This window comes from Blastochloris sulfoviridis (assembly GCF_008630065.1).
In the GTDB taxonomy this organism is placed as follows: Bacteria; Pseudomonadota; Alphaproteobacteria; order Rhizobiales; family Xanthobacteraceae; genus Blastochloris; species Blastochloris sulfoviridis.
The window spans coordinates 1-86,448 of the sequence record NZ_VWPL01000015.1; the positions used below are offsets into that span (position 1 = coordinate 1).

An 86,448-nucleotide genomic window follows, 5' to 3' on the forward strand; every position below is an offset into this window, starting at 1 on the left:
CGTTGAGCGCGAGCAGGTTGGTCTGGCCGGCGATGGTCGAGATCAGCCCGACGATGTCGCCGATCTTCTGCGCCGCCTGCGACAGCCGGCCGACCTTCTGGGCGGTGGCGTCGGCGTCGCGCGCCGCCTCCGCGGCGATCGAGGCGGACTCATTGACCCGCCGGCCGATCTCGGTGACCGAGGCCGCCAGTTCCTCGGCGGCCGAGGCCACGGTCTGGACGTTGGAGGAGGCCTGCTCGGATGCGCTCGCCACCGCCATCGACTGGCGGTTGGTCTGCTCGGCCGCCGCCGACATGGTCTGCGCCGCACCCTGGAGCTGCGAGGAGGCGCTGGACACCGCACCGATGATGCCGCCCACCGCCCGCTCGAAGCCCTCGGCGAGCTGGTGCATCGCCTGCTTCTTCTCGGCTTCGGCGCGCGCCTCGGCAGCCTTCTGCTCGGCCGTCATCTGGTCCATCCGTATCAGATTGTCCTTGAACACATTGGCGGCACGGGCGGTGTCGCCGACCTCGTCGCCGCGGCGGGTGAACGGGATTTCGACACTCTTGTCGCCGCCGGCGAGCTGCTCCAACACCCCGGCGATGCGGCTGATCGGCCGGCCGACGGCCAGGAAGCCGAACACCGTCGAGCCGATCAGCACCAGCACGGTCAGCGCCCCCAGGATCAGGCCGCTGGTGTCGGCGCTGGCAACGGCCGAGTCGACATCCCGATTGAGCGACGCGGCGAATGCGCTCGCCGCATCGAGTGTCTCATCGACCAGCTGCGTGACCTCGACACGCACGGCGCCAGCCTTCTTGACGGCTGCTGCGCGCTGCGCGGCAGCCGCGCTCGCCGCGTCGAACACCTCGCGGTGCTGCTCGGCAAGTTTGGCGAGCGCCGGCAGGATGGCGGCGAGCTGCGGGGACGGATCCTTCGCCTGCAGGTCGCGCAGTTCGCTCAGCGCCGTCTCGACGCCGTTGCGCACCTGATCCTTCAGCCGCTCGTCTTCGGTGGCGTAGAACCGCCAGATCGCCGAGCGGGCCTCGGCAACCCGGCCGTCGATGCGCTCCAGCAGGGTCGCAGTGTCGGCACCCAGCCGGCTGGAGACTGCCTGCACCTTGGCGAGCTCCGCGCCCCAGGCGTCGACGACGCCCATCAGCTTCTTCTGGACCTGCAGCAGGTCGCGCTGCCGGGCGGCTGCCTCGCGCCAAGTCGCGATGTATCCGTCCACGTCGGTCTTGGCGCGCACCATGCGCTCGCGATTGGCGGCAACCGATGCGGTGGCCGCGACGTCACCGACCCGCTGCGACAGCGCCGGCGCGATCTTGTCGAACTCGGCGACCACCTTGTCGATACCCTCGACGCTGGTGGCGACGCTCGCCTGATAGAACAACGAGCGCATGTCGCGCAGGTCGAGCTTGCTGTCGGTCAGCTTGCCGACAAGGGTCGCCGCCCGCTCCAGCGAATTGGTGGCATTGTCGATCCGATCGAGCGCCACGCGGGAGACGACGACGAGGGTGAGAACCAGCGCCATGCCAATGGCGGCGCTGATGCCGAGTTTCTGCCCGATCTTGAGATTGAATCGCATGACCAATCGGCCTTCTCCGGGGGTGCGCTCCGCCGTTGGAAGAACCGCGGGATGCGGCTTCCGATGCCTCAAGACGAACGCGCCATTTTCACAGCTTGGAATGATATTCGCATTCCGATACGGCATCTAGCTTGATTCAAAAAAGTTAATTTCTGCTGACCAGCGAATCTACGCGCAATTTCGACTTTAGACTCGACTCCATATCTATTTTACAACAGCGGCAGGAGGTATCTATTGATTCACGATCATATAATGTCTTGGATTGGTTGCGCGGAATACGATCAAAATACTTTCGGAGATGAAATTGGGCCTTCCGTGAATGGACCTCACCTGCGAATAACCAAACCAATTGTAAAATTACGTACGTTTGCTTCAAACGACGCATTTTTTGCGAAATTTAGCTTGTTGCAGAACCAGTATTCCGCCACACGCCCAACCGGACGATGGCGCCGGCTAAACATGTCCGGCCCCTACGACGACCTTTGAAATTGCCTTCAGACCGCGGCTTTGCGACGCCGCGTCACCCATACGGCATCCAAATACCCCCATATTTCATCATGTAAATCGAACCTGGAAACCCGCCCGCGAAACTGGCGTCCGCCTGATTCGCCCGCTATCCTGCGCGACTGTCGGACCAGAAGGATCGAGCATGGCGCAACACCTCGTCCCCCATTTCCACAACGGCCCGGGCGTTCCGGTCATTGAGGTGGGCGCCCGGGAGTTCATGTGCATCGGGGCGCCGCCGCCCTTCGACCATCCGCACGTGTTCCTGGACATGGGCGGCGAGCGCGAGATCGTCTGCCCCTATTGCTCGACCCTGTACCGGCTCGACCCCACGCTCGGACCCGCCGAGGCGCGGCCGGCCGAATGCCGCTGGGAGAACGCGGCGCAAGCCGCCTGATCGCGGGAACCGGACCGAACTGCGGACCATCCATTGGCCGCGCAAACACGCGGCTGCGCCGTTCCGATCGCCCACGCTCGCGGGCCATCCGGCCGCTCCCAAGCGGCACGAGCTAAGCGCAAACATGACCGTCGACGGTGGAGGTATGGGCCAATTGCGCAGCAGTTATCGATTGTTTGCGATATCGGCGCCTTATTTCGGACCTTAACCCTTCAGAAACGTTTCCCGTTGAACCTGCAGGCCTCGTCCTTCGACAAAACGAGCAAATGCCCCTTCCGTGCGCCGCGTGCGTACTGCCGCGAGAGGTTTCTCCATGCCCGCCCTGTTTCGTCTGGTGATCGGCACCGGTCTTGCGTTCGAGGCGATCGCCTTGATTGGTGCCTTCCTGGCAGCGGCGTGATCGCGCGCCCGAAGGGCCGGAAACGGCACGACGCCTTCGCCCAATTTCACGGCTTCCGATGATACCCAATCCGGCCCACAGGGCCGGATTGGGTATCCATTGGCTCGCCGGCAATTGGGGCTCGCCGGCATTTCGGCCCGCCGGCAACGGCCCCGGTCCCGGCTGGCGGTGGCGCGCTCGGACGAAGTGCGATCCTGGCCTGACCGTCATGGCGGCGCAGGCCGGGCTCTAGGCCGGCGGCGCCGATCGCGGCGCATCCCGGAAATCGAGCATGCCCTGCGCCGATGCGGGCTGGCCCTACCCTCGCTTGCGGCGCTCGGGTCTTGAGCCAGCCGCCCGACCCGCGCTACGAATTCGCGCGACCTTCAATCTTTGAGGACGTGGACTCTCGCGAACGAAGACGCGCGAGCCCAATGACCGGATGCGCCGACATCCCGAACGTCGGCAGTCTAGAGGCCGCTTGCCGGAACCGGTAGACGGAAGGCACTTAAAATGCCTCGGGCTATGCCCGTGTGGGTTCGAGTCCCACAGCGGCCACCATTGCCGGACCTTCGCGCCGCATGCTGCCCCGAAATCCCACCCGTGAAGGTCTTCCGTCTGCAAGTCTGCCGTCTGCACGTCTGCCGTCTGCAAGCCTCCCGACACGTCGGCGATCCGGCGATCGCACCCGATCCCTGCGCCAGCCCCGCCGAGCATCCCGGTTCGGGGCCACACAAGTTCCTTGACCGGAAGCCGGCGGGATTTCGCTCGCCGAAGTTCCCGTTAGAGCATTTTCCGCAAAAGTGGATACCGGTTTTGCGAAAGAAAATGCGACAAACCAAAAACTTAGAGCGTCCGATCTGATGCAGTCAGATCGGATAACGCTCTAGAGCATTCTCCGCACGTGTGGATACCGGTTTTGCGGAGAATGTTCCAGGTGACGGCCACCAACGAAAACGCCCCGGGGAATCCCCGGGGCGCTTCAAGAGACCAGACAGTGGAGCCGAGATCAGGGCTCTGACTTGAACTGGATGTCCTCGACGCCGAAGAGTTGGATCGTCTGGCCGTCCGAGAACGAAATCGTCCCGCTACCAGTCGCAGCATTGTACGTCGAATTCGCCAGATCGACTTCGCTGAACGCATGGGTCGAATAATAGGTATCCGTCCCATCGCCGCCAAAGATGACGTCGTCGCCGGCGCTGCCGACGATCGTGTCGTTGCCGTCGCCGCCAGTGACGGTGTCGGCGTCGGCACCGGTGACGATCACGTCATTGCCCGCGCCGCCCGAGATCTTGTTCAGGCCGTCACCGGCATAGATGGTGTCGTTGCCGATACCACCGAAGATCGTGTCATTGCCAGCGCCGGCCCCGATCAGATCGTCGCCGCCGTCGCTGCCCGTGCTGTAGTCGCCATAGATCAGGTTGTTGCCAGTGCCGGCATCGATGGTGTCGGCGCCGCCGCCGCCATAGATGGTGTCATTGCCGGAGCCGGCGCCAATGGCGTCGTTGCCCGCGCCGCCGTCGACAGAGTTGCTGCCCTCGCCGGCATTGATCACGTCGCCGCTGGCGCCGCCATAGATCGTGTCGTCGCCACCGTAGGAATAGATCGTGTCGCTGCCGCCACCGCCATAGATCGTGTCATTGTCGGAGCCGGTGGCGATGCCGTCGGCACCGTCGCCGCCATCGACGAAATTGGCGCCTTCGCCGGCATTGATCACATCGGCGCCGGAACCGCCATAGACCGTGTCATTGCCACCATTGGAATAGATCGTGTCGGCACCGTCGCCGCCATAGATCGTGTCGGCACCCGAGCCGGTCACGATGCCGTCGCCGCCATCGCCGCCATCGACATAATTGTCGCCATCGCCGGCAACGATCGTGTCGGCGCTGCCGCCGCCATAGATCGTGTCATTGCCGGAGCCGGCCGTGATGGAGTCGGCGCTGTCGCCGCCATCGACATAGTTGTCGCCGCTGCCGGCAACGATCGTGTCGGCACCCGCCCCGCCATAGAGCGAATCATTGCCGGCGTCGCCCTGCAGGTAATCGCGGCCGTCGCCACCGAAAAGCTGGTCATCGCCGGCACCGCCAACCAGTTGATCATCGCCGGCGCCGCCGAGAATGGTGTCGTTTTGCGCGCCGCCCATGACGATGTCGTCGCCGCCATTCGTCTCGATGTAGCCGGCGTCGGCGCCGGACAGAAGGACGGTATCGTCGCCGTCGGCGGTGAAGACGCCGATCGTGCCGTCGGTCGACGACTCGACGAAGATCATATTGCCACCGTCACTATTGACGATGATGGCCTCATTGTCCCCCGACGGCATGAACACAGTGTCAATGCCGTCCGGCCCGGGGTTCACGATATACAATTCTGCCGCAGGATCGATCGGCTCTGAACCATCCGTCGACTGCTGCGTATACGCCAAGCCGTCGCCGGCGAACACGCCTTGATCGTCCAGATACTTTAGAACGTCTTCGGTAGCCGGGCCAAAGTTTGGCGAAACGATATCGTGGACTTCAGGTCTGGTAAGGGGATACGTCATTGCACCGCTCCCTGCGAGGCATAGCCAATGGTCAAAAACTCTTGCTTCCGCCCCGGCACACCGCGACGGACCCGCCCAATGAGGCAATGGGGAAACCAAACCTTTGCCTTATGAGACCTTGATTACGCGATTGCACAAGGGCTGTCAATTCGCGGGCCGAGAGGCGTCCCCGGAATTTCTATACTCGAATCGGACGGCGGAGGACAATCGACTTGAGTGGAATTGGTCACATTTAAAGATAAGATAGCGCATGGAATCCAAGCTATCCTGGCCATTCCCAAACGAAGACATTAGCCGGCGATCATTGATCGATATAAGGTTTTCGGAGAGATCAAAAACAATCAAAGAAAAAACGTCATATTAACGACAAACCGATTTGCCCCGCAAAGGGCCGGCAGAGGCGGTGGAGCAATCGATGGGTGTGCAACCGGGCTCGCGCGGGCGGATCAGCCGGCCTGCAATGGCCCTGGCTTTGCCTCGTCAGCAGGGCGCGCGCCGCCCCGTCCTGGCCTCGAAGGCCGCAACCACCAGTTCTGCCGCATGACTGGAGGGCGCCGCGCCGTCGACATTCATCATCTGATCAAGCCGGGCGAAGGCCGCCGTCTGGCGGGCACGTTCCGGCCCCTCGCGCACGATGGCGCCGACCGCAGCGGCCAGCTTCTCCGCCGTGCAGTCGGTCTGCAGGTATTCGGGCACGATCATCTCGCCGAGCACGAGATTGGCGAGGATGAACATGTGCAGGCGAATCAGCCGCCGGGCCGCGAACGCCTCGATCGACGAGCCGCGATAGGCCGCGATCATCGGCACGCCGGCCAGCGCCAGTTCCAGCGTCACCGTGCCGGACGCCGCGATCGCCGCGCGGGCGTTGCGAAACGCTTCCAGCTTGCCGGCCTCGCTGGCAATGAGTCGCGGCTTGACCGGCCAGTCCCGCACCCCCGCCTCGACCTGGGCTTCGAGGTGCGGCAGCGTCGGCAGCACCGGCTCGAACGCCCCGATTCGCCGCCGCAGGAGATCCAGCGTCTCGCCGAACACCGGCAGGAGGTGGTGCAGCTCGGCCCGCCGGCTGCCGGGCAGCACCACGATCAGCGGCGGCTCGGCGGCCCGGCGGGCCGCTTCGGCGGGGCCGGGACGCAGCTCGTCGAGCCGCTCGATCAGAGGATGGCCGACATAGGTGCAAGGTGGGCCGTGCAGATCGCGGTGCGCGGCGGGCTCGAACGGCAGCAGCGCCAGGATGTGGTCGCACCATTTGGCCATGGCCCGCGCCCGCCCCGGCCGCCACGCCCACACCGTCGGCGACACATAGACCACGATCGGCAGCTTCGGCAGGCGGCGGCGCACCCGCCGCGCCACCCGGTGGCAGAAGTCCGGACTGTCGATCAGCACCAGCACGTCGGGCGGGTTGTCGATGATCGCCCGCGCCGTCTCCTCGATTCGCCGCAGCGCCCGCCGAACCTGGCGGGCCACCGCGATGAAGCCCACCAGCGCGATGTCGGACATCGGGAACAGGCTCGCAAGCCCCTGCCCGACCATCGCCGGCCCGCCGACGCCGCGAAAGGCGATCCGGCCGCCGGTCCTCGCCCGCAGCGCCGCCATCAGCTTGTCGCCGAGCTGGTCGCCGGACGCCTCGCCGGCAACGATGAACACGTCCAGAGGCGCATCCGTGGTCATGAGGATGGCCCGCGCAGCGGAATGCCGGCGACGAACAGGCCGGCGCGGTCGGCCGCCGCCACGGTCTCGGCGGCATCGGCCACCAGCGTCTCGCCGGCGGCGACCGCGATGCCGCGCAGTTCGGCCCGCAGCGCCCCGGCGACCGTGGAGGCGCCGATCGCCGGCAGGTCGACGCGGCGGTCCTGGTCGGGCTTCGGCGTCTTCACCAGCACGCCGGCGCGGCCGGACAGGCGCAGCCGCCCCATGGCGCGGAGCTCGGCCACGCGCGCCAGCATCAGGTCGGTGCCCTCCGCCGCCTCGATCGCGACGATGCGATGATTGGCCACCACCACCGCCTGGCCGATATCGAACCGGCCGGCGGTGGCGAGGTAGTCGATGCCGATGGCGATGTCGGCGGCGTCCGCCGGGCTCGGTGCGCAGCGGCCGAGCGGCCCCTCCCCGGCCAGAAGCTCGGGCGCGATCTCGTGGGCGCCGCGCACCGTGAAGCCTTCGGCCTCGAACAGCCGCACCAGCCAGGTCAGGAGCTTGTCGTCGCCGCCGAGCAAAGCGCGGGCGTAGCGGGTGATCAGCCGCAACGCCTTGAAGTCGAGCCGGATGTCGCGGATGCGCGGGCGCGTCGCCGAGCCGACGATGACGATCTCGCGGCAGCCGGCACCGCGGAACGCGGAAAACACCCGCCCCGGCATACCGATCGGCACCACGATGTGGGAAAAACGCGCAACCTCGGGCACGGCGAGGCCGCGCAGCGCCACGACGAACACCGGACGGCCGGCGCGCGCCGCTGCCTCCGCCACCATGATCGGCACCCGGCCACCCGCCGCAACGATGCCCAGCGGCTGCGCGCTTATGCCCTCGGCGGCCACCGTCACGGCGTCAGACCTCGTCGAGCCCACGCGGCACGGTGATCCGCCGCTTGGAGCCGGCACGCAGGAAGGCGACGATCTTGCCGACATTGGCATCGTCCGGGAACGTCGCCGCCACCTGCTCGACGCGCTCGGCCAAATTGCCTTCGCCGAAGAACAGTTGCCGATAGGCGCGGCGCAGCGCATGGATCGCCTCGCGCGAGAAGCCACGGCGCTTGAGGCCGACCAGATTGAGCCCGCCAAGCTTGCCGCGCGATCCGAGCACCGAGCCGAACGGGATCACGTCGTGCTCGACGCCGCTCATGCCGCCGATGATCGACTGCTCGCCGATGCGCGCGAACTGATGCACCCCGCACTGGCCGCCGAGGAACACCTTGTCGCCAACCGTGCAATGTCCGCCGAGGGTGGCATTGTTGGCGAAGATGACCTCATCGCCGACGTGGCAGTCGTGCGCCACGTGCGAGCCGGCCATCAGGAAGCAGCGCTCGCCGACGCGCGTCACCCCGCCGCCGAAATCGGACCCGCCATTGATGGTGACCGACTCGCGGATGGTGCAATCGGCGCCAATCTCGACCCGGCTTTCGCCGCCGGCGTGGCGCAGCGCCTGGGGCGAGCCGCCGATCACCGAGAAGGGGTGGAGTTTGGTGCGGGCGCCGATGCGCACCGCTCCGGCGATGACGACATGCGACATCAGCTCGACGCCGTCGCCAAGCTCGACCTCGGCGCCGACGATGCAGAAGGGGCCGACCACCACGTCGGCGCCGAGCCTGGCGCCAGCCTCGACGCGCGCGCTCGGATCGATCCTCGCCATCGCCGTCACTCGCCCAGCATGGCGCCGAGGTCGGCCTCGGCGGCGATCTCGCCATTGACCTTGGCTTCGCCGTGGTACCACCACATGTTCTTGCGCTTGGCGGTCTTGGTCATGTGGAACTCGACGACGTCGCCCGGCACCACCGGCCGGCGGAACTTGCAGTTGTCGATGGTGAGGAAATAGACCACACTTGGGATGTTGGTGCCGCGCGACAGGATGCAGATGGCGCCGGCGGTCTGGGCCATGCCTTCGATCAGCAGGACGCCCGGCATCACCGGCCGGCCGGGGAAGTGACCCTGGAAGTGCGGCTCGTTGATGGTGACCGCCTTGATGCCGACGGCCGAATTGTCGCCGTCGATCTTCTCGATCCGGTCCACCAGGAGGAACGGATAGCGGTGCGGCAGCAGCGCCAGCACGCGCTGGATGTCGAGCGTTTCGAGCACCTTGCCCGTTTCTGCGGTCATGTCTCCCCCCCTTCGTCCTTGCCCGCCGGCCGGTCGCCCTCCCCCTGGGCCGCCAGCTTGGCCAACAACGTCACTTCGCGGAACCAGGCGCGCACCGGCTTGGCCGGCGCCCCACCCCAGCGCGCGCCGGGCGGAACATCGTCCTTCACCGAGGAGGTGGCGGCGATCTGCGCCCCGTCGCCGATATTGACGTGGCCGATGACGCCGGCCTGACCGCCAATCACCACGAAATCCCCCAGCGTGGCGCTGCCGGAAATGCCAACCTGCGCCACGATCACGCAGTTGCGCCCGATGGTGACGTTGTGGGCGATCTGCACCAGATTGTCGATCTTGGTGCCCTCGCCGATCACCGTGTCGCCGCCGGCGCCGCGGTCGATGGTCGAGTTGGCGCCGATCTCGACGTCGTCCTGGATGATCACCCGGCCAAGCTGGGGCACCTTGAGGTGGCCGCGCGGCCCCATCACATAGCCGAAGCCGTCCTGGCCGACGCGCACCCCGCCATGGACGATCACCCGGTTGCCGAGCAAGGCGTGGGTGACGCTGGCGCCGGGGCCGATCCAGCAATCGCGGCCGACGCGCACGCTCTGGCCGACCACCGCATTGGCGGCGACGCAGGTGCCGGTTCCGATCTCGACATCGGCACCCACCACCGCGCCGGGATCGACGGTGACCCCGGGTTCGAGCCGCGCCGTCGGGTGAACGATGGCGCCCGGCGCCACCCCGGCTGTGCCGAACACCGAAGCCGGCTTCAGCGCCTCGGGATGGAGCTTGCGCGACAGCAGCGCGAGCGCGCGGTGCGGATCGGCCACTACCAGCACGGCGATGTGCGCGGGTACCTGCGCCGCGAGCCGCGCCCGTGTGAAACAGGCCGCCGCCCGCGAGGCGCCAAGCGCCGGCAGGTATCTGGTGTTGTCGAAGAAGGTGGCATCGCCCGGCCCCGCCCGATCGAGCGGCGCCACGCCCGAAATCTGGCGATAGAGGTCCACCGGCCGCGGCAGATCGGCCCCGACCAGTTCCGCCACCTCGCCAAGCGTCACAGGCTGGGGGCTGGGAAAGAAGCAGGGCTCGGGCATGGCGGCTGACTGTCGCCGGCAGGCCGTGGCCGACCGGCGGACTCTTTCAAAGGCGGGACCAGACCTTCCGGCATCGCGGGAGCAAACCGGAAGATCGCGTTTGAGACGAACCCGGCCAATCAGGCCGGAGCGTCGTAGACCTGTCGCTGAAAAACCCTATTTCGATCAAGGATTTTCCGGCGAGACCGCTTCCGGCATCCCGAAGGGATCGGCCGGAAACGATATGAGTCGTGGCGTCTTCTATCGCAAAACCGGCTGTCGCGGTTGCGGAAAACGCGCTCTGGCGCCGCCTGCGGCATCGCCATCCCCAGCCGACTGCCGAAAGCCGGGGCCGGCTCGGCCCCGGTTGCCGAACGCCAGCGGTCGCAGACCAATACTGGGGCCCTCGGCTTTGACCCGCCGTGGTCATGGCCGGGCTTGTCCCGGCCATCCACGTCTTTGTTCTATATACGCTTTAAGTCCTGGATGCCCGCGACAAGCGCGGGCATGGCGAGTCACATCCTACGGTCCCAAGCATGAAATCAGAGATTTCGCGAAAACCTGCGACCGGACCCAGGACCAAACGAAAATCCGGCCCGCGGGGGCCGGATTTCGCAGAACGTCTTAGCCGCGCATTGAGTTGGCGGCGGATGCCGTCCGCCTCAGAACCGCGTGCCGCCGCTGAAGCGGAAGGCCTGGGTCTTGTCGTAGTCCGCCTTCGACAGCGCCACGGCGTAGTCGATACGGATCGGGCCGAAGGGCGACGACCAGATCACACCGGCGCCGACCGACGACCGGATGACGTTTCCGTCCTCGACTTCCATGCCGTTGTAGACTTCGCCCTGATAGTCCCACAGCGAGCCGGCGTCGGCGAACAGCGCGCCCCTGAGGCCGAAGTCCTTCGGCATCCACGGCACCGGGAACTGCACTTCCGCCGTGGTGCCCCAGTACATGCTGCCGCCGAGCGCATCCTGATTGTTGGAGTCCATGTCGCGCGGGCCGATACCGGCCGACTTGAAGCCGCGCACCAGATTCGGCCCCATGAAGAAGCCATCCATGATGCGGAACTCCTGGTCGCCCCAGCCGGTGACGTAGCCGCCCTGGGCGCGCAGCAGGCCGACGATGTCGCTGCCGAGGTCGTGGTACCAGCGCACGTCGCCGGTGGTGCGGACGAAGTTGACGTCGCCGCCGATACCCGCGAAGTCCTGCTTCAACTCGGCGTAAAGACCCTTGGTCGGCTGCTTGTTGCTGTCGAGCGTGTTGTAGGCCAGCGTATAGCCGACGAGCGACACCATCTGCGGATCGCCGGCGATCTGCTTGAAGGCCTGCGACGCCTCGCCGTTCTCCTGACAATCCGGAAAGGGAACGTTACCCTGCGGGGCGCAGTCCCGGTACTCTGGGTTCCCGATCTCGATCTCCTGCTGGTAGAGCGAATAGCGCAGCAGCAGCGAGAGATTGTCCTGCAGCGGCAGGCCGAAGCGGATGGTGCCGCCCACCATGTTGTTGCTGTAGGAGGCCGACGTCGACGAGGACGGCTCGGTCTGCTTGTAGAACAGGTCGAAGCCGGCCGCGATGCGGTAGCCCATGAAATAGGGATCGGTGAAGTTGAACTCGGCGCTCTTGGAGTACTCACCCCAGGAGCCGGCCAGACGGACATAGTGGCCGCGGCCGAGGAAGTTGCGCTCCGCCACCGCGACTTCGCCAATGAAGCCTTCGGCCGTCGAATAGCCGCCCGCCACCGAGAACTCGCCGGTCGGCTGGTCTTCCACTTCGACGTTCAGGATCACGCGGTCGGGCGCCGAGCCGGGCTCGTTGGTGATCTTCACCGTCTTGAAGTAGCCAAGGTTCCTCAGCCGCCGCTCGGCCCGGTCGACCATCACGCGGTTGTAGGCGTCGCCCTCGAAGATGTCGAACTCGCGCCGCACGACATAGTCACGGGTGCGGGTGTTGCCGCGGACATTGATGCGCTCGATATAGACCCGCGGTCCTTCTTCGATCACATAGGTGACCGAGATCTGCTGGGTTTGCGCATCGCGGTCGCCACGCGGGCGCACCTGCGCGAAGGCATAGCCCTTCTTCGACACCTCGATGGTCAGATCCTCGATCGTCTTCTCGACCAGATCGGCATTGTAGGTGTCGCCCTGGCGCGTGCGCAGCACCCTGCGCAGCGAGTCCGACTCGACGTCGCGGATGTTCGACTGAACCTCGACCGTTCCGAACTTGTACTGCTGGCCTTCGTCGAGGGTGATGGTGATGTTGAATTCGTTCTTCTGCCGATCGAGATCGGCCACCGCCGACAGGATGCGGAAATCCGCATAGCCGTGCTGGAGGTAGAAGCGCCGCAGCAGTTCCTGGTCGGCATTGAGCCGGTCGGGATCATAGACGTCGCTGTTCTTGATCCAGCTCAGCCAGTTGGACTCGGTCGTGTTCATCACGTCCTTGAGCTTCCAGGAACCGTACGCCTTGTTGCCCACGAACTCGATGCGGCGGACCGCGGTCTTGGTGCCTTCGGTGACCTCGAACACGAGGTCGACCCGGCCGTTCGGCAGGTCGATCGTCTTCGGCTCGACGCGCACGTCGTAGCGGCCCGACCGGCGGTAGACTTCCAGGATGCGCTGAGTATCGGACTGGACGACGGCGCGCGACAGCGGCCCGCGCGACTTGGACTGGACCTCGCCAGCCAGCACGTCGTCCTTGATCTTCTTGTTGCCCTCGAAGGCAACGCGATTGATCACGAGGTTCTCGACCACCGTGACCACCAGCCGCCCACCCTGCTGGCTGACCCGCACGTCCTCGAACAGGCCGGTGGCGAACAGCCCCTTCACGCCCTCGTCGATGGTGACGGCGTCGAGCCGGTCGCCCCGGAAATAGCCGCGGATGGTGTCGGCGTCGACGCGGCGGTTGCCCTGGACGACGATGGACGACGCGGACTGGGCAGACGCTTGCGTGGCAAGCATCACCGACCCTGTCCCGGCCGTGGCCATGCCGCCAGCGGCAAGCATGACCACCGTGACCAGTCGACCAACAACCCGAACACAATAAGTCATTGGTAAGCAACCGTTATGTTTGTTATGACGCCGTTCCGCGAGAGGGGAATCCCACGGGGACGAACCGCTTGTACAGTCATTTCCACCCCCTGGAAACCAAGGCCTTGGCTGGCGCAGCGAATTTCTGGGCACCGTTGCTCTTCCGCCACTCTGTGATGGTCATGACGTCGCCAGATGGACGATGTCGTTCCACGTTGCGAACACCATCAGCATGACGACCAGCGCCAGTCCGACCCGGAAGGCCATTTCCTGCGCGCGCTCGCTGATCGGACGACCCCGCGCCGCCTCGATGGCGTAGAAGAGAAGGTGGCCGCCGTCGAGCATCGGCACCGGAAACAGGTTCAGAAGGCCGATCGACACCGACAGAACCGCCGTCAGGTTGAGCAGCGCAACCAGGCCGATCCCGGCGACCTGCCCGGAGAGCTGGGCGATGCGAATCGGCCCGCCGAGCTGATCGGCGGATTCGCTGCCGCTGATCAGGCCGCCGATATAGGCCACCGTGCGGTCGATCACGAACCAGGATTCCTGCACCCCCATCCACAGCGCGGTGAACGGGTCGTAGCGCTCAAAGGTCACGTCCTCGGGCGTCGTCGACCGCGTCAGGCCGAGAATGCCGGTACGCAGGACGTTGCCGAAATTGTCCTTCTTCTCGCGCAGCTCGGGCGTGGCCATGAGGGTCTGGCGGGTGCCGCCGCGGTCGACCTCGACGGTGATCTGCACGCCGGCGCTGGCACCGACGATGCGCTGCATGTCCGAGAAGCTGCGAATCGGCCGCCCGTCGATCGCCATCACCACGTCGCCGGGCTGGAACCCGGCCGCCTCGGCGGCGCTGCCCGCCTCCACCCGGTCGACCCGGGCGGCGGTAATCTGCTTGCCGTAGAAGGTGAAGATGCCGGCGAAGATGACGATGGCCAGCAGGAAATTCGCAACCGGCCCGGCCGCCACCACCGCCGCCCGCTGCCCCACCGTCTTGTGGAAGAAGCTGACCCGGCGCTCGGCCTCGGTCATGGCGCGGACGGCCTCGCCGTCGGGCACGCTGGCGGCGTTCTCGTCGCCGAAGAAGCGCACATAGCCGCCGAGGGGGACCAGCGCCACCCGCCAGCGGGTGCCGTGCCGGTCATTGAAGCCGAACAGCTCCGGCCCGAACCCGATCGAGAACGCCTCGACCCTCACCCCGCACCGGCGGGCCACCCAGAAGTGCCCGAACTCGTGGAAGAACACCACGATGGTGAGGACGAAGAGGAACGGCAGAACGTAGCCGACAACCCCACCCCCGAAGGCGCCGAGCGCGCTGAACAAATCCATCTTGTGCGTCCTGCTCCCTTTGAGTCGATGTCCGGCCGATCAGGCAGGCGCTCCGTGCTCCGGCTGCCGAGAACCGACTTCGAGCAGCGGATTCGGGCCAAGTTTGGACCGGCGGTCGGACCGGCATCCCTTAAACGATCTGCCAGATCCCTTAGGACTTGGTAACTAAGATGCCTTTGCGGCGATTTCGGACAAGAGCCCCTCGGCCACCGCGCGGCTCTCGGCGTCGAGCGCCAGGGCCTCGGCAAGGGTCTGCGGCGCTGCGCCAGGGGCAACGGACTCCAGCGTTGCCGCCACCAGTCCGGCAATGCCGGAAAACGTTAACCGTCTTTGCAGAAAGGCCGCGACGGCGATCTCGTTGGCGGCGTTCAGCACGGTCGGCGCGGCGCCGCCGGCGGCCAGGGCCTCCATGGCGATTCGCAGGGCCGGGAATCGGTCGAGGTCGGGCCGCTCGAAGGTGAGGCTCGAAATCGCCGCCAGATCGAGCCGGGTCACCGGCCCGTTCAGCCGCACCGGCCAGCCGAGGCAGTGGGCGATCGGCACCCGCATGTCGGGCACCGACATCTGCGCCAGCACCGCGCCGTCGCTGTACTGGACCAGCGCGTGCACGATCGACTGCGGATGCACCAGCACGTCGAGCTGGTCGGCGTCGAGCTGGAACAGGTGCATGGCCTCGATCAGCTCCAGGCCCTTGTTCATCAGCGATGCCGAATCGATGGTGACCTTGGCGCCCATGCTCCAATTGGGGTGCTTCAGCGCCTGCTCGGGCGTCGCCGCCGCGATCGCCGCCCGCGTCCAGGTGCGGAACGGCCCGCCCGACGCGGTCAGCGTCACGCGCTCCACCGCCGCGCGCGGCCCCGACAGCATCCCCTGGAAGACGGCGTTGTGCTCGGAATCGACCGGCAGCACGGTGGCGCCGACCTCGGCGGCACGCCGCATGAACAGCTCGCCGGCCGTCACCAGGCATTCCTTGTTGGCCAGCGCGAGCCGCCGGCCGGACGCCAGCGCGGCGAGACTGGGGGCAAGGCCGGCGGTGCCGACGATCGCCGCCATCACCCAGTCGGCCGGGCGCTGCGCCGCCTCCACCACCGCGTCGGGGCCGGCCGCCGCCTCGATGCCCGAGCCGGAGAGCGCAGCCGCCAAGTCGCGATAGGCGGCCGGATCGGCCACCACCGCGAGCCGCGCGTCATTGGCCCGCGCCGCCGCCGCCAGCTTCGTCGCATCGCGCTGCGCCACCAGCGCCTCGACGCGGTAGCGCTCGGGGGCGCGCGAGACCAGATCGAGCGTGCTGGTGCCGATCGAGCCGGTCGCGCCGAGCACGCTGATCCGCAGCGGCTCGCCTGAGGAGGTCGCCTGCTGCGGCACCTGGAGCGGAACGGTCATGACGTCACCATATCAGGATGCTGGCCGCCGGTGTGCCGGCTCCGCCGCGGATGAGACCGACCAGCACCAGGAACAGCACCGCCGCGATCACCCCGTCGAGGCGGTCCATCAGGCCGCCATGTCCGGGAATGAGGCTGCCGCTGTCCTTGGCGCCGAACCGGCGCTTGAACCAGGATTCGAACAGATCGCCGCCCTGGGAGACGACGGAGGCCGCAAGCGCCACCGCCGTCACCTGCCAAGTCACGGGAATCCCAAGAAGTGCGACGACGGCGCAGCCCGCTGCGGTGCCCGCCGCGGCCCCGCCGATGCCACCCGACCAGGTCTTCTTGGGGCTGACGCGCGGCGCGAGCTTCGGGCCGCCGACCGCCCGGCCGACGAAATAGGCCGCAACATCCGTCGTCCACACCGTTGCGAACAGGAACAGGATGCCGGCGAGGCCGTAGGCCGCATCCCAGCGCAGCGCCAGGGCCGGCAGAAGCAGCGCTGCGGCGTACGCAACGCCCGCCAAGACCCATTTTCGGTGCGCTGCATCGGTGGAGAGCGCCGCTGCGGCGCCGCCGGCCGCCACTGCGGCGACCGACGCCGCGCCCCAGCCGACCACCCAGGCCAGCGTCGCCAGCGCCAGCCCCAGGCCGCCGGCGATCGCCACCTTGCGCATCGGCCCGCCGGCGATCAGGCGCAGCCATTCCTCCTGCACGATCAGCGATGCCACCAGAACGAGACCGGCGAAGGCCGGGCCGCCAAGAATGGTGAGCCCCAGCGCCACCGGCGCCAGCACCACGGCCGACAGCACCCGCATCCGCAGGTCAGAGGTTGGCCGAACGCGGCCTGCCACCGGCGTCACCAACGTGCCCTTCACGGTGAGCCGGCGGCCACCCGGCCGCCGAACCGGCGTTCCCGGGCGCTGAACTCGGCGATCGCCGCCTCCAGCGCCGCGCGGTCGAAGTCCGGCCACAGCACCGGCGTGAACACGAACTCCGAATAGGCTGCCTGCCACAAGAGGAAGTTCGACAGGCGCTGCTCCCCGGAGGTGCGGATGATCAGGTCGGGATCGGGGATCCCGGCGGTGTCGAGGCAGCGGGCGAAGGCGTCGGTCGTCAGCGCCTTCGGGTCGAGCGCGCCGGCGGCGATGGCACCGGCCACTTGGCGCACGGCGTTGAGGATCTCCTGGCGGGAGCCGTAATTGAACGCGAACACCAGCACCAACCCGGTATTGCTGGCGGTGAGGGTTTCGGCCTCGTGCAGCATGCCCCGGATGTCCGGCTCGAGCCCCTCGCGCACCCCGATCACCCGCACCCGGGTGTTGTTGGCGTGCAGATCCGCCAGATCGTTGCGGATGAAGCGGCGGATCAGCCCCATCAGGTCGCCGACCTCCTCGGGCGGGCGCGACCAGTTCTCCGAGGAGAAGCTGTAGAGGGTGAGGTAGTCGATGCCGAGCTCGCGGCAGGCACGCACGGTGCGGCGCACCGCCTCGACGCCGCGCCGATGCCCCTCGACCCGCGGCAGCAGGCGTGCCGACGCCCAGCGGCCGTTGCCGTCCATGATGATCGCCACGTGCCGCGGGCATTTGCCTGCGGCCGGCGACTGCGTCTCGGACAGCTTGTGTTCTGGCATCGGCATCCGAAAGACCTGTTGTTGCCGGCCTGGCGCGGCCATGACCGTCGCGGGCCTAGACGGTCATGATCTCTTTCTCTTTTTGCGCCAGGATCTGGTCCACCTCGGCGATGGCGGCATCGGTGGCTTTCTGGACTTCGGTGCTCAGCCGGTCGAGATCATCCTGGCTGACGTGCCCGTCCTTTTCCTGCTTCTTGAGATGATCGAGCCCGTCGCGCCGCACATGCCGCACCGCGACTCGCGCCGCCTCGGCATATTTGTGGGCGACCTTGACAAGCTCTTGACGGCGCTGCTGCGTCAGCTCCGGAATCCGCAGGCGGATCACCTGCCCTTCGGTCGAAGGGTTCAGTCCCAGGTCGCTGTCGCGGATCGCCTTTTCCACGGCATGCGTCATGCCCTTGTCCCAGACCTGGATCGACAGCAGCCGCGGCTCGGGCACGCTGATCGAGGCCACCTGGTTGAGCGGCATCCTGGCGCCATAGGCCTCCACCTCGATCGGCTCGACGAGGCTCGCCGACGCCCGGCCAGTGCGCAAGCCGTTCAATTCGTGGCGCATCACGCCGATGGCGCCCTGCATGCGCCGCTTCAGTTCGGGCAGGTCGTGTTCACCCGACGACATGTCAATCCTCCGCTGGAGCGTCTTCTGCGCGTCCCGGCGCGGCTGCCTCTCATGGCCCGATCCTGACACCCGCGAACGCCGATGTCAGGCCAAATCGGTCCACAAATTGTTGAATCCGCGGACGAAACCTCCCCGAGACCGGACACCGCACGGGTGCCAGATGCCGGATTTCATCCACTAGGCCGTGACGAGGGTTGCTCTCCCCTCCCCCCGAAGCACGGCGGTGATCGCACCAGGCTCCTGAATCGAAAAAACGATGATAGGCATGCGGCTGTCCCGGGCAAGCGCGAACGCGGCGGCATCCATCACGCCGAGCCGGCGGTCGATGGCTTCCGAATGGGTCAGCCGCTCGTAGCGCACGGCGGCCGGGTCCGTCTTCGGATCGGCCGAATAGACCCCGTCGACATTGGTCGCCTTGAGCAGGGCGCCGCAGCCGAGTTCGGCCGCCCGCAGCGCGGCTCCGGTGTCGGTGGTGAAGAACGGGTTGCCGGTGCCCCCCGCCAGCAGCACCACCCGCCCCTTGCCGAGGTGGGCCAGCGCCTTCTGCCGGGCATAGGGCTCGCACACCGTCGGCATGGCGACCGCCGACAGGGTGCGCGCCGGCGCGCCGGCCGCCTCCACCGCCTGTTCGAACGCCAGGCAGTTCATCACGGTCGCCAGCATGCCCATCTGGTCGGCGCAGGCCCGGTCGAGCCCCTTGGCCGCCCCCTGCACGCCGCGGAAGATGTTGCCGCCGCCGACCACCACCGCCAGTTCGATGCCCAGCGCCCGCGCCGAGGCGAGATCGGCCGCGATGCGCGCCACCGTCGGCGGGTGAAGGCCGAAGGCCTCGGGCCCCATCAGGGCTTCGCCCGAGACCTTGACCAGAACCCGCTTGTGGGGAAGCGCGCCCACGGCCGGCGCTCAGCCGACGCCGCCCGCGGCCGCCACTTCGGCCGCGAAGTCCTCTTCCTTCTTCTCGACGCCCTCGCCGAGGGCGAAGCGCACGAAGCCCTTCACCGCCACCGCGCCGCCGGCCTTGCCCTCGATCTCCTTGATCGCCTGGGCCACCGTCTTGGCGGGGTCGTGCACATAGGGCTGGTCGAGCAGGCAGACCTCCTTGAAGAAGGTCTTCAGCCCGCTTTCGGCGATCTTCTCGATCACCGCCGGCGGCTTGCCGGAAGCGGCGGCCTTCTCGGTCAGCACCGCGCGCTCGCGCTCGACCACCGCCGGGTCGATGCCCGACGGATCGACCGCCAGCGGGCTGGCGGCGGCGATATGCATCGCCAGCATGCGGCCGAACGGGGTCAGCACGTCGGCGGCGCCGGTCGACTCCAGCGCCACCACGACGCCGATCTTGCCGAGGCCGGAATCGCGGGCGATCTCGCTGTGGACGTAGGCGCCCACCACGCCCGAGCCGACCTCGACCAGCCCGGCGCGGCGCAGCGTCATGTTCTCGCCGATGGTGGCGATGGCGCTGGCGATCGCCTCCTGCACGGTGTGCTCGCCGACCTTGGCGGCGAGGATCGCCTCGACGTCGTCGCCGACCTTGATCGCCACCTGCCCGATCAGCTTGACCAGGCCCTGGAAATGGTCGTTGCGGGCGACGAAGTCGGTTTCCGAATTGACCTCGACCACCACGCCCTTGTGGCCCTCGACGATCACGCCGATCAGACCGTCGGCCGCGACGCGGCCGGCCTTCTTGGCAGCCTTGGCGAGGCCCTTCTTGCGCAGCCAGTCGACCGCGGCCTCGATATCGCCGCCGGTTTCGTTCAGCGCGGTCTTGCAGTCCATCATGCCCGCGCCAGTCTTCTCGCGCAGGTCCTTCACCATCTGGGCCGTGATGTTGGCCATGATCCTTCGCTCCCTGAAAAAGGTGAACCGGGCGGCCCCTGTGACTCAAATCAGATACGCGCCACCGAGTATCTGACTTCAGTCACAGACCGAATACGGTTTCCGGCTGAACACGCCTTCGAGCCGCATTCCGATCGCCGAAAACCCGGTTCTCACGCTCGGACTTTCGGCGAGGCCGTTTCCGGCACCCCGAAGGGATCAACCGGAAACCGTGCAACGCGTTGTGGTCCGACGTGCCCTGACACCCGCGGCGCGGATGTCAGGGTCGGACCACGGGGCCACCCGCTCGCATCATTCGACGCCGAGCCGGAAAGACCGGCTCACTCGCCTTCGGCCGACAGTTCCTTGGCCTTGTTGATCCAGCCCTCGATACGACCCGGCAGGCCGACCGCATCGCCGACGCGGGCCGCATCGTTCGCATTGAACGCGGCGACCTGCCAGTGATGGAAGATGCCGAGTTCGTTCAGCTTCTTCTCGATGGCCTTGGACACGCCGGGCAGCTGGGTGAGATCGTCCGGGGTGCCGCGCGGACCGGACAGCGCCTCGAAGCCCGACACCGGCTCTTCCGCCGGCAGATCCTCGATCACCGGGGCTTCCGCCTCGCCGATGTCGATGCCGAGGTCGCCCTGGGCGCGCGAGATGCCGTCGATGGCGGCGCGCACGATCAGGTCGCAATAGAGCGCGATGGCCCGGCCGGCGTCGTCATTGCCGGGGATCGGGAAGGCGATGCCGTCCGGATCGCAATTGGTGTCGACCACCGCCACCACCGGGATGCCGAGGCGGGTCGCCTCCTTGATCGCGATGTTTTCCTTGTTGGTGTCGATCACGAACAGCAAATCGGGCGTGCCGCCCATGTCGCGGATGCCGCCGAGCGCGCGCTCGAGCTTATCCTTCTCGCGCGACAGGGTGAGCCGCTCCTTCTTGGTGTAGAAGCCGCCGGACTCGCCCGACAGCATCTCCTCCAGCTTCTTCAGCCGCTGGATCGACTGGGAGATGGTCTTCCAGTTGGTGAGCGTGCCGCCGAGCCAGCGCGAATTGACATAATATTGGGCCGACCGCTTGGCCGCCTCGGCCACCGCGTCCGCCGCCTGGCGCTTGGTGCCGACCAGCAGCACGCGCCCGCCGCGGGCCACGCAGTCCGACACCGCCTGCAGCGCGCGGTGCGCCAGCGGCACGGTCTGGGCGAGATCGATGATGTGGATGTTGTTGCGGGTGCCGAAGATGTACGGCGCCATCTTCGGGTTCCAGCGGTGCGACTGATGGCCGAAATGCGCCCCAGCTTCAAGAAGCTGGCGCATCGAGACGTCGGGCAGCGCCATGGCAGTTCCTTTTCCGGTTGAGCCTCCGCGGACGGTTGCCCCGGGTATCGAGGCACCGGACGGGTCCCGAAAGACCATGAGTCCGCGTGTGGAATGGTCGCGCTTATAGTGGCGGACAGAACGGGGCGCAACCCTCGCCGGGAGGTGCGCTTCGCGGGCCCTTGCGGCGAATTGCGCTTATGACTAGTGTGCTAACTAGTCTATCTTCCAGCGCGGGAGGCGATCATGCGAAGCTGGCCGGTTCAGGACGCCAAGGCGCGGTTCAGCGAGCTGCTGGAAACCTGCCTCACGGAGGGCCCCCAGCTCGTCACCCGGCGCGGGGCGGACACCGCCGTGCTGGTGCCGATCGGCCAATGGCAGCGATTGCAGCACGCGGCGCGGCCGAGCCTGAAGGATCTGCTGCTGGCCGACACTGCCCGCGGCGACCTGCTCCTCCCCGCCCGCGGCGACCGGCAGCGGCGCGGGCCGGCGGAGCTGCTCTGACACGGTCTCCGGCCGGTCAGGCTTTCGAGCCGCATGTCGTGCGCCGAAAACGCCCTTACTTCCCAGGGGTTTTTCGGCGGGATCGTTGCCTTCGATCCCGAAGGGATCAACCGGAAACCGTATCATACGAACGGCCCCAGACGCTGACGCGTGGGGCCGTTGACACTCACGGATTTTCTCTCATGAAATCAAGGATTTCGCGAAATTCCGCGACCGGAACCACCGGCCAGCTTTTGCGGCCGTTGGCATGACCCTGCGCCCGCCAATGTATCTCCTCGACACCAATGTCGTCTCGGAACTGCGCCGGCCGCGCCCGCACGGCGCCGTGCTGGCCTGGCTGGAGCGGGTGGCCGATCCGGATCTCCATCTGTCGGCGGTGACGATCGGCGAAATCCAGGCCGGCATCGAGATCACCCGTGAGCGCGACCACGCCAAGGCGGCGGAGATCGAGCTTTGGCTGGAGCAGGTTGCCGAAACCTACAATGTGCTGCCGATGGACGCGCGGACGTTCCGGGTGTGGGCGCGGCTGATGCACCGCAAGAGCGACCATCCGATCGAGGATGCGATGATTGCGGCGACTGCCCTCGTGCATGATCTGATCGTCGTCACCCGCAATATCGCCGACTTCGACCAGCTGGGCGTACGGACACTGAACCCATTCGAGGCCCGGACGCCGTGAGGCGCCAGCCGTCCTGCGCCAGCCGTCCTGCGCCGAAACAGAAACGGATCAACTCAACCGCTGCCCTGGCCGGGGCCGCCTCTGCGTGCCGGCCATCCCAACATCCTGGCCATCAGCGCCTGCGCTGCCCCAAGCCTGCGCTGCCCCAAGCCTGCGCTGCCCCAAGCCTGCGCTGCCCCAAGCCTGCGCTGCCCCAAGCCTGCGCTGCCCCAAGCCTGCGCTGCCCCAAGCCTGCGCTGCCCCAAGCCTGCGCGCCTGCGAGGCAGCGCGGGGTGGCAGTTCGCCCTACTGCGCTACCCCAAACATGCGCTGCCACAAGCCTGCGCCCCCCCATCGAGATCGCCAGGATGAGCCCGGCGACGACGCCGGGGATTGCAGGCCCGGCATGGCGCCACGTGCCGGCCCTACATCTCCTGCACCATCACCACGCCGGGGATCGCCTTGATGGCACCGGCGATCTGCGGCGTCACCTTGTAGCGGCCGGGCAGCCGCATCTCGACCTCGGTGCGGCTCTCCTCCAGCATGACCACGAGGCCGACCTCGCCATCGCCGCCGGGCTCCAGCCGCAGCGCCAGGCTGTCGAGCGGCGCCGGGCCGCGCACGAACACGTTGAGGCCCTTCTGGTGGCGCGCCGCCACCTCGTCGAGCGGCTCGACGCTCTGGATGCGGGCGCGCACGTCCTCGCCCTGGATCTCGGCCGAGACCTGCAGCACCACCCGCGCCCCCTCCTCCAGCAGCGGACCGTACTGCTGCAGCACCTCCGAGAACACCACCACCTCGAACGGCGCCGACGGATCGGACAGGGCCAGGATGCCCATCTTGTTGCCGGTCTTGGTGCGCTTCTCGGTGCGGCCGACGACGATGGCGGCGAGCCGGCCGGCGGTGGCGCCCTCCTCCTTCACCGCCTCGCAGAACGCGGTCCACGGCTGCACCTTCTGCCGCTTCAGCGTGGCGGCATAGTCGTCGAGCGGGTGGCCGGAGAGGAAGAAGCCGATGGCGTCGAACTCGCGCTTCAGCCGGTCCGATGGCAGCCAGTCGGCGACATGCGGCAGCGCCAGCGGGGCCGCCGCCGCGCCGCCGAACAGCTCCGACTGGCCGGCCGCCCGGTCGTCGAGCCGGCGCGCGGCATGCCCCAGCACGATGTCGGCAGCGGCGAGCGCCCGCGCCCGGCTCGTCTCCAGCGCATCGAACGCCCCGGCCGCGGCGAGGCTCTCATAGGTGCGCTTGTTGACCGCCTTGGGGTCGATGCGCTCGGCCAGATCGTGCAGGTCGCGGAACGGCGTTGCGCCGCGCGCCGCCACCAGCGAGGCCACCGCCTGCGTGCCGACGCCCTTGATGGCGGCGAGCGCATAGACGATCGACTTGCCGTCCGGCTCGAACTCGGCGCCCGAGCGGTTGGCGCAAGGCGGCACGACGCGGATGCCGAGCCGCTCGGCCTCGGCGCGGAATTCGGCGAGCTTGTCGGTGTTCGACATGTCGAGCGTCATCGACGCCGCCAGGAACTCGACCGGGAAATTGGCCTTCAGATACGCCGTCTGGTAGGCGACCAGCGCGTAGGCGGCGGCGTGGCTCTTGTTGAAGCCGTAGTCGGCGAACTTGGCGAGCAGATCGAAGATCGCCTCGGCCTGCGCCGTGTCCACCCCGCGCTCGGTCGAGCCGCCGACGAAGCGGGCGCGCTGCTTGTCCATCTCAGCGCGGATCTTCTTGCCCATGGCGCGCCGCAACAGATCGGCTTCGCCGAGCGAATAGCCGGCCAGGATCTGGGCGATCTGCATCACCTGCTCCTGGTAGATGATGACGCCGAACGTCTCCTTCAGCACCGGCTCGATCTTGGGGTGCGGGTATTCGGGCTCCTCGCGGCCGTGCTTTCGCGCACAATAGGTGGGGATGTTGGCCATCGGCCCCGGCCGGTAGAGCGCGACCAGGGCGATGATGTCCTCGAAGCGGTCCGGCTCCATGTCGATCAGCGCCTTGCGCATGCCGGCGCTTTCAAGCTGGAACACGCCGGCGGTCTCGCCGCGCGCCAGCATCCCGTAGGTCTTCGGATCGTCGAGCGGCAGGTGCGACAGGTCGATCTCGATGCCGCCGCGCCGGATCAGCCGCACCGCCGTCTGCAGCGTGGTCAGCGTCTTGAGGCCGAGGAAGTCGAACTTCACCAGCCCTGCCGGCTCCACCCACTTCATGTTGAACTGGGTCACCGGCATGTCGGACTTGGGGTCGCGATAGAGCGGCACCAGTTCCACCAGCGGCCGGTCGCCGATGACGATGCCGGCGGCGTGGGTGGAGGCGTGGCGGTAGAGCCCCTCCAGCTTCAGCGCGATATCGATGAGCCGCTTGACGATCGGGTCGGCGTCGCGCGTCGCCTGCAGCTTGGGCTCCTCGGCGATCGCCTGGGCCAGCGTCACCGGCTTGGCCGGGTTCTGCGGCACCAGCTTGGTGAGCTTGTCGACCTGGCCATAGGGCATCTGCAGCACGCGGCCGACGTCGCGCAGCACGCCGCGCGCGAGCAGCGTGCCGAAGGTGATGATCTGCGCCACCTGATCGCGGCCGTAGCGGTCCTGGACGTAGCGGATCACCTCGTCGCGCCGGTCCTGGCAGAAGTCGATGTCGAAGTCCGGCATCGACACGCGCTCGGGATTGAGGAAGCGCTCGAACAGCAGGCCGAAGCGGATCGGGTCGAGGTCGGTGATGGTGAGCGAATAGGCGACCAGCGAGCCCGCGCCCGAGCCGCGCCCCGGCCCGACCGGAATGCCCTGGCCCTTCGCCCATTTGATGAAGTCCGCGACGATGAGGAAGTAGCCCGGAAACTTCATGCGGGCGATGACGTCGAGCTCGAAGGCGAGGCGCTGGCGATAGTCGTCCTCGCTGGTGCCGGGCGCCAGCCCCTGCGCGGCGAGGCGGCGAGCGAGCCCCGCCTCGGCCTGCCGGCGTAGCTCCGCCTCCTCGGCCGCCGAGGCGCCGTGCCCATGATGCCCGTGCCCATCGTGCCCGTGGCCGTGCCCGCCGGCGTGCGCCTCGACGCCCTCGGCGTCCGCCGCGGTAACGAAGTGCGGCAGGATCGGCTTGCGGGTGCGCGGCCGCATGGCGCAGCGGCGGGCGATCTCGACGGTCGCCGCCACCGCCTCGGGCAGGTCGGAAAACAGCGCCGCCATCTCGGCGCGGGTCTTGAAGCGGTGCTCCGGCGTGAGCTGCCGGCGCTCGGAATCGGCGATGATCCGCCCCTCGGCGATGCAGATCAGCGCATCGTGCGCCTCATAGTCGTCGGCCGCGGCGAAGAACGCCTCGTTGGCGGCGACCAGCGGCAGGCCGCGCCGGTAGGCGAGATCGAGCAGCACCGGCTCGACCTGCCGCCCGGTCTCGGTGCCGTGGCGCTGCAGCTCGACATAGAGCCGGTCGCCGAAGGCGCCGGCCAGCGCATCGAGCCGGGCCGCGGCGAGATCGGGCTGGCCGTCGGCGGCCGCGCGGTCGAGCGGACCGTCGGGCCCGCCGGTGAGCACGACCAGTCCCTCGGCATGCTCGACGAGCCACGCCGCCGGCACGTGCGGCTCCTCGCCCGACGGGCTCTCCAGATAGGCGCGCGAGGTCAGCGCCATCAGGTTGCGGTAGCCGGAGTCGCGGGCGGCGAGGCAGACGATGCGCGGCCGGCGCTGCAAGGCCCCGCCTTGCGGCCGGCCGCGCTGGACGCCGTCGCCGAAATCGACGGCGAGCGACAGGCCGACGATGGGCTGGATGCCGCTGCCGGCCATCTTCTCGGAGAATTCGAGCGCGCCGAACAGATTGCCGGTGTCGGTCAGCGCCAGCGCCGGCTGCTTGTCGGCCTTGGCCAGCTCGGCGAGCCTGCCGATCGACAGCGCGCCTTCCAGCAGCGAATACGACGAATGCACGTGCAGGTGAACGAACCCGACGTTCGCCATCCCGTCCCTCCCTGCGGCCGATGAGTCCACAGTGCGCACTCCCGCCCCCCGCTGTCGAGCCGACCCGGCCGACCGTCCACAGCCTGCCGACGCCGGCTTCCGCAGATGGCGACCCGCCCCGCGATTGCCGCCCGCGATGTGGGGCCGCGCCCGATGAACGACCTTCGCCGGGCGAGGTGCAGCCGCGCGCGGGATCCCGCGGGATCCTGTGCAGGTTCCTCAGCGGCCGAACCGCGGCCCGCCGGCTCCCGAAGGGGCCTTCCTCAGAAACTGCCGGCGCCGAGCAGCTGCGCCCACACCACAACGGTGGCGGCGAACAGGCCGAGCGAGGCAAGGGCGGCGGCTTCTGTGACGAACGCGCGGATCATGGCGACCTCCGTGGTGACCGGAACAAACCCGGAACTCAACCATGTTCGATTTTTGTTCTCGCGTCAACACGCGATGCGCGCAGTCGTGCTCCAGCTTGAATTTTGGGGCGCGGCGATGCCGAGTTGTGAGGGGCAACCGAGGCCAGCTTGAGGCTGAAAAAGGGTTGCGCGTAGTGCGAGCGAGTGACCGGCTACTCGCGCGAATCGAAAACGCCAGCAGACTGGCCGGGAGACACTGCAGCGCGACAATCGCGAATGCACCAGCACGTCGAATTATTCAACGGAGACGAATCGGCGTAAGCTTACGACGCTATACTAACGTGCAGTTCCGTTTTTGTTCCGAATATGATAATGAGTTATCAACTCAAAAAAGTTGAGGATACTCAATATGTGGCGGTTGTGCCGCGGGAACAACGGTATGGTCGCGAGCGTCTAGATTCCACGCTTGCCGGAGGCACAACCATGATGCGCGTCAAAGTGGAGCGGGTGAGCAGGGGGCTGCATCCGAGCGAGGTCGTAGTGGCCGTTACAACGAAGAGCGGCAAGGAGGAGCTTGCCGTCGATGGACGGTCTTTGCAGGACTCAACTCTTGGGATAGGTTGGCCGGTAGGCCAAGAGGATGGCTACTACTTGGTAGAGCTACCCAACGAAACTTTTCGAGGATTTTGGCGCGTTTGGGTGCCAAAAACTGACGTGATTTGCAACGACGCCGCAAGGATCCCTGCGTGATTCTCACCGATCGCGAGATCAAAAACTCATTGGTGAGCGGGCTTATCGAAATTATCCCGCTCCCTGCGGCAGATGCGTATTCTTCGACTTCGGTCGATCTGAAGTTGGGGCCGATAATCCGTGTCTTTAAACAGCACACGGTGGGCCTTACGGCTGCGATTGACCCAACCGTTCCCGGTTATAGCGTCGTCAAGCTGATCGAGAACGAAACCGAGGCGATAGACATATCGACGTCCGGATACGTTCTCCCTGGCAAGACGCTCATTCTCGGTTGGACGCGAGAAGCGATCGCGCTGCATGAACGTGGCCGTGTCGCGGCCCGGGTTGAAGGCAAGAGTTCGCTGGCGCGCATCGGGCTGGCCGTGCATGTCACCGCGCCGACCATTCATGCCGGATTCAAGGCGCCATCGATCCAGCTCGAAATCGTGAACCACGGGCCGCTGCCGATCAGGCTCAGCCAAGGGATGCCGATCTGCCAGCTCATTTTTGAGCAGACACTCGGCATGCCGGACAAGGCCTATCAGGGACAGTTCCTCGGCCAGACGCCGACGTAGCAGGTCCACGCCCGCCGCAGGTCATGGGTCCCCTTCCCTCGCGCGGCCAGGGCCGCGCTCGCCGGGGACGACGGGTGGCTGCTGAAAGCTGCGGTGGTCCAAGGACGCGCGGAGCCCCCTCACCCGCCCTCTCCCTCCACCGCCATCAACTATCGCATCCAGGGGACTGGTGTCCTCACCCGCCCTCGCTGCGCTCGGGCACCCTCTCCCGCAAGAGCCTGCGCCCGGGCGCGCGCAAGCGCGGCCCGGGTGGGAGAGGCAAGAAGGTGCGTCGCTCACTTCGAGAGTTGCCTCCCCCGGCGCCCGCTCACCCCAAGCGCGCTCTCACCCCAAGCGCGCTCTCACCCCGAGGGCTCCCTCACACCAAGCGCGCCCTCACCCCAGCGGCTCGATGCGCCCGTCGCGCAGCGTCACCTGCCGGTCCATGCGGGCGGCGAGGTCGAGATTGTGGGTGGCGACCAGCGCCGCCAGCCCCGAGGCGTGCACGAGCTGCACCAGCGCGTTGAACACGTGGTCGGAGGTCTTGGGGTCGAGATTGCCGGTCGGCTCGTCGGCCAGGAGCAGGCGCGGCGCATTGGCCACCGCGCGGGCGATGGCCACGCGCTGCTGCTCGCCGCCCGACAGTTCCGCCGGCCGGTGGGTGAGCCGCTTCTCGAGCCCCAGATAGGACAAGAGCTCGGCCGAGCGCCGGCGCGCCTCACCCTTCGGCAGGCCGCGGATCATCTGCGGCAGCATGACGTTCTCGACCGCCGAGAACTCCGCCAGCAGATGGTGAAACTGGTAGACGAAGCCGATCTGGGTGCGGCGCAGCGTGGTGCGGTCGCTATCCGACAGGCGCGAGGTCGGCCGGCCGCAGATGTCGATCTCACCGCCATCCGGGTGTTCGAGCAGGCCGGCGATGTGCAGCAGCGTCGACTTGCCGGCGCCCGACGGCGCCACCAGCGCCACCGTCTCGCCGGGGGCGAGCTCGAGATCGACGCCGGCCAGGATGGTCAGCGTCGCCTCGCCCTGCGTGTAGCGGCGCTCGACGCCGGAGAGGAGAAGAACGGGAGCGGTCTCGCGCATCATCTCACTCGTAGCGCAGGGCTTCGACCGGATCGAGCCGGGCGGCCCGCCAGGACGGATAGAGCGTCGCCAGCACCGACAGCGTCAGCGACATCACCACCACCGCCGTGGTCTCGCGCACGTCGAGCTCGGCCGGCAGCTTGGACAGGAAATAGAGCTCCGGCGCAAACAGCTGGGTGTTGGTGAGCCAGGAGACGAAGCGCCGGATCTCCTCGACATTGAGGCTGACCGCCAGTCCCACCATCAGCCCGGTGAGCGTGCCGATGATGCCGATGGTCGAGCCGGTGATGAGGAAGATGCGCATCACCGCGCCCTGCGTCGCCCCCATGGTGCGCAGGATGGCGATGTCGTGGCTCTTGTCCTTCACCAGCATGATGAGGCCGGAGATGATGTTGAGCGCCGCCACCAGCACGATGAGGGTGAGGATCAGGAACATCACGTTGCGCTCGACCTGCAGCGCCCCGAAGAAGGTGGCGTTGCGCTGGCGCCAGTCGACCATGAAGATCGGCCGCTCGGCCGCCGCGTCCAGTGCCTTGCGGAACTGCGGCATGGCGTCTGGATTGTCGGTGTAGACCTCGATGAAGTTCACATCGCCCTTGCGGTTGAAATAGGCCTGCGCCTCGGGCAAGGGCATGAAGATGAAGATCTGGTCGTACTCCGACATGCCGACTTCGAAGATCGCCGCCACCTTGTAGGATTTCAGCCGCGGCATGGTGCCCATCGGCGTCACCGCGCCGCGCGGCGACACCAGCGTCACGAGGTCTCCGGGCCCGACCGCGAGCTGGTCGGCCAGCCGCTTGCCGAGCGCGATGCCCTCGCCCTTGTCGAAGGCGCTGAGGCTGCCGGCCCTGATGTTGCCGCTGACCGAGGGAAGGCGCGCGAGGTCGCTTTCGCGGATGCCGCGCACCAGCGCGCCGGCCGCGGCATAGGGGCTGGAGGCCAGCGCCTGCCCCTCGACCAGGGGCACGGCCATCTTGACGCCCGGCACCTTCGACAGCTTCTGGGCCAGCTCGGCGAAGTCGGTCATCGGCTTGTCGACCGCCTGCACCAGCACGTGGCCGTTGATGCCGAGGATCTTGCCGAGCAGCTCCTTGCGGAAGCCGTTCATCACCGCCATCACGATGATCAGCGTGGCGACGCCGAGCATGATGCCGGTGAAGGAGAAGCCGGCGATGACCGAGATGAAGCCTTCCTTGCGGCGCGCCCGCAGATAGCGGCCCGCCATCATCCATTCGAACGGCGAGAACGCCCGGGTTCCGCTCGAAACCTTGCCGGATGACGCCTTCTTCTTCGCGGCCACGGCCTGTTCCATTCCCCTCTTGCCTGCTTCCTCTAGAGCGTCCGGTCTGACCACGTCAGATCGGGCGCTCTAGGCTTTCGAGAACTCGCATTTTCGTGTGCAAAGCCGGTTCCCCCCTTTGCGGAAAATGCGCCAGTCCGCCCTCAGCCGGCGAAGCGCGCCAGCGCGTCGGACGGGCTCACCAGCTCGCGCGCGCCATCGGCGCGGCGCTTCAGCTCCACCTTGCCCTCGGCCAGTCCCTTGGGCCCCACCAGGATCTGGTGGGGGATGCCGATCAGGTCGGCCTTGGCGAACTTGGCGCCCGGCCGCTCGTCGGTGTCGTCATAGAGCACGTCCACCCCCTTGGCCTTCAGCGCCGTATAGAGCGCGCCGCAGGCGGCGTCGGTGGCGCTGTCGCCGGCCTTCAGATTCAGCACCGCCACCGTGAACGGCGCCACCGCCTCCGGCCAGATGATGCCGGCCTCGTCATGGCCGGCCTCGATCAGCGCGGCGACGAGGCGCGACGGGCCGATGCCGTAGGAGCCCATGTGCACGGGGCGCTCGACGCCGTCCGGTCCGGCCACGGTCGCATTCATCGGCGCCGAATACTTGGTTCCGAAGTAGAAAATATGGCCGACCTCGATGCCGCGCGCCGAAACCCGCCGATCCTCCGGCACCGCGGCGAACGCCGCCGCGTCGTGCTTCTCGCTGGTGGCGGCATAGAGCGAGGTCCAGCGGTCGAAGATCCCCTGCAGCCCCGCGACGTCCTCGAAATCGGTTTCGGCCCCGGGTACGTCGAAGTCGAGGAAGTCCTTGTGGCAATAGACCTCGCTCTCGCCGGTCGAGGCCAGGATGATGAATTCGTGGGAGAGGTTGCCGCCGATCGGCCCGGTGTCGGCGACCATCGGGATCGCCTTCAGCCCCATCCGCGCGAAGGTGCGCAGGTAGGCCACGAACATCCGGTTGTAGGAATGGCGGGCGCCGGCCTGGTCGATGTCGAAGGAATAGGCGTCCTTCATCAGGAACTCGCGCGAGCGCATGGTGCCGAAGCGCGGCCGGATCTCGTCGCGGAACTTCCACTGCAGATGATAGAGATTGAGCGGCAGCGACTTGTAGGACTTCACATAGCTGCGGAAGATCGAGGTGATCATCTCCTCATTGGTCGGCCCGAACAGCATGTCGCGCTCGTGCCGGTCCTTGATGCGCAGCATCTCCTTGCCATAGTCGTCGTAGCGGCCGCTCTCGCGCCACAGATCCGCCGACTGGATGGTGGGCATCAGGAGTTCGATGGCGCCGGCGCGGTCCTGCTCCTCGCGCACGATGCGGCAGACCTTCTGCAGCACCCGGTGGCCGAGCGGCAGCCAGGCATAGATGCCGGCCGACTGCTGCTGCACCAGGCCGGCGCGCAGCATCAGCCGGTGCGAAACGATCTCCGCTTCCTTCGGGGTTTCGCGAAGGATCGGCACGAAATAGCGGGACAGACGCATGGGAGGAGCTCGCGAGTCGGTCGGCGGCGCGGTCGGAAGGCGCGACAGAACCCGGAACACCACGAAAAGACAAGCCCCCGCCCGCCATTCGGTGCCGGCGGCGGGCGTCACCCGGCCGGGCGACGCGGCGAACGCCCGCCTTCCGCAAGAGGAACTGCCCCGCGCAATTCGCAGGTGACACGCAATTTCGCGTTCTGTACTCTAGCCTTGCGAGAAGGGACCGCCTCCGGTTGAATCCGGGGTGATGTGGGTCCAGGTCTCGGGGGGAAATTCGAGGGCAAGGCGGTGGCGGCGGTCCTGCAGGGGCCTCAAGGCAATGCCTGAACGCCGTCCAGAAATCCCGCCGCCAAAACACAAGGCCGTCAGGATAGGCGGCCACCTCAGGGCGCTGCGCGGGCGGGATTGGATCCCGCCCGTTGTCGTTTTCACGACAATTCCTTCCCGCCGCCGGCGCCCGCTCCCGCGCGGCCTGGATCGACACGGTCCGCAGATCAGGTCAGCTCCCGCCTTCCCTCTCGGTCCGCGTGCATCCTGAAGGTCACGCCTGCTCCAGCTCCACCAGCGTGCCGAGGAAATCCTTGGGATGCAGGAACAGCACCGGCTTGCCGTGGGCGCCGATCTTGGGATCGCCATTGCCCAGCACCCGCGCGCCCTGCGCCTTCAGCTGGTCGCGGGCGGCGAGAATGTCGTCGACCTCGTAGCAGATGTGGTGGATGCCGCCGTCGGGGCTCTTCTCCAGGAACTTGGCGATCGGCGAGTTCTCGCCCAGCGGCTCCAGCAGCTCCACCTTGGTGTTGGGAAGCTTGATGAACACCACATTCACGCCGTGCTCGGGCTGCGGCAGCACGTCGGACACCTCGGCGCCGAGCGTATCGCGGTAGACGGCGGACGCGGCCTTGATGTCCTTGACCGCGATGGCGACGTGATTCAACCGGCCGATCATGCATTCCTCCAGCGATGGTCAAAGACCGTCATACGAAGAATAGTCTGCGAAAATAAGTCACGAAGATCGTTGCCTGGAGATCGTCCTGCAAAGACTGTCATACCTGGACAACCATCACCCGGACAATCGGCTTCTTTCCCCAGGCCTCTGCGACCGTACCGCGCACGCCGCGCAGGATCGATTCCTCGACGGCGCGCGGATCGCGCCGGCGCGCCCGCGGCAGGGTGTCGAAGGTTTCGAGCACCGCGTCGTCGACGATCGAATCGAAGGTGCGGCCGTCGGCCGTGCGCTCGGGCAGGCCGAGCGACTCGATGCGGACGTCGCCGGCCAGTTCGCCCTTGTCGGTGAGCGCCAGCGCCACCGCGACGATGCCGACGAAGGACAGCTTGCGGCGGTCGGCGATGGTGCGCGAGGCATCCTCGATCAGCACCTTGCCGTCCTTGTAGAGGCGCGCCGCCGGCACTTCGTCGACCACCTCGGCCGGCCCCGGCGCCAGCCGCACCACGTCGCCATTGCCGCACCGCACCACCTCGGGAACGCCGACTTCCTCGGCCAGCACGGCATGCTCGTGCATGTGCAGCGCCTCGCCATGCACCGGCAGCAGGATGCGCGGGCGCACCCAGCGCAGCAGGTCGGCCATCTCGCTGCGGCGCGGGTGGCCGGAGACGTGGATCATGTGGGTGCGGTCGGTGATCACCTCGACGCCCTGGCGGATCAGCGCATTGATGATGCGGCCGATGCCGACCTCGTTGCCGGGGATGGCCCGGGCCGAGAACACCACCGTGTCGCCGGGCGACAGCGCGATGTCGGGGTGCTCGTCGAGCGCGATGCGCGACAGCGCCGCGCGCGGCTCGCCCTGGCTGCCGGTGATCAGCGCCACCACCTTGTCGCGCGGCAGGTAGCCGTAGGTATCGACCGAGCGGAATTCGCGCACGCCATCCAGATAGCCGAGCTCGCGCGCCACCATGGAGACGCGCTCCATGGCGCGGCCGACCAGCACCACCTCGCGGCCGGCCGCCTCGGCGGCCTTGGCCACCGACACCATGCGCGCCACGTTGGAGGCAAAGGTGGTGACCGCCACCCGCCCGCGCGCCTCGGCGATCACCTTGGCGAGGTTGGCGCCGGCATCGGCCTCGGAGGGCGAGCGCCCTTCCCGCACCGCATTGGTCGAATCGGCCACCATCGCCAGCACGCCGGCATCGCCCAGCGCACGGAAGCGCGCCTCGTCGGTGATGGAGCCGACCACCGGCGTGGGGTCCATCTTCCAGTCGCCGGTGTGCAGCACGGTGCCGAACGGCGTGCCGATCGCCAGCGCGTGGCTTTCGGGGATCGAGTGGGCGACGGGAATGAAATCGACCTCGAACGGCCCGAGCGAGACGTGGCCGCCGACCGGCACGACCTCGATCGGAATGTCCGGCGCGCCCGGCTCCTGCAGGCGGCGCACGGTGATGAGCTGCGCCGTGAACGGCGTGGTGTAGACCGGCGCCCGCAGGCGCGGCCACAGATCGGCCAGCGCGCCGATATGGTCCTCGTGGCCGTGGCTGATGACGATACCGAGGAGGTTCTTGCGCTCCTCCTCGATGAAGCGGACATCGGGCAGAATGATATCGATGCCCGGCAACTGGTCGTTGGCGAAGCCGACGCCGCAGTCCACCGCCAGCCACTGGCGCTTGCGCCCCTGGCCGATGCCATAGAGCGCGAAATTCATGCCGATCTCGCCGACACCGCCGAGCGGCACGAACACCAGTTCGGCTTCGCCCTTGGTCATCGCCGTTTCTCCCGCATTCTCACGAAATCTGCGCATCCGCAAAAACCGGCTTTGCGCAGCAAAAACCCGGTCCGTTCGAGCATCCGCCAATCATACTGAAACGGCCGGATGCTCTAACTCCTTGAATTGTCGCATTCTCTTCCGCAAAACCGGTTCCCGCTTCTGCGGAGAATGCTCTTATGCGAAATCCGGACGATTGGGCCGGATTTCGCATTCCGGTCGCCGAAAAACCCTTTTCATATCAAGGATTTTTTCGGCGAAACCGTTTCCGGTATCCCGAAGGGATCAACCGGAAACCGTATTAGGACCCATGCCGAACCTGATCCGGCGGCGAAGGGTCGGGGATGGTCGTCACCAGCGGCAGAATCTCGCCGGTGCCGATTCGCGTCCTGGTGCCGTCGCCGCGCAGCAGAACCAGCGCGCCATCGCCGTCCAGCGTCTCGAACCGGCCGTCGACCACCTCCGCGCCGGTGCGCACCGTGATCGGCTGGCCGAGCGTGCCGGCCCGCGCCAGCCAGCCTGCCCGGATCGCCGGGAAGCCGTCGCCGCCCCGCCACTCGGCGAAGCGGACCGCCAGCGCCGCATCCAGCGCCGACAGCAGCAGCGCCGGCGTCACCGTGCAGCCCGCCGCCGAGAGATGCGTCGCCGGATACGACGTGCCCTGCGGATGGTGGGCGCAATTGACGCCGAAGCCGATGACCGCCGCCAGCGGCCGGCCGGCCGGCGCCACCTCGCCCTCCACCAGGATGCCGGCGCACTTGGCGCCGTCGAGCATCAGGTCGTTTGGCCATTTCAGCGACAGGCGCGGCACGTCGAGGCCGCACACCGCCCCCACCGCGTCGAACAGCGCCAGCCCGGCGACGAAGCACAGTTGCGGGCAGGCTTCCGAGGGCGCCGGATCGGTGAGCAGGATGCTGGCGTAGAGATTGCCGGGCTCGGACGCCCACGTCCGCCCACGCCGGCCGCGACCCTCGCTCTGCCGCTCGGCGGTGATCCAGAACGGCCCGAACTCGCCACGCCTCGCCCGCGCCAGCGCCTCGGCATTGGTGGAGCCCACAAGGTCGAGGGCGATGACGGGCGCGCTCCCGCCCGCGAACTCACCAACACCCATCGACGCGACTCATCCCTCGGCGTGGTTCAGAACAGCGATTTCGCCGCCGCCGCTGCGGCGTTGTTCAGTCCCGAGGGATACACGATATAGAACGAGACAAACAGCCCCGCCGCGCCCAGCACCGCCTTGAGCTCCCCGCTCATCGGCACGAACGCCCCCTTCGGCTCGTCGAAATACATGATCTTGACGATGCGCAAGTAGTAGTAGGCGCCGACCACGCTGGCCAGCACGCCGATCACCGCCAGCACATAGAGCTTGGCCTCGATGGCCGCCAGAAACACGTAGAACTTGGCGAAGAAGCCCGCGAACCACGGCACCCCGGCCAGCGAGAACAGCAGCGTGCCGAACAGCAGCGCCATCAACGGCTTGGTGCGGGCGAGGCCGGCGAGATCGGAAATGTCCTCGACCGGCCCCTCGGGGCGGCGCATCGCCAGGATGCAGGCGAACGAGCCCAGCGTCATCACCACATAGATCGACATGTAGATCAGCACGCCGCTGACCCCGTCCGCCGTGCCGGCGGCGAGCCCGGTGAGAGCGAAGCCCATGTGGCTGATCGACGAATAGGCCATCAGCCGCTTGATGTTGCTCTGGCCGATGGCGGCGAACGCACCGAGCGTCATTGAGGCGATGGCGACGAACACCACGATCTGCTGCCAGGCCGGGACGATGCCGGGGAAGGCATCGAGCGCCACCCGCACGAAGATCGCCATGCCCGCCGCCTTGGGCGCCGCGGCGAAGAAGGCGGTCACCGGCGTCGGCGCGCCCTCATAGACGTCCGGCGTCCACATGTGGAACGGCACCGCCGACACCTTGAAGCACAGGCCGGCGAACACGAAGACGAGGCCGACGACGACGCCGATGCTCGACGCCGACGCCTCGGCGCCCGGCCGCATGGCCTCCGCCGTGACCTGGGCGATGCCGGGGAAGCTCACCGTGCCGGCGAAGCCATAGATCAGCGACGCGCCATACAGCAGCATCCCCGAGGACAGCGCGCCGAGCACGAAATACTTCAGGCCGGCCTCGGTCGAGCGCAGCGAGTCGCGGTCGATCGCCGCCACGACGTAGAGCGCGAGGCTCATCAGCTCCAGGCCGAGATAGAGCGCGATCAGGTCGTTGGCCGAAATGATCATGCCCATGCCGCAAGCCGCGAGCAGCACCAGCACCGGAAATTCGAAGCGCGCATTGGGCCCGGCGCAGAAATGCTCGCCCGCCATGGCCAGCGCGACGGCCGAAGCGGCGAACGTCAGCACCTTGAGGAAGCGCGCAAAATCGTCGAGCACGAAGGCGCCGCCGAAGGTCTCGATGCGTCCCGGCTCGCCCGCCAGCACCAGCAGGGCGGCCATCGCCAGCAGCGCCATCGACGCGCCATTGATGAAGCCGGCGCGCCGCGCGCCGCCGAAGGCGCCGACCATCAGCAGCCCGAGCGCGCCGAGCGCCAGCGTGATCTCCGGCACCGCCGGCAGCAGAGAGGGGATCGCGGCAACCATGGACGAATCTCCCTCAGAAGCCGGCGACCAGCGTCGCGGTGGCGCCGAGCGCCTGCAGATAGCCCTCGACGAGGCCCTTGACCGCGGCGGCCGAGGTGTCCAGCACCGGCATCGGCCAGAACCCGAACAGGATGGTGAGCACGATCAGCGGAGCGAGGCTCGCCACCTCGCGCCCGTTCAGATCGGCGATCGTTGCCAATGACGGCTTGTCGAGAACCCCGAAGATCACCCGGCGATAGAGCCACAGCGCGTAGCACGCCGACAGGATGAGGCCGAGGGCTGCGGCGAACGCCACCAGCGTATTGGCGCGGAAGGCGCCGACCAGCGTCAGGAACTCGCCGACGAAACCCGACGTGCCGGGCAGGCCGACATTGGCCAGCGTGAACACCATGAACGCCGCGGCATAGAGCGGCATGCGGTTGACCAGCCCGCCATAGGCGGCGATGTCGCGGGTGTGCATGCGGTCGTAGATGACGCCCACGCACAGAAACAGCGCGCCCGACACCAGCCCGTGCGACACCATCTGGAACACCGCGCCCTGCATGCCCTGCTCGGTGGCCGAGAAGATGCCGAGCGTGACGAAGCCCATGTGCGCCACCGACGAATAGGCGATGAGCTTCTTCATGTCCTCCTGCACCAGCGCGACCAGGGAGGTGTAGACGATGGCGATCACCGACAGCGTGAAGACCAGCGGCGTGAAGAACTCGCTGGCGTCGGGGAACATCGGGATCGAGAAGCGGATGAAGCCGTAGCCGCCCATCTTCAGCAGGATCGCCGCCAGCACCACCGAGCCGGCGGTCGGCGCCTCGACATGGGCATCCGGCAGCCAGGTGTGCACCGGCCACATCGGCAGCTTGACCGCGAAGGAGGCGAAGAAGGCGAGCCACAGCCACGTCTGCATCCCCGGCGGGAAGCCGTAGGCTTGCAAAGCCCGGATGTCGGTGGTGCCGGCCTGCCAGTACATCGCCATGATGGCGAGCAGCATCAGCACCGCGCCGAGGAAGGTGTAGAGGAAGAACTTGAACGCCGCGTAGATGCGCCGCTTGCCGCCCCACACGCCGATGATCAGGAACATCGGGATCAGGCCGCCCTCGAAGAAGACGTAGAACAGCACGAGATCGAGCGCGCAGAAGGTGCCGATCATCAGCGTTTCGAGCACCAGGAAGGCGACCAGATATTCCTTCACCCGCTGGCTGATCGACGTCCAGCTGGCGATGATGCAGATCGGCATCAGGAAGGTGGTGAGGATGACGAACGGCAGCGCGATGCCGTCGATGCCCATCCGGTACTGGATGTTGGGACCGAGCCACGCCCGCGTCTCGACGAACTGGAACTCGGGCGAGCCCGGATCGAACTCGACGAGCAGGATCAGCGAGATCGCGAAGGTGACGACCGTGGTCCACAGCGCCACCCAGCGGGCATTGCTGAAGGTCCTTTCATCGTCGCCGCGCAGGGCGAAAATGAACAGCGCGCCGACCAGCGGCAGGAAGGTGATGACGGAAAGAATCGGCCAGCCCGACATCAGCGCACCCCCCCGGCGAACATGAACCACGTCACCAGCGCCGCGACGCCGATCAGCATCGCGAAGGCATAGTGGTAGAGATAGCCGGTCTGCAGCCGCACCACGCGGTTGGTGGTGTCCATCACCCGCGCGGCGACGCCGTCCGGCCCCAGCCCGTCGATCACCGCGCCGTCGCCCTGCTTCCACAGGAGACGGCCGAGCCGCTTGGCCGAATTGACGAACACAACCTCGTAGAGCTCGTCGAAGTACCACTTGTTGAGCAGGAACAGATAGAGCGGCCGCAGGCGTTGCGCGAACAGCGCGGGAAGATGCGGCGAGACGATGTAGAACAGCACCGCCACCGCGAAGCCGGCGGCCATGGCGATGGTCGGCGCGAACACCACCAGCGGCGGCAGATGGTGCATCTCTTCGAGCAGGCCGTCCTTGGCGAGCGAGATCGACTGGCGGAAGAACTCGCCCACGCCGTGCGCATCGACGAACGCCGTTTTGAAGGCGAAGCCGGCGCCGAGCGCGCCCACGGCCAGCACCAGGAGCGGCAGCAACATCGTCTTGGGCGCCTCGTGCACATCCTCGAGGCGGGTGATGGCGTGGTGCCCGTGGTTGCCGTGCGCGTGATCGTCATGCGCATGAGTGTCGTGCGCGTGAGCGTCGTGGCCATGGGCATGCCCGTGGCCCTCGGCGACGAAGCGCGGCTTGCCGTGGAAGGTGAGCAGGATCAGCCGCCAGGAATAGAACGAGGTCAGCGCCGCCGCGATCACCAGCATCCAGAAGCCGTAGCCCGACAGCGCCGCGTGCGAGGCGAAGGCGGATTCGACGATCGCGTCCTTGGAATAGAAGCCGGCGGTGAAAGGGAAGCCGGTGAGCGCCAGCGTGCCGATCACCATCATCGCATAGGTGAAGGGCAGCGCCTTCCAAAGCCCACCCATCTTCCGGATGTCCTGCTCGTGGTGCATGGCGATGATCACCGCCCCCGAGCCGAGGAACAGCAGCGCCTTGAAGAAGGCGTGGGTGAACAGGTGGAACATGCCCACCGAATAGGCCCCCACCCCCATGGCGACGAACATGTAGCCGAGCTGCGAGCAGGTCGAATAGGCGATCACCCGCTTGATGTCGTTCTGGACGAGACCCACCGTCGCGGCGAAGAAGGCGGTGGTGGCGCCGACCAGGATCACCACCTCCTGGGCGGTGGGCGCCAGCTCGAACAGCGGCGACAGCCGCGCCACCATGAACACGCCCGCCGTGACCATGGTCGCGGCATGGATCAGGGCGGAGACCGGGGTCGGGCCCTCCATCGCGTCCGGCAGCCAGGTGTGCAGCAGGAACTGCGCCGACTTGCCCATCGCCCCCATGAACAGCAGCAGGCAGATCAGGGTCAGCGCGTCGAACCACGTGCCGCCGAGCGGGATCACCTTGCCCTGCAGCGACGGCGCCTGGGCGAAGATGGTGTCGAAATCGATCGACCCCACCATCCAGTAGGTGGCGAAGATGCCGAGCGCGAAGCCGAAATCGCCGACGCGGTTGACCACGAAGGCCTTGATGGCGGCGGCGTTGGCCGAGGGCTTGAGATACCAGAAGCCGATGAGCAGGTAGCTGGCGAGGCCCACGCCCTCCCAGCCGAAGTACATCTGCACCAGATTGTCGGCGGTCACCAGCGCCAGCATGGCGAAGGTGAACAGCGACAGATACGAGAAGAAGCGCTGGCGGTGCGGATCGTCGGCCATGTAGCCGATCGAATAGAGGTGCACCAGCGCCGAGACGGTGTTGACCACCACCAGCATGACGGCGGTGAGCGTGTCGATGCGCAGCGCCCAGTCGACCTTGAAGGTGCCGACCTCGAACCAGGTGAACAGCATCACCCGCGTGGTCTCGCCGCCATAGCCGACATTGAAGAAGGCGACCCACGACAGCGCCGCCGACACGAAGACCAGGGCGGTGGTGATCACCTCCGAATTGCGTGCGCCGATGAAGCGGCCGAACAGGCCGGCGATCAGGCAGCCGAGGAGCGGGAGCAGGACGATGGCTTGATACATCCCCTCAGCCCTTCATCATGTTGACGTCTTCGACCGCGATCGAGCCGCGGTTGCGGAAGAACACCACGAGGATGGCCAGACCGATGGCCGCCTCGGCGGCGGCCACGGTCAGCACGAACAGCGCGAACACCTGGCCGACGAGGTCGCCGAGAAAGGCCGAGAACGCCACGAAATTGATGTTCACCGACAACAGGATCAGCTCGATCGACATCAGGATGACGATGACGTTCTTGCGGTTGAGGAAGATCCCGACCGTGCCGATGGTGAACAGGATGGCGGCCAGGATGAGGAAGTGCGACAGACCGACGGTCATGGCTCAGATCCCCCGCCGCGACTTGACTTTGCGAAGCTCGACCGCCGTGGCCGGCCCGCGCGCCACCTGCCGGGCGATGTCCTGGCGCTTGACGCCCTCCTTGTGGTGGAGCGTCAGCACGATGGCGCCGATCATCGCCACCAGCAGCACGAGGCCGGCCGCCTGGAAGAAATAGACGTACTGGGTGTAGAGCACCTGGCCCAGCGCCACGGTGTTGGACACCTCGGCCGGCTGCAGCGGCATCTTCACGGCGCCGGACACCCCCGGCCCCACCGCCCAGGTGCCGAGCACCAGCACCAGCTCCACCAGGAACACCAGCCCGACGATGCCGCCGATCGGCAGGTATTGCAGCGCCCCCTGCTTCAGCTCGGCGAAATCGACGTCGAGCATCATCACCACGAACAGGAACAGCACGGCGACGGCGCCGACATAGACCACCACCAGGATCATCGCCAGGAACTCGGCGCCAAGCAGCAGGAACAGCCCGGCCCCGTTGACGAAGGTCAGGATCAGCCACAGCACCGAGTGCACGGGGTTGCGCGCCGCCACCACCATGAAGGCGGAAGCGACGGCGACGCCCGCAAATAGATAGAAGAACGCTGCGGCAACCCCCATCCCAGTCCCCCGTGTCCGGCGCCCGGCGCCGGGCCCACTTGTCCCGCGTGACCTGCGACCTTACCGGTAAGGCGCGTCCAGGCCGATATTGCGGGCGATTTCCCGTTCCCAGCGCTCGCCATTGGCGAGCAGCCGTTCCTTGTCGAAATAAAGCTCTTCGCGCGTCTCGGTGGCGTACTCGAAGTTCGGCCCCTCGACGATGGCATCCACCGGGCACGCCTCCTGGCAGAAGCCGCAATAGATGCATTTCACCATGTCGATGTCGTAACGCGTGGTGCGGCGCGTGCCGTCGTTGCGGCGCGGCCCGGCCTCGATGGTGATGGCCTGGGCCGGGCAGATCGCCTCGCACAGCTTGCAGGCGATGCAGCGCTCCTCGCCGTTCGGGTAGCGGCGCAGCGCGTGCTCGCCGCGGAAGCGCGGGCTCAGCGCCCCCTTCTCGAACGGATAGTTGATGGTCGCCTTCGGCCGGAACAGGTAGCGCATCGACAGGAAGAAGGCCGAGACGAACTCGGTGAGAAACAGCGCACGGGCCGCCTGGTCGAGTTTCATGATCCGCTCCCTCCCCGCCAGCCCGCACGCACCCATCCCGCGCTCACGACAGGCCACCGGCAATGGTCTGCCCGAACAGATAGCCGACCGCCGAGAACGCCACGATATCCAGAACCAGCATGGTGCGGCGCATCAGGGTGATGCGCCGCTCGAAGTCCGCCTTCTCGGCCGCGTTGGTCGAACGGTCGAGCGCCCGCAGCCGCGTCTCCACGAAGCTGACGACAACGCCGAAGTTCAGGAGCCCCAGCGCGAGGCCCATGGCGGCGCCGATCAGTCCCGGCAGGGAGAGTGAGAGCATGGTCAGGCTCCGCCGTCATTGCATCAGTCCCCAGAGGCGGGTGCCGAGGTCGTACCCCACCACGCCGCAAACCACCGGAAACGCCAGCCGGTAGGCCAGGGTCGTGATTCTGGTCAGACGGGCGATGTCGCCGCCGGAACCACCGGCGCTCTCACGCTGCGCGTGCGTCTGGCGCTGCGCCTCCAGCACCCGCGGCAGCACCGCCATGTTGGCGAACAGCGCAAACGCGAGTCCCACCCCAACGCCGAACAGGCCGGCAACGAGCTCCGTCATGGCGCCCACCCCATGGTCTGCAGAACGCCGGCCACCGCCACCACCATGAACAGGGACAGCGGCAGGAACACCTTCCAGCCCAGCCGCATCAACTGGTCGTAGCGGTAGCGCGGCACGAACGCCTTGACCATCGCGAACATGAAGAACACCAGCGACAGCTTGAGGATGAACCACACCACCCCCGGCACCCAGGTGAAGGGCGCCACGTCGAACGGCGGCAGCCACCCGCCCAGGAACAGGATGGTGGTCAGCGCGCACATGGTCATGATCGCCACATACTCGGCCAGCATGAACAGCAGATAGGGCGTGGACGAGTATTCGACCATGAAGCCGGCGACGAGTTCGGATTCGGCCTCCGGCAGGTCGAAGGGCGGCCGGTTGGTCTCCGCCAGCGCCGAGATGAAGAACACCACGAACATCGGGAACAGCGGCAGCCAGAACCAGTTCAGCATCGTCGCCCAGGGGATGCCGAGCATCGTGGCAAAGCCGCGCTCGCGCTGGGCGAACACGATGTCCTGCAGGTTCAGCGACCCCACGCACAAGAGCACGGTGATGATGACGAAGCCGATCGACACCTCGTAGCTCACCATCTGCGCTGCCGAGCGCAGGCTGCCCAGGAACGGATATTTCGAGTTCGACGCCCAGCCGCCCATGATGATGCCGTACACGCCGAGCGAGGAGATGGCGAAGATATAGAGGATGCCGACATTGATGTCGGCCACCGCCCAGCCGGCATCGGCCGGGATCACCGCCCAGGCGGCCAGCGCCAGCACGCACGACACCAGCGGCGCGATCAGGAACACGACCTTGTTGGCGCCGGAGGGGATCACCGGCTCCTTGGTCATGAACTTGATAAAGTCGGCGAACGATTGCCACAGCCCGACCGGGCCGACCACGTTCGGCCCCTTGCGCAGCTGCACCGCCGCCCAGACCTTGCGGTCGGCGAGCAGGACGAAGGCGATGAAGACCAGCAGCGCCACCAGCACCGCCAGGCTGTGCAGGGCGATGACGATAAGATGGAGGGCGGTGTCCAGCCACGCACTATCAAGCCAGCTCATGTCGCCCTCACTCCGCCGCCGCCTGGACGCGCCCGGCCGCCAGGCTTGAGCAGTCCGCCATGACGGCGGAGGCCCGGGCGATCGGGTTGGTCAGATAGAAATCGCCGACCGCGCCGACGAACGGCGCCTTGTCCGGCACCCCGCTTTGGGCCGCAAGCGCAGCGATGGTCCCGGCATCGGCCGGCTCGGCGACGCCGAGGCGGGCCATGTGCGGATGGGCGGCCACCAGCGCCGACCGGAGCGCGGCAAGCGAGTCATAGGGCAGCGTCTCGCCGAGCCGCTCCGACAGCGCCCGCAGGATCGCCCAGTCCTCGCGCGCATCGCCAGGCGGGAAGCCGCCGCGCTGGCCGAGCTGCACCCGCCCCTCGGTATTGACCCAGATGCCCGACTTTTCGGTGTAGGCCGCGCCGGGCAGGATGACGTCGGCGCGGTGGGCGCCACGGTCGCCATGGGTGCCGACATAGACCACGAAGGCGCCGGCCGGCACCGTGACCTCGTCCGCCCCGAGCAGGACCAGCACGTCGAGCGCGCCGGGCTTGAGCATGTCGTTGGTCGAAAGCCCGTCCGGCCCCGGCACGCAGCCGACGTCGAGCGCGCCCACCCGGCTGGCCGCGGTGTGCAGCACCGAAAAGCCGTTCCAGCCGTCCTTGACCGCGCCGATGGCCAGCGCCGCCTTGGCCGCCGCTGCGGCCACCGCCGCGCCGTCGGGCCGCGCCAGCGCGCCCTGCCCCACCAGCACCATCGGCCGCGCCGCGGCCTTGAGCACGCTGGCGAAGGGATGGCGGCCGCCAGCGATCTCCGCCAGCGTGTCCGGCCCGGCGCCGAGATGCTGGGCGTCATAGGTGAGGTCCGCCGCCTCGCCGATCAGCCCGATCGGGAAGCCACCCATGCGCCAGCGCTTGCGGATGCGGGCGTTCAGCACCGCCGCCTCCGCCCGCGGATTGGAGCCGACGATCAGCAGCGCGTCGGCCTGCTCGAGTCCGGCGATGCCGGGATTGAACAGATAGCTTGCCCGCCCCAGTGCCGGATCGAGCGCCGCACCGTCCTGCCGGCAGTCGAGACTGGCGACGCCGAGGCGGTCCAGCAGGCCCTTCAGCGCGAACGCCTCCTCCACCGAGGCGAGATCGCCGACCAGCGCGCCGACGCGCCCGGCCGAAGTCGCGTCCATCTTGGCCTTGATCGCCGCGAACGCCTCGCCCCACGTCGCAGGCGCGAGCTTGCCATCGCGGCGCACATAGGGGCGGTCCAGCCGCTGGGTCTTGAGGCCGTCCCAGATGAAGCGGCTCTTGTCGGAGATCCACTCCTCGTTCACCGCCTCGTTGACGCGCGGCAGGATGCGCATCACCTCGCGGCCGCGCGTGTCGATGCGGATCGCCGCGCCAACCGCGTCCATCACGTCGACCGATTCGGTCTTGGTCAACTCCCACGGCCGGGCGTGGAAGGCGTAGGGCTTCGAGGTCAGCGCGCCGACCGGGCACAAATCGATGACGTTGCCCTGCAGCTCCGAGCGCATGGCGCGCTCAAGATAGGTGGTGATCTCCATGTCCTCGCCGCGGCCGATGGCGCCGAGATCGGGCACGCCCGCCACCTCGGTGATGAAGCGGATGCAGCGCGTGCAATGGATGCAGCGGTTCATCGCCGTCTTGACCAGCGGGCCGATATATTTGTCCTCGACCGCCCGCTTGTTCTCCGCGAAGCGCGAGGTGTCGACGCCATAGGCCATCGCCTGGTCCTGCAGGTCGCACTCCCCGCCCTGGTCGCAGATCGGGCAGTCGAGCGGGTGATTGATGAGCAAAAACTCCATCACCCCTTCGCGCGCCTTCTTCACCATCGGCGACTTGGTGCTGATCACCGGCGGCTCGCCATTGGGGCCGGGGCGCAGGTCGCGCACATTGACCGAGCACGAGGCCTGCGGCTTGGGCACGCCCTTCACCTCGACCAGGCACATGCGGCAATTGCCGGCCACCGACAGCCGCTCGTGGTAGCAGAAGCGCGGGATCTCGGCCCCGGCCTCCTCGCACGCCTGCAGCAGCGTGTCGTCGGGCGACACGTCGACCTCGGTGCCATCGATGATCAGCTTGGCCATGCGTAATCTTCCAGCCTATGCGTCCGAGAGTTCGAGGCGGCGCCCGATGCGCTCGACCCACTGCTCCAGCCGGTCGAGCCGGCGATTCACGCCCGCCAGACCGTCCTCAAGAGCCGTCACCCGCACTTTGACGTCATGCAGTTCCTGCGCCATGCGTTCGGTTCGCTCGTCGATCCGGCGCACCAGGACGAAAACGACGTTGTCGGACACCGCGGCCATCGCGCTCACTCCGCCGCCACGGCGATGTCGGACGGCTCGCGCACCGCCGCCGCCACATCCGGCCGCGCCGCATAAGCGTCGATGCGCGCCTCGATCTCGTGGCGGAAATGGCGGATCAGGCCCTGCACCGGCCACGCCGCGGCATCGCCCAGCGCGCAGATGGTGTGGCCCTCGACCTGATAGGACACGTCGAGAAGCAGGTCGATCTCGCGCTTGGTGGCGCGCCCCTCGGCCATGCGGCTCACCACCCGCCACATCCAGCCGGTGCCTTCGCGGCACGGCGTGCACTGGCCGCAGCTCTCGTGCTTGTAGAAATAGCTGAGGCGAGCGATGGCGCGGATGATGTCGGTGGACTTGTCCATCACGATCACCGCCGCGGTGCCCAGCCCCGAGCGCAGCGCCTTCAGCGAATCGAAGTCCATCGGCGAGTCGATGATCTCCGCTGCCGGCACGCACGGCACCGATGAGCCGCCGGGGATGACGGCCAGCAGATTGTCCCAGCCGCCACGCACGCCGCCGGCGTGCTTGTCGATCAGCTCGCGGAACGGCACGCCCATCGCCTCCTCGACATTGCAGGGCGTGTTCACGTGGCCGGAGATGCAGAACAGCTTGGTGCCGGTGTTGTTGGGCCGGCCGATGCCGGCGAACCACGCGCCGCCGCGGCGCAGGATGTCCGGCACCACCGCGATGGATTCGACATTGTTGACCGTGGTCGGGCAGCCATAGAGGCCGACATTGGCCGGGAATGGCGGCTTCATCCGCGGCATGCCCTTCTTGCCCTCGATGCTCTCCAGCATCGCGGTCTCTTCGCCGCAGATATAGGCGCCGGCACCGTGGACGACGTAGAGGTCGAAATCCCAGCCGTGAATATTGTTCTTGCCGAGCAGCCGCGCCTCATAGGCCTGGTCGACCGCCGCCTGCAGCCGCTCGCGCTCACGGATGAACTCGCCACGCACATAGATGTAGCCGGTGTGCGCGCCCATGGCGAAGCCGGCGATCAGCGAGCCCTCGACCAACAGATGCGGGTCGTGGCGCAGGATTTCGCGGTCCTTGCAGGTGCCGGGCTCGGATTCGTCGGCGTTCACCACGAGATAGGACGGCCGCCCGTCCGAGCCCTTGGGCATGAACGACCATTTGAGCCCGGTCGGGAAGCCGGCGCCGCCGCGCCCGCGCAGGCCCGAGGCCTTGACCTCGTTGATGATCCAGTCGCGGCCCTTCTCCAGCAACACCCGCGTGCCGTCCCAGCCGCCACGCGCGCGGGCGCCCTTCAGCCCCCAGTCGTGGAGGCCGTAGAGATTGGTGAAGATGCGGTCCTTGTCGGCGAGCATGGCTTTCACTCCGCCGGAGTCTTGTCGTCGGCGCCCGGCGCCGGATCGCCAGTCAGCGTGGTCAGGCCGCCGGCCGGCGCCGAGAACTGGCGCTCGACCTGCGGCCCCGGCTTGACCGGACGGCCGGCGGCGAGGTTGTCCAGCAGCTTCGCCAGGGTTTCGGGCGTGAGGTCCTCGTAATAGTCGGCGCCGATCTGCACCATCGGCGCGTTCACGCAGGCGCCCAGGCACTCGACCTCCGCCCAGGAGAACTTGCCGTCGGCGGTGACGTGGCGCTCGTGGCCGATCTTGTCGTGGCAGACCTTCTTCAGCGCCTCGGCGCCGCGCAGCATGCACGGCGTCGTGCCGCACACCTGCACGAAATGCTGGCCGACCGGCTCAAGGTTGAACATCGTGTAGAAGGTCGCGACCTCCAGCACCCGGATAGGGGGCATGGCGAGCAGCTCGGCCACATGCTCGATCGCCTTCTGCGGCAGCCAGCCGCCGGCCTGCTCCTGGGCGCGCCACAGCAGCGCGATCACCGCGGACGCCTGCCGCCCTTCCGGATATTTGGCGATCTGGGTCTGGGCCCAGGCCGCGTTCTCCGCCGTGAAGGCGAAGGCGTCGGGCTGCTGCTCGGCAGGCGCGAGACGACGGACACTCATGACTCAATTCTCTCCCTGCGCAGCGGCGGGGCCGAGCAGCGCCTCGAAGGCAACCGTCATGCCGGGCGGATCGAGCACGATCTCCCCCTCATGCACGATGCGGGTGGCGATGGCCTCGCCGGTCTTGTGGTGATGCACCACCGCGCGCTTCTCCGGCAGCACGATGAGATAATGGCGGATGCTGGGAACCGAGAAATACTCGACCAGCAGCACCTGCTGATCGTCACGCTCGCTCGACGGCGAGGTGACCTCGACCACGATCACCGGTGCCTCGATCAGCTTGGCGTCGAGGTCGGCCGGCACCCCGCACTGCACCGAGGCATCCGGCTCGCGCACCGTATCCTTATTGACGGCGATCCCCACCCCGTCGGTGAACACCGTGCAGGGTAGCCCCGCCGCACGGACGGCATTCTGCAGAGCAACCGCAACGGCGAGCTTCACCAGATTGTGCCGCACCCGCTCCGGCGACATCGCCACCACCCGACCCTCGACCAGTTCGAAGCGGCCGGGCGGCCGGGCTTCGCCCCAGGCGAGGTAGTCGGTGACGGTCATCCGCCGGTCCGGACAGGGCGCTGCGGTCATCGGTCGACCTCGCCGAACACAACGTCGATGGTGGCGATGACGGCGGGAATGTCCGCCAGCATGTGGCCCTTGGACAGGAACTCCATGGCCTGCAGGTGGACGAAGCCAGGCGAACGGATCTTGCAGCGATAGGGCTTGTTGGTGCCGTCGGCCACCAGATAGACGCCGAACTCGCCCTTGGGCGCCTCGACCGCGGCATAGACCTCGCCGGCCGGCACGTGGAAGCCCTCGGTGTAGAGCTTGAAGTGCTGGATCAGCGCCTCCATCGAGCGCTTCATCTCGCTGCGGCGCGGCGGCACCACCTTGTGGTCGGGCGCCAGCACCGGGCCGGCGCCGGCAACGCTGCTGAGCTTGTCGCAGCACTGCTTGATGAGGCGCACCGACTCCCGCATCTCCAGCATGCGGCAGAGGTAGCGGTCGTAGCAGTCGCCGTTCTTGCCGACCGGAATGTCGAATTCGAGATCCTCGTAGCACTCGTAGGGCTGCGCCTTGCGCAGATCCCAGGCGATGCCCGAGCCGCGTACCATGATGCCAGAGAAGCCGCGCGCCCAGACATCCTCCGGCTTGATCACGCAGATGTCGACATTGCGCTGCTTGAAGATGCGGTTGCCGGTGAGCAGCCGGTCGAGGTCGTCGACCACGCCCAGGAACGGATCGCACCACGCCCGGATGTCCTCGATCAGCGCCGGCGGCAGGTCCTGGTGCACGCCGCCGACCCGGAAATAGTTGGCGTGCATGCGCGCGCCGGAGGCCCGCTCGTAGAAGCAGAAGATCTTCTCGCGCTCCTCGTAGACCCACAGCGGCGGGGTCAGCGCGCCGACGTCGAGCGCGTGCGAGCCGATATTGATCAGGTGGTTGGCGATTCGCGTCAGCTCCGAATAGAGCACGCGGATCAGCTGGGCGCGGTAGGGCACGGCGAGGCCGAGCAGCCGCTCGATCGCCAGCACGAAGGCGTGCTCGCAATTCATCGGCGACACATAGTCGAGCCGGTCGAAATACGGCACCGCCTGGGCGTAGGTCTTGTACTCGATCAGCTTCTCGGTGCCGCGGTGCAACAGGCCGATATGCGGATCGGCGCGGGTGATCACCTCGCCGTCGAGATCGAGGATCAGCCGCAGCACGCCGTGCGCGGACGGGTGCTGCGGGCCGAGATTGATGGTGAAATCGCGAGCCGTGGCGTCGGCGCCCATGTCCTTCCCCCCTCAGCCCGCCCGATTGGCCTTCTCGTCGCCGGGCAGCACATAGTCGGTGCCTTCCCAGGGCGAGAGGAAGTCGAAGTTGCGGAACTCCTGCATCAGCCGCACCGGCTCGTAGACCACGCGCTTCTGCTCGTCGTCCCAGCGCAGCTCGACATAGCCGCTGAGCGGGAAGTCCTTGCGCAGCGGGTGGCCGTCGAAGCCATAGTCGGTGAGGATGCGGCGCAGGTCCGGATTGCCGTCGAACAGCACGCCGTAGAGATCGTAGGCCTCGCGCTCGAACCAGCCGGCGCCGGGATAGAGCCCGACGATGGAGGGCACCGGCGTCGTCTCGTCGGTCTCCACCTTCACCCGCACCCGCAGGTTCTGCTGCGGCGACAGCAGGTGGTAGACGACGTCGAAACGCTTCTCGCGCGCCGGCCAGTCGACGCCGCACAGATCGACGAAGGCGATGAACCGGCAGGCCGGATCGTCGTGCAGGAAGCGCAGCACCTCGACGATCCGCGCCGCCTCGGCCCGAACGGTCAACTCGCCCAGCGCAATGTCGAAGCCCGTCACGGCCCCGGGCAGCGCCGCTGCCGCCGCCGCGCCGATCTCCCGCAACGCCGTGTCGAGGAGACCGCCATCCCCGTAATATCTGGTCACCGCTCGATGGTCCCCGTCCGACGAATCTTCTTTTGCAGCAGCATCACGCCGTAGAGCAGCGCCTCCGCCGTCGGCGGGCAGCCCGGAACGTAGATGTCGACCGGCACGATGCGATCGCAGCCGCGCACAACCGAATACGAATAGTGGTAGTAGCCGCCGCCATTGGCACAGGAGCCCATGGAGATGACGTATCGCGGCTCCGGCATCTGGTCGTAGACCTTGCGCAGCGCGGGCGCCATCTTGTTGGTCAGGGTGCCGGCGACGATCATGCAGTCCGACTGGCGCGGCGAGGCGCGCGGCGCGAAGCCGAATCGCTCGAAATCGTAGCGCGGCATGGCGCCGTGGATCATCTCGACCGCGCAGCAGGCGAGCCCGAAGGTCATCCACATCAGCGAGCCGGTGCGCGCCCAGTTGATGATCTCGTCGGTGGCGGTGACGAGGAAGCCCTTGTCGGCCAGCTCGTCATTGATGCCGGTGAAGAAGGGATCGTCCGAGCCGATCGGCTTGCCGGTGCGCGGGTCGAGAATGCCTCTGGGCGCCGGGGCGATGGCCGCAGACTTGTCCATCAGTCCCATTCCAGGGCCCCCTTCTTCCACTCATAGACGAAGCCGACCGTCAGCACGCCCAGAAACACCATCATTGACCAGAACCCGAACACGCCGACATCGCCGAACGCCACCGCCCACGGAAACAGGAACGCCACTTCGAGATCGAAGATAATGAACAGGATCGACACCAGATAGAAGCGGATGTCGAATTTCATGCGGGCATCGCCGAAGGCGTTGAACCCGCATTCATAGGCCGAGAGCTTCTCGGGATCCGGCTGCTGATAGGCCACCACGAACGGCGCGATCAGCAGCACCAGCCCGATCACCAGCGACAGGCCGATGAAGATGACGAGCGGGAGATAGGCGACAAGCAGCTCGGTCATCGTCCAGTTCACCTCTTGAGGCGTGCGCGCGGATGAGACCGACGCGCGCGGAGAAGCCCGGCGCGTCGGCGGCCCGGCACCCCGGACCCATCCGATAGTCGAATGGTTAGCGCACGGCCTCACCCCCCGCAAGCTCGCCGGCACGCGTTATTCGGATATCGGGGGCGTAATGACCGACAGATCTGCAGACTTGGCCTACAATTGAGGCAGCCGCGCCAAATCCCTGGGCACGCAGTTGCAGCATTTTTGACTTCGCTGCTGCGAAATCCTGCCGGTTCAACCGTTACGTCGACTCTCCATTGCCATTCCTGCCGGCCAGGACAAGGTCTCCCGGCGGTTTGCATCAGTCCACCATTACGCAACCGCGAAAGTTCTTGCCGCAGTCGCGGCCATCACTGCGCAGTCATCCACAGAAGCCGATATGGTGCGCGCTCTGCCGGCGGCAATGCCCGGCCCGTCCGCCCCCTGGCACCGGCCCATTCCACGGGGCCATCCACAGGAGAATGCGGTCGGAGACGGCCGCGCGCCCGGCGCCCGAGCCGGAACCGGATGCGCGGACGCCGGCAAACGATCCTGATCGCGACCTCGCCAACGGACGGGCTTGACGAGGGCAGGGTTGGGCCTTATGTCCGCGCTCTCGCTTGCGATGAGCACGCGGGGGTGTAGCTCAGTTGGTTAGAGCGCCGGCCTGTCACGCCGGAGGTCGCGGGTTCGAGCCCCGTCACTCCCGCCACTTTGTGCCCGCCGGTTTTCCGGCGCCGGGCGGCGAAAGACCAAACGCCCGAACTCAAGCTCCCAACCCAAGTTCCCAACCCAACCCAAATTCCCAACCCATTCCGTGCGCCCAACCCAAGCGTCCGGCAGCGAATACCCTTGAATCCCCAGTCCGACCCGTTGCTCCGCCTGCTGGGGCGGTCTGCCGCGGCCCGGAGTCGGGAGTAGTGGGAGTCGCACCGCCCTAAGTCCGGGCCGCGGCGCGCACGCACCGCGCCGACCCACCTCCATCCCCTCCCCTAACGTGTTGTCCTGACGCGCTCTCTTGCGCAGAACCGGTTTCCGTTTGGACCGGGAATGCTCTAAACCTGAACCATTCAGCCAAACGGCCGCCAGCCCCAGGGCGGCGGCGGGAACGGGACACGCCGCCCCGGATGTGCCGCCACAGGCGCTCGGCGCGGCGGCGGGACGAGAGCGGAGGGTCCGATGGACACGGCCAGGATGGACACGCCCAAGCCGGCGCGCCTGTCTTTCCTCGATCGCTGGTTCGGGGTGACGGCCAGCGGCTCCACGGTGCGCACCGAGGCGATCGCCGGCGTCACCACCTTCCTCACGATGGTCTACATCGTGTTCGTCAACCCGACGATCCTCGCCAGCACCGGCATGGACAAGGGCGCGGTGTTCGCCGCCACCTGCATCGCGGCGGCGGTCAGCACGATGGTGATGGCGCTTTACGCCAAATACCCCATCGCGCTGGCGCCGGGCATGGGGCTCAACGCCTTCTTCGCCTTCACCGTGGTTCTGTCCTACCACTACTCCTGGCAGCAGGCGCTGGCGGCGGTGTTCTGCTCGGGCGTGCTGTTCTTCCTGATCTCGGTGTTCCGCCTGCGCGAATACGTCATCAACGCCATTCCGCGGAACCTCAAGCTCGCCATCTCCGCCGGCGTCGGCCTGTTTCTCGGCATCATCGCCCTGGAGCAGGCGAAGATCGTGGTCGCCCACCCGGTGACGCTGGTGACGCTCGGCAGCCTGCGCGAGCCGGCGGCGATTCTCTGCCTCGTCGGCTTCGTGCTGATCGCCGCGCTGAATTCCCGCCGCCTGCTCGGCGGCACGCTGGTCGGCATCCTCGCCGTCACCCTGGCCGGCCTGCCGCTCGGGCTGACGACCTATGGCGGCGTGGTGGCCATGCCGCCCTCGCTGGCCCCGACCTTCCTGCAGCTCGATTTCTCGCGAATCTACGAGACCGCGTTCCTGGCGGTGGTGATCAGCTTCCTGTTCATCGACGTGTTCGACAATGCCGGCACCCTGATCGGCGTCGCCCACCAGGCCGGGCTCCTGGACAAGGACGGGCGCTTGCCGCGCATGAAGCAGGCGCTGGTCGCCGACAGCTTCGCCGCCATGTTCGGCGCGCTGATCGGCACCTCGACCACCACCAGCTACATCGAGAGCACGGCGGGCGTGGCGGCGGGCGGCCGCACCGGCCTCACCGCGGCGGTGGTGGCGATTCTGTTCCTGCTGGCGCTGTTCTTCGCCCCGCTCGCCGGCATGATTCCCGCCTATGCCTCGGCGGCGGCGCTGCTCTATGTCGCCTGCCTGATGACCCGCGGCCTCGCCGAGATCGACTGGGACGACGCCACCGAATTTGCCCCGGCGGTGGTGGCGGCGGTCACCATGCCGCTGACCTATTCCATCGCCACCGGCATCGGGCTGGGCTTCATCACCTTCGTGGCCTGCAAGCTCGCCGCCGGCCGGTTCCGCGAGGTGAACGTCGCCGCCGTCCTGCTCGCGCTGGTGTTCGTGGTGAAGTTCGCGGTGCCGTGACCGGCTCTTGCGCCGCGGACGCAGCAGAATCAGGGCCGGTCGGGCGTATTTCGCGCCCGCCGGCATCGCCAGCGGCGCTGGATACCTCCAGAACGACAAATCCCGCGTGAGGGGTGACCCGCCGCGCCCAACGAGGCTTTGACCGCGGAGGGACTTGGCCTTTACGTTCCGGGCATGGCGATATTAGCGGCTCTTCATCACGTCACCCGTTACGTTTACGACCGTCCCGTCCACCTCGGGCCGCAGCTCATCCGACTCAGGCCGGCACCGCACTGCCGAACGCGCATTCCTTCCTATTCGCTGAAGGTGGTCCCCGAGACCCACTTCGTGAACTGGCAGCAGGATCCGTTCGGCAACTGGGTGGCGCGCTTCGTCTTCCCGGAGAAGACCACCGAATTCTCGATCACCGTCGACCTCGTGGCCGAGCTCACGGTGTTCAACCCGTTCGACTTCTTCGTCGAGCCGTGGGCCGACATCTACCCCTTCGTCTATCCACCCGAGATGGCGCTGGAACTTGCGCCCTGTCTCGAATGCGAGCCGACCGGCCCGGCCTTCGAGGCCTATCTCGCTGCGCTGCCCAAGGGGCCGGTCAACACTGTCGATTTCCTGGTCGACCTCAACGCCCGCCTGCAGCGCGACATCCGCTACGTCATCCGCATGGAGCCGGGCGTGCAGGCGCCCGACGAGACGCTGGAGCTCAGGTCCGGCTCATGCCGCGACACCGGCTGGCTTCTGGTGCAGATCCTGCGCCGGCTCGGCCTCGCCGCCCGCTTCGTCTCGGGCTACCTCGTGCAGCTCAAGCCCGACCTGAAGTCGCTCGACGGCCCGTCGGGCACCGACCACGACTTCACCGACCTCCATGCCTGGGCCGAGGTCTACATCCCCGGCGCCGGCTGGATCGGCCTCGACCCGACCTCCGGCCTGTTCTGCGGCGAGGGCCATTTCCCGCTGTGCGCAGCGCCGCACTATCGCTCGGCCGCGCCGATCTCCGGCACCGTCGACCCCGCCGAGGTGTCGTTCGCCTTCGAGATGAAGGTCACCCGCGTCGATGAGAAGCCGCGCGTCACATTGCCGTTCTCCGACGAGGCGTGGGCGGCGCTCGACCGGCTGGGCGAGGCGGTGGATGCCGACCTCGCCGCCCAGGATGTCCGTCTCACGCTGGGTGGTGAGCCAACCTTCGTCTCGATCGACGACTACCAGTCGGCCGAGTGGAACACCGACGCGGTCGGCCCCACCAAGCGTAGCCGCGCCGATGATCTGATCCGCCGCCTGCGCGCGCGCTTCGCGCCGGCCGGCCTGCTGCACTACGGCCAGGGCAAGTGGTACCCGGGCGAGAGCCTGCCGCGCTGGTCGTTCGCGCTCTACTGGCGCAAGGATGGCAAGCCGATCTGGCGCAATCCGGACCTGATCGCCCGCGAGAACGCGCCCGCCCGCTGCTCGCCCGAAGACGCCAGGGACGTCGCCTGCGGCATCGCCGAGCGGCTCGGCCTTGAGGCCGATTACGTCGTCCCGGCATTCGAGGATCCGGCGCATTGGCTGCTGCAGGAGGCGAAGCTGCCGCCCAATGTCGATACTCAGGATTCGAAACTGGAGGACGCCGAGGCGCGCGCCCGCATCGCCAAGGTGTTCGACCGCGGGCTTGGCACGCCGGTCGGCTACGTGCTGCCGGTGCAGCGCTGGAACGCCGATGGCCGGCGCTGGCGCAGCGAGCATTGGGCGCTGCGGCGCGAGAAGCTGTTCCTGATGCCGGGCGACAGCCCGGTCGGCTTCCGCCTGCCGCTGGCGACGCTGCCATGGGTGCCGCCGGCCTCCTATCCCTACGTGGTGCCGGCCGACCCGGTCGAGCCGAGGGGCGAGCTGCCTGATCCCGACGTGCTGCACCAGCGCGTCGTGCGGGCCGGCGGCGGTGCCCTCCCTGCCGGCAGGAGCGAGCAGGTCGGCCAGATCGCCTCGACCGGCGACGACGACGACGCGGTGCGCGCCGCGCTCGCGGTCGAGCCGCGCGACGGCCGCATCACCGTGTTCCTGCCGCCGACCGAGACGCTGGAGGATTGGCTGGAGCTGATCGCCTGCGTCGAGCGCACCGCCGAGGATCTCGGCCTGCCGGTGCATGTCGAGGGCTACCCGCCGCCGGTCGATCCGCGGCTTATGGTGTTGAAGGTGACGCCCGACCCCGGCGTGATCGAGGTCAACGTCCAGCCGGCGGCGAGCTGGCACGAATGCGTCGAGATCACCCGCGAACTCTATGCCGAGGCGCGGCTCGCCCGGCTCGGCACCGACAAGTTCATGATCGATGGCCGCCACACCGGCACCGGCGGCGGCAACCACGTGGTGATCGGCGGCGCCACCCCGGCCGACAGCCCGTTCCTGCGCCGGCCCGACGTGCTGAAGAGCCTCATCGTCTATTGGCAGCGCCATCCCGCGCTGTCCTATCTGTTCTCGGGCCTGTTCATCGGTCCGACCAGCCAAGCGCCGCGCATCGATGAGGCGCGCCATGATTCGCTCTACGAGCTGGAGATCGCGCTGGCCAACATTCCCGCCCCGGGCTGTGGCCACATCCCGCTGTGGCTGATCGACCGGCTGCTGCGCAATCTGCTCGTCGATTCGAGCGGCAACACCCACCGCACCGAGATCTGCATCGACAAGCTGTTCTCGCCGGAAGGACCGACCGGCCGGCTCGGCCTCGTCGAGTTCCGCTCCTTCGAGATGCCGCCGGACTGGCGCATGAGCCTCGCACAGCAGCTCCTCCTGCGGGCGCTGATCGCGTGGTTCTGGCGCGAGCCGCAGGACGGAGCGCTGGTGCGCTGGGGCACCGTGCTGCACGATCGCTTCATGCTGCCCCATTTCGTGTGGGAGGACTTCCTCGGCGTGCTCGACGACCTTGCGCGCGCCGGCTACCCGTTCGAGCCCACCTGGTTCGCCGCCCAGCGCGAGTTCCGCTTCCCGTTCTACGGCCGGGTCGAGCACGGCGGCGTGCGGCTGGACCTGCGCCAGGCGTTGGAGCCCTGGCACGTGATGGGCGAGGAAGGCACCGTCGGCGGCACCGTGCGCTTCGTCGATTCCGCGGTCGAACGGCTTGAGGTGCGGGTGGAGGGCGTGCAGCCCGAGCGCCACGTCATCGCCTGCAACGGCCGCCGCGTGCCGCTGGTCTCCACCGGCCGGAACGGCGAGTATGTCGGCGGCGTGCGCTTCAAGGCGTGGCAGCCGGCTTCCGGCCTGCACCCGACGATTCCCGTGCACGCGCCGCTGACCTTCGACATCCTGGATTCGTGGAACCGCCGCTCGTTCGGCGGCTGCGTTTACCACGTCGCCCATCCGGGCGGCCGCAACTACGACACCTTCCCGGTCAATTCCTACGAGGCCGAGGCGCGCCGCCTCGCCCGCTTCCAGGACCACGGTCATTCGCCGGGCTATGTCGCCGTGCCGCCGGATGAGGCGACCGGCGAGTTCCCGTCCACCCTCGATCTGCGCCGGCCACCGCCGTGAGCACCGCCGTGACCGGCCGCGCGCCCCACGAGCCCGATCTCGCCGGCTGCCGCCAGGCGCTCATCGACGGCTACCGGCCGCTGCCCGGCGTGCGCGACGAGATGATGGACGAAGGCGGCGCGGTGCGTCCGCACTGGCTGCCGGTGCTCGACGGGCTTGCCGCGCTGGGGCCGGCCGAGGTCGGCCGGCGGTTCCAGAACGCCGACCGCTATTTGCGCGATTCCGGCGTGTTCTACCGGCTCTATGACGATGCCGCCGGTGTCGAGCGGCCCTGGCCGCTGTCGCACCTGCCGCTGGTGATCGACCCCAAGGAATGGCAGGCGCTGGCCTCGGGCCTCGCCCAGCGCGCCACCCTGCTGGAGCGCCTTTTCGCCGACATCTACGGCCGCGGCCGGCTGGTCGCCGAAGGCCGCCTGCCAGCCGCCGCGGTGGCCGGCAGCCGCGAGTTCCTGCGCCCGCTGGTCGGCACCCTGCCGGAGGACGGCACGGGCCTCGGCATCTATGCCGCGGACCTCGGGCGCGGGCCGGACGGCCGCTGGTGGGTGCTCAACGACCGCACCCAGTCGCCCTCCGGCGCCGGCTATGCGCTGGAGAACCGCATCACCATGGGCCGCGCGCTGCCCGAGCTGTTCGAGCAGCTTCACGTCGTGCGCCTCGCCGGCTTCTTCCAGACGCTGCGCGCCGGGCTGACCTCGCTCTGCCGCAGCGTCGATTCGCGCGTGTGCCTGCTCACCCCCGGTCCGCTCAACGAGACCTATTTCGAGCACGCCTACCTCGCCCGCTATCTCGGCTTCGTGCTGGTCGAGGGCGCCGATCTCACGGTGCGCGGCGGCGACGTCCACATCCGCACCATCGAGGGGCTGGAGCGCACCGACGTGCTGTTGCGCCGGCTCGACTCCGACTGGGCCGACCCGCTGGAGCTCAATCCCGCCTCGCGCATCGGCGTGCCGGGCCTGGTGCAGGCGGTGCGCTCGGGCAATGTCACGGTGGCCAACGCACTGGGGTCGGGCGTGCTGGAATCGCGCGCTCTGCTCGGCTTCGTGCCGGCGCTGGCGCGCCACCTCGTCGGCCGCGAGCTGGAGATTCCCAACGTCGCGACCTGGTGGTGCGGCCAGCCGCTGGAGCGCGAGGCGGTGATCGCCGACCTCGACGCCTTCGTGATCGCCCCGGCATTCGAGCCGACGCTGCCGCCGCTTCTGCGCAGCGGATCGGTGGTCGCCGCCGAGCTCGACGCGCCCGAGCGCGACGCGCTGATCGAGCTGGTGCGCCGGCGCGGCGTCGATCTCGTCGCCCACGAGGCGGTGAAGCTCTCCACCACGCCGGTTTGGCGCGACGGCAGGCTGGAGCCGCGGCCGTTCGTGCTGCGGGTCTATCTCGCCCGCACCCGGGACGGCTGGGCGGTGATGCCGGGCGGCCTGTGCCGCATCGCCGACCATATCGACGCCCGCGCGGTGTCGATGCAGCGCGGCGGTCGCGCCGCCGATGTGTGGGTGCCCTCCGAGGCGCCGGTGGCGCCGGTCTCGCTGCTGCCGGCGCCCGGCCACGTGCCGATCCGCCGCAATGTCGGACCGCTCACCAGCCGGGTCGCCGACAATCTGTTCTGGCTCGGCCGCTACGTCGAGCGCGCCGAGGCGGCGCTGCGCCTCGCCCGCCTGCTCGCCGCCCGCGCCGCCGAGCGCGAGCGCCGCGGCACCGTCACCACCCGCCTGATCGAGGAACTGCTGCTGGCGTGGGAGGTGGTCGACACCCCGCCCGGCACGATGGACCTCATCCGCCTCTCGGTGCGGGCGCTCAACCACCACGACGCGCAGGGCTCGATCCTGGCGCTGGCGTCGGCGGCGCGGCGGGCGGCTTCGGTCATCCGCGACCGCTTCTCGCCCGACGCCTGGCGGGCGCTGACCGAGCTTGAGATGGCGCTGTCGCGCACCGTGCCGGCCGACGTCACCGGCGCCACCGTGCTCGCCCGCATCAACCAGGCGCTGCGCATCACCGCCTCCTTCGCCGGCCTCGCCCAGGAGAACATGAACCAGCTCGCCGGCTGGCGCTTCCTGGAGTTCGGCCGGCGCATCGAGCGGGCGATCAACACCTGCCGCTTCGTGCGGCAGTTCGGTGTTGCCGGCGCGCCGGACGAGGCGCTCGATGTGCTGCTGGAACTCGCCGACAGCCAGATCACCTACCGCATGCGCTATGTGATGGTGGCGGCGCGCGCGCCGGTGCTCGACACCGTGGTGCTCGACTCCTCCAACCCGCGCTCGGTGACGTTCCAGATCGAGCGCATGCGCGAACACATGGCGGTGCTCACCACGCGCCTGGTGCGCGAGCCGACCTCGCCGCCCGAGCGGCTGCTGCTGCGGCTCGATTCCGGCATCGCCACGCTGGACGCCTCCGACATCGACATGCTCGACATGATCCGCGCCGAGCAGACGCTGATGGATCTGTCGGACGCCATCTCCGACCGCTGGTTCACCCATCGCGGCGAGGCCGACGAGACGCCATGATCTACGACGTGCGGCAGGTGACGACCTATCGCTATGCGGCGCCGGTCGCCACGGCAAGCCACGTGCTCAGGCTGTCGCCGGTCGACCGGCCCGGCCAGCGCGTGCTGTCGATGGCGCTCGACGTCGAGCCGTGGCCGGCCGAACGCTCGGAGGCGCGCGACTTCTTCGGCAACGGCCTCACCCGCATCGCCTTGCACACCCGCCACGAGGCGCTGGTGCTGCGTACCACCGCGCGCATCGACGTCACCCCGCCGCCGGTCCCCGAGCCCGAGGTGACGCCGCCCTGGGAGACGGTGCGCGAACTCGCCTGGGCCTCGGCCGACCTCACCCCCACCGCGCCCGTCCACCATCTCTTTCCCAGCCGGCGGGTGCCGGTGGTGGCGGACATCACCGCCTACGCCGCCGAAAGCTTCGCGCGCGGACGGCCGATCCTGGCGTCGGCCTTCGAGCTGGCCTGCCGCATCAAGGCCGACTTCGCCTATGAGCCCGGCGCCACCGACGTGACCACGCCGGTCGCGACGGCCTTCGCGCTGAAGCGCGGCGTCTGCCAGGATTTCAGCGAGATCATGATCGCCGGCCTGCGCGGGCTGGGCCTCGCTGCGGGGTATGTCTCGGGCTTCCTGCGCACCGAGCCGCCGCCGGGGCAGGAGCGCCTGGAAGGGGCGGACGCCACCCACGCCTGGGTGTCGCTGTGGTGCGGCCCGCGCGCCGGCTGGATCGGCCTCGACCCCACCAACGCCATGCTTGCCGGGCTCGACCACATCGTGCTGGCGGTGGGCCGCGACTATGCCGACGCCGCGCCGGTCGACGGCGTGATCATCGCCACCGGCGACCATGCGCTCGACGTTGCCGTCGACGTGGTGCCGGTGGACGCGCCCGCGGCCTCGGGGCCTGTGTGAGACGCGGCGGACCCTGCTGTGAGACGCGGCGGACCCTGCCCGCAGTTTTCGGCGAGTGCCGCGTCCTACAAAGTACGCAACGTCGTGGAGAACACCTCGATCCCGTCGACACTGATGCTCAGCACCACCGTCAACTGATCCTTCTCGTCGAGATTGATCGTGGTCGTCGACAGGGGCTGGCTCTCGCCGGCCTGCAGCTTGAATTCCCCGCCCTGCTTGGTTTCCGACTTGCCGCCCTTGCTGCTGCGTGTCAGCGCCAGCGTGAACCGGCCTGCCGCATCGGTGAGGGCAAGGACGTGGCCGCGAAGGGTAATGTGGTCCCTGCCCTTGGCAGACGGCTGCACCTCGACCCAACCGATCACGGACGCTGCGCCGGCAGCCATGGCATGTCCTCCCTGTGGGATGGTTGCTTGGATCACGAGGCCCGTGACACCGCCTGCGGCCGATTGCAGGACGGACCTGCGCGTGGGTGCTGTCGAAGTCATCGCATTCTCCCGGGATGGAGCGGGAACGTTGGGCCGAAAAAGCCCGGCGCGGGGCGGCGCTTCTGATTGACGGTGACGATCGGCGGGACGCCATCGACGGCTGGAATCCCAAGCCGGTCGAGCACCGGCAGCGTGTCCGGGTTCGGCTCCTGCAGCAGCGCGCCCGGCAGGGAGTCCGCCTGCGAGACCAGCGCGCAGCGCGCGGTCGGACGCGCGGACGGACAGCGGGCCGAAAGGCGCTTGCTGGAGGCGGCAAGCTTGGCATAGGTCGTGCCGTCTCGCACGCTTCCCCGTTTCGGAATCTGGCGGATGTTGGAGGACATCCCCGTCGCGGGGCGCCGCTTCGCCTGCGCGTGGCGGCGCGGCGCCGAGGCGAACCGCGCGATCTGGGGGACTGCAACGGACCTTGTCTCAGTGGACGTGGCGGCGCGGCGCGTGCGCGTCTCGGCCGCCGCCCGGTCGATAGCCGACAGGCTCAAGACGGCGACACTCGCCAGCGCGACAAGCCGCAGCAGCAAGCGCGGCCGCCGACACCTCGAAACCGGCTTGTCGGTCACATTCACGACTTCCCGCCTTCCGTGGGCTAGAGCATTCTCCGCAAAAGTGGGTACCGGTTTTGCGGAAGAGAATGCGACAAACCAAGAACTTATACCAACGGCAGCGAAAGCTGACCGTTGGTTCCGGTCGCGGATTTTCGGAAATCTCTGATTTCCGGAGAGAAAATCCGCGAGTGTCGGCGGCCCCACGCGTCAGCGTTTGGGGCCGTTGGTATTAGAGCATCCGCTTGATCCAATCAGATCGGCGGATGCTCTAAGCGTCACCGCAGGGCGGTCATCCTTGCCGCGCCATGCCGAACGCCAAATCGCCAACCCGCCGCGCGCAGCCCGAGTTCCGGCACCGGCTCATAGGGTTTCCGGTTGATTGGCTCGGCCTCTTCTTCCCTCTCCCCTTGCGGGAGAGGGTGCCGAGCGATCGTCAGGTCGCGAGGCGGGTGAGGGGCGAATCTTCCAGCATCCGCTCGTATGCACCCCTCACCCGGCTCGACCTCGCTTCGCTCGGTCTCGCCACCCTCTCCCACAAGGGGAGAGGGAAGAACGCGGCTCCTGGCCCTCAGTTGATCCCTTCGAGTTCCGGCACCATCTCAGAACTGATTGACGATGAGCGGCAGGCCGTTGCCGACGCCCATCTGGTGGATCTCGACGGCGTGACCCGAGCCGAACTGGCCGACAACGGCTTTCAGGTTTGCCCCGCTCTGGTCGACCACGGCCGAATTGCCGGCCCCGGCCTGCCCGACGACCGCGCCGAGATCGGCACCCTCCTGGCGCACCGTGGCCTGGTTGTCGCTGCCGAACTGACCGACCAGCGCCGCATTGCCGCCCGCCAGCGCCCCGGCGGCGATCGCCGACTGTTCGACGGTGGCGCCATTGTTGCTGCCGGCCTGATAGGTCGTCTGCAGATTGCCGGTGATCTGCTCGATCTCCAGGCCGCCCGCATTGGCGGCGGAGACGGCACCAACGAGAAGCCCCCCTGCCGCCCAGAATCGCCAACCCGGTCGCCGTGCCATGGCGTTCATTCGATGTCCCCGCGAAGCGCTGGTCTGCGGTCGAACCGGCGGGGCGCGCTCGGATGCGGCGCTCCCGCCGGCCGTCGTGTCACGGGCCTGCGCCCGCGGTCAGTTCTGCGTCACGTTCGCGGCGTTGCTGCCGCCGTTCTGGTTAATGGTCGAGGTGTTCACCAGGGAGGTGCCGGACTGCGACACGATTGCCTCGTTGCCGCCGCCAAATCCCCATTGGTGGATATCCGACGTGTTCGAAGTGCCGGTGCCGGACTGGGTGACTTCGGCCGTCTGATGGCCGTCGTCCTCCTGCATGATCGTCGAGAGGTTCGTGTTGTTCGTGCCGTACTGCCACACCATGACGTCATTGTAGCCGCCGGCATCACGCTGCGTGATGGTGGAAATGCTCCGGCTATTGACCGCCTCCTGCGTGACATCGGTCACGTTGAACCCGTTGCCGCCAGTCTGCGTGATCGCTGACCGGTTGCGCAGTGAGCCGCCCGAATTGCCGGACCCGCGTTGGATCACGGTGGTGTCATTGCTGCCACCGGCTCCGTTCTGGGTGAGGGTCGAGATGTTCTCGTTGGATGACCCTTCCTGGGTCACGCTCGTCCAGTTGTTCCCGCCACCGCCGCTTTGGTTGATCGTGGAGGTGTTGGTGTTGTCGTTGCCCTGCTGGGTGACGCTGAACACCTCATTGTCGCCGCCACCGCCATTCTGGGTGATGGTGGAGGTGTTGAGGTTGTCCTGCCCTCGCTGATAGACATTGGCAAGATTGCCACCACCTACGCCAAGCTGGTTGATGGTCGATGTATTCAGGTTGTCCGACCCCTCCTGGGTGACGCTGGTCTCGTTGCCCCCGCCCGTTCCGTTCTGGGTGATGGTGGAATTATTGGAGTTGCGATCGCCGCGCTGGGTCACGCTGTTGACGGTGTTTCCACCACCGGTGCCAAGCTGGTCGATAATGGAGGTGTTGGAGTTCTCCGATCCTTCCTGCAAGACTTTTGCATTGTTTCCGCCGGCATCGTGCTGGCTGATCGTCGAGGAGTTGAGATTGTCCGTCCCCCTCTGAGTGACGTCTGCGGTGTTGCCGCCCACGCCGTATTGCGTGATGGTCGAGTCGTTGCCGTTGCCGCCGGTCGCCGTCTGGGCGACGGTGGCCTTGTTGCCGGTGCCGATCTGCTCGATGGACGAATCGCTGGACTGGGCGAGGGCCGAAGCCGACATCCCCAGGAGCAGAGCTCCAGCGACCGCGAATTGCCGTTTCATCACTCTTCTCCTGCGGACTGTTGTCCCGGGCGAACGTGCGCGCAATCGCTCCCGAAAACGGGAGGCGGGCGAACGTCACGCCCGCCTCCGCTCCCGGCGCGCTGCGTCAGTTCTGAGTGACGGTGGCGGTGTTGAGATTGCCCTGCTGGAGCACGGTCGAGGTGTTGGTGACCTCAGTGCCGCTCTGGCCGATGGTGGCGGTGTTGCCGTCGCCCGTTTGGGTCACGGTCGAGGTGTTCATGTTGCCATCACCGCCCTGGATGACCGTTGCGATATTTCCGGCGCCGCCGCTCTGGTCGATAGTGGAGTCGTTAGTGCTTCCATCGCCGCTCTGGGTCACGTCAGCCGTGTTGGCGCCGTCCTGCGTGATCGTGGAGGTGTTGATCGTGGCGCCGCTGCCGCTCTGATCCACATCCGCAATGCTGCCGTCACCGGTCTGCGTCACGGTCGAGTCATTTTCGGCACCCGTGCCGCCCTGAACGACGGTCGCCTGGCCGTTAGTGACCTGATCGATGTCCGACGTATTCGTGTTGCCGCCGGTCGCGGTCTGAGTGACGCCGGCCGTGTTGCCGTCGCCAATCTGGTCAATGGTCGACGTGCTGCTTCCAGCAAACGCCGGCGCGGACAAAGCGAGAACGAGGGCGACGGCCGTCGCGGTCATCCTGGTCATTGTTGAGTCTCCCATGTATTTTGGGGTGGTCCGCTGTCCAGGCCCCTTCGGGGGTGGTCAGCGTATTGCCAAGGAGAGCGTTGCGGACCGGAGTTGCATCCCCGCCACGCCCTTTGCGAAACGGACCTGTCGCCGATGCCAGTCGGCCGGCAGGTCCGCCCCCCGTCGTCAGACGGAGCCCGTGTGGCCCTTGCGGGCCGAAACTGCGATATCGGCGATCCGCCCGCGGCGCGGCCAACGCGCCCCCAGGCGAACACGGCCACGACTCCGGCGCCCGACCCCGCTGCGGGGCGTTCGCGCTCGGCGCTCGTGACATAGCGGACCAGCACACTCCGCCCCTGGTCCCGGTGCTTGCGGAGACCGGCGGCGTGCGCGGCGGACTGTCGGATCGCGCGCCTCATTGGACCGTCTCCGCGACACGTGGCGCGTCCTCGCTCGTCTCCGTCGCGGCCTCCGCGCGCAACTCGGACGCTGTGAAAGGCGTCTCCCACTGGCTCTGCGATGTGATGGCCAGCGCCCGGCCCTTGCCGTCCTTCGCCACCTTGGCGGGTGTCGCCGGCTGTCGCGTGCTCGCCTGCTTTGCCGTCCTGCCGGCTGCGCCCGAGGTTGGTGCCGGCGTGGTGCGCGCACCATTGCTAACGGCCGGCTGCGGCGCGGCTGCGGGCGGGTTTGCCGGCGCCGCGGCCGTGGCGGCAGCGGGTGCAGGCGCCGTCGTGCCAGCGACGTCGGACGCCGCTTTCTCCCCACCGGCATCGGCGGCGTCCGCCGGCTGTTCGCCCTCGCTCTGGTTCGCCTGCGGGTGCACCGTGCTGGAGACCAGCCACTGCTCGGTATCGAGATCCTGGATCGCCTGCGACTGGAACGCCTTGTCGCGGAAGGACCACACGTTCCGCGCCGCCCCTTCGACGATCATGGCGTAGACGGCCTTCTCGATCGCCTGCTGCACGGCGATCTGCTTCGGCTCGTTGGTCGAGAAGCCGGCTTCCGCGTCCAGGATCTTGTCGATCGCCACGTACTTGAATGCGCCGCCACGCACCGCGATCGACACGATCGTCTTGTGCGACACCACCGACAGCAGGACCTCGCCGGTCTTGGTGCTGACAACCCGCAGATAGACCGTGACCGTGTCCTCGCGGTATTGAACGTCGCCGCCCACGCCCAGGTATTTCGCCCCGATCCCGCCGGTACGCACATTGCTGTCGAAGCCGATGATGCCGCCTTCGAGCAGCACGCCCGCGAACAGCAGCGGCGGCAAGGCCTTCGGATTGACCGAGCGCTCGCCGAGATACAGGTTGCGCATATCGGCGATGATGCGGCGTTCCTTCAGCAGGTTGTCGAGCTTCTCGCGCTCCACCACCATGAACCAGCTGCCATTGCCGGCATCCTGCAGGGACTTGATGATGACCGACGTCGCGCCCTGCGTGACGGCGCGCGACAGCTGCTGGACCGTCTCGGCCGGTTTGAACTGGCCCGTCTGGTCCGTATAGGAATAGACGGCGACGGCGACCTTCTGCGCCGGCGGCGGCAACTCGCGCAGCTTGGCGTTGATCCGCGTGACCGGGTTGAGGACAGGCGGCAGGATGCCTTCATTCGGCTTGGCAAGGGTCTCGGCGACCGGCCCGGCGCAGCCGCCAGCCACCAGAAGACACAGCAAAGCCGCCATTAGACGCCCCATCCCTACACCTGCAACGACTGACAAGAGTTCGGTTCACCCGTTCGTTCGGCCTCATACGGTTTCCGGCCGATCAGGCCGGAGAACCGCATTCCGATCGCCGAAAATCCCGTTTCTGAACAAAGGGTTTTCGGCGAGATCGTTTCCGGTATCCCGAAGGGATCGACCGGAAACCGTATCAAAGGCGCGCGCACCCGTGCTTGGCCGTGGCGCGCCTCTGCCGCCGTCTACTGCGTGATCGTCGGGATGATGATTTCGCTGATCTGGCCGGTTTGCAGGTCGGTGACCAGCAAGCGGACTTCCGTGCCGGTATTGGTCCAGCTCACTTCCTGGTCATCGAACTTGATGCGCCCCTGGTCCTGGGCGTTCTCGCCGAAAATCGCCTCCGAGACCTGCGACGCCAGGCTCGAATAGAGCCGAGTCTGCAGCATCTGGATGAAACGATCCGACATCGAAGTCGCGGTTTGCCGAGCGGCCGCCGCATCAGCCTTGGCCTTATACTCGTTCTGCGCGTTCGCGAGACCGAAGAGATGAGACGAATTGAGCGGACTGCCGCCGAATGACGGACTGGTGGGCGTGTAAACAAGCTCCGAGGCGAGAGCGCTCGGAGCGCTGATCGAGAGGACAACTCCACCTGCGACCGCAACGCCGGCAATAAGGTGCCGCAACGAGTAGCCCCGCAACGAAAAGCTCCGTAACGACATGCTTCCCCCCGTTTGGCCGCAGTGATCGGTTGCGCGAATCTTGATTAAACGTAACCAATGCGTGCGAAACCGATCAACGCGTTAGTGTTTCGTTAGCCAATTAATGTTGCGTCGATACTAAAAAGTTTAAGTGTCGCATATTTGCCACGCCTATGTTCGCACTTGCACTCCGCCTAGACAGTCGAATGCGCGCGGCGCAACCTCGAAGTATTTAATTTATACAAAAATAACTAATATAAGTTGCCTACATCAACATATGGTTGCAGCCGAAGATGGTTCGCCCAGAGGATCGGGCGATCGGGCGATCGGGTCATGCTGCGCACAGCGAGACGCCTCGCAGAGGGGCCGGCCTGCTGCCGTCTATTCGGGCGGGGTCGCCGAGATGCCAGATCCTCCCCGCCGAGCGCAAAGTCCGCGAGCAGGCCGCTGAAATCTCCATGCGGACGCGGCGCCTTTCGCAATGCTGTGTGGGGATGCTGGGCGTGGTGGCCGCCTTCGCCGGCCATGCCGAGTTGGACATCCGCGCCGGGCACAGGGCGATCCTCATCACCACATGTGTCCGCCGTGCTGGTCTGCATGGTGCTGGCGGCGCCGAATCCGGCGAACGGCGTCCGTCCCAGCATACCGCCGTTCGATGCCCGCCGGACAGGCGCCGTCACCAAGTCCACAACCAAATCATGTAGATTTTATGCGCCGCGCGTTCAATTCGCCGACGTGACGCTCAGTTTCCTGCGGGAAAAGGCTCCCCGGAACTGAACCGCCTTCCGTGATTTAGTCACCGACAATTATCGGCGCGATATGTTGTGTTGGACAGGATGCCTTTTCAATTCCGCAACTGCCCCCTTGTCCAAGGACTTTTGCGTCATGATGTGAACGGGGAATGGTCGCGTTGGCTGCGGATGTTGACGTGATGGACGGGCGCAGGGTGGCGACGGTCTCCACCGGCGTAACCGATCCGACCGCCGCTGCGCTCGCATCCGGCGGCTGGCCCCGGTCCTGCCGCTACGGCACCACGCCCGCGACCACGGCAGCGACGTCTGCCGCTGCGGGGCCTGTTCCTGACCTTGCCCCATCCCCACATCTCCCACTCTGCACGCCCCGAAGGAGCCCCCGATGCCTCAACGTAAGATCGTCACCAAGGCCCTGCCCGTGCCCACGTCGCGCCTGTCGCGCATGGCCAGGCTGGGCGGGCTCGCCTCCTCCATCGCGGGCAACGTTGCCACCGAAGCCGCGCGGCAGTTGGCGCGCGGCCAGCGCCCGCGCATGGAGAACCTGCTGCTCACCCCCGCCAATGCGATGAAGGTCGCCGACCAGCTCGCGCGGATGCGCGGGGCGGCGATGAAGGTGGGCCAGCTGATGTCGATGGACGCAGGCGACGTGCTGCCGCCGGAACTGGCGCAGATCTTCGCCCGCCTGCGCGCCGACGCCCATCACATGCCCTGGCCGCAACTGAAGCGAGTGCTGGCCCAGGCTTGGGGCCCCGACTGGCGGAGCCGGTTCGAGACCTTCGATGTCCATCCCCTCGCTGCGGCCTCGATCGGCCAGGTCCACCGGGCGCGAACCAAGGATGGCCGCGACCTGGCGATCAAGGTGCAGTACCCCGGCGTCCGCCGCAGCATCGATTCCGACGTGGACAACGTCGCCTCGCTGATCCGCGTCGCCGGGATGCTGCCGCGGCACGTGGATATCGCCCCCATGCTGGCCGAGGCCAAGCGCCAGCTGCACGAGGAGGCGGATTACGAGCGCGAGGGCCGCTGCCTCTCGCAATTCGGCGCGCTGCTCGCCGACCGGCCCGAGTTCCGCGTGCCCGAGCTGCACCCCGACCTGACGACGCAGAACGTGCTGGCGATGGCCTATGTCGAGGGCAGTCCGGTGGACGACCTCGCCACCGCGTCGCAGGCCGAGCGCAACCGGGTGATGACGCTGCTGATCGACCTGCTCTTCCGCGAGCTGTTCGAGTTCCGCTTGATGCAGACCGACCCGAACTTCGCCAACTACCGTTATGTGCCCGGGACCGGGCAGGTGATCCTTCTCGACTTCGGAGCCACCCGCGCCTTCCCCGACGATTTCGCCAACCACTTCCGCCGCCTCGTGCGCGCAGGGCTCGCGGGCGACCGCGACGGCATCCGCGCGGCCGCGATGGAGATCGGCTTCCTGGCCGACGACACGCCCGCGCGCCTGGAGCAGGCCATGCTGGAGATGTTCGAGATGTCGCTCGAACCGCTGCGGCGAAATGCGCCCTTCGACTTCGGCGCCACGGACCTGGCGATGCGGATGCGCCAGTCGGGCATGGCCATGGCCGAGGATCACAGGCATGTCCGCATCCCGCCGATGGACACGTTCTTCCTGCAGCGCAAGTTCGGCGGCATCTACCTGCTTGCCACGCGGATGCGGGCGCAGGTCAATTTGCGCGCCCAGCTCGAACCGCTTCTTTGATACGAGATCCGGCTGATCGAGCCGGGGTTTCGCATTCCGTTCGCCGGGATCCCGGTCTCCACGACGGGTTTTCGGCGAGTCTGCGTCCGGGGATCACGGCGTGATCACCCGGAAACCGTCTGATGATACGTCGGGAGCGACCCGCAATGGCCAAGGCCGGACACGTCAAGTTCTGGGACAGGATCGCCGACCGCTACGCCGCGCGGCCGGTCAAGGATCCGGCGGCCTATGAGGCGATGCTGGCCGACGCCGCCGGTCGGCTCGGACCTACCGACCGGGTGCTGGAGATCGGCTGCGGCACGGGCTCGACCGCGATCCGCCTTGCGCCCCACGTGGCGGCGTGGACGGCGACGGACTTCTCGCCCGAAATGCTGCGCATCGCCCGCGCCAAGCCCGCGCCGGAGAACCTCCGCTTCGTGCTCGCCGACGCCGGGAACGCCTTCGACGGCGGCCCCTTCGACGCCATCTGCGCCTTCCAGGTGCTGCATCTGGTGGGCGACCTCCCCGGCACGCTCTCCGGCATCCACGCGAACCTGAAGCCCGGCGGCCTGATGATCGCCAAGACCTGGTGCTTCGCCGAAATGGGGCTCAAGCTGCGCAGCCTGTTCCTGGCCTTGCGCGTGCTCGGCATGTTTCCGTCCGCCAAGGCGCTGACGAAGATCGCGCTGCGCCAGGCCATCCGCGACGCCGGCTTCGAGATCGAGGACGAGCGCGTCTTCGGCACGAACCCCCACGGCCCCTACATCGTCGCCCGCAAGCCCAGCCGTTTTGAGGGTGCCATCCGATCCGATCGCATCGGGTCGGACGCTCCAAGCCTCTGAGTTGGCGCAGTCTCCGCGAAGCCGGTTGCCGGTTCTGCGGCGCATGCCCTGGCCCATCCGACGAAAGTCTTTCGGCTCGTCGCTTGCGGTGCACAACGCGCTGGCCTAGTCGTCGCCGGTCGATAGTTTCACCCGGTTTCGTGCGCAAAGCGACCCAAGGAATTCCAGCATGGCAGAACAGAAACTCGGCAATCCGGCCGTCGTCGGATTGGCCGGATTTGGCCTCACGACGATGGTCCTGCAGTTCCACAATGTCGGCTGGATGGGCCTCGGCCCGGTGATCTGGCTCGGCCTGATCTTCGGCGGGCTGGCGCAGATGATTGCCGGTCTGCAGGAGATGAAGACCGGCAACAATTTCGGCTATTGCGCCTTCACGGCCTATGGCTGCTTCTGGATCGCGCTGGCGGCCATGCTGATCGGCAACCAATACAATCTCTACGTCTCCAGCAAGACCGACGTGGGCTGGTTCCTGATCGCCTGGACGCTGTTCACCGCGATCCTCTGGATCGGCTCGATGCGGATCTCGAGCGCGCTCGCCCTCACCTTCACGCTGCTGCTCGTCGGCTTCATCCTGCTCGACCTCGCCCATTTCGGCTTCCCGGCGCTCACCGTGGTGGCCGGCTACGAGCTGATGGCCTGCGCCGCGATGGCCTGGTACATCATGGCCCACCTGATCTTCGCCGACGTGTTCGGCCGCGACGTCCTCCCCGTCGGCAAGCCGTGGCTGCGCCCGCGCAGCACGCCTGCCGCCACCCTGAAGGCCGCCCAAGCCTGAGCGGCCCCGAGTCGCACACTCGATCATCGGAGAATCATCATGGGTGCAGGAAAACTGGTCGCGGCGCTCACCGTGGCCTCGACCCTCGCAATGGGCGGCATCGCCGCCGCCGGCGAGGATGCCGCAACGCCGGAGGAGGTGGTCGCCAAGGTGTCGGCGGCCTCGCGCTTCCTCCACGACAAGGGCGCGTCCGGCCTCGCCGAGTTCAACAGCAAGGACGGCCAGTGGGTGTGGAAGGACTCCTACGTGTTCGTCTACGACTGCCGTCTCGACCGGATGGTGGCGCACCCGCTGCGTCCGGATCTCGTCGGAAGGTCGGTGATGCAGATCACCGACAACAACGGCAAGTTCATCTTCAAGGAACTGTGCAAGGCCGGCGACAACAAGCGCGGCGGCTGGGTCGAGTATCTGTGGACCCGCCCGGGTGCCGGCAATGTCTCGCGCAAGATCACCTACGCGCTCGGCGCCGAAATGGCGTTCTCGAGCGGCCTCCAGGTGGCTGCCGGCGTGTACGACGACAAGGCGACCGCTGCCGAGCTCCTGGAACTGACCCAAAAGATGACGGACCCGACGAAATACCCGGCGCACTGACGCGCAGCCAGAGCGGCGTCCGATCTGATCGGAATACGGCTCGAAGGCTTGATCAGCCGGAAACCGTATGACCGCTTCAGATCGGACGCGTCCCAAGTCGTCGCGCCGGCGCCGCGTGCGTGCCGGCCGCCCCCCTGCCCGGCCTGCAATGCGCAACGTGCGGCACCCGCGGCGTCATTCTTCCGGTGGGGACCCGCCGATCAGCAGAATCGGGTCGCCGAGGGCGTCGCCGACAGGCGTTTGGTTCGGCTCTTGCAGCGCCTCGTCGGCGATCTGGCTTGCGGCGACCGCCGGCAGAGAGACGTGCGTCGCCTCGTCTATGCGGATGTTTCTGGCGCTGGAGAGCGGGCGCCCGGGCGCATAGCCCAATTTCGGCGGTGTCCAGAAATTGACCTGGATGCCGGTCCAGTCGACCTGCACGGGGTCAATTCCGATGCGGCGACCTGCATTGGCGTGGCTCGCGGGGCCGACGCCGACAGACTGTCCGATGGCGAAGTCGTAATGGTCTGACGAGGGCGACCACCAGGGGCGCACTTCGACGATGGCGCCACGACGCTCAAGCTCGGCTTTAAGCTGGAAGAGCGGGCCTGCGAACAATTCGTCACCGAGGCCCATATACAGGACACCGCGCGGGGCAGCGCCGGCAGGCATTGGCCACAACGCGGCAAGCACGGCGACGACAGCAGCCCCCCGCATCATTTCAGCACCTCATACGTCATACGTACCACGCCCAGGCCGATCATGCCGAGGCCGCGCACCGCGGCCAGTATAGCAGTTCGCGAGCTTGCGCCACGGTCGTCAATACGCACCGCAACGCCCCACCCATTCGCCAGCGCGACCCCTGGGAGCACGGCGGCCCCAGTCCCGCCGGCGGCCCGTCGCCCCCGCGGCGACGATCCCTCGCCGGCCTGCCCTCAGTGGCCGGCAGACCGTCCCCGTGTGCGCCGAGAAACTGCCGGCGACTGAGATCAACCCGCAAGCCGCTCGACCGCTCCGTCCCGGGCGGGGGCGGCGGGATCGCCGGCCAGCGTCTCCCAGCCGAGATCGGGAAGAACGGCGATGCGCGCGCCCTTCATGGTGTTGCGCAGCACGATCGCGCCCTGCCGGTCGAGCTGCTGGAGGCGGTTGCGGGCACGGCCGACCGATCGGGTGCCGCACATGCGCGCCACGTCGAGGTCGGACGGACAGGGCTCGCCGCGCATCGCGGCGTGCGCGAACAGCACGAACACGCCGCGCAGATCCGAAGGCACCGTGCGCGCCACATCGACGACGCGCCGCCACGCCTCGGTCGCGGCCTCCTCCGGCGTCACGCCTGCCCGGCCGTCCTCCAGCCAGCCGCGGAATTCGTCCAGCCCCGGCAGCGCGCCCGGCAGGCGCTGGATCCGGCAGCGGATCTGGAAATCCTGATAGAGTGCGCCCTCGGGACGCGAGCCGGTCTCGTCCGACACCATCTCGTGGACGATCTGCCGGCAGCGGTGGTCGCGCTCCTCGGCCGAGAGCATCGGCGTTGCGGATTCCTCGTCCGGGGCCGCGGCCTCCTCGGCCCGCGCGATCTCGGCGAAGATGTCGGTGGTGGACGGCGCCGGCGGCGGCTTGCGTTCGACGATTCGCGGCGCCGACACCGGCGCCGGCGCCAGGATCTCCTCGCTGTCGGCATCGGACATGTCGGGCGGCGGCATCAGTCGCGGCGTCACGCCGCGCGAGGCCGTCTCGACGCTGCCCACCTTGATCTGCACCGCGCGCCGGGCGATCGCCGGGCCGAGGCCGACGAAGCTGCCGCGCGGCAGGTCGCGGAACATCTCGGCCTGGCGGCGCTCCATGCCGAGAAGATCGGCGGCCCGCGCCATGTCGATGTCGAGCATGGTGCGCCCCATCAGGAAGTTCGAGGCTTCGGCGGCCACGTTCTTCGCCAGCTTGGCGAGGCGCTGGGTGGCGATGATGCCGGCGAGGCCGCGCTTGCGCCCCCGGCACATCAGATTGACCATCGCCGTCAAGGACACGCGCCGCGCCTCGTCGGACACGTCGCCCGAGGCCATCGGCGCGAACAACTGGGCCTCGTCGACCACGACCAGGGCGGGATACCAGTGGGCGCGCGGCGCCTCGAACAGCCCGTCGAGGAAGATCGCCGCCGCCCGCAATTGCAGGCTCTGCTCCAGATTTTCGAGATTGAGCACGACCGACACGCGGCGCTCGCGCACGCGCGCGGCAATGCAGTCGAGGTCCGCCTCGCTCCGATTGGCGTCGACGACGATGTGCTGGAACTTGTCCGCCAGAGAAACGAAGTCGCCCTCCGGGTCGATCACGATCTGCTGGACGTGCGGCGCGCTCTGCTCAAGAATTCGGCGCAGGAGGTGGGATTTTCCGGATCCGGAATTTCCTTGCACGAGCAGGCGGGTGGCCAGCAACTCTTCCAGGTCGATCGTTGCCGCCGCGCCACCGGCCGACGCCCCAAGAACAATTTCCAACGACACTCTCCCAGCACCGAAGGCCCATTGCCCGCGGAGCGCGGGACTTTGCCCCCGGGCGGGTGCCATCGGCAAGGCGTCGGGCCGGCTCATCCCCATCTGTGCGCCGATGTGACGCCCCAGCCGGCTTCATCGGATACCGCTGGCCGGTTCCAGAACGTCGCCTTGCGGCAGGTGATACGGTTTCCGGCCGATCGGGCCTTCGAGCCGTATTCCGATCGCCGAAAACCCCGTTATCGAACAAGGGTTTTCGGCGAGACCGTTTCCGGTATCCCGTAGGGATCAACCGGAAACCGTATGAAGCCCGCCCCTGTGGTCAGATCGGCAAAGCGTGTTCCGCACAGAATGTGCCTCGGCTATGGTCCGGCCGCGTGCTGATCGGGGGTGGGCCGGCCATGGCTTCCGTTGCGAAGGTTCTTCTGCTGGGCTCGGGCGAACTCGGCCGGGAATTCGTGATTTCCATCAAACGCCTGGGCGCCCATGTCGTCGCCTGCGATGCGTATGCCGGTGCGCCCGCCATGCAGGTCGCCGACGAGGCCGAGGTGTTCTCGATGCTCGACGGCGCGGCGCTGACCGCGGCGATCGACAAGCATCGGCCCGATCTGATCGTGCCGGAGGTCGAGGCCATCCGCACCGAGGTGCTGAGGGATTTCGAGGAAAAGGGCTTCAGCGTGGTGCCGTCGGCGCGGGCCACCATCATGACCATGAACCGCGACCGCATCCGCGAGGTGGCTGCCACCGAGCTCAAGCTGCCGACCTCCAGATACCGCTACGCCGAAACGCTTCCCGAGATGCGGGCAGCCGTCGACGAGATCGGCATCCCATGCGTGGTCAAGCCGGTGATGTCGTCATCGGGCAAGGGCCAGAGCACCGTGCGCAGCGCGGACGCCGTCGATGCCGCCTGGGCTTACGCCGTGGAGGGCATGCGCGGCGACCGCCAGCGGGTGATCGTCGAATCGTTCATCCCGTTCGACTACGAGATCACGCTGCTCACCATCCGCACCCGCGACGGCGTGATGTTCTGCCCGCCGATCGGCCACCGCCAGGAGCGCGGCGACTACCAGGAAAGCTGGCAGCCGGCGGCGATGTCGGCCGCGGCCATCGCCTCGGCTGAGGCCATGGCCAAGGCGGTGGTGGACAATCTCGGCGGCTATGGGCTGTTCGGCGTCGAATTCTTCGTCAAGGGCGAGGAGGTGATCTTCTCCGAGCTGTCGCCGCGCCCGCACGACACCGGCATGGTGACGCTGATCTCGCAGAACCTCACCGAGTTCGACCTGCACGCCCGCGCCATCCTCGGCCTGCCGATTCCCTCCATCACCCAGCACGGCCCCGCCGCCTCGGCGGTGATCCTGGCCGACCGCGACGCCGCCGACTTCTCGATCTCGGGGCTGGAGGCGGCGCTGCGCCCCACCGCACCGGGGGTGGATGTCGACGTGCGCATCTTCAACAAGCCGACCACCCGGCCCTACCGCCGCATGGGGGTGGCGTTGGCGTTGGCGCGGCACGGCGATGTCACGCTCGCCCGCGCCGCCGCCTGCGCGGCGGCGACAAAGGTGGCGCTGACCTATAGCGACTGATCCGCCGGCCGCCGAAAGATGCCGCTGCCAAGGCGGCCCGAGCCTTGTCCGATCCGGCCGCATCCGGTCGGATGATACTCTAGGCCTTTGAATTTCCGCATTTTCTCCCGCAGGATCGGTTCCCCCTCCTGCGGAAAATGCTCTACGGTTGAAGCCTGAATCGGAGCCCGCCCACCATGACCCGCGACGCCAACGCCCGCGACGCCAGTGCCAACAACGGCTCGATATCCGGCGGCTTCGCCAAGGTCGGCACCGACTTCGCCTATCTGCTCGACCTGTTCTGCCAGGTCGCCGACGAATCCAGCACGGCCGCCGGCGTCTCCGCCTTCATCCGCCAGTGTTTCGCGCCGGACCAGCCGGCGCCGCCGGCCGAGGCCGACGACAATGCCGAGCGGCGCTGCCAGGCGCTGTCGATCGCGTTCCAGCTCCTCAACATCGTCGAGGAGAACGCCGCCAACCAGATCCGCCGCAGCCGCGACGGCCAGCAGCGCGAGAGCGAGCCCGGGCTGTGGCTGACCGACCTGCGCGATCTTCTCGACCGCGGCTATTCGGAGGATGCCGTGCGCGGCGTGATCGCCGACGCCGCGCTCGAGCCGGTGCTCACCGCCCACCCCACCGAGGCCAAGCGCACCACGGTGCTGGAGCATCACCGCGCGCTCTATCTCCTGCTCTTGGAGCGCGAGGGCCGGGCCTTCACCGACGTCGAGTTCGCGATGTTCCAGCACCGCGTCAAGGCGGCGCTGGAACGGCTGTGGCGCACCGGCGAAATCTCGCTCGACCGCACCAAGCTGGAGAGCGAGATCCGCAACGTGCTGCACTATTTCGAGCACGTGTTCCCCGATGTCGTCGAGCTCTTGGACCAGCGCTTCCAGCAGGCGTGGCGCGCCACCTTCGCCAGCGACGCGCCGCCGATGCCGCAGATCGAATTCGGCACCTGGGTCGGCGGCGACCGCGACGGCCACCCGCTGGTGACGCCCGAGGTCACGCAATCCATGCTCGGCCGGCTGCGCCGCGGCGCGCTCGACGTGCTGCAGGCGCGGCTGGTCCAGCTCGCGGTGAAGCTGTCGTTCGCCGTGGATGACGGGCAGGCCCTGCCGCCCATGCTCCGTGCCCGTATCGACGAGCTTGCCGCGCTCCTGGGCGATGACGCCCCGCCCGCCTTGGCGCGCAATCCCGGCGAGCCGTGGCGGCAACTGATCAATCTGATGGTCGCGCGGCTGGAGCGCACCCGGGCTGCGCCCAATGACCCGGCGGCCTATGCCGCGGCCGCGGCGCTGGTTGCCGATCTCGGCATCCTCGAGGAGGCGGTGCGGCAGGCCGGCGCCCCGCACGTCGCCGAAACCGACGTGCGCCCGCTCGCCGCGCTGGCGCGCGCCTTCGGCTTCCATCTGGCGCGGCTCGATATCCGCCAGAACAGCGCCTATCACGACCGCGCCATCGCCGGGCTGCTCGGTGCCGCCGGCTTCGAGCGCACCGATTATCCCGACTGGAGCGAGGCGGAGAAGCTGGCGTTCCTCGAGCGCGAACTCTCGAGCCCGCGGCCATTCGCCTGCGTGCACCGCCAACTCGCCGGCGAGGCGGAGCTCACGGTGCGGCTGTTCCGGGCGTTGAGGAGCCACGCGGCCACGTTCGGCTATGCCGGCATCGGTCCGGTGATCGTCAGCATGACGCGCGGCGCGTCTGACCTGCTCGCGGTCTATCTGCTGGCGCGCGAGGCGGGGCTGATGGTCGACACGCCGGCCGGCGCGGCGTGCGAGCTGAGGGTGGCGCCGCTGTTCGAGACCATCGACGACCTCGACCGCAGCGATGGCATCCTTGATGCGTTCCTGGCCCACCCGATGACGCGGCGCACGCTCGATCACATCCGCATCCGCGACGGACGGCCGACGCCCGAATGCCTGGTGATGCTGGGCTACAGCGACAGCAACAAGGATGGCGGCATTCTCGCCAGCCAGTGGCACCTGCATCAGGCCGAAAGCCGCCTGATGCGCGTCGCCCGCCGCCATGGCGTCAGGCTCGAATTCTTCCACGGCCGCGGCGGCACCATCGGCCGTGGCGCCGGGCCGAGCCACGCCTTCCTCAAGGCGCTGCCTTCGGGCTCGCTCAGCGGGCGCATGGGCGTCACCGAGCAGGGCGAGGTGATCGCCCAGCGCTACGCCAACCGCGTCACTGCCACCTTCCACCTGGAGCGCATGATCGCCGGCCTGGTGCGCACCTCGCTGCTGCATCAGGCGGGCGAGGCGCCGCCGCACCCGCTGCACGGCGTGTGGGACGGCGTGGTGGCGCGCAGCCTTGCGGCCTATCGCAGCCTCGTCGAGGCGCCGGGCTTCATCACCTTCTTCCGGCAGGCGACGCCGATCGACGCCATCGAGGAGAGCCGCATCGGCTCGCGCCCGCCGCGCCGCACCGGCTCGGCGGGGCTTGCGGATCTGCGGGCGATTCCCTGGGTGTTCAGCTGGAGCCAGGCGCGTTTCCATCTGCCCGGCTGGTTCGGCGTCGGCAGCGCGCTGGCCGGGCTGGAAGCGGAGCAGCCGGAGGATTGGGCGGCGCTCAAGGCCGCGGCCGCCGACTGGCCGTTCTTGTCCTACGTGCTGCGCAACGTCGAGGCCAGCCTGCTGATGGCCGACCGCGAGATCATGACGCTCTATGCCGGCCTCGTCGAGGACGAGCGCCTGCGGCAAGACACGCTGGCGCGCATCTTCGCCGAGTTCGAGCGGGCACGCGCCCAGGTCGGCGCGCTGCTCGGCCAGCCTCTCGGCGAGGGCCGCCCCCGCCTCGTGCGCACGCGCCACACCCGGACGAGCGGGCTCGCCTGGCTGTCGGGCGAGCAGGTACGGCTGCTGCGCGCGTGGCGCCGGACCCGGGACGAAGACGCGCTGCAGGCGCTGCTGCTCACCGTCAACGCCATCGCCATGGGCCAGAAGACGACCGGCTGAGCCCGGGTCGGCCGCCTCGTCAGATCGCCGGTCGCGCGGTCCGCTCGCGCGCCGCGGACGAGCCTCGCACCACCAGCCGCGCGGCCAGCACCACCTGCCGCCGCGCCATGTCCGGCGTCCTGAGCCGCTCGAAGACCAGGTCCATCGCCGCCCGGCCGATCTCGGCCACCGGCTGCTCGATCACCGTCAGGCCCGGGCCGACCAGCTCCGTCCAGGTCTCGTTGTCGAAGCCGGCGATGGCGATGTCGCGCGGCGACTCGAGTCCGGCGCGCCGGGCCGCGCGATAGAGCCCGAGCAGCAAGAGGCCGTTCGACACCATCACCGCATCGGGCCGCGCGCCGGCCGCAAGCCGGCGCGTCAACTCGGCCTCGGCCGCCTCGGCCGTGGGGGGCAGGAAGCGGACGTCGGTGTCGAGCCCGTGCCGCGCCATCGCCGCCGCATAGCCGTCATGGCGCAGTTCGGCCGTCGACGATGTGTTGCCGAACAGCCCGAGGATCCGCCGATGCCCCTGGCCGACGAGATGATCGACGAGGACGCCTGCGGCCGACGCATTGTCGATCGTCACCGCATCGTGCGCCCCCGCTGGTCCCATGCGATCGACCAGCACGACGGGAAAGCTGAACTCCATGCGGCCGAGGCGTTCCGCCGTCGTGCGCGTCGGCGCGTAGATGAGGCCGGTGATCCGCTCTTCCTGCATCATGCGCAGGTACATCGCCTCGCGGGCCGGGTTCTCGTCGGTGTTGCACAGCACCACCCGCATGTCGGCGCCATAGGCCGCGTCCTCCACCGCCCGGCTGAGGGTGGTGAAGAACGGGTTGCGGATGTCGGAGACGATCAGCCCGATGGTGCGCGAATGCTGCGACCTGAGCCGCCGCGCCGCGAGGTTGGGGCGATATTGCGTGGCCTTGATCGCCGCCTCGACCTTCTGCCGGAGGTCGTCGCTCACCGGCCCGTTGCCGAGCACCCGCGACACGGTCGCCGGCGAGACCCCCGCCACGCGGGCCACGTCCTTGATCCCTACCGTCATATTCTGAAAACGTTCCCAATCGACAGACCCTGAAACGTCAGGGAACTGTGCATTTCAACATCAATACTGACAAGAGATTCCCATCTTGGCAATGCGATGGCCGTTGACAGCCACGTGAAAACGTTTTCAAATCCGTTTCAACAATGAACCCACGGGAGGGCTCGTCCATGGCCAACGCCACCATCACGAGCGCCACCGGCGCGACTGCCGCCACCTCGGCGCCGATCCTGTCGGCCGAACTGGTCCGCCTCGCCGCCCGCCCCGCCACCAAGGAGGCGGCGATCCGCGAGGCCGCCCAGATGCTGGTCGCCAGCGGCCGCATCGACCCCGCCTATGTCGACTCGATGATGCGCCGCGAGGCGGTGGCCAACACCTTCCTCGGCCACGGCGTGGTCATCCCCCACGGCATGGTCGAGGACCGCGGCCTTGTCCGGGAGAACGGCCTCGCCATCCTCCAGGTTCCGGACGGCGTCGCCTGGAACGAGGGCCAGACCGCCCGCCTCGTCGTCGCCATCGCCGCCCGCTCCGACGCCCACATCACCGTCCTGCGCCGCCTCACCAATCTGCTGCAGGACGAAGCCGCGCTCGACGCCCTGACGCGCACCACCGACGCGCGCGACATCATTGCCGCGCTCACCAGCGCCCCTGCGGAGGCGTCCGCTCCCGCCGCGCCGGCCATCGATCTCGCCAATCGTTTCGACTGGATCTGCGACTATCCGAGCGGCCTCCACGCCCGGCCGGCCGCCCATTGGGTCGACACCGCCCGCCGCAGCCGCGCCCGCATCCAGATCCGCGCCGGCGACGAGGTCGCCGACCCGCGCAATCTCGTCTCGCTGCTCCGGCTTGGCATCCGCAGCGGCGACCGCATCGTCGTCTCGGCGGAGGGCGACGGCGCCGCCGAGGCGCTCGCCGCGATGAAGGCCGCGATCACCGGCCTCACCCTCCAGGAGAAGACCGACGCCGCCAAGGCCGCGGCCAAGGCTGCCGCGGGCGCTGGCGCCGCGGCATGGACCCCGCCCGCCCCCATGCCGTCGATCCCCGGCATGTCCGCCGCGCCCGGCCTCGCCATCGGCCGCGTCCACGTGGTGCGCCCGGCCGAGGTGGCGGTCCCGGACCTGCCGCTCCCGCTCATCGAATCCGGCCGCCAGCTCGACGAGGCGATCATCGCCACCCGGCAGAAGCTCACCGTCCTGGCCGACGACACCGCCCGCCGGCTGGGCGCCTCGGAGGCCGGCATCTTCAAGGCCCAGGCCGAGTTCCTGGCCGACACCGACCTCATCACCCTCGCCTGCCAGCTCATGGTCGACGGCCACGGCCCGGCCTGGGCGTGGCAGGAGGCGGTGAGCCGCACCGCGGGCCGCCTCGCCGCCATGGGCAATCCGCTGCTCGCCGCCCGCGCCGCCGACCTACGCGACGTCGGCAACCGGGTGCTCGCCCATCTCGTGCCGGACCTCGCGACCACCGAAGCGCCACTTCCCGACGGCGACGTGCTCCTGATCGCCGACGACCTCACGCCGTCCGACACCGTCGGCCTCGACACCACCCGCATCGTCGGCCTCGTCACCGCGCGCGGCGGCCCGACCTCGCACACCGCCATCCTCGCCCGCACGCTCGGCCTGCCGGCCTTGGTCGCGGCCGGCGACGCGGCGCTCGACGTCGCCGAGGGCACCACCGCCATTCTCGACGGCGGCGGCGCCCGCCTCTGGCTCGACCCCAACGACGCGGCGATCGCGGCGGCCCGCACCCGTATCGAAGCCGACACCGAGCGCCGCCGTCGCGAGGCGGCGGACCGCGCCGCGCCGGCCGTCACCACCGACGGCCAGCGCATCGAGATCGCCGCCAACGCCAACACCCCCGACCAGGTCGCGCTCGCGCTCGATCTCGGCGCCGAGGGCGTCGGCCTGATGCGCACCGAGTTCCTGTTCCTTGAGCGCGGCGCCACGCCCACCGAGGACGAACAGGCCGAGATCTATACCGCCATGCTCGATGCGCTCGGCGACCGGCCGCTGATCGTGCGCGCCCTCGACATCGGCGGCGACAAGCAGGTCGCCCATCTCGACCTGCCGCACGAGGCGAACCCGTTCCTCGGCGTGCGCGGCGCCCGCCTGCTGCTGCGCCGCCCCGAGCTGATCGAGCCGCAACTGCGTGCGCTCTATCGCGCCGCGAAGAGCGGCCGCAAGCTGTCGATCATGTTCCCGATGATCACCTCGCTGCAGGAGATCGTCGCGCTGCGGGCCATCTGCGAGCGCATCCGCGCCGATCTCGATGCGCCTGGGGTGCCGCTCGGCATCATGGTCGAGGTGCCCTCGGCGGCGGTGCTCGCCGACGTCTTCGCCGCCCACGTCGACTTCTTCTCGATCGGCACCAACGACCTCACCCAATACGCGCTGGCCATCGACCGCCAGCATCCGGATCTGGCGGCGGAGGCCGACAGCCTCCACCCGGCGGTGCTGCGCCTGATCGCCGCCACCGTGAAGGGCGCGGCCGCCCACGGCCGCTGGGTCGGCGTCTGCGGCGGCATTGCCGGCGATCCGTTCGGCGCGTGCCTGCTCGCCGGCCTCGGCGTCGACGAGCTGTCGATGACCCCGCGCGACGTGCCCGCCGTCAAGGCGCGGCTGCGCTCCGCGACCTTTTCCGACCTGCAGCGCCTCGCCGCCGAAGCCCTGGCGGCGGACACCGCCGACCGCGTCCGCGCCCTCGACGGAGAACGGCGATGACCGAAGACCTCGCGCCCGATGTCGTCACGGTGACGCTCAACCCGGCGATCGACCTCACCGTCACGCTCGACCGCTTCGTCGTCGGCACCGTGCAGCGCGCCACCGCCGCCGTCTCGACCTGCGGCGGCAAGGGCATCAACGTCGCCGGCTGCCTCGCCGACTGGGGCGTCCGCGTCACTGCCACCGGCGTGCTCGGCCGCGCCAATGACGGCACCTTCGCCGAGTTCTTTGCCAGGAAGGGCATCGCCGACCGCTTCGTGCGCACCTCCGGCGAGACCCGCACCAACATCAAGATCGCCGACCGCACGAGCGGCGAAACCACCGACGTCAACCTGCCCGGCCTCATCATCCCGGACGCCGTCTTCGAGTCGGTGCGCAAGGCCCTGATGGACTCGGTCGCCCCCGGCCGCCCGGTGGTGCTCGCCGGCTCGCTGCCCGAGACGCTGCCCGCCACGGCGTGGGCCGAGATTGCCAATGACCTCAGCGGCCCCGGCGCCCGCGTCGTGCTCGACACCTCCGGCGCGCCGCTCGCCGCCGCGCTCAAGGCGGGCGTGCCGATCCACGCGGTGAAGCCCAACCGCGCCGAGCTTGAAGCGCTGGTCGGCCATCCGCTTGCCGGCGCTGGCGAACTGGTCGAGGCGGCACGCGCCCTGCTCGCCCGCGGCCTTGCGCTGGTGGTGGTCTCGCTCGGCGCCGAGGGCGCGCTGTTCGTCGATCGCGAGACGGCGCTCGCCGCGCGCCTGCCGGCCAGGACCGTGCTGTCCACGGTCGGCGCTGGCGACGCCATGGTGGCCGGCATCGTCGCAGCCCTCGTCGAAGACGCGCCGCTCGAACGCGTCGCCCGGCTCTCGACGGCGTTCGCCGCCTCGAAGCTCGATCGCATCGGCCCCTATCTCGGACCGGCCGAGGACATCGAGCGCCTCGCCACCGCCGTCAGCGTGACGTTGATCTGATACGGTTTCCGGTTGATCCCTTCGGGATACCGGAAACGATCTCGCCGAAAATCCCTTGTTCGATAACGGGATTTTCGACGATCGGAATGCGGTTCTCCGGCCTTGCAGGCCGGAAACCGCATGAACCGCCCAACCCGCAGCAAACGCGGGACCGAACGAACCGGAGGAGCCCATGTCGCCGTTGCCGTTGACGTCGCCCTTGATCGCGGTTGTCGGCGCGACCGACCGCCCCACCCAAGCGATGCTCGCCGCCCAGGCGTTGAAGAAGGCGGCCGCCACGCTCGGCCGCCCGCTCACCGTCGAGCTGCACGCCGGCGGCACCGTGTCCGGCGCCCTCGGTCCGGAGGCGATCGCCGCCGCCGGCACCGTGCTCCTGATCGGCGACGTCACCGGCGACGGACGCTTCGCCGGCAAGGAGACCGTGCACGTCACCTTGGACGCCGTGCTCACCGATCCCGGCGCCGTACTGTCCGGTGCTGCCGCCCCGGCCGCCGGCACCGCGAGCGGCCCCAGGAAGATCGTCGCCATCACCTCCTGCCCGACCGGCATCGCCCACACCTTCATGGCCGCCGAGGGCATCGAGCAGGGCGCCAAGGCGCTGGGCCACGCCGTCCGTGTCGAGACCCAGGGCTCGGTCGGCGCCCAGAACGCGCTGACATCTGAGGAGATCGCAGCGGCCAATGTCGTCATCATCGCCGCCGACACCAATGTCGATCTCGCCCGCTTCGCCGGCAAGCCGGTCTATTCGACCAACACCAAGGCCGCCATCGGCGACGGCAGGGCTTTGGTCGCCCGCGCCTTCGAAGAGGCCAGCATCCAAGGGGCGTCTGCCGCCGTCTCCGCCGATCTCGCCGGCCAGGTGGCCGCCGAGAAGTCCGCCCGCGCCACCGAGCGCAGCGGCGTCTACAAGCACCTGATGACCGGCGTCAGCTACATGCTGCCCTTCGTCATCGCCGGTGGCCTGCTCATCGCCATCGCCTTCGCGCTGGGCGGCATCTACGTCTATGACGACGCCCACAAGGACACGCTCGGCCACGCGCTGTTCGTCATCGGCGCCAAGGCCGGCTTCGCCCTGATGGTGCCGATGCTCGCCGGCTTCATTGCCTATTCGATCGCCGACCGGCCGGGCATCGCGCCGGGCGCCATCGGCGGCATGCTCGCCGGCATGATCGGCGCGGGCTTCCTCGGCGGCATCGTCGCCGGCTTCCTCGCCGGCTATGTCGTCAAGCTGCTCAACGACAACATCCACCTCGGCCGCAATCTCGACGGCCTGAAGCCGGTCCTGGTCCTGCCGCTCGCCGGCTCGGCCATTGTCGGCCTCTTGATGATCTACGTCATCGGCCAGCCGGTCGCCACGGCGCTGGCGGCGATGACCGCCTGGCTCAAGACCATGCAGACCGCCAACGCCGTGCTGCTGGGCGGGATCATCGGCGCGATGATGGCGTTCGACATGGGCGGCCCGGTCAACAAGGCGGCCTACACCTTCGCGACCGGCCTGATCGCCTCGGCCGACAACGCCGTCTACGGCCCGATGGCCGCCGCCATGGCCGCCGGCATGACCCCGCCGCTGGCGCTGGCGCTGGCCACCAAGGTATTCCCCGACCGTTTCTCGCCCGACGAGCGCGAGGCCGGCAACGCCGCCTTCTTCCTCGGCATCTCCTTCATCACCGAAGGCGCCATCCCCTTTGCCGCCAAGGATCCGGTCCGCGTCATCCCGGCCCTGATGGCGGGCTCGGCGACGGCCGGCATGATCTCGATGTATGTCGGCGCCGAGCTGAAGGTGCCGCATGGCGGCATCTTCGTGCTGCCGATCCCCAACGCCGTGACCCATGTCGGCGGCTACCTCGTCGCCCTCATCGCGGGGACCGTCATCTCGGCCTTGCTGCTGCGCGTCCTCAAGCCCAGGATGGAGGTGGCTCCGGCAATCTGAACAGGTCCGATGAGTGGCGTTTTCGCCTGTGAGCAGCCAAGCTGGCTTGGCGAACAGGAGAGACGATGCCGAGACGACCGCGCCGGAACCACGCCCCGGCTTTCAAAGCGAAGGTGGCGCTGGCCGCCATCAAGGGCGAGAAGACGCTCGCCGAGCTGGCGCAAGCGTTCGACGTCCACCCCAACCAGATCACGGCCTGGAAGGCTCAGCTTCTTGAAGGGGCTTCCGGGGTGTTCGGTGCGGAGCGCAAGACCGATCCGGCGACGCCGGCGCCGACCGTCGCCGCCGGCATCAAGGCGCGGCGGCGGACTTGAGCTTCGACAGCGCCCGGATCTTCACGCGCATGCTCGCCGGCTTCGCGGCGCCCTTCACCATTTCGCCGGTGGCCGGGTTGCGGACCAGCGTTCCAGCCCGGCGGGCCGGCACCTTGCGCAGAGTCACCTTGAGGAGACCCGGCAGGGTGAACTCGCCGACGCCGCGCGGATGGAGGGAGCCGAGCATCACGCTCTCCAGCGTGGCATAGACGGCGGCCGCGGTCTTGCGCGGCAGATCGTTCTGCTCCGCGAGGAGGTTGATCAGCGCCGCCTTCGTCATGGTCTCCTTGACTGGACGAATGGTCGATGCCGCCGGCTTGGCCCGCGTGCTCTTCGCGGCAGGCTTGCTGGTCTTCCGCGCCGCCGCCGGCTTCGTCGTCTTCGCCTTTGCCACCAAAGCTCTCCTTTGACTGAGGCGTCAAGCGCCTGGATGTCGAATCGAACGCGCGTCGTCTGCTATCGATACTTCGACAAAAGCGCAACAAGGAAGACTTGCATCATCAGGGCGATCGGGTGAAGAAAGGCGTGACAAGGTCCTGAAGTGCTGAATCTGTCGGTTCCTTCGATTCGGATGCGGAGGATGGGCGATGGAGCCAGCGGAACCGGACTTTGC

69 protein-coding genes, 2 tRNA genes and 2 pseudogenes are annotated in these 86,448 nt (G+C 68.0%); 21 read left to right on the forward strand and 52 right to left on the reverse strand.

Going from position 1 to position 86,448, the window contains the following annotated elements:
* A partial coding sequence (locus tag F1193_RS09835) for a HAMP domain-containing methyl-accepting chemotaxis protein (RefSeq protein ID WP_170263506.1) occupies positions 1 to 1,567 on the reverse strand: 1,567 nt, incomplete at its 3' end.
* Between the two features lie 649 nt (positions 1,568 to 2,216).
* Between F1193_RS09835 and F1193_RS09840 the strand changes: the two genes are divergently transcribed.
* Together F1193_RS09840 and F1193_RS09845 are read left to right on the forward strand one after the other, a co-directional pair.
* On the forward strand, positions 2,217 to 2,468 hold the full coding sequence (locus F1193_RS09840; RefSeq protein WP_150097515.1) for a zinc-finger domain-containing protein: 252 nt from the start codon (positions 2,217 to 2,219) through the stop codon (positions 2,466 to 2,468).
* Between the two features lie 854 nt (positions 2,469 to 3,322).
* Positions 3,323 to 3,408, forward strand: a tRNA-Leu gene (locus F1193_RS09845).
* Positions 3,409 to 3,856: 448 nt separating this feature from the next.
* Here the strand turns inward: F1193_RS09845 and F1193_RS09850 are convergent.
* The 15 genes from F1193_RS09850 to F1193_RS09920 form a co-directional block, all read right to left on the reverse strand.
* Entirely contained in the window at positions 3,857 to 5,473 is a 1,617-nt protein-coding gene (locus tag F1193_RS09850) for a calcium-binding protein (protein WP_170263509.1), read from the reverse strand.
* Positions 5,474 to 5,866: 393 nt separating this feature from the next.
* A complete protein-coding gene (lpxB, locus tag F1193_RS09855; protein ID WP_150097517.1) occupies positions 5,867 to 7,054 on the reverse strand; it encodes a lipid-A-disaccharide synthase in 1,188 nt (395 codons plus the stop codon).
* Positions 7,051 to 7,923, reverse strand: a complete 873-nt coding sequence (locus F1193_RS09860; protein ID WP_246164275.1) for an LpxI family protein — start codon at positions 7,921 to 7,923, stop codon at positions 7,051 to 7,053. Before F1193_RS09860 ends, lpxB begins: the two co-directional genes overlap by 4 nt.
* A gap of 4 nt (positions 7,924 to 7,927) precedes the next feature.
* On the reverse strand, positions 7,928 to 8,728 hold the full coding sequence (gene lpxA / locus F1193_RS09865; protein ID WP_150097519.1) for an acyl-ACP--UDP-N-acetylglucosamine O-acyltransferase: 801 nt from the start codon (positions 8,726 to 8,728) through the stop codon (positions 7,928 to 7,930).
* Positions 8,729 to 8,733: 5 nt separating this feature from the next.
* Positions 8,734 to 9,192: a 3-hydroxyacyl-ACP dehydratase FabZ gene (fabZ, locus tag F1193_RS09870; protein ID WP_150097520.1), complete on the reverse strand. Its 459-nt coding sequence runs from the start codon at positions 9,190 to 9,192 to the stop codon at positions 8,734 to 8,736.
* Positions 9,189 to 10,265: a UDP-3-O-(3-hydroxymyristoyl)glucosamine N-acyltransferase gene (gene lpxD / locus F1193_RS09875; protein WP_150097521.1), complete on the reverse strand. Its 1,077-nt coding sequence runs from the start codon at positions 10,263 to 10,265 to the stop codon at positions 9,189 to 9,191. Before lpxD ends, fabZ begins: the two co-directional genes overlap by 4 nt.
* A 641-nt stretch (positions 10,266 to 10,906) precedes the next feature.
* Positions 10,907 to 13,291, reverse strand: coding sequence for an outer membrane protein assembly factor BamA (bamA, locus tag F1193_RS09880; RefSeq protein ID WP_150097522.1), 2,385 nt, complete (start codon positions 13,289 to 13,291; stop codon positions 10,907 to 10,909).
* Between the two features lie 159 nt (positions 13,292 to 13,450).
* Positions 13,451 to 14,596 (reverse strand): RIP metalloprotease RseP, encoded by a 1,146-nt coding sequence (gene rseP, locus F1193_RS09885; RefSeq protein WP_150097523.1) that lies wholly within the window; start codon positions 14,594 to 14,596, stop codon positions 13,451 to 13,453.
* A 165-nt stretch (positions 14,597 to 14,761) separates the two neighbouring features.
* Positions 14,762 to 15,979: a 1-deoxy-D-xylulose-5-phosphate reductoisomerase gene (dxr, locus tag F1193_RS09890; RefSeq protein WP_150097524.1), complete on the reverse strand. Its 1,218-nt coding sequence runs from the start codon at positions 15,977 to 15,979 to the stop codon at positions 14,762 to 14,764.
* Positions 15,980 to 15,983: 4 nt separating this feature from the next.
* Complete coding sequence (locus F1193_RS09895; RefSeq protein WP_150097525.1) at positions 15,984 to 16,778, reverse strand: phosphatidate cytidylyltransferase; 795 nt, start codon at positions 16,776 to 16,778, stop codon at positions 15,984 to 15,986.
* Between the two features lie 56 nt (positions 16,779 to 16,834).
* Positions 16,835 to 17,593 carry an isoprenyl transferase gene (locus F1193_RS09900; protein ID WP_150097577.1) on the reverse strand — a complete coding sequence of 253 codons (759 nt, stop codon included), beginning with the start codon at positions 17,591 to 17,593 and terminating at the stop codon, positions 16,835 to 16,837.
* A gap of 55 nt (positions 17,594 to 17,648) precedes the next feature.
* Entirely contained in the window at positions 17,649 to 18,212 is a 564-nt protein-coding gene (frr, locus tag F1193_RS09905) for a ribosome recycling factor (protein WP_150097578.1), read from the reverse strand.
* A 177-nt stretch (positions 18,213 to 18,389) separates the two neighbouring features.
* Positions 18,390 to 19,106, reverse strand: coding sequence for a UMP kinase (gene pyrH / locus F1193_RS09910; RefSeq protein WP_150097526.1), 717 nt, complete (start codon positions 19,104 to 19,106; stop codon positions 18,390 to 18,392).
* Positions 19,107 to 19,115: 9 nt separating this feature from the next.
* A complete protein-coding gene (gene tsf / locus F1193_RS09915; RefSeq protein WP_150097527.1) occupies positions 19,116 to 20,045 on the reverse strand; it encodes a translation elongation factor Ts in 930 nt (309 codons plus the stop codon).
* Between the two features lie 320 nt (positions 20,046 to 20,365).
* Positions 20,366 to 21,364 (reverse strand): 30S ribosomal protein S2, encoded by a 999-nt coding sequence (locus F1193_RS09920; RefSeq protein WP_150097528.1) that lies wholly within the window; start codon positions 21,362 to 21,364, stop codon positions 20,366 to 20,368.
* A 225-nt stretch (positions 21,365 to 21,589) separates the two neighbouring features.
* Here F1193_RS09920 and F1193_RS09925 point away from each other — a divergent pair, with 225 nt between their 5' ends.
* Both F1193_RS09925 and F1193_RS09930 read left to right on the forward strand, forming a co-directional pair.
* Complete coding sequence (locus F1193_RS09925; protein WP_150097529.1) at positions 21,590 to 21,847, forward strand: type II toxin-antitoxin system Phd/YefM family antitoxin; 258 nt, start codon at positions 21,590 to 21,592, stop codon at positions 21,845 to 21,847.
* Positions 21,848 to 22,094: 247 nt separating this feature from the next.
* Positions 22,095 to 22,526, forward strand: coding sequence for a type II toxin-antitoxin system VapC family toxin (locus tag F1193_RS09930; protein ID WP_246164279.1), 432 nt, complete (start codon positions 22,095 to 22,097; stop codon positions 22,524 to 22,526).
* Between the two features lie 404 nt (positions 22,527 to 22,930).
* On the opposite strand, the gene dnaE is transcribed toward F1193_RS09930, so the two are convergent.
* A complete protein-coding gene (gene dnaE / locus F1193_RS09935; protein ID WP_150097530.1) occupies positions 22,931 to 26,440 on the reverse strand; it encodes a DNA polymerase III subunit alpha in 3,510 nt (1,169 codons plus the stop codon).
* 719 nt (positions 26,441 to 27,159) lie between these two features.
* Here dnaE and F1193_RS09940 point away from each other — a divergent pair.
* On the forward strand, positions 27,160 to 27,537 hold the full coding sequence (locus F1193_RS09940) for a hypothetical protein (protein ID WP_150097531.1): 378 nt from the start codon (positions 27,160 to 27,162) through the stop codon (positions 27,535 to 27,537).
* The gene (gene dcd / locus F1193_RS09945; protein ID WP_150097532.1) at positions 27,534 to 28,091 is read left to right on the forward strand and encodes a dCTP deaminase; all 558 of its coding nucleotides are present in this window, start codon (positions 27,534 to 27,536) and stop codon (positions 28,089 to 28,091) included. Before F1193_RS09940 ends, dcd begins: the two co-directional genes overlap by 4 nt.
* Before the next feature lie 375 nt (positions 28,092 to 28,466).
* Here dcd and F1193_RS09950 read toward each other — a convergent pair whose 3' ends face one another.
* The 24 genes from F1193_RS09950 to F1193_RS10065 all read right to left on the reverse strand — a co-directional run bounded on the left by F1193_RS09950 (position 28,467) and on the right by F1193_RS10065 (position 51,520).
* Positions 28,467 to 29,156: an ABC transporter ATP-binding protein gene (locus F1193_RS09950; RefSeq protein ID WP_210247344.1), complete on the reverse strand. Its 690-nt coding sequence runs from the start codon at positions 29,154 to 29,156 to the stop codon at positions 28,467 to 28,469.
* Positions 29,157 to 29,160: 4 nt separating this feature from the next.
* Positions 29,161 to 30,468: a lipoprotein-releasing ABC transporter permease subunit gene (locus F1193_RS09955; RefSeq protein ID WP_150097534.1), complete on the reverse strand. Its 1,308-nt coding sequence runs from the start codon at positions 30,466 to 30,468 to the stop codon at positions 29,161 to 29,163.
* Between the two features lie 131 nt (positions 30,469 to 30,599).
* Entirely contained in the window at positions 30,600 to 31,922 is a 1,323-nt protein-coding gene (gene proS, locus F1193_RS09960; RefSeq protein ID WP_150097535.1) for a proline--tRNA ligase, read from the reverse strand.
* A gap of 538 nt (positions 31,923 to 32,460) precedes the next feature.
* Positions 32,461 to 32,865 (reverse strand): methylmalonyl-CoA epimerase, encoded by a 405-nt coding sequence (gene mce / locus F1193_RS09965; RefSeq protein ID WP_150097536.1) that lies wholly within the window; start codon positions 32,863 to 32,865, stop codon positions 32,461 to 32,463.
* Between the two features lie 97 nt (positions 32,866 to 32,962).
* A complete protein-coding gene (locus F1193_RS09970) occupies positions 32,963 to 34,633 on the reverse strand; it encodes a ribonuclease J (protein WP_150097537.1) in 1,671 nt (556 codons plus the stop codon).
* Positions 34,634 to 34,934: 301 nt separating this feature from the next.
* The gene (locus F1193_RS09975) at positions 34,935 to 35,744 is read right to left on the reverse strand and encodes a biotin--[acetyl-CoA-carboxylase] ligase (RefSeq protein WP_150097538.1); all 810 of its coding nucleotides are present in this window, start codon (positions 35,742 to 35,744) and stop codon (positions 34,935 to 34,937) included.
* Positions 35,745 to 35,770: 26 nt separating this feature from the next.
* On the reverse strand, positions 35,771 to 37,231 hold the full coding sequence (gene nuoN, locus F1193_RS09980; protein WP_150097539.1) for an NADH-quinone oxidoreductase subunit NuoN: 1,461 nt from the start codon (positions 37,229 to 37,231) through the stop codon (positions 35,771 to 35,773).
* 13 nt (positions 37,232 to 37,244) lie between these two features.
* Complete coding sequence (locus tag F1193_RS09985; RefSeq protein WP_150097540.1) at positions 37,245 to 38,753, reverse strand: NADH-quinone oxidoreductase subunit M; 1,509 nt, start codon at positions 38,751 to 38,753, stop codon at positions 37,245 to 37,247.
* The gene (gene nuoL / locus F1193_RS09990; protein WP_150097541.1) at positions 38,753 to 40,783 is read right to left on the reverse strand and encodes an NADH-quinone oxidoreductase subunit L; all 2,031 of its coding nucleotides are present in this window, start codon (positions 40,781 to 40,783) and stop codon (positions 38,753 to 38,755) included. Before nuoL ends, F1193_RS09985 begins: the two co-directional genes overlap by 1 nt.
* A gap of 4 nt (positions 40,784 to 40,787) precedes the next feature.
* Positions 40,788 to 41,096, reverse strand: a complete 309-nt coding sequence (nuoK, locus tag F1193_RS09995) for an NADH-quinone oxidoreductase subunit NuoK (protein WP_126398038.1) — start codon at positions 41,094 to 41,096, stop codon at positions 40,788 to 40,790.
* Between the two features lie 3 nt (positions 41,097 to 41,099).
* On the reverse strand, positions 41,100 to 41,711 hold the full coding sequence (locus F1193_RS10000) for an NADH-quinone oxidoreductase subunit J (protein ID WP_150097542.1): 612 nt from the start codon (positions 41,709 to 41,711) through the stop codon (positions 41,100 to 41,102).
* A 60-nt stretch (positions 41,712 to 41,771) separates the two neighbouring features.
* A complete protein-coding gene (gene nuoI / locus F1193_RS10005; protein ID WP_150097543.1) occupies positions 41,772 to 42,260 on the reverse strand; it encodes an NADH-quinone oxidoreductase subunit NuoI in 489 nt (162 codons plus the stop codon).
* Between the two features lie 43 nt (positions 42,261 to 42,303).
* On the reverse strand, positions 42,304 to 42,558 hold the full coding sequence (locus tag F1193_RS10010; RefSeq protein WP_150097544.1) for a hypothetical protein: 255 nt from the start codon (positions 42,556 to 42,558) through the stop codon (positions 42,304 to 42,306).
* A gap of 15 nt (positions 42,559 to 42,573) precedes the next feature.
* Entirely contained in the window at positions 42,574 to 42,831 is a 258-nt protein-coding gene (locus F1193_RS10015; protein ID WP_150097545.1) for a hypothetical protein, read from the reverse strand.
* Positions 42,828 to 43,889 carry an NADH-quinone oxidoreductase subunit NuoH gene (gene nuoH, locus F1193_RS10020; protein ID WP_150097546.1) on the reverse strand — a complete coding sequence of 354 codons (1,062 nt, stop codon included), beginning with the start codon at positions 43,887 to 43,889 and terminating at the stop codon, positions 42,828 to 42,830. The genes F1193_RS10015 and nuoH overlap by 4 nt, the downstream gene beginning before the upstream one ends.
* A gap of 7 nt (positions 43,890 to 43,896) precedes the next feature.
* Positions 43,897 to 45,975, reverse strand: a complete 2,079-nt coding sequence (gene nuoG, locus F1193_RS10025; protein ID WP_150097547.1) for an NADH-quinone oxidoreductase subunit NuoG — start codon at positions 45,973 to 45,975, stop codon at positions 43,897 to 43,899.
* A gap of 15 nt (positions 45,976 to 45,990) precedes the next feature.
* On the reverse strand, positions 45,991 to 46,194 hold the full coding sequence (locus F1193_RS10030; protein ID WP_150097548.1) for a hypothetical protein: 204 nt from the start codon (positions 46,192 to 46,194) through the stop codon (positions 45,991 to 45,993).
* 5 nt (positions 46,195 to 46,199) lie between these two features.
* Positions 46,200 to 47,522: an NADH-quinone oxidoreductase subunit NuoF gene (gene nuoF / locus F1193_RS10035; protein ID WP_150097549.1), complete on the reverse strand. Its 1,323-nt coding sequence runs from the start codon at positions 47,520 to 47,522 to the stop codon at positions 46,200 to 46,202.
* Positions 47,523 to 47,527: 5 nt separating this feature from the next.
* A complete protein-coding gene (nuoE, locus tag F1193_RS10040) occupies positions 47,528 to 48,166 on the reverse strand; it encodes an NADH-quinone oxidoreductase subunit NuoE (protein ID WP_150097550.1) in 639 nt (212 codons plus the stop codon).
* Positions 48,167 to 48,169: 3 nt separating this feature from the next.
* Positions 48,170 to 48,748 carry a Uma2 family endonuclease gene (locus F1193_RS10045; protein WP_150097551.1) on the reverse strand — a complete coding sequence of 193 codons (579 nt, stop codon included), beginning with the start codon at positions 48,746 to 48,748 and terminating at the stop codon, positions 48,170 to 48,172.
* Positions 48,745 to 49,938 (reverse strand): NADH-quinone oxidoreductase subunit D, encoded by a 1,194-nt coding sequence (locus F1193_RS10050; protein WP_150097552.1) that lies wholly within the window; start codon positions 49,936 to 49,938, stop codon positions 48,745 to 48,747. Before F1193_RS10050 ends, F1193_RS10045 begins: the two co-directional genes overlap by 4 nt.
* A gap of 12 nt (positions 49,939 to 49,950) precedes the next feature.
* Positions 49,951 to 50,547: an NADH-quinone oxidoreductase subunit C gene (locus F1193_RS10055; protein ID WP_150097580.1), complete on the reverse strand. Its 597-nt coding sequence runs from the start codon at positions 50,545 to 50,547 to the stop codon at positions 49,951 to 49,953.
* A 38-nt stretch (positions 50,548 to 50,585) separates the two neighbouring features.
* Positions 50,586 to 51,164 (reverse strand): NuoB/complex I 20 kDa subunit family protein, encoded by a 579-nt coding sequence (locus F1193_RS10060; RefSeq protein ID WP_150097553.1) that lies wholly within the window; start codon positions 51,162 to 51,164, stop codon positions 50,586 to 50,588.
* Positions 51,155 to 51,520: an NADH-quinone oxidoreductase subunit A gene (locus tag F1193_RS10065; RefSeq protein ID WP_150097554.1), complete on the reverse strand. Its 366-nt coding sequence runs from the start codon at positions 51,518 to 51,520 to the stop codon at positions 51,155 to 51,157. The genes F1193_RS10060 and F1193_RS10065 overlap by 10 nt, the downstream gene beginning before the upstream one ends.
* Before the next feature lie 656 nt (positions 51,521 to 52,176).
* Here F1193_RS10065 and F1193_RS10070 point away from each other — a divergent pair.
* The 5 genes from F1193_RS10070 (at position 52,177) to F1193_RS10090 (ending at position 60,938) form a co-directional block, all read left to right on the forward strand.
* Positions 52,177 to 52,253 (forward strand) — tRNA-Asp (locus F1193_RS10070).
* A 467-nt stretch (positions 52,254 to 52,720) separates the two neighbouring features.
* Entirely contained in the window at positions 52,721 to 54,055 is a 1,335-nt protein-coding gene (locus tag F1193_RS10075; protein ID WP_210247345.1) for an NCS2 family permease, read from the forward strand.
* Between the two features lie 174 nt (positions 54,056 to 54,229).
* The gene (locus F1193_RS10080) at positions 54,230 to 57,541 is read left to right on the forward strand and encodes a transglutaminase family protein (protein WP_150097555.1); all 3,312 of its coding nucleotides are present in this window, start codon (positions 54,230 to 54,232) and stop codon (positions 57,539 to 57,541) included.
* Between the two features lie 101 nt (positions 57,542 to 57,642).
* Positions 57,643 to 60,039 (forward strand): circularly permuted type 2 ATP-grasp protein, encoded by a 2,397-nt coding sequence (locus F1193_RS10085; protein ID WP_150097582.1) that lies wholly within the window; start codon positions 57,643 to 57,645, stop codon positions 60,037 to 60,039.
* A complete protein-coding gene (locus tag F1193_RS10090) occupies positions 60,036 to 60,938 on the forward strand; it encodes a transglutaminase family protein (RefSeq protein WP_150097556.1) in 903 nt (300 codons plus the stop codon). The genes F1193_RS10085 and F1193_RS10090 overlap by 4 nt, the downstream gene beginning before the upstream one ends.
* 65 nt (positions 60,939 to 61,003) lie before the next feature.
* Here the strand turns inward: F1193_RS10090 and csgH are convergent, their stop codons facing one another.
* The 7 genes from csgH to F1193_RS10125 all read right to left on the reverse strand — a co-directional run bounded on the left by csgH (position 61,004) and on the right by F1193_RS10125 (position 67,272).
* On the reverse strand, positions 61,004 to 61,321 hold the full coding sequence (gene csgH / locus F1193_RS10095; RefSeq protein WP_150097557.1) for a curli-like amyloid fiber formation chaperone CsgH: 318 nt from the start codon (positions 61,319 to 61,321) through the stop codon (positions 61,004 to 61,006).
* A 98-nt stretch (positions 61,322 to 61,419) separates the two neighbouring features.
* Complete coding sequence (locus tag F1193_RS10100) at positions 61,420 to 61,980, reverse strand: hypothetical protein (protein WP_150097558.1); 561 nt, start codon at positions 61,978 to 61,980, stop codon at positions 61,420 to 61,422.
* A 584-nt stretch (positions 61,981 to 62,564) separates the two neighbouring features.
* Positions 62,565 to 62,987, reverse strand: a complete 423-nt coding sequence (locus F1193_RS10105) for a hypothetical protein (RefSeq protein ID WP_170263511.1) — start codon at positions 62,985 to 62,987, stop codon at positions 62,565 to 62,567.
* Positions 62,988 to 63,095: 108 nt separating this feature from the next.
* On the reverse strand, positions 63,096 to 64,247 hold the full coding sequence (locus F1193_RS10110) for a beta strand repeat-containing protein (protein ID WP_150097560.1): 1,152 nt from the start codon (positions 64,245 to 64,247) through the stop codon (positions 63,096 to 63,098).
* Positions 64,248 to 64,353: 106 nt separating this feature from the next.
* Entirely contained in the window at positions 64,354 to 64,917 is a 564-nt protein-coding gene (locus F1193_RS10115; protein ID WP_170263514.1) for a hypothetical protein, read from the reverse strand.
* Positions 64,918 to 65,314: 397 nt separating this feature from the next.
* On the reverse strand, positions 65,315 to 66,580 hold the full coding sequence (locus F1193_RS10120; protein WP_210247346.1) for a CsgG/HfaB family protein: 1,266 nt from the start codon (positions 66,578 to 66,580) through the stop codon (positions 65,315 to 65,317).
* A gap of 236 nt (positions 66,581 to 66,816) precedes the next feature.
* Positions 66,817 to 67,272 (reverse strand): curli assembly protein CsgF, encoded by a 456-nt coding sequence (locus tag F1193_RS10125; protein WP_170263516.1) that lies wholly within the window; start codon positions 67,270 to 67,272, stop codon positions 66,817 to 66,819.
* Positions 67,273 to 68,406: 1,134 nt separating this feature from the next.
* On the opposite strand from F1193_RS10125, the gene F1193_RS10130 reads away from it, so the two are divergent.
* The 4 genes and pseudogenes from F1193_RS10130 (at position 68,407) to F1193_RS10145 (ending at position 71,916) form a co-directional block, all read left to right on the forward strand.
* Positions 68,407 to 69,729, forward strand: a complete 1,323-nt coding sequence (locus F1193_RS10130) for an ABC1 kinase family protein (protein WP_150097564.1) — start codon at positions 68,407 to 68,409, stop codon at positions 69,727 to 69,729.
* A gap of 146 nt (positions 69,730 to 69,875) precedes the next feature.
* Positions 69,876 to 70,550 carry a class I SAM-dependent methyltransferase gene (locus F1193_RS10135; RefSeq protein ID WP_150097565.1) on the forward strand — a complete coding sequence of 225 codons (675 nt, stop codon included), beginning with the start codon at positions 69,876 to 69,878 and terminating at the stop codon, positions 70,548 to 70,550.
* A gap of 154 nt (positions 70,551 to 70,704) precedes the next feature.
* Positions 70,705 to 71,325 (forward strand): annotated as a pseudogene (locus F1193_RS10140) (acetate uptake transporter); the annotation flags it as partial.
* A 39-nt stretch (positions 71,326 to 71,364) separates the two neighbouring features.
* Positions 71,365 to 71,916 carry a cache domain-containing protein gene (locus F1193_RS10145; protein ID WP_150097567.1) on the forward strand — a complete coding sequence of 184 codons (552 nt, stop codon included), beginning with the start codon at positions 71,365 to 71,367 and terminating at the stop codon, positions 71,914 to 71,916.
* Positions 71,917 to 72,090: 174 nt separating this feature from the next.
* On the opposite strand, the gene F1193_RS10150 is transcribed toward F1193_RS10145, so the two are convergent.
* Together F1193_RS10150 and F1193_RS10155 are read right to left on the reverse strand one after the other, a co-directional pair.
* A complete protein-coding gene (locus F1193_RS10150) occupies positions 72,091 to 72,615 on the reverse strand; it encodes a hypothetical protein (protein ID WP_150097568.1) in 525 nt (174 codons plus the stop codon).
* A gap of 269 nt (positions 72,616 to 72,884) precedes the next feature.
* Positions 72,885 to 74,387 carry a helicase HerA domain-containing protein gene (locus F1193_RS10155; RefSeq protein WP_246164282.1) on the reverse strand — a complete coding sequence of 501 codons (1,503 nt, stop codon included), beginning with the start codon at positions 74,385 to 74,387 and terminating at the stop codon, positions 72,885 to 72,887.
* Positions 74,388 to 74,776: 389 nt separating this feature from the next.
* Here F1193_RS10155 and purT point away from each other — a divergent pair, with 389 nt between their 5' ends.
* Together purT and F1193_RS10165 are read left to right on the forward strand one after the other, a co-directional pair.
* The gene (purT, locus tag F1193_RS10160) at positions 74,777 to 75,958 is read left to right on the forward strand and encodes a formate-dependent phosphoribosylglycinamide formyltransferase (RefSeq protein ID WP_150097570.1); all 1,182 of its coding nucleotides are present in this window, start codon (positions 74,777 to 74,779) and stop codon (positions 75,956 to 75,958) included.
* 176 nt (positions 75,959 to 76,134) lie between these two features.
* Positions 76,135 to 78,894: a phosphoenolpyruvate carboxylase gene (locus F1193_RS10165; RefSeq protein ID WP_150097571.1), complete on the forward strand. Its 2,760-nt coding sequence runs from the start codon at positions 76,135 to 76,137 to the stop codon at positions 78,892 to 78,894.
* A gap of 19 nt (positions 78,895 to 78,913) precedes the next feature.
* Here F1193_RS10165 and F1193_RS10170 read toward each other — a convergent pair whose 3' ends face one another.
* Positions 78,914 to 79,921, reverse strand: a complete 1,008-nt coding sequence (locus F1193_RS10170; RefSeq protein ID WP_150097572.1) for a LacI family DNA-binding transcriptional regulator — start codon at positions 79,919 to 79,921, stop codon at positions 78,914 to 78,916.
* A gap of 167 nt (positions 79,922 to 80,088) precedes the next feature.
* Between F1193_RS10170 and ptsP the strand changes: the two genes are divergently transcribed.
* From ptsP to F1193_RS10190, 4 genes and pseudogenes are all read left to right on the forward strand, one after another.
* Positions 80,089 to 82,638, forward strand: a complete 2,550-nt coding sequence (gene ptsP / locus F1193_RS10175; RefSeq protein ID WP_150097573.1) for a phosphoenolpyruvate--protein phosphotransferase — start codon at positions 80,089 to 80,091, stop codon at positions 82,636 to 82,638.
* The gene (pfkB, locus tag F1193_RS10180; RefSeq protein ID WP_150097574.1) at positions 82,635 to 83,591 is read left to right on the forward strand and encodes a 1-phosphofructokinase; all 957 of its coding nucleotides are present in this window, start codon (positions 82,635 to 82,637) and stop codon (positions 83,589 to 83,591) included. The genes ptsP and pfkB overlap by 4 nt, the downstream gene beginning before the upstream one ends.
* A gap of 172 nt (positions 83,592 to 83,763) precedes the next feature.
* Positions 83,764 to 85,521, forward strand: coding sequence for a PTS fructose transporter subunit IIC (locus tag F1193_RS10185; RefSeq protein WP_150097575.1), 1,758 nt, complete (start codon positions 83,764 to 83,766; stop codon positions 85,519 to 85,521).
* A 65-nt stretch (positions 85,522 to 85,586) separates the two neighbouring features.
* Positions 85,587 to 85,802: pseudogene (locus tag F1193_RS10190) on the forward strand (transposase); the annotation flags it as partial.
* A gap of 10 nt (positions 85,803 to 85,812) precedes the next feature.
* On the opposite strand, the gene F1193_RS10195 reads toward F1193_RS10190, so the two are convergent.
* The gene (locus tag F1193_RS10195) at positions 85,813 to 86,229 is read right to left on the reverse strand and encodes an HU family DNA-binding protein (RefSeq protein ID WP_150097576.1); all 417 of its coding nucleotides are present in this window, start codon (positions 86,227 to 86,229) and stop codon (positions 85,813 to 85,815) included.
* Positions 86,230 to 86,448 lie beyond the last annotated feature (219 nt).

Bases quoted from the DNA above. Each gene is read 5' to 3' on its own strand.
- F1193_RS10065 (WP_150097554.1), bottom strand. From the start codon at position 51,520: ATGACCGAGCTGCTTGTCGCCTATCTCCCGCTCGTCATCTTCATCGGC.
- F1193_RS09955 (WP_150097534.1), bottom strand. From the start codon at position 30,468: ATGGAACAGGCCGTGGCCGCGAAGAAGAAGGCGTCATCCGGCAAGGTT.
- bamA (WP_150097522.1), bottom strand. From the start codon at position 13,291: ATGACTTATTGTGTTCGGGTTGTTGGTCGACTGGTCACGGTGGTCATG.
- lpxD (WP_150097521.1), bottom strand. From the start codon at position 10,265: ATGCCCGAGCCCTGCTTCTTTCCCAGCCCCCAGCCTGTGACGCTTGGC.
- F1193_RS10015 (WP_150097545.1), bottom strand. From the start codon at position 42,831: ATGACGGAGCTCGTTGCCGGCCTGTTCGGCGTTGGGGTGGGACTCGCG.
- purT (WP_150097570.1), top strand. From the start codon at position 74,777: ATGGCTTCCGTTGCGAAGGTTCTTCTGCTGGGCTCGGGCGAACTCGGC.
- F1193_RS10110 (WP_150097560.1), bottom strand. From the start codon at position 64,247: ATGAAACGGCAATTCGCGGTCGCTGGAGCTCTGCTCCTGGGGATGTCG.
- F1193_RS10000 (WP_150097542.1), bottom strand. From the start codon at position 41,711: ATGGGGGTTGCCGCAGCGTTCTTCTATCTATTTGCGGGCGTCGCCGTC.
- F1193_RS10130 (WP_150097564.1), top strand. From the start codon at position 68,407: ATGCCTCAACGTAAGATCGTCACCAAGGCCCTGCCCGTGCCCACGTCG.
- F1193_RS10120 (WP_210247346.1), bottom strand. From the start codon at position 66,580: ATGGCGGCTTTGCTGTGTCTTCTGGTGGCTGGCGGCTGCGCCGGGCCG.
- F1193_RS09840 (WP_150097515.1), top strand. From the start codon at position 2,217: ATGGCGCAACACCTCGTCCCCCATTTCCACAACGGCCCGGGCGTTCCG.
- proS (WP_150097535.1), bottom strand. From the start codon at position 31,922: ATGCGTCTGTCCCGCTATTTCGTGCCGATCCTTCGCGAAACCCCGAAG.
- nuoN (WP_150097539.1), bottom strand. From the start codon at position 37,231: ATGGTTGCCGCGATCCCCTCTCTGCTGCCGGCGGTGCCGGAGATCACG.
- rseP (WP_150097523.1), bottom strand. From the start codon at position 14,596: ATGGATTTGTTCAGCGCGCTCGGCGCCTTCGGGGGTGGGGTTGTCGGC.
- nuoE (WP_150097550.1), bottom strand. From the start codon at position 48,166: ATGAGTGTCCGTCGTCTCGCGCCTGCCGAGCAGCAGCCCGACGCCTTC.
- F1193_RS09950 (WP_210247344.1), bottom strand. From the start codon at position 29,156: ATGCGCGAGACCGCTCCCGTTCTTCTCCTCTCCGGCGTCGAGCGCCGC.
- F1193_RS10085 (WP_150097582.1), top strand. From the start codon at position 57,643: ATGATGGACGAAGGCGGCGCGGTGCGTCCGCACTGGCTGCCGGTGCTC.
- F1193_RS10105 (WP_170263511.1), bottom strand. From the start codon at position 62,987: ATGGCACGGCGACCGGGTTGGCGATTCTGGGCGGCAGGGGGGCTTCTC.
- nuoH (WP_150097546.1), bottom strand. From the start codon at position 43,889: ATGAGCTGGCTTGATAGTGCGTGGCTGGACACCGCCCTCCATCTTATC.
- F1193_RS09985 (WP_150097540.1), bottom strand. From the start codon at position 38,753: ATGTCGGGCTGGCCGATTCTTTCCGTCATCACCTTCCTGCCGCTGGTC.
- F1193_RS10165 (WP_150097571.1), top strand. From the start codon at position 76,135: ATGACCCGCGACGCCAACGCCCGCGACGCCAGTGCCAACAACGGCTCG.
- dxr (WP_150097524.1), bottom strand. From the start codon at position 15,979: ATGACCGTTCCGCTCCAGGTGCCGCAGCAGGCGACCTCCTCAGGCGAG.
- F1193_RS09900 (WP_150097577.1), bottom strand. From the start codon at position 17,593: ATGCCAGAACACAAGCTGTCCGAGACGCAGTCGCCGGCCGCAGGCAAA.
- F1193_RS10080 (WP_150097555.1), top strand. From the start codon at position 54,230: ATGGCGATATTAGCGGCTCTTCATCACGTCACCCGTTACGTTTACGAC.
- F1193_RS09975 (WP_150097538.1), bottom strand. From the start codon at position 35,744: ATGGGTGTTGGTGAGTTCGCGGGCGGGAGCGCGCCCGTCATCGCCCTC.
- F1193_RS10075 (WP_210247345.1), top strand. From the start codon at position 52,721: ATGGACACGGCCAGGATGGACACGCCCAAGCCGGCGCGCCTGTCTTTC.
- ptsP (WP_150097573.1), top strand. From the start codon at position 80,089: ATGGCCAACGCCACCATCACGAGCGCCACCGGCGCGACTGCCGCCACC.
- nuoG (WP_150097547.1), bottom strand. From the start codon at position 45,975: ATGGCCAAGCTGATCATCGATGGCACCGAGGTCGACGTGTCGCCCGAC.
- F1193_RS09970 (WP_150097537.1), bottom strand. From the start codon at position 34,633: ATGACCAAGGGCGAAGCCGAACTGGTGTTCGTGCCGCTCGGCGGTGTC.
- F1193_RS10090 (WP_150097556.1), top strand. From the start codon at position 60,036: ATGATCTACGACGTGCGGCAGGTGACGACCTATCGCTATGCGGCGCCG.
- F1193_RS09895 (WP_150097525.1), bottom strand. From the start codon at position 16,778: ATGCGGGTGCTGTCGGCCGTGGTGCTGGCGCCGGTGGCGCTGGGGCTC.
- F1193_RS09930 (WP_246164279.1), top strand. From the start codon at position 22,095: ATGACCCTGCGCCCGCCAATGTATCTCCTCGACACCAATGTCGTCTCG.
- F1193_RS10150 (WP_150097568.1), bottom strand. From the start codon at position 72,615: ATGATGCGGGGGGCTGCTGTCGTCGCCGTGCTTGCCGCGTTGTGGCCA.
- F1193_RS10030 (WP_150097548.1), bottom strand. From the start codon at position 46,194: ATGGCCGCGGTGTCCGACAACGTCGTTTTCGTCCTGGTGCGCCGGATC.
- F1193_RS10135 (WP_150097565.1), top strand. From the start codon at position 69,876: ATGGCCAAGGCCGGACACGTCAAGTTCTGGGACAGGATCGCCGACCGC.
- F1193_RS09925 (WP_150097529.1), top strand. From the start codon at position 21,590: ATGCGAAGCTGGCCGGTTCAGGACGCCAAGGCGCGGTTCAGCGAGCTG.
- mce (WP_150097536.1), bottom strand. From the start codon at position 32,865: ATGATCGGCCGGTTGAATCACGTCGCCATCGCGGTCAAGGACATCAAG.
- F1193_RS10170 (WP_150097572.1), bottom strand. From the start codon at position 79,921: ATGACGGTAGGGATCAAGGACGTGGCCCGCGTGGCGGGGGTCTCGCCG.
- tsf (WP_150097527.1), bottom strand. From the start codon at position 20,045: ATGGCCAACATCACGGCCCAGATGGTGAAGGACCTGCGCGAGAAGACT.
- lpxB (WP_150097517.1), bottom strand. From the start codon at position 7,054: ATGACCACGGATGCGCCTCTGGACGTGTTCATCGTTGCCGGCGAGGCG.
- F1193_RS10010 (WP_150097544.1), bottom strand. From the start codon at position 42,558: ATGCTCTCACTCTCCCTGCCGGGACTGATCGGCGCCGCCATGGGCCTC.
- nuoF (WP_150097549.1), bottom strand. From the start codon at position 47,522: ATGCTCGCCGACAAGGACCGCATCTTCACCAATCTCTACGGCCTCCAC.
- F1193_RS10045 (WP_150097551.1), bottom strand. From the start codon at position 48,748: ATGACCGCAGCGCCCTGTCCGGACCGGCGGATGACCGTCACCGACTAC.
- F1193_RS10060 (WP_150097553.1), bottom strand. From the start codon at position 51,164: ATGGGACTGATGGACAAGTCTGCGGCCATCGCCCCGGCGCCCAGAGGC.
- nuoI (WP_150097543.1), bottom strand. From the start codon at position 42,260: ATGAAACTCGACCAGGCGGCCCGTGCGCTGTTTCTCACCGAGTTCGTC.
- fabZ (WP_150097520.1), bottom strand. From the start codon at position 9,192: ATGACCGCAGAAACGGGCAAGGTGCTCGAAACGCTCGACATCCAGCGC.
- F1193_RS10050 (WP_150097552.1), bottom strand. From the start codon at position 49,938: ATGGGCGCCGACGCCACGGCTCGCGATTTCACCATCAATCTCGGCCCG.
- csgH (WP_150097557.1), bottom strand. From the start codon at position 61,321: ATGGCTGCCGGCGCAGCGTCCGTGATCGGTTGGGTCGAGGTGCAGCCG.
- nuoK (WP_126398038.1), bottom strand. From the start codon at position 41,096: ATGACCGTCGGTCTGTCGCACTTCCTCATCCTGGCCGCCATCCTGTTC.
- pfkB (WP_150097574.1), top strand. From the start codon at position 82,635: ATGACCGAAGACCTCGCGCCCGATGTCGTCACGGTGACGCTCAACCCG.
- F1193_RS10145 (WP_150097567.1), top strand. From the start codon at position 71,365: ATGGGTGCAGGAAAACTGGTCGCGGCGCTCACCGTGGCCTCGACCCTC.
- frr (WP_150097578.1), bottom strand. From the start codon at position 18,212: ATGTCGTCGGGTGAACACGACCTGCCCGAACTGAAGCGGCGCATGCAG.
- nuoL (WP_150097541.1), bottom strand. From the start codon at position 40,783: ATGTATCAAGCCATCGTCCTGCTCCCGCTCCTCGGCTGCCTGATCGCC.
- F1193_RS09920 (WP_150097528.1), bottom strand. From the start codon at position 21,364: ATGGCGCTGCCCGACGTCTCGATGCGCCAGCTTCTTGAAGCTGGGGCG.
- F1193_RS10185 (WP_150097575.1), top strand. From the start codon at position 83,764: ATGTCGCCGTTGCCGTTGACGTCGCCCTTGATCGCGGTTGTCGGCGCG.
- F1193_RS10115 (WP_170263514.1), bottom strand. From the start codon at position 64,917: ATGACCAGGATGACCGCGACGGCCGTCGCCCTCGTTCTCGCTTTGTCC.
- F1193_RS09940 (WP_150097531.1), top strand. From the start codon at position 27,160: ATGAGTTATCAACTCAAAAAAGTTGAGGATACTCAATATGTGGCGGTT.
- lpxA (WP_150097519.1), bottom strand. From the start codon at position 8,728: ATGGCGAGGATCGATCCGAGCGCGCGCGTCGAGGCTGGCGCCAGGCTC.
- dnaE (WP_150097530.1), bottom strand. From the start codon at position 26,440: ATGGCGAACGTCGGGTTCGTTCACCTGCACGTGCATTCGTCGTATTCG.